This window comes from Blautia parvula, assembly GCF_020215665.1.
Lineage (GTDB): Bacteria > Bacillota > Clostridia > Lachnospirales > Lachnospiraceae > Blautia > Blautia celeris.
Genome location: NZ_CP084061.1, coordinates 2,291,374 through 2,406,716 on the forward strand (window position 1 = coordinate 2,291,374; position 115,343 = coordinate 2,406,716).

The 115,343-nt window shown below is 48.8% G+C and carries 110 protein-coding genes, 2 tRNA genes, 2 riboswitches and 1 other annotated feature (2 of these 115 only partly in view); of the genes, 14 read left to right on the forward strand and 98 right to left on the reverse strand.

Going from position 1 to position 115,343, the window contains the following annotated elements; translation table 11 throughout:
- Positions 1-3,505 carry the 5' portion of a phosphoribosylformylglycinamidine synthase gene (locus tag LC508_RS10750; RefSeq protein WP_103732932.1) on the reverse strand. The gene continues 263 nt to the left of window position 1, outside the view, so only the first 3,505 of its 3,768 coding nucleotides appear in the window; the start codon lies at positions 3,503-3,505; its stop codon lies off the left edge, out of view.
- 563 nt (positions 3,506-4,068) lie between these two features.
- On the opposite strand from LC508_RS10750, the gene LC508_RS10755 reads away from it, so the two are divergent.
- Both LC508_RS10755 and LC508_RS10760 read left to right on the forward strand, forming a co-directional pair.
- Entirely contained in the window at positions 4,069-5,292 is a 1,224-nt protein-coding gene (locus tag LC508_RS10755; protein WP_033142494.1) for an MFS transporter, read from the forward strand.
- 95 nt (positions 5,293-5,387) lie between these two features.
- On the forward strand, positions 5,388-6,269 hold the full coding sequence (locus LC508_RS10760) for a LysR family transcriptional regulator (RefSeq protein WP_103731774.1): 882 nt from the start codon (positions 5,388-5,390) through the stop codon (positions 6,267-6,269).
- Between the two features lie 10 nt (positions 6,270-6,279).
- Here LC508_RS10760 and LC508_RS10765 read toward each other — a convergent pair whose 3' ends face one another.
- The 14 genes from LC508_RS10765 to LC508_RS10830 form a co-directional block, all read right to left on the reverse strand.
- Positions 6,280-7,035, reverse strand: coding sequence for an ABC transporter ATP-binding protein (locus tag LC508_RS10765; protein ID WP_033142496.1), 756 nt, complete (start codon positions 7,033-7,035; stop codon positions 6,280-6,282).
- Between the two features lie 3 nt (positions 7,036-7,038).
- On the reverse strand, positions 7,039-7,824 hold the full coding sequence (locus LC508_RS10770) for an ABC transporter ATP-binding protein (protein WP_103731775.1): 786 nt from the start codon (positions 7,822-7,824) through the stop codon (positions 7,039-7,041).
- An 83-nt stretch (positions 7,825-7,907) separates the two neighbouring features.
- A complete protein-coding gene (locus LC508_RS10775) occupies positions 7,908-9,491 on the reverse strand; it encodes an ABC transporter substrate-binding protein (RefSeq protein WP_033142497.1) in 1,584 nt (527 codons plus the stop codon).
- A gap of 2 nt (positions 9,492-9,493) precedes the next feature.
- Entirely contained in the window at positions 9,494-10,333 is an 840-nt protein-coding gene (gene nikC / locus LC508_RS10780; protein WP_118594125.1) for a nickel transporter permease, read from the reverse strand.
- Entirely contained in the window at positions 10,330-11,280 is a 951-nt protein-coding gene (gene nikB, locus LC508_RS10785) for a nickel ABC transporter permease (RefSeq protein ID WP_033142499.1), read from the reverse strand. Before nikB (LC508_RS10785) ends, nikC (LC508_RS10780) begins: the two co-directional genes overlap by 4 nt.
- 4 nt (positions 11,281-11,284) lie before the next feature.
- A complete protein-coding gene (locus LC508_RS10790; protein WP_103731777.1) occupies positions 11,285-12,979 on the reverse strand; it encodes a methyltransferase domain-containing protein in 1,695 nt (564 codons plus the stop codon).
- The gene (locus tag LC508_RS10795) at positions 12,972-13,751 is read right to left on the reverse strand and encodes a class I SAM-dependent methyltransferase (protein WP_033142501.1); all 780 of its coding nucleotides are present in this window, start codon (positions 13,749-13,751) and stop codon (positions 12,972-12,974) included. The genes LC508_RS10790 and LC508_RS10795 overlap by 8 nt, the downstream gene beginning before the upstream one ends.
- Positions 13,752-13,920: 169 nt before the next feature.
- Positions 13,921-14,292, reverse strand: coding sequence for a RidA family protein (locus tag LC508_RS10800; RefSeq protein WP_033142544.1), 372 nt, complete (start codon positions 14,290-14,292; stop codon positions 13,921-13,923).
- Positions 14,293-14,416: 124 nt separating this feature from the next.
- The gene (locus LC508_RS10805; RefSeq protein WP_033142502.1) at positions 14,417-15,184 is read right to left on the reverse strand and encodes a hydroxypyruvate isomerase family protein; all 768 of its coding nucleotides are present in this window, start codon (positions 15,182-15,184) and stop codon (positions 14,417-14,419) included.
- Positions 15,185-15,225: 41 nt separating this feature from the next.
- Complete coding sequence (locus LC508_RS10810; RefSeq protein ID WP_103731778.1) at positions 15,226-17,598, reverse strand: helicase C-terminal domain-containing protein; 2,373 nt, start codon at positions 17,596-17,598, stop codon at positions 15,226-15,228.
- Between the two features lie 169 nt (positions 17,599-17,767).
- A complete protein-coding gene (locus tag LC508_RS10815) occupies positions 17,768-17,995 on the reverse strand; it encodes an HPr family phosphocarrier protein (RefSeq protein WP_033142504.1) in 228 nt (75 codons plus the stop codon).
- A gap of 363 nt (positions 17,996-18,358) precedes the next feature.
- A complete protein-coding gene (locus LC508_RS10820; RefSeq protein ID WP_033142505.1) occupies positions 18,359-19,201 on the reverse strand; it encodes an Mrp/NBP35 family ATP-binding protein in 843 nt (280 codons plus the stop codon).
- Between the two features lie 31 nt (positions 19,202-19,232).
- Entirely contained in the window at positions 19,233-19,607 is a 375-nt protein-coding gene (locus LC508_RS10825) for a metal-sensing transcriptional repressor (protein ID WP_054353509.1), read from the reverse strand.
- Between the two features lie 85 nt (positions 19,608-19,692).
- A complete protein-coding gene (locus tag LC508_RS10830; protein ID WP_054353510.1) occupies positions 19,693-19,923 on the reverse strand; it encodes a hypothetical protein in 231 nt (76 codons plus the stop codon).
- Positions 19,924-20,187: 264 nt separating this feature from the next.
- Here LC508_RS10830 and LC508_RS10835 point away from each other — a divergent pair, with 264 nt between their 5' ends.
- Together LC508_RS10835 and LC508_RS10840 are read left to right on the forward strand one after the other, a co-directional pair.
- Positions 20,188-20,760 (forward strand): xanthine phosphoribosyltransferase, encoded by a 573-nt coding sequence (locus tag LC508_RS10835; RefSeq protein WP_103733217.1) that lies wholly within the window; start codon positions 20,188-20,190, stop codon positions 20,758-20,760.
- 115 nt (positions 20,761-20,875) lie between these two features.
- Entirely contained in the window at positions 20,876-21,397 is a 522-nt protein-coding gene (locus LC508_RS10840; RefSeq protein WP_033142509.1) for an ECF transporter S component, read from the forward strand.
- Between the two features lie 108 nt (positions 21,398-21,505).
- On the opposite strand, the gene LC508_RS10845 is transcribed toward LC508_RS10840, so the two are convergent.
- From LC508_RS10845 to LC508_RS10855, 3 genes are read right to left on the reverse strand one after another with little or no spacing between them, the layout of a single operon-like run.
- Positions 21,506-21,949 (reverse strand): GNAT family N-acetyltransferase, encoded by a 444-nt coding sequence (locus LC508_RS10845; RefSeq protein WP_054353511.1) that lies wholly within the window; start codon positions 21,947-21,949, stop codon positions 21,506-21,508.
- A 22-nt stretch (positions 21,950-21,971) separates the two neighbouring features.
- Positions 21,972-22,166 carry a hypothetical protein gene (locus LC508_RS10850; protein ID WP_054353512.1) on the reverse strand — a complete coding sequence of 65 codons (195 nt, stop codon included), beginning with the start codon at positions 22,164-22,166 and terminating at the stop codon, positions 21,972-21,974.
- Between the two features lies 1 nt (position 22,167).
- Positions 22,168-23,463 (reverse strand): DNA polymerase Y family protein, encoded by a 1,296-nt coding sequence (locus tag LC508_RS10855; protein ID WP_118594124.1) that lies wholly within the window; start codon positions 23,461-23,463, stop codon positions 22,168-22,170.
- Between the two features lie 141 nt (positions 23,464-23,604).
- Here LC508_RS10855 and LC508_RS10860 point away from each other — a divergent pair, with 141 nt between their 5' ends.
- The gene (locus LC508_RS10860) at positions 23,605-24,798 is read left to right on the forward strand and encodes a metallophosphoesterase (protein WP_054353513.1); all 1,194 of its coding nucleotides are present in this window, start codon (positions 23,605-23,607) and stop codon (positions 24,796-24,798) included.
- Positions 24,799-25,044: 246 nt separating this feature from the next.
- On the opposite strand, the gene selD is transcribed toward LC508_RS10860, so the two are convergent.
- The 3 genes from selD to LC508_RS10875 all read right to left on the reverse strand — a co-directional run bounded on the left by selD (position 25,045) and on the right by LC508_RS10875 (position 27,731).
- On the reverse strand, positions 25,045-26,088 hold the full coding sequence (gene selD / locus LC508_RS10865) for a selenide, water dikinase SelD (protein ID WP_103733260.1): 1,044 nt from the start codon (positions 26,086-26,088) through the stop codon (positions 25,045-25,047).
- Between the two features lie 366 nt (positions 26,089-26,454).
- Positions 26,455-27,210: an exodeoxyribonuclease III gene (locus LC508_RS10870; RefSeq protein WP_103733007.1), complete on the reverse strand. Its 756-nt coding sequence runs from the start codon at positions 27,208-27,210 to the stop codon at positions 26,455-26,457.
- Positions 27,211-27,230: 20 nt separating this feature from the next.
- On the reverse strand, positions 27,231-27,731 hold the full coding sequence (locus tag LC508_RS10875) for a DNA-deoxyinosine glycosylase (RefSeq protein WP_054353522.1): 501 nt from the start codon (positions 27,729-27,731) through the stop codon (positions 27,231-27,233).
- 252 nt (positions 27,732-27,983) lie between these two features.
- Here LC508_RS10875 and LC508_RS10880 point away from each other — a divergent pair, with 252 nt between their 5' ends.
- Positions 27,984-29,399: an amidophosphoribosyltransferase gene (locus LC508_RS10880; protein ID WP_033142516.1), complete on the forward strand. Its 1,416-nt coding sequence runs from the start codon at positions 27,984-27,986 to the stop codon at positions 29,397-29,399.
- 100 nt (positions 29,400-29,499) lie between these two features.
- Here the strand turns inward: LC508_RS10880 and LC508_RS10885 are convergent, their stop codons facing one another.
- The 16 genes from LC508_RS10885 to LC508_RS10960 all read right to left on the reverse strand — a co-directional run bounded on the left by LC508_RS10885 (position 29,500) and on the right by LC508_RS10960 (position 47,571).
- Entirely contained in the window at positions 29,500-30,246 is a 747-nt protein-coding gene (locus LC508_RS10885) for a sugar phosphate isomerase/epimerase family protein (protein ID WP_033142517.1), read from the reverse strand.
- Positions 30,247-30,729: 483 nt separating this feature from the next.
- Complete coding sequence (locus LC508_RS10890) at positions 30,730-31,596, reverse strand: YitT family protein (RefSeq protein WP_033142518.1); 867 nt, start codon at positions 31,594-31,596, stop codon at positions 30,730-30,732.
- 19 nt (positions 31,597-31,615) lie between these two features.
- Positions 31,616-32,602, reverse strand: coding sequence for a diaminopimelate dehydrogenase (locus tag LC508_RS10895; protein ID WP_225305360.1), 987 nt, complete (start codon positions 32,600-32,602; stop codon positions 31,616-31,618).
- Positions 32,603-32,702: 100 nt separating this feature from the next.
- A complete protein-coding gene (locus LC508_RS10900) occupies positions 32,703-34,040 on the reverse strand; it encodes a sodium-dependent transporter (RefSeq protein WP_033142520.1) in 1,338 nt (445 codons plus the stop codon).
- 161 nt (positions 34,041-34,201) lie between these two features.
- Positions 34,202-35,122, reverse strand: coding sequence for a carbohydrate kinase family protein (locus LC508_RS10905; protein ID WP_033142522.1), 921 nt, complete (start codon positions 35,120-35,122; stop codon positions 34,202-34,204).
- Positions 35,119-36,495, reverse strand: a complete 1,377-nt coding sequence (locus LC508_RS10910; protein WP_103731836.1) for a family 4 glycosyl hydrolase — start codon at positions 36,493-36,495, stop codon at positions 35,119-35,121. The genes LC508_RS10905 and LC508_RS10910 overlap by 4 nt, the downstream gene beginning before the upstream one ends.
- Before the next feature lie 13 nt (positions 36,496-36,508).
- The gene (locus tag LC508_RS10915; RefSeq protein WP_158587348.1) at positions 36,509-38,053 is read right to left on the reverse strand and encodes an L-serine ammonia-lyase, iron-sulfur-dependent, subunit alpha; all 1,545 of its coding nucleotides are present in this window, start codon (positions 38,051-38,053) and stop codon (positions 36,509-36,511) included.
- A complete protein-coding gene (locus tag LC508_RS10920) occupies positions 38,040-39,239 on the reverse strand; it encodes a M20 metallopeptidase family protein (RefSeq protein ID WP_052099602.1) in 1,200 nt (399 codons plus the stop codon). The genes LC508_RS10915 and LC508_RS10920 overlap by 14 nt, the downstream gene beginning before the upstream one ends.
- A 26-nt stretch (positions 39,240-39,265) precedes the next feature.
- Entirely contained in the window at positions 39,266-39,943 is a 678-nt protein-coding gene (locus tag LC508_RS10925) for a PIG-L family deacetylase (RefSeq protein WP_033142524.1), read from the reverse strand.
- 13 nt (positions 39,944-39,956) lie between these two features.
- Positions 39,957-40,772, reverse strand: a complete 816-nt coding sequence (locus LC508_RS10930) for a carbohydrate ABC transporter permease (RefSeq protein ID WP_033142525.1) — start codon at positions 40,770-40,772, stop codon at positions 39,957-39,959.
- Positions 40,773-40,805: 33 nt separating this feature from the next.
- Entirely contained in the window at positions 40,806-41,708 is a 903-nt protein-coding gene (locus LC508_RS10935) for a carbohydrate ABC transporter permease (protein ID WP_052099603.1), read from the reverse strand.
- Positions 41,709-41,780: 72 nt separating this feature from the next.
- Entirely contained in the window at positions 41,781-43,067 is a 1,287-nt protein-coding gene (locus tag LC508_RS10940) for an ABC transporter substrate-binding protein (protein ID WP_033142527.1), read from the reverse strand.
- Positions 43,068-43,101: 34 nt separating this feature from the next.
- Positions 43,102-44,103, reverse strand: coding sequence for a LacI family DNA-binding transcriptional regulator (locus LC508_RS10945; RefSeq protein WP_081960470.1), 1,002 nt, complete (start codon positions 44,101-44,103; stop codon positions 43,102-43,104).
- 293 nt (positions 44,104-44,396) lie between these two features.
- Complete coding sequence (locus LC508_RS10950; RefSeq protein WP_033142529.1) at positions 44,397-45,446, reverse strand: NAD(P)-dependent alcohol dehydrogenase; 1,050 nt, start codon at positions 45,444-45,446, stop codon at positions 44,397-44,399.
- A 205-nt stretch (positions 45,447-45,651) separates the two neighbouring features.
- Positions 45,652-46,830 carry a phosphoribosylaminoimidazolecarboxamide formyltransferase gene (locus LC508_RS10955; protein WP_103732478.1) on the reverse strand — a complete coding sequence of 393 codons (1,179 nt, stop codon included), beginning with the start codon at positions 46,828-46,830 and terminating at the stop codon, positions 45,652-45,654.
- A 27-nt stretch (positions 46,831-46,857) separates the two neighbouring features.
- Positions 46,858-47,571: an IMP cyclohydrolase gene (locus tag LC508_RS10960; protein ID WP_054353517.1), complete on the reverse strand. Its 714-nt coding sequence runs from the start codon at positions 47,569-47,571 to the stop codon at positions 46,858-46,860.
- Positions 47,572-47,662: 91 nt separating this feature from the next.
- Positions 47,663-47,741: riboswitch (ZMP/ZTP riboswitch) on the reverse strand.
- 397 nt (positions 47,742-48,138) lie between these two features.
- Between LC508_RS10960 and LC508_RS10965 the strand changes: the two genes are divergently transcribed.
- Together LC508_RS10965 and LC508_RS10970 are read left to right on the forward strand one after the other, a co-directional pair.
- A complete protein-coding gene (locus LC508_RS10965; protein WP_225305361.1) occupies positions 48,139-48,309 on the forward strand; it encodes a hypothetical protein in 171 nt (56 codons plus the stop codon).
- Positions 48,310-48,316: 7 nt separating this feature from the next.
- On the forward strand, positions 48,317-48,769 hold the full coding sequence (locus tag LC508_RS10970) for a hypothetical protein (protein ID WP_054353518.1): 453 nt from the start codon (positions 48,317-48,319) through the stop codon (positions 48,767-48,769).
- 83 nt (positions 48,770-48,852) lie between these two features.
- Here LC508_RS10970 and LC508_RS10975 read toward each other — a convergent pair whose 3' ends face one another.
- The 14 genes from LC508_RS10975 to LC508_RS11040 form a co-directional block, all read right to left on the reverse strand.
- On the reverse strand, positions 48,853-50,052 hold the full coding sequence (locus tag LC508_RS10975) for a class I SAM-dependent rRNA methyltransferase (protein ID WP_033142532.1): 1,200 nt from the start codon (positions 50,050-50,052) through the stop codon (positions 48,853-48,855).
- 21 nt (positions 50,053-50,073) lie between these two features.
- On the reverse strand, positions 50,074-51,003 hold the full coding sequence (locus LC508_RS10980; protein WP_158587347.1) for a helix-turn-helix transcriptional regulator: 930 nt from the start codon (positions 51,001-51,003) through the stop codon (positions 50,074-50,076).
- Between the two features lie 104 nt (positions 51,004-51,107).
- Positions 51,108-51,701: a M48 family metallopeptidase gene (locus LC508_RS10985; RefSeq protein ID WP_103732476.1), complete on the reverse strand. Its 594-nt coding sequence runs from the start codon at positions 51,699-51,701 to the stop codon at positions 51,108-51,110.
- On the reverse strand, positions 51,695-52,567 hold the full coding sequence (locus LC508_RS10990; RefSeq protein ID WP_103732475.1) for a methionyl aminopeptidase: 873 nt from the start codon (positions 52,565-52,567) through the stop codon (positions 51,695-51,697). The genes LC508_RS10985 and LC508_RS10990 overlap by 7 nt, the downstream gene beginning before the upstream one ends.
- On the reverse strand, positions 52,564-53,226 hold the full coding sequence (locus LC508_RS10995) for an SGNH/GDSL hydrolase family protein (protein WP_103732474.1): 663 nt from the start codon (positions 53,224-53,226) through the stop codon (positions 52,564-52,566). The genes LC508_RS10990 and LC508_RS10995 overlap by 4 nt, the downstream gene beginning before the upstream one ends.
- 3 nt (positions 53,227-53,229) lie before the next feature.
- Complete coding sequence (locus tag LC508_RS11000) at positions 53,230-53,772, reverse strand: GNAT family N-acetyltransferase (RefSeq protein ID WP_033144015.1); 543 nt, start codon at positions 53,770-53,772, stop codon at positions 53,230-53,232.
- Between the two features lie 2 nt (positions 53,773-53,774).
- Positions 53,775-54,359: a GNAT family N-acetyltransferase gene (locus LC508_RS11005; RefSeq protein WP_225305362.1), complete on the reverse strand. Its 585-nt coding sequence runs from the start codon at positions 54,357-54,359 to the stop codon at positions 53,775-53,777.
- A 544-nt stretch (positions 54,360-54,903) separates the two neighbouring features.
- Entirely contained in the window at positions 54,904-55,500 is a 597-nt protein-coding gene (gene rbr / locus LC508_RS11010; protein ID WP_054353691.1) for a rubrerythrin, read from the reverse strand.
- Positions 55,501-55,578: 78 nt separating this feature from the next.
- Entirely contained in the window at positions 55,579-56,178 is a 600-nt protein-coding gene (locus LC508_RS11015) for a cytidylate kinase-like family protein (RefSeq protein ID WP_033144023.1), read from the reverse strand.
- Positions 56,179-56,347: 169 nt separating this feature from the next.
- Positions 56,348-57,814 carry an FAD-dependent oxidoreductase gene (locus LC508_RS11020; RefSeq protein WP_103732025.1) on the reverse strand — a complete coding sequence of 489 codons (1,467 nt, stop codon included), beginning with the start codon at positions 57,812-57,814 and terminating at the stop codon, positions 56,348-56,350.
- 99 nt (positions 57,815-57,913) lie between these two features.
- Positions 57,914-58,348 (reverse strand): MOSC domain-containing protein, encoded by a 435-nt coding sequence (locus tag LC508_RS11025; RefSeq protein WP_033144025.1) that lies wholly within the window; start codon positions 58,346-58,348, stop codon positions 57,914-57,916.
- A gap of 5 nt (positions 58,349-58,353) precedes the next feature.
- The gene (moaA, locus tag LC508_RS11030; RefSeq protein ID WP_054353690.1) at positions 58,354-59,334 is read right to left on the reverse strand and encodes a GTP 3',8-cyclase MoaA; all 981 of its coding nucleotides are present in this window, start codon (positions 59,332-59,334) and stop codon (positions 58,354-58,356) included.
- A gap of 119 nt (positions 59,335-59,453) precedes the next feature.
- Positions 59,454-59,993 (reverse strand): rubrerythrin family protein, encoded by a 540-nt coding sequence (locus tag LC508_RS11035; protein ID WP_033144019.1) that lies wholly within the window; start codon positions 59,991-59,993, stop codon positions 59,454-59,456.
- Positions 59,994-60,025: 32 nt separating this feature from the next.
- A complete protein-coding gene (locus LC508_RS11040; protein WP_033144020.1) occupies positions 60,026-60,376 on the reverse strand; it encodes an MmcQ/YjbR family DNA-binding protein in 351 nt (116 codons plus the stop codon).
- A 131-nt stretch (positions 60,377-60,507) separates the two neighbouring features.
- Positions 60,508-60,770 (forward strand) — a binding site (T-box leader).
- Between the two features lie 72 nt (positions 60,771-60,842).
- On the opposite strand from LC508_RS11040, the gene ilvB reads away from it, so the two are divergent.
- Complete coding sequence (ilvB, locus tag LC508_RS11045) at positions 60,843-62,561, forward strand: biosynthetic-type acetolactate synthase large subunit (RefSeq protein ID WP_330425239.1); 1,719 nt, start codon at positions 60,843-60,845, stop codon at positions 62,559-62,561.
- Between the two features lie 12 nt (positions 62,562-62,573).
- Entirely contained in the window at positions 62,574-63,071 is a 498-nt protein-coding gene (gene ilvN / locus LC508_RS11050; protein WP_033143634.1) for an acetolactate synthase small subunit, read from the forward strand.
- Positions 63,072-63,133: 62 nt separating this feature from the next.
- Here the strand turns inward: ilvN and LC508_RS11055 are convergent, their stop codons facing one another.
- From LC508_RS11055 to nikB (LC508_RS11090), 8 genes are all read right to left on the reverse strand, one after another.
- Entirely contained in the window at positions 63,134-65,404 is a 2,271-nt protein-coding gene (locus LC508_RS11055; protein WP_103732023.1) for a sensor domain-containing diguanylate cyclase, read from the reverse strand.
- Positions 65,405-65,540: 136 nt separating this feature from the next.
- Complete coding sequence (locus tag LC508_RS11060; protein WP_054353684.1) at positions 65,541-65,735, reverse strand: hypothetical protein; 195 nt, start codon at positions 65,733-65,735, stop codon at positions 65,541-65,543.
- A gap of 124 nt (positions 65,736-65,859) precedes the next feature.
- Positions 65,860-66,762 (reverse strand): LysR family transcriptional regulator, encoded by a 903-nt coding sequence (locus LC508_RS11065; protein WP_158587346.1) that lies wholly within the window; start codon positions 66,760-66,762, stop codon positions 65,860-65,862.
- A 50-nt stretch (positions 66,763-66,812) separates the two neighbouring features.
- Positions 66,813-67,772: an oligopeptide/dipeptide ABC transporter ATP-binding protein gene (locus LC508_RS11070; protein WP_033143637.1), complete on the reverse strand. Its 960-nt coding sequence runs from the start codon at positions 67,770-67,772 to the stop codon at positions 66,813-66,815.
- Positions 67,762-68,550, reverse strand: a complete 789-nt coding sequence (locus LC508_RS11075; protein ID WP_054353681.1) for an ABC transporter ATP-binding protein — start codon at positions 68,548-68,550, stop codon at positions 67,762-67,764. Before LC508_RS11075 ends, LC508_RS11070 begins: the two co-directional genes overlap by 11 nt.
- A 10-nt stretch (positions 68,551-68,560) precedes the next feature.
- Positions 68,561-70,180 (reverse strand): ABC transporter substrate-binding protein, encoded by a 1,620-nt coding sequence (locus LC508_RS11080; RefSeq protein WP_225305363.1) that lies wholly within the window; start codon positions 70,178-70,180, stop codon positions 68,561-68,563.
- A 20-nt stretch (positions 70,181-70,200) separates the two neighbouring features.
- Positions 70,201-71,025, reverse strand: a complete 825-nt coding sequence (nikC, locus tag LC508_RS11085; protein ID WP_103732908.1) for a nickel transporter permease — start codon at positions 71,023-71,025, stop codon at positions 70,201-70,203.
- Between the two features lies 1 nt (position 71,026).
- A complete protein-coding gene (gene nikB / locus LC508_RS11090) occupies positions 71,027-71,974 on the reverse strand; it encodes a nickel ABC transporter permease (RefSeq protein WP_334298378.1) in 948 nt (315 codons plus the stop codon).
- Between the two features lie 178 nt (positions 71,975-72,152).
- A riboswitch (cobalamin riboswitch) is annotated at positions 72,153-72,332 on the reverse strand.
- A 196-nt stretch (positions 72,333-72,528) separates the two neighbouring features.
- On the opposite strand from nikB (LC508_RS11090), the gene LC508_RS11095 reads away from it, so the two are divergent.
- A tRNA-Tyr gene (locus LC508_RS11095) sits at positions 72,529-72,610 on the forward strand.
- 35 nt (positions 72,611-72,645) lie between these two features.
- Positions 72,646-72,731, forward strand: a tRNA-Leu gene (locus tag LC508_RS11100).
- A gap of 43 nt (positions 72,732-72,774) precedes the next feature.
- Here the strand turns inward: LC508_RS11100 and LC508_RS11105 are convergent.
- The 23 genes from LC508_RS11105 to LC508_RS11215 all read right to left on the reverse strand — a co-directional run bounded on the left by LC508_RS11105 (position 72,775) and on the right by LC508_RS11215 (position 98,203).
- Complete coding sequence (locus LC508_RS11105; RefSeq protein ID WP_033143646.1) at positions 72,775-74,901, reverse strand: glycoside hydrolase family 13 protein; 2,127 nt, start codon at positions 74,899-74,901, stop codon at positions 72,775-72,777.
- A gap of 455 nt (positions 74,902-75,356) precedes the next feature.
- Positions 75,357-77,189 carry an ATP-dependent zinc metalloprotease FtsH gene (gene ftsH / locus LC508_RS11110; protein WP_033143647.1) on the reverse strand — a complete coding sequence of 611 codons (1,833 nt, stop codon included), beginning with the start codon at positions 77,187-77,189 and terminating at the stop codon, positions 75,357-75,359.
- Positions 77,190-77,216: 27 nt separating this feature from the next.
- Positions 77,217-77,738: a hypoxanthine phosphoribosyltransferase gene (gene hpt / locus LC508_RS11115; RefSeq protein ID WP_033143648.1), complete on the reverse strand. Its 522-nt coding sequence runs from the start codon at positions 77,736-77,738 to the stop codon at positions 77,217-77,219.
- Complete coding sequence (gene tilS, locus LC508_RS11120; RefSeq protein WP_118594126.1) at positions 77,731-79,074, reverse strand: tRNA lysidine(34) synthetase TilS; 1,344 nt, start codon at positions 79,072-79,074, stop codon at positions 77,731-77,733. The genes hpt and tilS overlap by 8 nt, the downstream gene beginning before the upstream one ends.
- Before the next feature lie 41 nt (positions 79,075-79,115).
- On the reverse strand, positions 79,116-80,603 hold the full coding sequence (locus LC508_RS11125; RefSeq protein ID WP_033143649.1) for a SpoIIE family protein phosphatase: 1,488 nt from the start codon (positions 80,601-80,603) through the stop codon (positions 79,116-79,118).
- 120 nt (positions 80,604-80,723) lie between these two features.
- On the reverse strand, positions 80,724-81,023 hold the full coding sequence (locus tag LC508_RS11130) for a septum formation initiator family protein (protein ID WP_186971126.1): 300 nt from the start codon (positions 81,021-81,023) through the stop codon (positions 80,724-80,726).
- Positions 80,974-81,462, reverse strand: coding sequence for a spore cortex biosynthesis protein YabQ (gene yabQ / locus LC508_RS28570; RefSeq protein ID WP_033143650.1), 489 nt, complete (start codon positions 81,460-81,462; stop codon positions 80,974-80,976). Before yabQ ends, LC508_RS11130 begins: the two co-directional genes overlap by 50 nt.
- Position 81,463: 1 nt before the next feature.
- Positions 81,464-81,751 carry a sporulation protein YabP gene (yabP, locus tag LC508_RS11140; protein WP_033143659.1) on the reverse strand — a complete coding sequence of 96 codons (288 nt, stop codon included), beginning with the start codon at positions 81,749-81,751 and terminating at the stop codon, positions 81,464-81,466.
- A gap of 105 nt (positions 81,752-81,856) precedes the next feature.
- Positions 81,857-82,096: an RNA-binding S4 domain-containing protein gene (locus tag LC508_RS11145; protein WP_033143651.1), complete on the reverse strand. Its 240-nt coding sequence runs from the start codon at positions 82,094-82,096 to the stop codon at positions 81,857-81,859.
- A gap of 7 nt (positions 82,097-82,103) precedes the next feature.
- Positions 82,104-82,379 (reverse strand): HU family DNA-binding protein, encoded by a 276-nt coding sequence (locus LC508_RS11150; protein WP_018593723.1) that lies wholly within the window; start codon positions 82,377-82,379, stop codon positions 82,104-82,106.
- A 181-nt stretch (positions 82,380-82,560) separates the two neighbouring features.
- Positions 82,561-84,297: a phospho-sugar mutase gene (locus LC508_RS11155; RefSeq protein ID WP_033143652.1), complete on the reverse strand. Its 1,737-nt coding sequence runs from the start codon at positions 84,295-84,297 to the stop codon at positions 82,561-82,563.
- A gap of 199 nt (positions 84,298-84,496) precedes the next feature.
- Positions 84,497-85,471, reverse strand: coding sequence for a CotS family spore coat protein (locus LC508_RS11160; RefSeq protein WP_033143653.1), 975 nt, complete (start codon positions 85,469-85,471; stop codon positions 84,497-84,499).
- Positions 85,472-86,334: 863 nt separating this feature from the next.
- Complete coding sequence (locus tag LC508_RS11165) at positions 86,335-87,672, reverse strand: CCA tRNA nucleotidyltransferase (protein ID WP_103731498.1); 1,338 nt, start codon at positions 87,670-87,672, stop codon at positions 86,335-86,337.
- 1 nt (position 87,673) lies between these two features.
- Complete coding sequence (gene proS / locus LC508_RS11170; protein ID WP_033140986.1) at positions 87,674-89,113, reverse strand: proline--tRNA ligase; 1,440 nt, start codon at positions 89,111-89,113, stop codon at positions 87,674-87,676.
- A 44-nt stretch (positions 89,114-89,157) separates the two neighbouring features.
- Positions 89,158-89,643 carry a deoxycytidylate deaminase gene (locus tag LC508_RS11175; protein ID WP_033140987.1) on the reverse strand — a complete coding sequence of 162 codons (486 nt, stop codon included), beginning with the start codon at positions 89,641-89,643 and terminating at the stop codon, positions 89,158-89,160.
- A gap of 26 nt (positions 89,644-89,669) precedes the next feature.
- On the reverse strand, positions 89,670-90,299 hold the full coding sequence (gene upp / locus LC508_RS11180; protein WP_033140988.1) for a uracil phosphoribosyltransferase: 630 nt from the start codon (positions 90,297-90,299) through the stop codon (positions 89,670-89,672).
- Positions 90,300-90,318: 19 nt separating this feature from the next.
- Entirely contained in the window at positions 90,319-90,747 is a 429-nt protein-coding gene (rpiB, locus tag LC508_RS11185; RefSeq protein WP_033140989.1) for a ribose 5-phosphate isomerase B, read from the reverse strand.
- Positions 90,748-90,851: 104 nt separating this feature from the next.
- Complete coding sequence (locus LC508_RS11190; protein ID WP_103731497.1) at positions 90,852-91,901, reverse strand: L-threonylcarbamoyladenylate synthase; 1,050 nt, start codon at positions 91,899-91,901, stop codon at positions 90,852-90,854.
- Positions 91,902-91,997: 96 nt separating this feature from the next.
- Positions 91,998-92,693, reverse strand: coding sequence for an N-acetylmuramoyl-L-alanine amidase (locus LC508_RS11195; protein ID WP_033141014.1), 696 nt, complete (start codon positions 92,691-92,693; stop codon positions 91,998-92,000).
- Between the two features lie 63 nt (positions 92,694-92,756).
- Positions 92,757-94,967: a bifunctional diguanylate cyclase/phosphodiesterase gene (locus tag LC508_RS11200; protein WP_103731496.1), complete on the reverse strand. Its 2,211-nt coding sequence runs from the start codon at positions 94,965-94,967 to the stop codon at positions 92,757-92,759.
- A 145-nt stretch (positions 94,968-95,112) separates the two neighbouring features.
- Entirely contained in the window at positions 95,113-95,907 is a 795-nt protein-coding gene (locus LC508_RS11205) for a hypothetical protein (RefSeq protein ID WP_225305365.1), read from the reverse strand.
- A 15-nt stretch (positions 95,908-95,922) separates the two neighbouring features.
- On the reverse strand, positions 95,923-97,641 hold the full coding sequence (locus LC508_RS11210; RefSeq protein ID WP_054351884.1) for a glycosyl hydrolase family 18 protein: 1,719 nt from the start codon (positions 97,639-97,641) through the stop codon (positions 95,923-95,925).
- Positions 97,642-97,864: 223 nt separating this feature from the next.
- The gene (locus LC508_RS11215) at positions 97,865-98,203 is read right to left on the reverse strand and encodes a hypothetical protein (RefSeq protein WP_225305366.1); all 339 of its coding nucleotides are present in this window, start codon (positions 98,201-98,203) and stop codon (positions 97,865-97,867) included.
- A gap of 381 nt (positions 98,204-98,584) precedes the next feature.
- On the opposite strand from LC508_RS11215, the gene LC508_RS11220 reads away from it, so the two are divergent.
- Positions 98,585-99,328, forward strand: a complete 744-nt coding sequence (locus LC508_RS11220) for an adaptor protein MecA (protein ID WP_054351883.1) — start codon at positions 98,585-98,587, stop codon at positions 99,326-99,328.
- A gap of 77 nt (positions 99,329-99,405) precedes the next feature.
- On the opposite strand, the gene LC508_RS11225 is transcribed toward LC508_RS11220, so the two are convergent.
- Positions 99,406-99,606, reverse strand: coding sequence for a DUF1858 domain-containing protein (locus LC508_RS11225; RefSeq protein ID WP_033140994.1), 201 nt, complete (start codon positions 99,604-99,606; stop codon positions 99,406-99,408).
- A gap of 259 nt (positions 99,607-99,865) precedes the next feature.
- On the opposite strand from LC508_RS11225, the gene LC508_RS11230 reads away from it, so the two are divergent.
- Positions 99,866-100,036: a DUF362 domain-containing protein gene (locus tag LC508_RS11230; protein ID WP_033140995.1), complete on the forward strand. Its 171-nt coding sequence runs from the start codon at positions 99,866-99,868 to the stop codon at positions 100,034-100,036.
- A gap of 48 nt (positions 100,037-100,084) precedes the next feature.
- On the opposite strand, the gene LC508_RS11235 is transcribed toward LC508_RS11230, so the two are convergent.
- The 15 genes from LC508_RS11235 to argJ form a co-directional block, all read right to left on the reverse strand.
- The gene (locus tag LC508_RS11235) at positions 100,085-100,810 is read right to left on the reverse strand and encodes a helix-turn-helix domain-containing protein (RefSeq protein ID WP_103731494.1); all 726 of its coding nucleotides are present in this window, start codon (positions 100,808-100,810) and stop codon (positions 100,085-100,087) included.
- 98 nt (positions 100,811-100,908) lie between these two features.
- Complete coding sequence (locus tag LC508_RS11240) at positions 100,909-101,691, reverse strand: SDR family oxidoreductase (protein ID WP_181014417.1); 783 nt, start codon at positions 101,689-101,691, stop codon at positions 100,909-100,911.
- Entirely contained in the window at positions 101,684-101,854 is a 171-nt protein-coding gene (locus LC508_RS11245; protein ID WP_181014416.1) for a hypothetical protein, read from the reverse strand. The genes LC508_RS11240 and LC508_RS11245 overlap by 8 nt, the downstream gene beginning before the upstream one ends.
- Before the next feature lie 48 nt (positions 101,855-101,902).
- Positions 101,903-102,856: a uroporphyrinogen decarboxylase family protein gene (locus LC508_RS11250; RefSeq protein WP_033140997.1), complete on the reverse strand. Its 954-nt coding sequence runs from the start codon at positions 102,854-102,856 to the stop codon at positions 101,903-101,905.
- A 64-nt stretch (positions 102,857-102,920) separates the two neighbouring features.
- Positions 102,921-104,090, reverse strand: coding sequence for an iron-containing alcohol dehydrogenase (locus tag LC508_RS11255; RefSeq protein ID WP_103731493.1), 1,170 nt, complete (start codon positions 104,088-104,090; stop codon positions 102,921-102,923).
- 14 nt (positions 104,091-104,104) lie between these two features.
- The gene (locus LC508_RS11260) at positions 104,105-105,592 is read right to left on the reverse strand and encodes an alpha-L-fucosidase (RefSeq protein WP_103731492.1); all 1,488 of its coding nucleotides are present in this window, start codon (positions 105,590-105,592) and stop codon (positions 104,105-104,107) included.
- A 16-nt stretch (positions 105,593-105,608) separates the two neighbouring features.
- Positions 105,609-106,442, reverse strand: coding sequence for a carbohydrate ABC transporter permease (locus LC508_RS11265; RefSeq protein ID WP_118594024.1), 834 nt, complete (start codon positions 106,440-106,442; stop codon positions 105,609-105,611).
- A gap of 11 nt (positions 106,443-106,453) precedes the next feature.
- The gene (locus LC508_RS11270) at positions 106,454-107,338 is read right to left on the reverse strand and encodes a carbohydrate ABC transporter permease (RefSeq protein ID WP_033141000.1); all 885 of its coding nucleotides are present in this window, start codon (positions 107,336-107,338) and stop codon (positions 106,454-106,456) included.
- Between the two features lie 67 nt (positions 107,339-107,405).
- Positions 107,406-108,806 carry an ABC transporter substrate-binding protein gene (locus LC508_RS11275; protein WP_103732216.1) on the reverse strand — a complete coding sequence of 467 codons (1,401 nt, stop codon included), beginning with the start codon at positions 108,804-108,806 and terminating at the stop codon, positions 107,406-107,408.
- A 51-nt stretch (positions 108,807-108,857) separates the two neighbouring features.
- A complete protein-coding gene (locus LC508_RS11280; RefSeq protein WP_052099388.1) occupies positions 108,858-110,060 on the reverse strand; it encodes an ROK family transcriptional regulator in 1,203 nt (400 codons plus the stop codon).
- Between the two features lie 279 nt (positions 110,061-110,339).
- The gene (locus LC508_RS11285; RefSeq protein ID WP_033141001.1) at positions 110,340-111,554 is read right to left on the reverse strand and encodes an ROK family transcriptional regulator; all 1,215 of its coding nucleotides are present in this window, start codon (positions 111,552-111,554) and stop codon (positions 110,340-110,342) included.
- A 259-nt stretch (positions 111,555-111,813) separates the two neighbouring features.
- Positions 111,814-112,248, reverse strand: a complete 435-nt coding sequence (locus LC508_RS11290; RefSeq protein WP_033141002.1) for a DMT family transporter — start codon at positions 112,246-112,248, stop codon at positions 111,814-111,816.
- A gap of 167 nt (positions 112,249-112,415) precedes the next feature.
- The gene (locus LC508_RS11295; protein ID WP_103732214.1) at positions 112,416-113,618 is read right to left on the reverse strand and encodes an aspartate aminotransferase family protein; all 1,203 of its coding nucleotides are present in this window, start codon (positions 113,616-113,618) and stop codon (positions 112,416-112,418) included.
- Positions 113,602-114,501, reverse strand: a complete 900-nt coding sequence (gene argB, locus LC508_RS11300; RefSeq protein WP_033141004.1) for an acetylglutamate kinase — start codon at positions 114,499-114,501, stop codon at positions 113,602-113,604. Before argB ends, LC508_RS11295 begins: the two co-directional genes overlap by 17 nt.
- Before the next feature lie 58 nt (positions 114,502-114,559).
- On the reverse strand, positions 114,560-115,343 hold the 3' portion of the coding sequence (argJ, locus tag LC508_RS11305; RefSeq protein ID WP_033141005.1) for a bifunctional glutamate N-acetyltransferase/amino-acid acetyltransferase ArgJ. The gene runs 440 nt beyond the window's last position; only the last 784 of its 1,224 coding nucleotides appear in the window; its start codon lies off the right edge, out of view; its stop codon occupies positions 114,560-114,562.

A 115,343-nucleotide genomic window follows, 5' to 3' on the forward strand; every position in this document is an offset into this window, starting at 1 on the left:
CGAAACGTCCTTCTCCATGAGATGCCGGGTTCGTATATACATTGCCCAGCACAGCTTTCTGAAGCCATGGAGATTTGTTGGAAACCACTTTTGTATAAACCATCTTGGAAATGTGGCGTCCGATGGTGTTAAATGTCAGTGTCGGTGAATCTGCAGTCTGTCCGGTGATCTCACCGTTCGGAACCAGTCCCAGCTTAATAAGGGCCTGGAAACCGTTGCAGATACCAAGGGCAAGACCGTCTCTCTCATTTACCAGTCTCATAACCGCATCTCTGATCTTCGCATTCTGAAATGCAGTGGCGAAGAATTTTGCGGAACCGTCCGGCTCATCACCTGCGGAAAATCCGCCCGGGAACATGATGATCTGTGCCTGGTCAATGGATTTTTCAAAAGCGTCCACAGAGTCACGGATATCTGCTGCATCCAGGTTCTTAAACACTTTTGTGATAACTTTTGCACCGGCCCTCTCAAATGCCTTTGTACTGTCATATTCACAGTTGGTTCCCGGGAATACCGGTATAAATACAGTGGGCTGTGCAATCTTATGAGAGCAGATATGAATACTTTCGGCATTGTACAGGCCTCTGTCCTCATTTTTTGTAATATCGTCGGTCTCGGAACCGGAGCGTGTTTTGAAAACTTTCTCCAGTGGTGTTTTCCATGTTTCCAAAGCCTCTGCCATGGAAATCGTCACATCTTTATATTCAATGGCAGCCTTGTCTGTCACTTCACCGATCAGAGTGTAGGTGATAGCCAGCTCGCCCACTTTCTCTGCTTTTACTTCGCAGATAATATCGCCGAAGCCTGCGCTGAACAGGTCTCTCTCGTCCACATTGTGCTCAATCTTCACACCCATCTGGTTACCAAATGCCATTTTGCTCACAGCAGGAGCGATACCCTGACGGTCAATGGCATAAGCTGCCACAACACGTCCGGCCTGAATATCTTCATGAAGTTTTGCGTACTGTTCTTTCAGTGCCTCAAAATCAGGAAGGTCATACTCTGCTTTCGGCGCACGCAGCCACACCAGCTTATGTCCCGGGGATTTCAGTTCCGGTGTGATGACGTCTCGTTGTTTTGCCACATCCACCGCAAAGGATACCAGTGTAGGAGGAACATCAATATCATTAAATGTTCCTGACATGGAATCCTTACCGCCAATAGAAGGAAGTCCGAATCCCAGCTGTGCAGCGTAAGCACCCAGCAGTGCGGCAAAAGGCTGGCTCCAACGGTGCGGGTCTTCTGTCATTCTGCGGAAATATTCCTGGAATGTGAAACGGATCTTGCTGTAATCACCGCCTGCAGCCACAATTCTGGCAACAGATTCCGTCACTGCATACACAGCTCCGTGGTATGGGCTCCAGCTTGACAGATACGGATCAAATCCATAGCTCATCATGGTGACAGTTTCTGTGCTGCCATTTAATACCGGAACTTTTGCAACCATTGTCTGTGTTTCGGTGAGCTGGTATTTTCCGCCGTAAGGCATGAATACACTGCCGGCTCCAATGGAACCGTCAAACATCTCCACCAGCCCTTTCTGAGAACAGGTGTTTAAGTCAGCCAGAGTATCCAGCCAGCGTTTTTTCACATCTGCGGACTCCTCTGCGCGATCCAGAATGTTTCCTTCTTTGCTTGGAACATCAACGAATACATCTGTTTCCTGATGGGCACCATTGGTATCCAGGAATGCTCTGGAGAGATCAACGATCGTTTTTCCTCTCCAGTTCATCACCAGACGCGGGCTTTCTGTGACAACAGCCACAGGAACAGCCTCCAGGTTCTCTTCTTTTGCATAAGCCAGGAACTGCTCTGCATCTTTCGGATCAACCACTACTGCCATACGCTCCTGAGACTCAGAGATACCAATCTCTGTTCCGTCAAGGCCGGCATATTTCTTCGGTACTTTATCCAGGTCGATCTGCAGTCCCGCTGCCAGCTCACCGATGGCAACAGATACACCGCCTGCACCAAAGTCGTTGCACTTCTTGATGATCTTACTTACTTCTTCTCTTCTGAACAGCCTCTGGATCTTTCTCTCCGTCGGCGCGTTTCCTTTCTGCACCTCAGCTCCGCAGGTCTCAATGGATTCTTCTGTGTGCACTTTGGATGAGCCTGTAGCACCGCCGCAGCCGTCACGTCCGGTACGTCCGCCCAGCAGGATGATGATATCATTGGGGTCAGAATTCTCACGGATAACTGCACGTCTCGGAGCAGCGCCAAGTACGGCACCAATCTCCATACGTTTTGCAACATAATTCGGATGATATACCTCTTTTACATATCCGGTTGCAAGACCGATCTGGTTTCCGTAAGATGAATAGCCATGTGCTGCACTTCTGACCAGTTTTTTCTGAGGCAGTTTTCCTTTCATGGTATCTTTAACAGATACTGTCGGGTCTGCCGCACCGGTCACACGCATAGCCTGGTATACATAGGTACGTCCTGACAGCGGATCACGGATAGCACCGCCGAGGCACGTAGCCGCACCACCGAAGGGTTCGATCTCTGTCGGATGGTTGTGAGTCTCATTTTTGAAGTTGATCAGCCATTCCTCTTCTTTGCCGTCCACATCAACAGGAACAACAATACTGCAGGCGTTGATCTCATCGGACTCTTCCTGATCCTCCAGCTTGCCTTCTGCTTTTAATTTTTTCATAGCCATCAAAGCCAGGTCCATAAGGCATACGAACTTATCGTCTCTGTCTTTGTAGATCACCTGACGGTCAGCCAGGTATTTCTCGTAAGTTTTTACGAGAGGCTCTTTGTAATCGCCCTCACCGAATTCCACGTTCTTCAGCTCTGTGGAGAAGGTAGTGTGGCGGCAGTGATCTGACCAGTAGGTATCCAGTACACGGATTTCTGTCATGGACGGATCACGTTCCTCTTCATTTATAAAATAGTTCTGGATGTGCTGGAAATCCTTGAATGTCATGGCAAGATTCAGGGATGCATACAGCTCTTTCAGCTCTGCCTCAGGCATCTGGCGGAATCCCTCAAAAATCTTTACATCTGCAGGGTCTTCAAAGTTTGTGACCAGTGTTTCCGGTTTTGCTGCCTCTGCTTCCCTGGAATCCACCGGGTTGATACAGTGTTCTTTAACAGCCTCAAACTCCCCGTCAGTAATATTTCCTTCAATAACATAGGTGGTGGCGGAGCGGATAATAGGCTCCTCGTCTGCCTTTAAGAACTGTATACACTGTACAGCGGAATCTGCTCTCTGGTCAAACTGTCCCGGAAGGAACTCTACGGAAAATATTCTGTCCCCTTCCTTCATCTCAAAGGTTTCCTGATATAATACATCCACCGGAGGTTCGGAAAATACACAGTTACATGCTTTCTCAAATGCCTCATCGGAAATATTTTCTACGTCGTAGCGAATCAGAACGCGGACTCCCGCCACATCCTTAATACCCAGATACGTACTTATCTCATGGGCAAGCTCCTTTGCCTGTACGGCAAATGCCGGCTTCTTCTCTACATAGACACGTCTTACACTGCTCATGTTGGCTCCTTTCTGCCTTTTTCTTCGGCACACCAAAACCTGCATTGCGGTTTCTTATGAATTGTGTTATTCAGCACCAGCTAGGAATTATACTCCTCTCCGGCCGCTTTCTTACTTATCATAACATGGATCACTTCATTAATAAAATTAATATATCTTATATTTTTTATAATTACTACTAATATGTAAACTCGTTTTTTAATTTATTTTTTTCATTTTATAATTCCAGAAAATTGTTCCCGCAGCCAAGAACAGGAAGAGTACGGGAGGGGGTCTGGGGAGCCATATGCCTGCGGGCGATGTCTAGTGGAGCGCCGCGGAGATCCACCTGCCCCAGTTACTTAATGAAGAGGCCACTGCCGATGAATTTAGTAACTGGGAGCAGGTTAGCTCCGTGGCAGCGAAACGCTTCGCCCGCAGGCATATGGCTCCCCAGACCCCCTCCCGTACTCTTCCGTCCGCATGCCCCCCATCTTCCGGTTTTCTCACAAAACCAGTTGACTTGCCCCTCCCCCTTTGCTAAACTCAAGTAAGTTACCAACATTTACTAAGGAGATTCAAACATGAAACTGACCGCAAAACACACGATCTACGGCTGCTACCTGGGCTATATCACCCAGGCGATCGTCAACAACCTGCCGCCGCTTTTATTCCTCACCTTTCACAACCAGTTCGGCATCTCTCTTGAGAAGATCAGCCTGCTGATCACCGTAAACTTCTGTATCCAGATACTCATAGATTTTCTGGCACCGGGAATCATAAAAAAGGTGGGATACCGTTCTGTGGGGATCACGTCCTTTCTGGTCACCACCCTGGGACTTACAGGATTTACCTGGCTTCCCTTTGTTCTGCCCAATGCCTATGTGGGTATCCTCATCTGTATGGCATTCAATGCCATCGGCGGCGGAATCCTGGAAGTTATCGTAAGTCCTATTGTGGAGGCCTGCCCAAGTGAGAATAAAGAATCCGCCATGAGCCTTTTACACTCCTTCTACTGCTGGGGGCATATGGGTGTGGTGATTCTCTCCACCCTGTTCTTTGTTGTGATCGGCATTGATTCCTGGCGGTACCTTCCGGCTCTGTGGGCACTGGTTCCGCTGTTCACCTGCCTGATGTTTTTCAAAATCCCTATCTACAGCATCGAGGGAGATGACGAGGAGACGAAGATTCCCGGAGGCATCTTCAAAAGCGGTATCTTCTGGGTTCTTTTTCTGCTGATGATCTGCGCCGGTGCATCGGAACAGGCAGTGAGCCAGTGGTCTTCCCTGTTTGCAGAGGACGGCCTTGGTGTGAGCAAAACCGTGGGTGACCTTCTCGGCCCCTGCGCCTTTGCATTTTTCATGGGACTTTCCAGGCTTCTGTATGGTATCAAGGGCGATAAGCTGAATATCCGTCACGGCCTGCTTGGAACCAGTGCTCTATGTATTGTGGGGTATCTCATTACCAGTTTGTCCCCCCTTCCGCTTCTGTCTCTGGCAGGATGCGCGCTGTGCGGTTTCTCTGTGGGTCTGATGTGGCCCGGAATTTTCTCTCTGGGAGCCGTGCTGTGCCGGGGCGGCGGTACCATGATGTACGCCATGTTTGCCCTTGCCGGTGATGTAGGATGCTCTGCGGGCCCTTCAGTTGTGGGATTTGTCACAGATGCAGTGGGTTCCATGAAGACAGGAATTCTGGCTGCTCTCATATTCCCGGCTGTTTTGTTCCTTGTCATGCTTGGACTGCAGAAGAACTCTGCAAAGGAAAAGGCAGCGGATACTTCCGCTCCAAACTTAAGAAGCCAGGAATAGCCCCGGCAACGGGATATCTTCAAAAAGCCAGGAATAGGCCCGGTAATGAAGGATTTTCAGGAAGCTGGGTATACACCCGGTAACGGAGGATTTTTATGGATATCAGCTTTGAACTCTATAAAGTATTTTATCACGTGGCTTCCACACTGAGCTTTTCGGAGGCCTCAAGGCAGCTTTTTATCTCACAATCGGCTGTGAGCCAGTCTGTAAAATCCCTGGAACAGAAGCTGGGCCACCCCCTCTTTGTCCGAAACACAAAAAAAGTGGAGCTGACACCAGAGGGGGAAACTCTTTTTCGCCATGTACAGCCGGCAGTCTCCCTGCTTCTTCAGGGTGAGAACCAGCTCATGCACACAGCTTCCGCAGAGGCGCCTCTGCGGATCGGTGCCAGCGACACCATCTGCAGATATTTTCTGGTGCCGTATCTGCGGCGTTTCCACCAGGAATTCCCGGATATCCATATCAAGGTCACCAATGCCACTTCCATCGGATGCGTGGAACTGCTGGAAAACAGACAGGTGGACTTCATTGTCTGCAACTATCCCAATTCAAGACTCAGGATAAAAGAACACTACAAGACAATTCTGACTTTCCGGGATGTCTTTGCCGCAAATAAGCATTACTTTGATTTTACGGATCAAAAGCTCTCCCTGACAGAGCTGCACCGGTATCCCCTTCTCATGCTCAGCAAAAAAAGCACCACCAGTGAATTCCTGCACAGCCTGTTCCTGCAGAAAGGCCTGAACCTGACGCCTGAGGTGGAGCTGTCCAGTAATGACCTGCTTCTGGACCTGGCATACATTGGCCTTGGGATTGCCTTTGTCCCGGATTTCGTCCTGGAACAGAGGAAAAAGGGCCTGTACCGGCTTGAAATAAAAGAAGAGCTGCCCGAAAGACACCTGGTTCTGGCTTACACCGAACAGCAGAGTACCTCCGCGGCAGCAAATGAATTTCTGAAATATTTTGACGGCACCTGACTTTTCCGTCTCACAAGACAGAATCTATCAATAACTTTGTATATTCCTCTTTCGGATGCATGATCACCTCATCCGGAGTCCCTTCCTCCACGATCATGCCCTGATACATCACCAGCACATAATCACAGAAATTCTGTACCAGCGCCAGGTCATGGCAGATCAGCAGGATGGAAAGCCCCATCTCCTTTTTCAGCTTTTGGAGCAGCCCTATGATCTGGGACTGCACCGTCACATCAAGGGCACTGGTTGCCTCATCGCAGATGAGCAGACCCGGTTCTACTGCCAGTGCCCTTGCAATGGCTGCCCTCTGGCATTGGCCGCCGCTGACCTCATGGGGAAAGCGGGCTGCATATGTCTCCTCCAGCTCCACCATGGAAAGCAGCTCTTTCATCTTCTCTTTGGCATCTTTTCTCTTCATCCCGTAATTGATCATGCCTTCCATGATACCGTCACCCAGACTGCACCTGGGGTCAAAAGAATCCTGGGGGGTCTGGAATACCATCTGCACATTTTTATACAATTCCCTCCGTTGTTTTCTTCCGGCTCCCACCATCTCCTGTCCATACAGAAGAACACTTCCCGCGTCCGGTTTTGTAAGATGCGTGATCATTCTGGCTGTTGTGCTTTTTCCGCAGCCGCTCTCACCCACGATTCCCACACAGGAACCTTCGCTTACCGAAAAACTCACGCCATTCACAGCCGGATATGCCTTTTTTGCCTTATAAAATGTCTTTTTCAGGTCTTTTACTTCCAGTATTTTTCCCATGCCTTAACCTCTGTGAATCCGCAGTACCGCATTGATCAATCTGCGGGTATACTCTTTTTGGGGATGGTGCATCACTGCATCTGTATCCCCATACTCCACCAGTCTGCCCTGATACATGACAGCCACTTTATCTGCCATGTATTCCACAACGCCAATGTTATGGGTGACGATAGCAATCGTTGTACCGAATAGTTCCCTCATCTTCATCATTTCCCGCACCACCTGTGCCTGGACGGTCACATCCAGGGCACTGGTGGGCTCATCTGCAAAGAGAAGGTCCGGATGCAGGATCATGGCCATCATGATGCCCACCCTCTGGTTCATACCTCCCGACAGTTCAAAAGGATAGCTGTTTAAGATCCTCTCCCCGTCAGCAAGCTTCATCTTATCAAACAAGTCCATGGCCCGTTCTTTGATCTCCTGCCTGGATACTTTCTCATGCTGAAGAACTGCCTCGTAAAGCTGGTCTCCTATGGTGCGTATGGGACAAAGGGACGCACCTGTGTTCTGGAAGACCATTCCCATCTGAGGTCCCCGCAGTTTACGCAGTTCTTCCCCTTTAAGCTCCGTAACATTTTTATCCTTATACCGGATGCTGCCGCCTGTCACTGCCCCGTCGCTGCCCAGAAGCCCCATAGCAGCTCTGATCAGCGTGCTTTTCCCGCTGCCGCTCTCCCCTACGATCCCCAGGATCTGCCCCGGCAACAGGGTCAGGCTGACATCCTCCAGAACAGGTTTCCCCGTATAACACACCTGCAGATGTTCCACAGATAAAATCGGCTGTCCCATATTTCCAGTCCTTTCTTTTGTACTATTCACGGCAGCCATTCCGCAGGTCAGCGCATTTACTGCGCTGCCCCAACAGCCGCCGTTTAATTTTTATCCAAATCTACTGTGATCTCATAATAATCACAGGGATGCGCTTCCAGGCCTGTGACACCTTCGCCGGATACGATTGACATTTTCAGATGGGAAGCAAAAATAAACGCATTGTCATCCAGGATGGTCTGCGTCATCTGTGTTGCCAGCTCTGCGCGTTTCTCTGTGTCAAACGCAGACTTCATTTCCTCTTCCAATGCCTGCAGCTTGTCGCTGTGGTAACCGCCGCGGTTTTTGGAGGATTCATCCAGGCAGTGTGTGGTAAAGAAATATTCCGGGTCTCCTGTGGGCGCGCAGACGAACGCTCCCGCATAAATATCCCACTCCCCTTTGTCCAGAAAGCTCTGGAAATCCGCGGAACAGTTTACGTCCACTTTGATCCCCACCTCTTTCATGGTGGCCTGCACAGATTCTGCCAGCAGCGGAAGTTCCTGACGGCTTGGGTATGTCACCCAGCGGATGGTGAGATTCTCCCCGTTTTTGTCCACATATCCGTCTCCGTCGCTGTCCTTCCAGCCGGCCTCTTCCAGCAATTTTCTTGCTTCCTCCGGATTGTATTTCGGCGCTGTCACGGTGTCATCGCCAAAGGCAAAGTTTGCCGGGAAGGGGCCTTCTGCAGCAGTTCCGTTTCCGTCAAGAAGCGTTTTCGTGAAATTTTCCTTGTCAATGGACATGGCAATGGCTTTTCTTACCTTTTCATCCTGAAGTGCCGGCGTGTCATAATTCATCTGTCCGAAAAAGGAACGGGACGTCTCCACAGAGGAAATGGTGTAGGGCTTCTCTGCAAACAGCGGCAGACTGGCATAGGGAAGGCCGTAGGCAGCGTCAAGTTCGCCTGACTGCATGGCCATGGTCATGGTATCCCCGTCAGAAATGGTCTTCACATGGATGGTATCCAGCTTCGGCTCCCCATCCCAGTAGTTCTCATTTTTCACTAAGGTAAGCCCTGTATCTGTTTTGACCTCTGTAGCAATATAAGGACCGGTACCAGCAACATTTCCATCCTCTGATACACCGGCCTCCATATCCACAATACAGCCGTACGGGTCTGACAGATAATTGATCAGTGCCGGGACAGGTTCCTCTGTGGTGATGGTCAGGATCTGTCCGTCTGCGGAAATCTCCTTGATCTTCAGATCTCCCTTTGCTCTTTCATGGACACTCACCAGGTCATCCAGGCATTCTTTCGCCGCCTGCGCATCCAGCCTGCGTCCGCTGGAAAATGTCACATTGTCCCGCAGGGTGATCTTCCAGGTATTTTCATCTGTCATTTCATATTCCGCGGCAAGCCATGGTTCCAGTTCCATTTTATCGGAATATTTGAATAAAGTCTCTCCGATGCCATAGCGGATACACGCCCATCCGGAATAGCCGTTGTGGGGATTGACATCCGATTCATCATTCTCCGCATTGAATGTGGTATCCCCGTAATAAAAGACCTTCTCCCCCGCTGAGGCATTGTCTTCTGTCTTCGTATCTGTGCTGCCGCCTCCGCAGCCGGATAAAAGCCCTGCCGCCAGACAGAGCGGCAGAAGTACAGCACCGGCTTTCTTATGAAACAGTCTCTTTTTACGCATTTTCAGTCTCCTTTTCTCTTCTGTCTCTTATTTCTGCGCGGGTCCATTACATCCCGCACCGTATCGCCTAACAAATTAAATAACATGACCGTGAAAAATATTGCAAAGCCCGGTGCAAGGATCACCCACGGGGATGTCTGGAGCATGCTTCTTCCGCTGCTCATCATGGATCCCCACTCTGCGATGGGAGGAACTGCCCCCAGTCCCAAAAAGGACAGGCCGGCGATCTCCATCATCATAGTGCCTATATCCAGGACACCGGTGACCAGAACAGGCCCCGCAATATTGGGCAGCATATGTTTTCTGATGATCTTCCATGTCCCGGAGCCGGACAGCCGGGCTGCCGCAATGAACGGCGCCTCCTTCATGGCCATCACCTGGCTCCTGGCGATCCTTGCATACTTCGGCCAGGATATACAGGCCAGAGCTACAACTGCATTGATGATGCCTCCTCCTGTGACACCGGCGACGGCAATGGCAAAGACCATGCCCGGAAATGCCAGGAAGACATCTGATATCCTCATGAGCACCGTATCTGTTTTTCCGCCGTTATAACCGCAGAACACCCCGATCATGGTTCCCACTGTCATAATGATCAGCACCAGCAGCAGGGAGGAAAATATGGTGGTCTGCCCTCCCATGATCACTCGGGAAAGCATGTCTCTTCCATACCGGTCTGTTCCCAGCAGGTGCGCACCGCCGGGCGGCAGAAGTGCATGCTCCAGGTCCTGGGCATAGGGGTCATAGGGAACGATATGATCAGCAAAAACCGCGGCCAGAAGCAGCAGTCCCACCAGGATGGACAAAATAATACATTTCAGCTTTGTATAGTCTCTCTTCATCCTCCTGCCTCCTCCTGTCCCATACGGATTCTCGGGTCCAGACAGCAGTAAATGATATCTGTGACAAGATTCACAAGTACATAGATGACAGCCATCCAGATAACATACGCCTGAATGACCGGATAATCACGCATGGTTATGGCGTCAACAGCCATTTTTCCCACGCCGTCCCACATAAATATGGACTCCACAATGGCTGTCCCCCCAAGCAGGGAACCAATGGACAAGGCCAGAAGCGTCACTATGGTCAGCATGGATGCCTTCAGGACACTGAAATAGAGGATTCTGTTTTCCCGCACCCCCCGTGCCCGTGCGCCCTGCACATACTCTTTATTCAATTCCTCCAGCACTGTGGCCCGGACCTGCCTGGTGTATTTTGCTGCCATTGCAAGCGCCAGGGTAAACGTGGGCAGAATGATGCTCTTCCACCCCCGGGCATTCCCCATAACAGGAAACCAGCCGAGTTTCAGGGAAAAGAAGTATATGAGCAGCAGAGACACAAAAAAATTCGGCAGGGAATTCCCGATAAAACTCAGAAACCGGATGAGATAATCCCAAAAACGGTTTTGTTTTACAGCCGACAGGATTCCGCAGGGAATAGAGATCAGCACAGTCAGTAAAAGAGAAGTAACTGCCAGTGCAATGGTAGCCGGAAGCTTGGATACAAAGGTAGTAAACACCGGCTGTCCCGACACAAAGGATTTCCCCATGTCACCGGTGAGCACGCCTTTCAGCCATACAACATACTGTTCCGGCAGCGGCTTGTCCAGTCCCAGCTCTTCCCTGGCTGCCGCTTTCTCCGCCTCAGACATGGCTCCTCCCGTGTTCTGCTCCATCACATCCACTGCGTCCATGGCAGAGGCCTGCATCAGAATAAAGGACAGCAGTGTGATTCCTATCAGAATGGGAATCAGCTGCAGAAGCCTTTTTACGATATACTTTTTCATCTCCTCATTCCTTTTTGCCGCAGATCATGAAAATCGGTGTAGGGTTATAAAACTCATCTTTTTCCAGATAGATCCGCCTGCTGATCCCCAGATCAATGAAAAACTCCTCAAATCCCATCTGTCCCAGAGTCTCCACATCCCAGGCCGGACGGACCAGGGAGCTGATGGGAAGCTGGCGCTTGATCTCCTCACACTCCTGCATCATTTCATCTCCCAGGGTGTGATGGGCATGGTTACCCGGCAGTTCCGAGGTGTCCGCAAAATTGCTGGCACCGTAATTGGCATCAAAATTCAGAAGGATTCCCCCTTCCTTCAACACCCTTCCCCACTCCTCATAGGCTTCCTTCACATGGGGCAGCGTCCAGGTCAGGTTCCTGGAAATGACAACATCAAAGCTGTTGTCCTCAAATTCCAGTTTCTCCGCATCCATGACCAGGAAACGGCAGGACACATTTTCCTCTCTGGCCAGTTGTTTGGAATTGACGATCATCTCAGGGGTCAGATCCGTCCCTGTCACCTCATGGCCCAGCCTGGCCAGCAGGATAGAAAAGAAGCCGGATCCGCATCCCACGTCCAGGATTTTCAGGTTCTTCCTGTCCGGAAGTTTTCGTCCTATCTCCCTGAGCCAGCGGTCCGCAAGGGGGCTTTTCAGCTCTCTGCGCCTCTGCTCCATGAAGCTCTCACTGCGCTTTGCCCAGTATTCCGTGATCCGCTCTTTTCTGTCGTCAAAATTCCTGACGATCCTTCCGTATGCGATCATGGGACCGTTTTCCAGTACCTGCAGGCTGCCTGTCTGGTAGAGGATAACGCCGTCGCATTCCGCGCGGCAGACTTCCGTCACATTTCCCTCATAGTCCTTTACCGTACCCAGGACCTCGCCTCCCTGGATCATATCTCCCGGCATCTTATAGGGATACCAGAAGCCTGTGGCGGATGCAGCCTGGTATCGGATATCAACCACATCGAGAGGATAATAGATGCGGTAATCCCTCTGTCCCTCGTAGATACCCAGAGAGCAGAGGACATTCCGCACATCCCTTCTGGTTGAGCGGACTTCCTCCATGGTCCAGCCGCCCATGCCGCCTCTCTCTATGAGAATGCCGGGAATTCCCATATGCGCTGCATAATTGTAGGCACCGCCTGTGGCAACCGTGGAGCGCACCATGTAGGGCACGTCCACCTGCTCTGCCATTTTTCTTGACATTGCCACAACACGTTCTTCGGCCTTACCCGCATAATACACATAAGGGGTAAGCTGCTCATAATCGTCACCACTGTGTAAGTCAATACAAAAATCAACCGCCGGAAACAATTCCCGGGTGATTGCCCAGGCAAGCTGCTGTGTGGCACTTCCTTCGGGATCTCCGGGAAATTCCCGGTTCAGGTTCTTTCCATCCTCCACACCCAGGCTTCCGCCCCTGCATTCAAATGCCTCCCTGCATATGACCTTGACGATCACCACCGTCCCGTTGATCTTCTTTATTTTCAGTTTTTCCGCCAGCTCCATGGCTGCCTGTATGCCCACATATTCCCCAGCATGGACACCAGCCATGATGAGAACGGTCTTCCCCGGCTTTTCTCCGTTTAAAACAGCTGCCGGCAGTTTAAATTTTCCCTCCGCCAGTTCCAGTAATCCACTGCAGGATTCCCCCGGTCCCGCTTTCATATTGCCAATCGTAAATGTTTTCGTATTAAGCATAAACTTTGCTGTCCCCTTTCCGTCCATGGATCATAAACATGGGTGTGGAGCCGTAGTTCAGCTTCTCCTCTTCACTCCAGACCCGTTCCCAGACCTTCGTATCTGTATGTATCTCGGCAAATCCTGTTTCTTTTAATATCTCTGCATCCCAGCCCGGACGCGTTTTGGCGGACAGGGGCATCTCAAGGGCGATCTGCTCCATGGCGTCAATATCTGTACACAGGTAATGATCATCCAGGCTATGCTGCTCCACATTTTTCCTGTCCTGCTCATAGGCCTTCCGCTTTTCCTCATCGTAGAGATAGCCGTACCAGTTGGCATCAAAATTCAAAAGCCTGCCGCCGGGTTTCAGCACCCGGTACCATTCCCTGTAAGCCTGCCACGGTTTTTCCAGATTCCAGGTCAGGTTTCTGGAGATCACCACATCGAAAGTATTGTCCTCAAACCCGAGGTTCTGGGCATCCATCCGGTAAAAGTCAATCCTTTCACACAGACTGCCCGCGTTTTCCATAGCCTTATGAAGCATCTCCCTTGTATAATCCACTGCAGTGACACGGTATCCCGCCTCTGCCAGGATCATGGGGAAAAAGCCCGGGCCTGTGCCAATATCCAGTATTTTGATTTCCTCCTTGGGCATCTTGGGAAATTCTGCCTCCAGCACATCCAGCCAGGCTTCTTTCTGCATTCCCTCCAGCTCCTTGTGATTCACTTCGGAATACCCCTCCGTGCGGGTACTCCAGTATTTTTCTATTTTTTCCAACAGCATTTTCATTCTTCCGTCCTTTATATACTCTCAAGGATATCAAAAGGTTTCGGGGCAGAACAAGACAGTCCCCCTGCCCCGGAGCCTTTTGATATCCTGACCACTTTACTTTATCAGAACAAAAAAAATGCCACAAGCCCCATGGGGGGATTATGGCATTTCAATATCCGCATTTTTGTTAAATTTCAGCGATGGCTTCCACTTCGCACAGCACATTCTTAGGCAGAGTCTTTACTGCCACGCAGGAGCGTGCCGGTTTGCCTGTGAAATATTTTCCATATATTTCATTGAATGCTGCGAAATCGCCCATATCTGACAGAAAACAGGTTGTCTTAACTGTCTTCTCATAGCTGCTTCCCGCCTCTTTCAGCACTTCGCCCAGGTTCTTCATCACCTGTTCTGCCTGCTCCTCGATGGTCTTGGCTGTGATCTCACCTGTAGCCGGGTCAATGGGAATCTGGCCGGATGTGAAAACCACACCGTTTAAAATCATTGCCTGTGAATATGGTCCGATCGCTGCCGGAGCCTTATCTGTGCTTACTACCTTCATAAAAATATCTCCCTTCTGAATTACAAATCTTCCCCTTTTATCCCGGGGAATGTATATATTATACGTTTCCAAAAGGGAACGGTCAAGTCAAAGTAACGCTGTTTCCTCTGTATGCCCCCAGAATTTACTGCCGATATAGCCCTCCCGCCAACTTCTTTGCGTAGGCAAGTCCTGTCCCCGGCACGTCCTCCGGGAAATATTCCAGTCCCATGTAACCCTCATATGCCCCGTCCTCGATTGCCTGAAATACATAGGGGTAATTGATCTCCGACTGATAAAGCTCATGCCGTCCCGGATTACCTGCCGCGTGGAAATGCCCTATATATGGAAGATACTCCCGGATCCTCCGGACCAAATCTCCCTCTGTGATCTGCTGATGATAGATGTCAAACAGCATTTTTACATTTGGACTTCCCACCTCTTTTATGATCTCTGCCGCCTCATCCGAACCGGAGAGAAAATATCCCCTATGGTCCACTCTCAGATTCAGCGGCTCCACCACCAGGGTGACCCCTTTCTTTTCCAACAGAGGCGCACAGGCTTTCAGTCCTTCCACCAGTGACTTTCTCTGCAGTTCCCTGCCTGCCCCTGTATCCGCCCCGGTCTGTGTTATCAGGCATCTGCAGTTTAAACGCTCTGCAATGTCCAGCGTCTCCTCCAGTCCTTTCACATAGTCACTGCGAAGCATAGGGTCCGTAAGGCTGATGAATTTTGTACAGAATGCCGCAACACAGAACCCTTTTTCTTCCTGGTATTCCCTGAGCTTCTGTATATCCTTATCCTCCCAGCCCCAAAATTCAATGGTATCCAGCCCGTTTGCCAGCACATCATCAATGGCATCCCTCATGTCTTTTCCTGCATAGACTGCGTCCACGCACACAGAAATCTTCAAATCGTTTCCCTCCTTTTGTCAGTAAGTCAGCATAACCTGTATCACCTGTCCCGGGTCTCGGCCTCCCAAAATTTTTCCACCCTCTCCCTCTCATCCCCCAACGAACAAACCTCATACCCTTCCCATTCCCCCGGAAACAACTCCCTATAGGCCCTCTGCAGAAATCTCTCATCCAAAAGCAGCACAACCCCTCTGTCCTCTTTCGTCCGTATCACCCTCCCGGCAGACTGCAGTACCTTATTCATCCCGGGATATCTGTAGGCATACTCAAACCCCGCTTTATTCTTCTCATCATAATAATTTTTCAAGATCTCCCTCTCATATCCCACCTGCGGCAGCCCTGTCCCCACCAGAATTGCCCCGATCAGCTTCTCCCCGGTCAGATCTATCCCTTCCGAAAAAATACCGCCCATCACACAAAATCCTACCAGCGTCCCATCCGATTCTCCCTCAAACCGTTCCAGAAACGCTTCCTTCTCCCCCTCGGTCATATTTCCTGACTGCAGCACACACTCCAGCCCCATCCCCAGACTCTTCTCCTCAAAGATCTCATACACATCCTGCAGCATCCGATAAGAAGGAAAAAACACCATATAATTCCCCCTCTTCACGGTTACGGTCTGCAGAATATACTGCGCCAGCTTACCATACTCCTCCTCCCCCCGCCTGGTATACTTACTGCTCACATCCCTGGCAATGAGGAGCTTCAGATTCTCCCGCGGAAACGGGGACGCTGCGCAGATGGCATAATCATCCTCCCTGGTGCTGAACAGCGACCTGTAATATCCCATAGGCAGCAGCGTAGCGGAAAAGAACACGCTTCCTCTCCCCTTATTCAAACACTCCTGCAGATTCACCTTGGGATTCACACAGAACAATGTCAGATAAAATCTCCCCTCTGCCCCGTGATGCGTATAGATCACATAGTTCTCATCCACCAGATCATACATATTTAAAAAATGCCGCACTGCAAAGGAAAACTCCAGCACAGTACTGCGCACCTTTTCCTCCTGCTCTCTCTCCAGAAAATTTTCCATCTCTCCCAGAAGATTCATAAGCTGCAGCGCCAGCGCTCCTATATTTTCCATTACCCTGTACTCATCCTGGCACTCCCTCTTATATTCCAGCAGTACCTTATTACACTTTTCCAGAATCCTCTCCAGCTTTCTGCTGTGCTCCTTCACTGCTTTCTTCACTTCCAGAAAATCCTCTTTACAGAGCACCGCGCTGTACATATTCCTTCCCCGGTCTACCAGGTTATGGGCCTCGTCGATCAAAAACAGATAATCCCCCTTCACGCCATCCCCAAAAAACCGCTTCAGATACACATTCGGATCAAACACATAATTATAATCACAGATCACCGCGTCCACCCAGGTGGAAGTATCCAGACACATCTCAAAAGGACACACCTGCCACTTCCGTGCCTGCATAAGCAGTTCCTCCCGCTGATACGTGTCCTGCTCTGTCAGAAGCTCATACACCGCGTCATTCACTCTGTCAAAATGCCCATTGGCATAAGGACACTTCTCGGGATTACACTCCACCTCATCCATCAGGCACATTTTTTCCTTGGAGGTGATCGTGAGTGTCTTATACGACAGTCCTTTCCCTTTGAGAATAGAAAACGCCTCCTCCGCCACCGTCCTGGTGATCGTCTTGGCTGTCAGATAGAAAATCTTATCACCATAACCTTCTCCCACAGCCCGCACAGCCGGAAAAAGGGCTGCCATAGTCTTCCCAATCCCGGTAGGCGCCTGAATAAACAGTTGTTTCCCGCTCCTGAATGTGTGATAGACCCCGGCTGTCAGATTCTTCTGTCCCTCCCGATACACATAAGGAAACTCCAGCCCCTGCATGGACTCCCTGCGTTCCATCCTTCTTTTATACTGAAAATAAGCCCATTTATAATACTGCCCCATTAGATCCGAGAACCACTTTTTCAGCGCAGACACAGACATCTCTTCCCGGAACCGCTTCACCTGCTCTGTCTCCAGCTGACAATACGTCATCTGCACCCCGATCTTTTCTAATTCCTTCTGCGTCCCGTAAATATAGGCATAACACATAGCCTGTGCCCTATGAACCGGCACCGGCTCCTCCAGGAATTCCAGATCCCTGTAAACACCCTTGATCTCATCAATGGTAACTCCATCCTTCTCCTCTATGATCCCATCTGCCCTGCCTTCCAGCCGGACAACAAATTCATCAAATTCTTCCTCCCACACCAGGGGAACCTCTGCCCGATAAGACAGCCCCATCTGCTTCTGTATTTTCCGGTGTACCTTACTCCCTTTCCTCATAGCCTCCCGGTCCGCAGACACTGTCCTCCGGTTATCCAAATTCCCACTGCGCAGTATAAACTCCACCAGATTCCTAACCGATATCCTGATAACTTCCTTCATCTCATCCATACCCCCATTCTAACACAGAACCTATGTTCCTGTACATCCCCTCTCCCGTTTCCGCCGCGCTTACCCGTCCGCCAACCTGTTGTCTCCACAAACAAAAAAAGAGCGGAAGCCCCACCAACGGTGTTCTTCCGCTCAAAAATTAACATATCAGTTCCTGAGAAATCCCCCTCTAAGCAATCGCATATCTGTCCAGAAACCTATCGAATCTCTCATCATGCCCATTGCATCTTACTGTGAGCACACGCGTCAAATCCATGCTCAAAACCCCAAGGATTGACTTCGCATCAATGATTACTCTGTTGTAAAAAACATCGATATCAAATTCACATTTGCTCGCTTCGCTGACAAACTCTTTCACGTCGCCTGTCTCGTTCAGCTTAATCTGGCGTTGTACCATATTTACCATCCTTTCTTTAAGAAACAACACGCCAACTGATATTTTAGTTATGTCTTGATTCTTTGTTGTTAGGACGTATTATGACAGTTCTTCCTGATTTTGTCAATATTTCGCCATAATTTTCCTTTCTTCACCAAAAACCGCTGTTTTCCCACATTTTTTAGTAAAAAGAACAGGAATATTTTTGTCGAAACTTGTCTAAACTGTGCAGATTGACGTTTCCCTTTATCCATGATATACCAGTTTTCATTTTACACAGAGAAATATTCCTAAATCAGGCACCCAAATTTTGTCACTGTATCCGTTTCCTGCCCTCTGTAAGTGCTTACTACCGCACATTTTCAGGCTGCGCACCTGCATTTCTCAGGCTTTCGGCAGATACTGTAGGGAGCCTTTCAGATATTCATTGATGACGTCCGCATAACCGCCGGCGTCCACAATGGCAGCCAGTTCAGGCTCCAGAGGCATCTTGGCAATAACCGGAACACCCAGTTCCGCGCCGATAGCGTCCACTTTGCTCTCACCGAACACGTAAATCTCTTTACCGCAGTCAGGACATTTTACAAAGCTGTAGTTTTCCACCAGACCGATCACCGGCACATTCATCATCTTGGCCATGTTGTAAGCTTTTCTCACAATCATATGCACCAGATCCTGGGGAGATGACACAATGACAATACCGTCCACCGGCAGAGACTGGAACACAGTCAGCGGAACATCTCCGGTTCCCGGAGGCATATCCACGAACAGATAATCCAGCTCGCCCCATATAACATCTGTCCAGAACTGCTTTACCATGTTGGCAAGGATCGGACCTCTCCAGATGACCGGAGCCTCTTCCTGCGGCAGAAGCAGATTGATGGACATAATTTTAATATCATTCTTTGTCAGAATCGGATAAATGCCGTTGTCATCTGCTGTCGCAGAACCTTTGATGCCGTACATCCTGGGAATGGAAGGCCCTGTGATATCCGCATCCAGAATACCCACACGGTAACCTTTGGATGCCATCTCATTGGCCAGTGACGCAGTCACAAAGGATTTGCCCACGCCGCCTTTTCCACTGACAACCCCGATAACCTTTTTAATATCGGAATATGCATTCAGCTCTTCTTTTGGGATTCCGCCGCCGTTTGCATGGCTGCATCCCTCACAACTTTTTTTATCACAGCTCTTGCTGTCGCATTGTTTCTTTTCTTCACTCATGATTCTTTCCTTTCCCACTGCGGTTTATACTTTATTTCATAAACCTGTCAATGGCTTTATTTAATTCTTCCAGGGCCTCTTTATCCCCGCTCTCCACTGCATCCACGATACAGTGCTCAATATGATCCTGCAGGATCACCTTTCCCGTATTGTTGATGGCCGCCTTCACTGCCGAAAGCTGTATCAGCACTTCACTGCAGTCTCTGCCGTCCTCCACCATGCGGCGGATGGATTCCAGATGGCCGATGGCTCTGGACAAACGGTTCAGCACCGCCTTGGTATGGGTGTGGGTGTGTGTATGGGAATGGGAGTGCCCATGCCCCTGTGCGCCGGCATTTTCATGCACATGCTCAATCACTGTACCGTCCGGAAGACTGTGTGTATGGACATGTTTTATCTCTTCCATTGTGGTTTCCTCCTCGCGCTTTCTCTATTATATCAAACCCAGAAAAAAAAGCAACGCCTTCCCTGTTTATAATAAATATAAGAAACTAAATTTCCGAAAATGTAAATCTCTGATGTACATCCGCTGTCATCACATCATAGACCACACTCCCGTCTTCCTTCTCCGTTTTCTCCATGCGGAGTTCTTTCTCAGACCTGAATTTTGCCTCCAGCCATACCTCGGGACTCTCCATATCCACTTCCCGGATGAAATTATCCCTGGAATGGTTTCCGGGACACTGGTTAAATATCTCATGTATCACTTCATATGTTCTCATATTTCTTCTTCCTTTCCCTGGTGCTGCACAGAACCTGCCGTTCCATGCAGACAGTCTTAATCCAATTTCTTATATCTTATCACAATCGTGCAGATTTTGTGTCATTTTTCCCTCATATTTTACAAAAAATTTAAAAACAAATTGCCAAGCCAGGATAAATATCGTATTATGATAGTTACCAGAAAAAACGGAAGGCCTCTGACATCTGCCGTAAACGGCAGCGTAGAGCCAGCTTCCGACACGTAAAACCAGGGAGGAATTCAAATGCAGCTTTTAAAAGAGCGTATTCTAAAAGACGGCACGGTAAAGCCGGGTAGTATACTGAAGGTGGACAGCTTCCTGAACCACCAGATGGATATACCATTCATCAATGAGATTGGCAAAGAGTTCAAGAACAGATTTGCCGACTCCCCTATCACTAAAATTCTGACCATCGAGGCCTCCGGCATAGGTATTGCCTGTATCGTGGCACAGTATTTCGGCGTCCCGGTCGTATTTGCCAAGAAAGCCCAGAGCCTGAATCTGGACGGTGAGATGTACACCACCAAAGTCCAGTCCTTTACTCATAAAAAAGTATATGATGTAATATTATCAAAAAAATTTCTGCAGCCTGAAGACCATGTGCTCATTATTGATGATTTCCTGGCTAACGGATGCGCGCTCCAGGGCCTCATTGAGATTGTGGAGACAGCGGGCGCAACCCTGGAAGGGGCCGGCATCGTCATTGAGAAAGGCTTCCAGCACGGAGGAGACGCGCTGAGAGAAAAAGGCATCCGTGTGGAATCCCTGGCGATCGTGGATTCCATGAGCGATGATTCCCTCACCTTCCGCGACTAGGTTTTACGGGGCAGTCCAAAACTGGACTGCTCTTTTTTTATGAAACTGGCTCTTTATAGAATGCCAATTTTCCGCTATATTTGGTAAAAGAAAGTCTATATAAAGGAGTGGTTTTATGGAAAACAAAACGAAAAAGATAGTAATGACCGCACTTTTCGCGGCACTGGCCTGTGTTGCCACCATGTCCATCCGCATTCCCACACCGGGTACCAGCGGTTACATTCATCCCGGAGATGCCATTGTCATTCTGGCCGGAATCATTCTGGGGCCTGCCTACGGATTCCTGGCAGCGGGAATCGGTTCCTGTCTGGCCGACCTGCTGGGCGGATACTTTGTCTATGTTCCCATCACCTTTGCCATCAAGGGTCTGGTTGCACTGTTCGCTGCCCTTGCCTATAAAAAAATAGCAAAAGACAGTAAAACAGCCTGGGCAGGCGTCTTTGCAGGCGGAATCATTGATATGGTTCTCGTGGCAGGCGGCTACTGTCTCTGTGAATTCTTCCTGTACGGCACAGCCGCTTTCCTGAGCGTGCCCTCCAATCTGATCCAGGGTGCCAGCGGACTGATCATCTCCCTGATCCTCTACCCGCTTCTCACAGCGGTACCTGACATTAAACGTATGATTGCCTCAGCGTGATATCTGAATAACAAAATTTTACATCACATAAAAGATGCGGCCGGGATGCCGCGGCTCTTTGTTCCCAGACGACAGCCGCAGTGCGATCCAAACCGCATCTTTTTTATCTTATAAATCTTTTATCATCTGAAAATAATGCAGCTCTTCATATCCCAGCCTCTCATACAGCGCGATCGCTCTTTTATTGCTGTATGTGGCTTCCAGGCGGAATCTCTTTGCATGGGCATATTCCTGCTCCAGCCAGGCAAAGACCTCACTGCCGTATCCTTTTCCTCTGGCGTTCTCCATAAAATACAGCTCTTCCAGCCATACCGTAAGGCCGCCGGCCTCGTTGCTGAAGGTAAAGGCAAGGAGCAGATATCCAACCACACCGCTTTCATCCTCCAGCATCAGCACTCTGGCATGCTCCCTGCTTCTCAGGCACTCCTGAAGCGTTGCTTCAAAGTGCTCCTGGGGCACTGTGCGGATGCAGGCCTCCCCGCCGTAAAATTCTTTCTCCATCTTAAAGAATATCTCTCTGTCTTCTTCTCTGATATCTCTGATCGTCAGCATAAATACGATTGTCCTTTCTCTGCTATTTTTCTGTTTCCATTTCAAAAACTTTTTTCATCATCTCACAGTTTCCGCTGTGGGGACACTTACCGTAATCACAGTCAATCCTGTCAAAATGCAGTCCATATTCATCCTGTACAAATTCGCATATGGCGCTCCTGGCCATATCATAGTTCTTACAGTATCCGTTTACGAATTCTTCCACTATCCCGCTCATTTTACTCTTCCTTCTCTTTCTTCTCCCAGTTTTGGGTTATGCCCTCGGCGGCACTTATCTCAGGAGCCGGAAGTTTACCCTCCGGATGGCCTCCGGCCATATTTTCGATGGGCTGTTTCAGGAAAGATGCCCGCATAATAGACCCTGTCCCGAATTTCCTGCGGATCTCATCCACCGCCTGGTCCATCTTTTCCAGTTTATCATAATCCGTATGGTCAAACAAGGACAACTGCCGCCCGCTTTCTTCTCTGGAAACACGGCTTGTCCGCACGCCCAGAAGACGGATCGGCGCTCCGTCCCACAGCTCGTCAAACAGTCTGCATGCCTGCAGGTAAAGCTCCGAGGTAATATTGGTAGGCGCTCTCAGCACGGTCTGGTGAGAGACCGACTGCAGTTCATAGTCCTTGATCGTGACCGAAACCACCTCAGCCTTCATGCCGTCGCTGCGCAGCCTGGATGCCACGGTCTCGCACAGGGAAAGCAGCACCTGCTTGGCGGTATCCTCATCCACCACGTTAAACGCTATGGTTGTGCTGTTGCCGTATCCCTTGTTATCCTCCTGCACTGCCTCCACCACTGCACTGTCCCTGCCGTTGGCTGAATTCCAGATAGCTTCCCCGTGTTTTTTCAAATGATGCTTCAGAATTTCCACATCCGCGGCAGCCAAATCTCCGATGGTATAGATTCCCAGCTTCTTCAGCGTATTTTCCGTGGACCTTCCCACAAACAGCAGCTCAGATACGGGAAGAGGCCACATCTTCTCCTGAATTTCCTCCGGAAACAGGGTGTGTACCTTGTCCGGCTTCTGAAAATCAGATGCCATTTTTGCCAGAAGCTTATTGCTGGAGATTCCTATATTTACAGTAAATCCCAGGTCTGTTTTAATACGGTCCTTGAGTTTATAGGCAAAGGCCACGGGGTCTCCCAGCAGCCGCTCCATACCTGTCATATTCATAAATGCCTCGTCAATGCTGAATTTTTCCACCTCCGGCGTATATTCTCTCAGGATATCCATAAACTGTTTGGAAAATTCCCTGTACATCCCGTGATGTGAAGGAATAATCGTCAGGGACGGGCATTTCCGCATGGCGTCCACAATAGGCTCCCCTGTCCTGACGCCGAATGCCTTGGCCGGAATGGATTTTGCAAGAATGATACCCCGCCTTTTCGATTTGTCCCCGCCCACTGCGCTTGGTATTTCACGAAGGTCCACACTCCCTCCGTTTTTCAGCCTGTAAACTGCCTCCCAGGAGAGAAATGCACTGTTTACATCAATATGAAAAATGACGTTCTTCAATTCTATCCCACTTCCTTGCTCTTCCTTAATCTTTCTTAATCTCCATTATATCAGAACATATGTTCTATGTAAATACTTGACAAAACTTCCAACCTATTCTATTCTGGAAGAAATAAACTGAACCCACAAAAGGAGTCTGCTATGCTGGCTATCATACTCGCACCATTTTATCTCTTGATCAATTATTATGTTGTCCGCTGGATCATCCGCTGGACAGGCACCTGCCACAGACATTTGAAGTCCCGGCCATTCCGGGTGGTTTTTCTCAGCATTTATATTTTCATGTGCCTGACGCCCCTGACCTCCTATCTGGTCTCTGCCAATCCCTGGCACAGCTGGCTGAAACGTCTTTTTAACTACTGGCTGGGCACATTTTTGTATATTGTACTTATCATTCTTATCTTTGACCTGGTAAGGATCATACTGAGACATACAAACCGGATCAAACAGGAAACCCTTTCCAAAAGGCGCACCTTTATCCTGAGCGGCGGTGCGGCTGCCTGCCTCATCATCTGCCTGAGTGCCTACGGAATCATCCACGAACACAAGGTCTATGTAAACCACTATGAGGCCCAAGTGGAAAAATCCGGCGGAAAGCTGGATCATCTGAGAATTGCCCTGACTGCGGACCTTCACCTGGGCTACAGCATCGGCACCTACCATGTAAAATCCATGGTAGACAAAATAAACACTGAACATGTGGACCTGGTCTGCATTGCCGGTGACTTCTTCGACAACGAATACGACGCTGTGCAGTACCCGGAAAAAACCATTTCCATCTTAAAGGAGATAAAGAGCACCTACGGCGTATATGCCTGCTGGGGCAATCACGACTTCAAGGAAAAACTCCTGGCCGGATTCACAGTCCCCATCAAAAACGGCCAGCACACAGACACCCGGATGGACGATTTCCTGAAACAGTCCGGCATCCGGATTCTGGATGACAAGGCAGTCCTCATTGACGATTCTTTCTATCTGGCAGGCCGCAAGGACCCCCAGCGCTCCAAAAAGATGAAGGAAGACCGCCTGTCCCCGGAAGACCTGCTGCAGGATCTGGACCGGGACAAACCCATACTGGTCATTGACCATCAGCCCAAACAGCTTCAGGAGCTGGCAGATGCCGGCTGCGACATAGACCTCTCCGGCCACACCCATGACGGACAGATGTTCCCGGGTAACCTGACCACAAAACTCATGTGGGAAAACTCCTGCGGCGAGTTAAAAAAGGACAACATGTACTCCTATGTAACCTCCGGTGTAGGTGTCTGGGGACCGGCCATGCGTGTGGGAACAGATGCTGAGGTCATGATCATTGATGTCTATTTCACAAAATAGTAACGATTCAGCCAGCTGAATCGTTACGGGTATTCGCCCATTAAAAATCGCTTCGCGATGGGGCGAATACCTGCCGCCACTACTCTTTTGCACGGTCAGCGCAGTAAATGCGCAGACCTGACTGAACAGTTACACAAAATAACACACTGCGTTTTTAAAGGGAACCGGCAGCTCCTGCACTTGCTGCCGGTTCCCTCAATGCTTTAACCGTCTGCCCTGCTTCTCCCACAGTGCCGTCCGCTCTTCCTATCGTACAATCAGATACTTATCCTGCAGATCCGTGACAGCTCCCACAATACCAGCCTTCAAAGGGTACCCTGCCTCTGCAAGCCTTACAAGCACGTTTTCCGCATCCTCCCTTTTCAGACTCACCAGAAGCCCTCCTGAAGTCTGGGGATCAAAGACCAGATCCTCCATCGTCTCATCCACCTGTTCCTCCAGCCTTACATCCTTCTTATTAAACGCCTTATTTCTGTAAGTTCCCTCCGGAACCAGCCCCATAGAGGCATAAAAAAGAGCATCCGGCAGCACTTCCAGCTTATCTGTCTGGATCACAAGCGATTTCCCGCTTGCTCTTGCAGTCTCCAGAGCATGACCGGTCAGTCCGAACCCTGTCACATCCGTACAGCTATGCACCTCGACATCCCTGAGCGCTTCCATAGCCATCTTATTCAGGCAGCTCATACTCTCAACAGCCTTCCTCTCCGCCTCCTCGGAAGCCATTCCCGCCTTCACAGCCGTATTGATCAGTCCCACACCCAGAGGTTTTGTCAAAAGCAGCACATCCCCCGTCCTTGCTCCCCCGTTCTTCCAAATCCTGTCCGGCTTCACAAACCCGGAGACACAAAGCCCATACTTCGGCTCCTCATCATTGATCGAGTGCCCGCCTGCCAGCACAGCCCCTGCCTCCTTCACCTTAGAAGCCCCGCCTGCCAGAATCTCCCCCAGCACCTCAGCTCCCAGACAATTAGGAAACGCAACCACATTCAAAGCAAGCCGCGGCTCCCCGCCCATTGCATACACATCACTGAGCGCATTTGCCGCTGCGATCTGCCCAAACGTAAACGGATCATCCACCATAGGCGGAAAAAAATCCACGGTCTGTATCAAAGCCACTTCATCCGACACCCGATACACCGCCGCATCATCCGCCGTCTCAACCCCAACCATCAATCTATCATCCTTGGCCGCAGGCAGCCTCCCCACCACCTCCGCCAAAATCCCCGGCCCAATCTTAGCCGCACACCCCGCACTCTTAGAAAACTCCGTCAACTTCACCCCAACACTCATAATAATCTCCTATCCAAACACATCTCTCTCAACCTACCCTATCTCTTTCTAACTCAAAATTCAAAATATCCATAACAAAGGCTACCGTTTACTTTACCCACAAAACCGTGGGATACCAGCCACCAGGGAAGCAGGCGGTGAGCGGAGGGCAGCCGGGGCAGAGGGTATCAGGCAGGCGGTGTTTCGCGGAGCGGGCGGAAGATCCACCTGCCCCAGACACTTAGCGAAGAGCCCTAAGGCGATGAGCTTAGTGACTGGGAGCAGGTTAGCTTCCACCCAGCGGAGTGCTCCGCCTGCCTGATACCCTCTGCCCCGGCTGCCCTCCGCTCACCGCCTGTTTCCCGTCCGCCCTATCCCCCCCTTATTTTACATATCTATAACCACCTCCACCGGACAATGATCCGACCCCAAAACCTCCGTATGAATCCCCCCAGAAACCAACTTCTCCTCCAACCTCCGCGAAACGCAGAAATAATCAATCCTCCACCCCGCATTTTTCTCCCTGGCCTTAAACCGATAAGACCACCAGGAATAAATCCCTGTCTCCTCCGGATAAAAATACCGAAAACTATCCGTAAACCCAGCCTCCAGAAGCTCCGTAAACTTACCCCTCTCCTCATCCGTAAATCCGGCATTATGCCTGTTCGTCTTAGGATTCTTCAGATCGATCTCCTTATGCGCCACATTCAGATCCCCGCACATAACAACCGGCTTCTTCTCATCCAGCTTCAAGAGATACTCCCTAAACGCATCCTCCCACTCCATTCTATAAGAAAGCCTTGCCAGTTCATTCTGTGAATTCGGCGTATAACAGGTCACAAGATAAAAATCCTCATACTCCAGAGTGATCACCCTGCCCTCCTGGTCATGCTCCAAGATCCCGATTCCGTAAGCCACGGAAACCGGCTTCTTCCTGGCAAAAATCGCCGTCCCGGAATACCCTTTCTTCACCGCATAATTCCAATATGCATAATACCCCTCCGGCGCAAAATCAATCTGCCCCTCCTGAAGCTTCGTCTCCTGCAGACAGAAAAAGTCCGCGTCCACAGCCTCAAAATACTCTATAAATCCCTTCTGAACACAAGCCCGCAGGCCATTCACATTCCATGATATAAATTTCATATATTTCTCCTCTCTGTCCCTTACAGATATTTTAAAATCTCCCGGTAAGCTTCCAGGATCGCTTCATATTTCATACCGCAGTTTGCCGGGCTGGTAGACGGAAGCTGTATAACCGGCACCCCTGTATACGGCTCACAATACTTCCGGTAAAGTGCCGCCGCCTTCTGGCCAGTGGCAAAGACAGCCTGTACAGGTGCCGCATCCAGCACAAGAGACATATCATTGGCCCTGGGATTTTTAATACTCCCATCCTCCGCCCCGCGTATTTCACAGCTTTCCAGCACGTCCCACACGGCAACCTTATGAGCCAGAAGCATATTCTTCTTCTCCTCTGTCGTCACTGGAGTCTCCTCACCCAGCACCTCTCCCATCACTTTCCAGAACCGGTTTCTGGGATGCCCGTAGTAAAATCCTTCCTCTCTGGATTTCGGAGAAGGCATGGTCCCCAGCAGCAAAACCCTGGAACTGCTGTCATAAACCGGCGCAAATGTATGCTTCACATATTCTGTCTGATTTTTCATGGACCCACTCCTCAAATTGTAGAATTTTACTTCTTTCGTCCCCATTATACACTATTTTTTCTCTCCTGCGAAGTAAAAAAAGTTGGCAAAACGACTTTACGAACGCTGTCCTATGAGTATATAATAAAGACTGCATCGGAAAAACCGCAGAAAGCTACACACAGCGTAACTGTGAAGGTACTGAACAGTTACCACACAGCATGCTTTCTGTAGTCACATTAACAGAATTCTTATGAAAAAGGAGAAAAATCAATGGGTGGAATATTTGGAGTAGCTTCTAAATCCAGCTGCACTCTGGATTTGTTTTTCGGAACAGACTATCATTCTCATCTAGGCACAAGAAGAGGCGGTTTGGCAGTCTATGGACCAAATGGATTCAACCGTTCGATTCACAATATCGAAAATACCCCTTTCCGTACCAAATTCGACGGAGACTTAAACGAACTGGAGGGAAACCTGGGTATTGGCTGTATCTCTGACAATGAGCCGCAGCCGCTTTTAGTACAGTCACATCTGGGCAGCTTCGCCATCACTACCGTGGGAAAAATCAACAATATGGATGAACTTGTGGATATTTCCTATAAAAACGGATGCACACATTTCCTGGAAATGAGCGGCGGAAGCATCAACCCAACCGAGATGGTGGCGTCCCTGATCAACCAGAAATCCACCATTGTGGAAGGTATACAGTATGTGCAGGAGCTTGTGGACGGTTCCATGACTCTGCTTCTGCTCACCCCGAAAGGAATCTATGCCGCGCGTGACCGTGTAGGCCGTACCCCTGTCATCCTGGGCAGAAAAGAGGATGCGTTCTGCGCGTCTTTTGAAAGCTTTGCTTTCTTCAACCTGGGATACGAAACCTATCGTGAACTCGGACCTGGCGAGGTTGTATTCCTCACCCCGGAAAGCGCTGAAACTTTAGTAAAACCCCGGGAAGAAATGAAAATCTGTTCCTTCCTGTGGGTATACTACGGCTATCCCACCTCTACCTATGAAGGCATAAATGTAGAGGAAATGCGCTACGAGTGCGGCAAAAAGCTGGCACAGCGCGATGCCCAGAGAGAAAATGTGAAGCCAGACCTGGTTGCCGGCGTTCCTGACTCCGGTATCGCCCATGCGATCGGCTACGCCAATGAATCCGGCATTCCTTTCTCCCGCCCGTTTATCAAATATACACCGACCTGGCCCCGCTCCTTCATGCCGACTCAGCAGAGCCAGAGAAACCTCATCGCGCGCATGAAGCTGATTCCGGTGGAAGCGCTGATAAAAAACAAGAGCCTGCTGCTGATCGACGACTCCATCGTCCGCGGAACACAGCTTCGCGAGACAACTGAATTTTTATACAGCAGCGGAGCCAAAGAAGTTCACATCCGTCCGGCCTGCCCACCGCTTCTGTTCGGCTGCCCGTACCTGAACTTCTCACGTTCCAAATCCGAAATGGATCTGATCACCCGCCGCATTATTGCGGACCGGGAGGGAGACAATGTCTCCGAGGAAGTGCTTGCTGATTACGCCAACCCCGATTCCACCAACTATAAAGAAATGCTGGAGGAGATCGGCAGACAGCTTAACTTCACAACACTCCACTATCACCGTCTGGATGATCTGACAACTTCCATCGGACTGAGCCCGTGCAAAATGTGTACCCACTGCTTTGACGGCAAATAATTACACAAGAAAATAAAAGGCAGCCAGGTTTGAAGCGCCCCCAAAAAAGTCAGACTTTTTTGGGGCCATTCAAACCGAGCTGCCCTTTTTATCATAAATTTCACAAAACCTGAAGCGCCGAAACAGACTGCAGCACATCTTTTTTCCCGCTGCATTCCACTGTAAAAGACACCTCCGGATTATTCCTCTTCACAATTCCGATAACCTCTCTATAATCCAGATTTCCTCTTCCCAGTCCCATGTGTGTATCCCTGTCTCCCAGATTATCATGCACATGCATATGCCTGATATAACTGCCAAACAATTCCGCCCACGCAGCGGCCGGCATCTCCGAATAACAATGAGCATGCCCTATATCCAGACAAATCCCAAAATCAGGATGATCCACCTTACGGGCCACTTCCAGAATCGGTTCTGCCTCCCTGTCAAACACATTTTCCATCACGATCTGAATTCCATCCCGGCCATCCAGAAACCGTTTATAAAACTCAGCCACCCTGTCAGCCCATCCTATGAGCAGATACACATCCGGCACATAACAGGTATGGAACACCAGCTTCTCAGCCCCCAGCCTTTCTGCCGCCTGATACGCCTGCTCATACCGTTTCCTGGTAGCATCCAGGACCAGCGAATCAAACGCCATGGGATTCAGATCCAGAAAAGGCCCATGAAGCACCAGCTTCCCGCACCCCATTTCCTCCAGCCTCTTTTCATAACTGTCAATCTTCTCCTCCAGACGGTCCAGATTCTCGGAGATTGAAAACTCAATACTCTCAACTCCGGCCCCTGTCCTCTCTATCACATCTCTCATATCCACATCGTCCAGCAAATGACTCACATAAATCATATTTCACCCACCCAGTTTCATAATCCATTTTTCACAATCTATCCTTCATAATACCACAAATCCCATCATAAATCTCCCCTTTCCAAACATTTTTCCCACCTTATCCTCCCTATTCTTTCCGGGCTTTCTTTTCCAGACTTTCCTCCCAAAACCGTTCCTTTACCCTCAAACGCCATCCGCAGCTACCTCTTTCCGTCCCCTTTAAAAAAACAGCCGGACCTGGCCGCAGGCTTCCCTGTACGGACGTTTAAGAGCGGTAGAGAATCTTACAAGATCCATGCGTTAGCAAGCACTTAGTGAAGAGCCCTAAGGCGATGAACTTAGTGCGGCTTACGCATTAGCTTGGAAGTTCTCTGCTCTCGCCCGTACAGGGAAGCCTGTGGTCAGGTCCGGCGTCCGGAATAAGCCTTATAGACTACAGTCCTACACTGATTTTTCAAAAAATCTCACAAAAAAAGGACCGCCTAAGCAGTCCTTTTCCTATCAATAATCCGTCTTCTGATAAAAATGCCCTTCCAGAAAATCTGTCTTGATCACATTAATAAACGCCTTCGGATCCGCCTTCCGCACCCTGGTCACCAGCACCTTCGCCTCCGCGCTGGAAACCACGGAATACAGCATCTTCCGGCCTTCATTAGAATAACACCCGGTAGCCGCAAACTCCGTCGCGCTGTGATTTGTCACCTCATAAATCTCCTGGTACACTGCATCCGGACAATCCGTAACAATAAACAGCGTCTCCTTCTTATACGCCGTATGCAGCATATGAATGATCTGTGTGGATGTAAACTGGAAAATAATAGAATAAAGTGCCTTATCCCATCCAAACAGAATACCCGCGATCACCAGCACACATCCATTACCGAGTAAAATGAAATTCCAGACATCCTTATTTTTCTTTTCCGCAAAATAAATAGCAATAAAATCAGTACCACCGCCGCTGGTTCCGCCCATTAAACAAAGGCTCACAGCAAAACCATTTATAAGCCCGCCGAATACAGCGATCAAAAGAATGTCCTGTGTGATCGGCTGGGAGGGGATGATATCGGTAAGAATACTGGTCAATACTATGATCATCGCAGAACTTACAGTGAATTTCTTACCGATCGCTTTGAAACATACAATTGTCGGTACAGCGTTCAATAACAGATTGACCAGAGTAAACGGCAGTGCAATTCCCAGAAACCGTTGAAAAACAGTCTGGATCAACAAAGTCACCCCGTTGAAACCACCCGGATACAATCCTCCCGCTCTGACAAATGTCTTGATATTAACAGCCATAATGATAGCTCCGGCAAGGCCAAACACTACTCGTTTAGCTTCTTTTTTTATATCAATATTCGCTTTCATTTTTCCTCATCTGCTGACCTTACAGCATGTGTTTCCGAAGTTCCTCCGGAGATTTTACAGTTAAATAAGCCGGTGCAATATCGAAGACGGTCCTGCATCCGCTCTGTCCTTCCCTGTTCAGACGGTATGCCGCCCTTGCGTAAGCCACAATAACAGAGGATGTGAACTCCGGGTTGGAATCCAGCTTCAGGCTGTATTCGATCACATGACTGTGCTCCTTCTCCCATCCCGTCTTTCCTGTACGAATCACAAATCCACCGTGGGGAAGACCTGCATGCTCTGCCTTCATCTGCTCTTCGCTGATAAAATGCACGGTTGTCTCATACTCGTCAAAGTAATTCGGCATGGTCTTGATCTTTTTTTCAATCTTCTCTCTATCTGCGCCCTCTTCTGCAACAACGAACACCTCACGGGTATGCTTTTCACCTGTTGTGAGTGTGGGGTTCTCTCCGTTTCTGACTGCTGTAAGCGCTTTTTCCACAGGAATGGTATACTGTCTTGCATCCACAACGCCCTCAATCCTTCTGACTGCATCGGAATGTCCCTGGCTGACGCCTTTTCCCCAGAACGTGTAATCCGTTCCCTCCGGCAGAATGGCATTGGCATACAGACGGTTCAAAGAGAACATTCCCGGGTCCCAGCCAACAGAGATCAGGCCGATTTTCCCGCTCTTCTTTGCCGCTGCGTCCACATCCGCAAAATGCTCCGGTATTTTTGCATGAGTATCAAAGCTGTCCACCACGTTGAAATACTGTGCAAACTCAGGTGTCTGCTTCGGTAAATCCGTCGCGCTTCCGCCGCACAGAATCAGAACGTCGATCTCGTCCTTCATCTTCACAGCTTCATCCACATGATAAACCTTTGCAGTCTCTGTCATGATATGGACATCTGCAGGATTACGGCGTGTAAAAACAGCAGCCAGTTCCATATCCGGGTTCTGCTTCACTGCGCATTCCACTCCGCGTCCCAGATTACCATAGCCTAAAATTCCGATTCTTATACTCATCCTTTACCTCTCCTGTCAATTTTTCTTATAGTGTTTCCCTTTTTCGTCCCACTAAGTATAACAAATTCCCTTTTTCACTTCAACCTGCAAAATTCATAAATCAACCGATCCCACCGTAAAAAATTCCTAAAATATATACAACAAAAGTCAGTCCCACAAAGAGATATTTCGTGGCAGGCTCAAACCATTTTCCCAGCTTTCCGGCCCGTCCCATCTGCACCTGCTCCCTGGCAAATCCCCTGGGTGCGACCCAGAAAAACATCACCGCCGCCAAAAGCGCTCCCAAAGGAATGATATAGATGGACACCACATCCATCCAGACACTGACCATATCAGCGCTTTCAATAAAAACACCCACGGCTGCCGCTGCAAACGCAGTAATGACAACCGCCATCTTCCTGGAAAGCCCAAACTGTGCCTGAAGCGCTTCGATAGGCGTTTCAAACAGATTCATCAGGGAAGTCACAGCCGCAAACAACACAGCCACAAAAAATACCACTGCGAATACCTTTCCAAACGGCATCTGCCGGAACACCTCCGGCAATGTAATAAACATGAGCGGCGGTCCTGCGGATACATCAAGCCCAAAGGCAAAGACCGCGGGAATCACCACCAGTCCTGCAAGGATTGCCGCGCAGGTGTCAAAAAACGCCACATTTCTGGCGCTCCCCACCACATCCACATCCTTTGACAGGTAGCTGCCGTATACCAGAGTGCCGGAACCTGCCAAAGATAAGGAAAAGAATGCCTGCCCAAGGGCAAACACCCATGTTTTCGGCTGCGTCAGGTATTCCCATTTCGGCACAAAGAGATACCTGTACCCTTCCCCCGCATTTCCCAGTGTCAGCACACGCACCATGAGAAACAAAAAGAATACAAAGAACAGCGGCATCATGATCTTGTTCATTTTCTCGATTCCCTTGGAGACGCCAAGAGCCATAATAAGGAATGTCACAGCCAGACCGGCCATATGCCATCCCACGCTTCCAAAGTCACCTGCTATCTCCCCAAAATAAGCGGAGACATCCGCGGCATGGAACATACTCCCGGAAAGTGATCCCCACAGAAAACGCAGAAACCAGCCAACCACCACAGAGTAACCGATGCCGATGGCCAGTGAGCCAAGGACCGGGATCATGCCGATCAGCCTCCCGCCCTTCCATCCGCGCATCTCCATCACTTTCCCAAAAGCCCCCAAAGGCCCGGTCCCCATGGCGCGCCCAAAGGCCATCTCCCCCACCACACCGGAGAAACCGAGAATCGCCACGAAAATGAAATAGGGAATCAGGAAAGCCGCACCGCCGTACTGCCCGGTCCGGTAGGGAAACATCCATATATTTCCCATCCCCACCGCGGAACCTACACATGCCACAATAAAACCAAATTTTGAACGGAAAGCATCCCTGGTCTGGACAGTTCCCGCTGAATCCTTTTTCATATTTTATCCCATCCTTTTATGTAAAATTAAGTCCTTTCAAAGGATAGCACACAACGCATGTACTGTCCACATATTCCAGCCCTCCACGCCCTGTTTGCAAAAAATGCCGGCTCTGTACCATAAATGATACAGAACCGGCCAAATACCTGTCCGCAGTTTTCTCAGCTGATCTTCTTTTCTCTGCCGTATATCTCATAAAAATATTTCAGCAGCTTCTCCTCGTCCATCTCCGCGGACAGACACCCCATCTCTGTCACGGCATTTCCTCCCGTGATATTTCCAAAACGGATACAATCCCCCAGGTCATATCCGTAATACAGCCCATACATGAAGCCGGCTGCAAAAGCATCCCCTGCCCCGGTGGAATCCACATGTCTCACCGGGAGCGGCTCTATGATATGGAGTTCTTTGTTTTCCTTATACAGGCAGCCCGCGTTTCCGTTTTTTACAATAGGATTTTTCAAATGCTCGGACAGCCTTTCCAATGCCTGTACCGGTGTATCCGCCCCGGTTATTTTCATGGCTTCCATGGAGTTCGGTATAAAATAATCCACATACGGAAAAGCATCATAATACCACTCCAGGCTCAGCATGTCACTCCACGCGGAATCCAGGACAATAGTACATCCGGCCTCTTTCAGAGGCCTGCACAGATCCTTCTGCTCAAGAGAAAGGAATGCGATCCGGCATCCTTCGTAAAACTCATATATTTTCTTTTTCTCCACTGCAAACGCCGCTTCCTCCGGCTTATAGGAGACAATCCCCCGATCCTGCATACAGGATACCACACAGCTCAGGGTAACCGGGTCCTCCTCATCCGTGGAGAGCATATTGGTGTATTCGATCTTATCTTTCTCCAGTTCTTTTACCAGATATCTGCTCAGCGGCCCTTCTCCAATATAGGTTGCCAGCTTTACAGGTACGCCAAGCCTGGACAACTGGATAAGAGTTGCCACCGCTCCGCCTCCGAGCTGTTTGGAACAGCTCTCGCTGTATACCTCCTCACCAAGCTTTGGCATTCTGCGGGCGTTTCCGAAAATAATATCCACATTGGCGATTCCAAATCCCCCTACACTGTTCATACCTTCCATCCTCCTGTATACTCCTCATAAATCTCCAGATACTCCCTGAGCAGTTCCTCTGCCAGGGAATAGGAATTCACCAGAGGGTTCACCATAAGGGCATCTATGGCCTTCTTTGCATTGCGTTCCACTATGGCCTGGGCAGCTGTTCTCTCATAATACTTGACTGCACAGATGAGCTGCTTTGCGCTTTGGGGTAGAGTATACGGCCCGGGTTTCGGCACTGCCCCTGCTTTTGAAATATGACAGGATACTTCAATCACATCCGTATCCTTTAACCAGTCCACAGTTCCCTGGTTGGGCATACAGAGAATCATCTCTCCCTCTTTCCCTGTGATTTTAGCCCGCATAAGTGCCAAGGCTACCCCTGCATATCCGCCTTCATCTTTTGTACTCAGATCAAATTTCGGAATACAGGCATCATCCCTCGCCACAGATGTCTCGCCCTGCATATAATTGCTCTCTCTCATATATGTATGATCACGGTATATTTCCAGCATTTTGTCAAAATCTTTTCCGGCATCATACCGGCCCAGCTCCTGCAGCATACAGTCATTGATCCTCTTGATCCTTTCGCCCCTGGTCTCGCCGGTCTTCTGTATATTCTGCAGTGCCTTTTCCCTGTAATAGAAATAATAGAGATATTCATTGAGCATGCATCCCATGTGCTGTGCCAGCTTCGGTTCAAAATACCGCATGTCCGTCTGCTCATAGAGCCTGGGATCCTTTAATATCTCCGGGAGCATCTCCCTGTTCTCTTTTTTTACACTGGTAAAATAAGATAAATGGTTCAGACCTATGAGATGCACCTGAAAATCCGAAGCCTCGGCCTTGTAAAGCCCGGCCACCTGCCGCATAAACCCGGAGGGAGCATCGCAGATTCCATACACAAAGGAATATCCCTGGTCTCTTAAAGCCTGTGTCACAAGCCCTGCAGGATTGGTAAAGTTAAATACCATCACATTAGGGGCAGCATATCTGCGGATCAGTTCACAATAGTGCAGCAGGGTGGGAATGGAGCGAAGGGCCATGGCAAACCCGCCTACCCCGGTTGTCTCCTGTCCTATCACTCCATGCTTCAGCGCTACCCGCTCATCTATGATACGGCTTTCCTCTTTTCCCGCGCGGATGGTGGTGATGATAAAATCCGCCTCCCACACAGCCTCCTTTTCATCTGTTGTGCACACATAATGTACGGAAGGCGCTGTCCTGGCAAAGACCTCCTTTACCATTGAGCCGAAAACCCTGACCCGCTCTTGATCCGTATCCATAAAAACAACCTCTGTTATGCCAAGGCTTTCCGCCTGTTGTGCCAGACATTTTGCCAGCATCAGACTGCGTGAACCGCATCCGCCAATGACTGTTAACTTCATAAGCCTTCCTCCTTCAGTTTCCCATCATAATTTCCAAAATCTTGCTGTCCGTCTCTCTCATGCCGTCTTTTCCGATTCTGCCCACTGCCTCAATGGTCTCGTCTGCATTTTTACCCACAATACCCTCTCCCTCCATAAAGCGGCACTGGTTTTTCGCCATCTCATAGGCCAGAAGGCCTGTTTCCACAGACATGGCGATTTTTGCGGCACAGGAGGGCTTTGCGCCATCACAGAGCATGCCTGATATGGTAGCCAGTGTATTTGTGATAATATCCTCCATCACAGCAAGCGGCGCCTGATCCAGATATGCGATGCCGCAGACTGCGGCACATCCGGCATTGACTGCCCCGCAGTAAGCAGAGAGCTTCCCGATTCCACGTTTTATATAAATAGAAATAAGATTTGCAAAGATCATTGCACGGTGCAATGCCTCCCGGCTCTTATCCTTTTTTTCCGCATAGATAGATATGGGGACCGCAATGGTGATTCCCTGGTTTCCGCTTCCGCAGTTTGCCACTACAGGCAGAACGCTTCCGCCCATTCTGGCATCACTTCCGGCTGCCGCATAAGCTGCCAGCACTGCAGCGTCTTCCTCTTTGTATAAACGCAGAAGATTTTTCCCCACCTTTGCCCCATAATCGTTTTTCATTCCTTCTTCCGCTATTTTCCGGTTGCAGGCGATCTGCATATCCAGAATATCCTTTAATTCTGCTGTACTGGTCTCACCTGCAAACTCATATATATCTTTTAATTTCAGATCATCCTCATTTGTCTGTGTGCTGCCAACGCACTCCCGGCGCTGATACTGCTTTGTGATATCTCTGCCGTCTTTCTGTACTTTTGTTATATGGATATGGCTTTTCTGGATCTCCACCAAAGCGGTATGTTCCCCTTTTCGCAGGTCAATACGCACATACAGAGGTTCCTCCACCTCTGCCAGATGGATACTGTATGTACTCTCCTCCCGCACCAGCTTTCTCACTGTGTCTGCGTCATTGGCGGTGAGTGTGTTCAGTACCTCCAGTTTGCGTTTTGGATTTCCCCCCACGATTCCGCAGAAGGCAGCTTCTGCTACCCCCTTCAGGTTTCCGGTGTTGGGTATGATCACACTTTTTACATTTTTTAATATATTGCCGCTGACCCATATCTCCATATATTCCGGAATGTCACCCAGAATCTCTTTGGCACAGGCCGCCGCATAGGCAATGGTTCCCGGCTCCGTACATCCAAGAGCCAGCATGATTTCCTCTCTCAGCAGTTTATTGCAGGTTCTGTCCCTTCTTTCTCTGCTTTCTGTATCCTGAAGCGCCTGTATAAAGACCGCCTCTATTTTCTCCTTTGTCGGTACCCCTTCCATAACCATTTCGCCATCTATATAAAAGCAGGGTACATAAGTGAATTTCCTGCCTGCAGGCAGTTCTCTGTCCCGCTCTGTATCCAGAAAGCGTATCTCGATCTTTTCATATTTTTCATTGCTCCTTCGCAGTTCCTCCATCAGCCCAAAAGCCTGTCTGCAGTATCTGCATGTAACTCTGTATATCATCTCAATGGTTTTCATCTGTCTCAAACCCCTTTTCTGCAAATTCGGATGCCAGAACACAGAATGCAGCCGTGCCTTCCGCCAATATAGATTCATCAATCTCAAAACAACTGCTGTGAAGCGGATACTGCTTTGCCTCTTCTTTTCGCCAGCAGCCCAGCCGCAGAAACAGGGACGGGCACTGAGCGCCGAAATATGAAAAATCCTCTCCCAGCATAGCCGGTTCTCCCTCTGTGAGGATCTCCGCCTCCTGCAGCTTCTCCCTGAGCACGCGGGCCGCCCAGTGTGCTGCTGTTTTGTCATTGACCGTTGCAGGATAACCGGAACTCATATGGTACGTCCCTTCCATTTCCCAGGCTTCTGCTATGGATTTTGTCAGTCTTTCCAGGCGGTGTATGATTTTCTCCCTCACATCCGGGTCATAGGTCCTGATGGTGCCTTCCAGATATCCGGTCTCTGCTACAACATTATATTTCTCTCCGCATTGTATCCGGCAGATGTTCACCACTGCTGCCTCCTGGGCAGATACCGTATCGGCTGTAATATTACCAATGGCATTTACCAGTGCAGCCATGGCGGGAATGGGATTTCTGCAGAGATGGGGAGATGCCCCGTGGCCTCCCTTTCCTTTTATCTCAATGCCGAACGCATCGGGCTGTGCCATAACAGGTCCCGGCATACAGGTTATGCTGCCTGCTCTCTGCGGCCAGACATGAAACGCAACTGTAAATTCCGGCTTTGGCTCATCCATGACTCCCTCTTCGATCATACGCCGGGCACCTCCCTGCTGTTCCTCGGAGGGCTGGAATAAAAAGACCACATTGCCGTGCAGACACTCCCTGCACTCCTGCAGAAGCCTGATACACCCAAGAAGTACAGCCATATGGACATCGTGCCCGCAGGCATGCATGACCCCAGGATTCTCAGACTGCCAGGCAAGACCTGTCTGTTCCGTCACCGGCAGAGCATCCATATCCGCGCGGAGGGCAATGGTATGCCCGGGCCTCCCGCTTTTGATGACTGCGTATACTCCTGTATCTGCACAGGGCCTGCACTCTACCTTCCATTTTTTCAGTTGTCCGAGAATCCATTCCTGTGTTTTATATTCCTGTCCCGATAGTTCCGGATGTCTGTGGAGATGGATGTAATAGCTTTTTATCTCTGCTTCTGCCTCCCGGACCTTTTGGTAAAAATCAATTTTCACTCTGAACACCTCCCCGAAGCGTCTGCCTATTCTCCAGATTTTTTTCTCATAAGATTTGAGAGACTGTCCACTGTAATACTGTGCCCTAAAAACAGGCCCTCCGCATACTCTGTCTTTGCATCTCTCCCGTATTCCCTGGCAAGGCTCATAGCATAAGGCAGCACATCCTGGGAGCTGTGTGCCGTACAGGCACGTTTCTTTATCTCTATGACATCCGTGATATCCACATAGATATCAGGCCTGCGCCGGTTGGTCCTGTTGTCCGCCCCGAAAAAGAGAAGGGCATCATAATGCCAGTCCGTATCGTCATCCGCATATTTTTTCAATCCCGCTGTAAAGCAGGCTGCCTTTGTTATTTTTGACACGGCTGTGTGGTCGGGATGGTAATCCTCCTCTAAAAGTGTGAGAACAAACCGCGGTGAGCATTTCCGCAGATGCGGTATCAGAGCGTCCACTGCTTCCTTAGAAAAATACATGCCGGCATCCGGAAAATCCAGCATGGCAAAATAGTCAAGCTGCAGTATGGCGGCTGCTTTTTCCGCCTCCTCTTCTCTCACGCACTTCTGTGCATAACCTCCTGATTCTCCTCTTGTAAAAATCACAAGACCTGTTTTCAGTCCCTCTTTCTTTGCCTTTGCAAAGATACCCGCTGCGCAGACCTCCAGGTCATCCGGATGTGCGCAGACTGCCAAGATATCTATCATTTCATTGCCTCCTTTACTGTTTTACGCCTGTTGTGGCAATCCCCTCCACAAACTGTTTCTGGAAGAGGAAGAAAATTATGATCATGGGCAGTATGGCGATAATGCCGCCTGCCATGACCTGAGGATAATAAGTTGTATGTTCCCCGATCAACATAGCCAGCCCGGCTGACAAAGTCATCTTATCCATAGAGTTATTCACGATCAGCGGCCACATCAAATCCTTGAATGTGGAGATCGCAGTCAGTATTGCCAGAGATGACAGCGCAGGTTTTAAAAGCGGCAGTAAGATCCTGTAATAAATCTGGAAAAATCCGCAGCCGTCCAGCATAGCCGCCTCATCCAGGCTCCTGGGAAGCCCTTTAAAGAATTCCCTCAGCATAAATGTTCCGAATGCGCTGAATATCTTCGGAAGCCACAGGGCCGTCACGGTATCGGCCAGATGCAGCTTCACCATAATGTCATAATTGGGCACCAGAAATATCTGTCCCGGAACCATTAAGAGCGCCAAAAGCACGATAAAGATCACATCCCTGCCCGGAAAATGCAGCCTGGCAAACGCATAGGCGGCCATGGAGCAAATCAGCAGCTCTATCCCTATGGTAAATAAAAGAACTAAAAACGTATTCACATAAAAATCAAAAAACGGAAATTTATCTACCACTTCCCGGTAACTTCCCACGGTAAAAACTTCCGGAAAAATCGTAGGCGGTATCTGAATGCTCTCCTCGTATGACTTAAAGGAAGTCAAGATCATCCATAGAAACGGACCCACCGTCACAACCGCACACAGAATAAGCAGCAGATACACCGGCCATTTTCTTTTTTTCATCATTCCATTCTCCTTTCCGCGTCCTGCTGCGCATCAATCATCATAGAATACCAGTTTTTTCTGGCATATCATCTGCACCGCAGTAATTGCCAGAATCAGGAGAAACAGCATCAGGCTGATCGCCGCCCCATAGCCCTTATGGAACTTTACAAAGGACTGCTCAAAGAAATAAGTGACCAGAGACCTGGATGCCTCCGTTCCGCTGCTTCCCTGGGGGATCATCAGATAGATAAAATCAAAGATCTGAAAAACGTTTATGACTGTTGTGACGCACACAAAGAAAATGGATGGGGACAGCAGCGGCAGTGTGATCTTAAAAAACCTCTGCACTCCATTTGCCCCGTCAATTTCAGCGGCTTCCCTGTAGCATACCGGAATCCCCTGCAGTCCGGCCAGCAGCACGATCACCTGATATGCCACGCTGGCCCAGATAAATACTATGGAAATAGAAAACAACACGATCCGGGAATCCGACAGCCAGGCCACCGGCTCCACGCCGAATTTTCCCAATATCTCATTGAAAATACCGAATTTATAATTCATCAGCCACTTCCATAAGAGTCCGATCGCAGCCGGCAGCGTTACGGCCGGCAGGAAGATACAGACCCGGAAGGCTCCGATTCCCTTTACTTTGGAATTGAGCAGAACAGCCAATAACACAGCCAGTATCACCACCAGCGGCACGCAGATGACCACATACAGGATGGTATTGATAAACGCCTGATAAAATGCGTCATCCTGGAATAGCTTCACATAATTCTCCATGCCCACAAACTTAGGTATTCCGAAACTGGACTTGTTTGTAAAGCTGTAATAAACGTTCTGAAAAAACGCCCCGATAAAAAACACGATCACCCCTGCCATCAGCGGCGCGATCATCAGGTATCCTGTTATTATCTCCCGGCGCCTCAGGGAACCCTTTTTCTGTCTTTTCATCAAACACCCTCTCCTGTCGTTTTAAAAACGGAAGTGCTGCAGATTCGTCCTGTGCAGCACTTCCATCCCGTTTTATGATTCACTGTCCAATGCGCTCTGTGTTGCTTCCTGCATCTGTTTACATCCCTCTTCCGGAGTCAGTTCCTTTGCAAATATCTTTGCTGAGATTTCATTTACAGTGGGAAGCCATTCTGCCACGCTGGATGATGTCGGGAAGGGGAATCCTGTCTCAGCCACATCGAATATGACATTTACATCTACATGCTCTGCTTTGTAATACTGCTGTGCGCTGATCAGTGCAGGGACATCAATCTTCGCCTCTGCCTGCATCTTATTGGACTCTTCTCCTGCCAGATATTTCACCAGTTTCCACGCTGCATCTTTATCTTTGCTGCTGGAATTGACTGCATATCCAAGGCCGCCGATGACACTCTGATTTCCGCTTTCCTTTGCGGGCATGGCAATGGTTCCCACCTGCTCTGCAAAGCTTGCTTCGTCAATGACTGCTGTTTTCCAGGAGCCCATGAAAAGGATGGCCCCCTTCTGGGACAGGAACAGATCTGTTCCCTTCGTATCGGAGAGCACTTCACTTCCCGGCATCAGGCCTTCATCCATCAGTGATACCATATCTGTATATGCTTTTACGGTTCCCTCCTGGTCAAAACCTGCTTTCTTCATGTCATCACTCAAAACATAACCGCCTGACTGGTTGATAAAATTAAAGAAAGACGGCTGTGGATCCAGTTCCATCAAAATCGGGTATTCATCGGAGCCTGCTTCTTCAATCTTAGCTTTTAACTGTCCTGCCAGATTCTTCATATCCTCCCAGGTCCACCCTGCCTGTGGTTCCTCCACACCGTATTTTTCAAAAATACCTTTGTTGTAGAAGACCTGTACAGTGTCCATTCCCTTCGGCATACAGTATTGCACATCATTGTAATTGTAAGCATCTTTTACAACACTTACATAGTCATCCATATTTACCTTATCCTTCTCAATGTATTCGTCCAGGGGTTCCAGAACACCGGCCTCTGCGTATTTGGGAAGATATGTATTCATCCAGAAAACATCTGCTGCACTGTCGGAGCCCATGGCTGCATCCAGCTTTGTCCAATACTGTGACCACGGCGTCAGCTGCAGTTCCACATCAATATCAGGATTTTCTGTCTCGAATTTCTCTACGATCTCATCAAACACCGGTTTCTGCACTTCATCCCAGAGTGCAAATGAGATTTTTGTCTTCTCTGAGCTGTTATCCTTTTTTGCCTCGTCTTTACCTGCATCTGCCTGGGAGTTTCCGCAGGCTGCCAGAGAACCTGCCATTAAGAGTGTCAGCATCATACACATTCCTTTTTTCATTTTGTACCTCCATACCTTTCATCTTTCCGTATTTTTATTTCCTGTTTACAGTTTCCTTTGATATTGCTTTACTTTTCTGGTTGACAACACAGGTTTCTCCCTGTTCCAGCCGATAGGGCAGTGTGATCTCTATATTTTCTTCCTTTTTCTGATTCTGGAACGTATCCAGTGTCTGTTCTATCATTTTTTTAATAGGCTGGCTGATGGTAGTCAGTTTCGGTGTCACCTGTCTGGATAAGCTGATTCCGTCAAATCCCATCACAGATACGTCCTCCGGAACTTTCAGTCCCACCTCAGACAGCGCACTGATCACACCCAGGGCTGCTTCATCGCTGAAAGCAAAGGCAGCCGTAAAAGTGATCCCTTCTCTGATGGCCTGTGCAGTCATCCGGTAACCGCTGTCATATGTCAGCTCACCATATTTCACCTTATTCTCATCAAACTCCAGACCGAATTCCTCAAAAGCTCTTTTGCATCCTGTAATACGCTGAAATCCGGAACTGATGCTTTTCGGATAATCGGATAAGATCAAAATCTGTTCGTGCTGCAGGTTAAGCAGATATCTGGCTCCCTCATGGGCGGCTGCCAAATCATTGATATGGATCATCTTACATCTCTTGTCAGCACTGATCGCACCGAACATGACTGTCTTGATATTCTTGGCTGCTATGTAATTCAGCATATCTTGGTCTGCATTTTCCTCCAGATAGATAACTCCCGTAATATCCAGCTCTTTAAAAAATTGTTTGTATGCCTCCCCCTGTTCCGTAACAGGGATAAATACCATCCTGTATCCGTATCTCGGCACGGCCTCCAGCAGCTCTCTCAGCACCTCGCTGAAATACGCCAGCTTCAGGTTCGGAATCAGAACAGCTATGACACCGGGGTTTTTCTGCTTATACACAGGTGTATATGCAAGCTCCCGGACAGCCTCCTCAATCCGCTTTGCCGCCTCTGTTGTCACAATGTTCTTCCCGTGAAAATATCTTGAAACAGTGGCCGGTGATACTCCTGCTCTTTTCGCCACATCTCTTATGGTTGCCCCATTTACATCACCTCTCTTTTGTGCACTTTACAATGTTTTCCAGTATTTTCTACCCTTCCCTTGTGCTTTTCAACCAACTTTATGAGACTTATTATAGAAACAGCCATGTAAAATGTCAATATTGTTTCATTTGTTTCACTTTTGTTTCATGAGTTTCATATGATTTCTTTCAATTTACTGATAAAATCCCTCTTTTTTCTGTCCCGCCTCCCTGATCTCCCGGCACAGAAAAAGCCTCACCGGCATTTCGCTGCCAGTGAGGCTCTCCTCTTCTATCTAATTAATTATTCATGAATCTTAATAACTGCTTTCACAATATCCGCCTTGTTGTTCATAGAGAACTCCATAGCCTTGTCCGCTTCATCCAGCGGGAATTCATCTGTCACAATACCTTTCAGATTGATCTTGCCGTCCGCAACTGCCTGGATCGCCATAGGATAGATATGACGATAGCGGAATACGGTCTTAAAGGTCAGCTCCTTATCAAGGGCAATGCTCATAGGCAGGGTCACTTCCCCTGTCCTGCTGTATCCCACGAACACAATGGTAGAGCCTTTTCTTGCCATAAGGATCGCCTGTCTGGAGGTCACTTCCGCGCCTGCAGTCTCGATCACCACATCGGTTCCTCTGCCGCCGGTCAGCTCTTTGACCTTAGCCACAACATCCTCTTTTGCACCGTTGATGACGCCTGTGGCACCCAGCTCCATGGCTTTTTCCAGACGTTTATCCATCACGTCCACAACATAAACTTCGCTGACACCTCTGGCCTTTAAAGCCATCATGGAGACCAGACCGATACAGCCTGCGCCCATGACAACAGCCTTCTGTCCCAGATGGGCATCTCCCTGGATCGCAGCATGGAATCCGACTGCCAGAGGCTCGATCAGAGCGCCCTCCAGAGTGCTGACATTGTCCGGCAGCTTGAAGCAGAGATTTGCCTCATGGGCAACGTATTCCTGGAACACACCGTCAACCGGCGGAGTTGCAAAGAATACCACGTCCGGGCAGAGATTATACTTGCCTTCCTTGCAGAATTCACACTGTCCGCAGGTTTTTCCCGGCTCCAGTGCCACACGGTCACCAACCTGCAGATGCTTAACATCCTTACCGACTTCCACTACAACTCCGCCCGGCTCATGGCCCAGTACGAAAGGCGGTTTTACCACGTAATCCCCGATTGCCCCTGTCTCATAATAGTGCAGGTCAGAACCGCAGATTCCCACATAATCCAGCTTTACCAAAACCTCGTCGTCCTTTGGCTGGGGGATGGGTCTTTCTTCAAAATCCATCTTCTGGATATCCGTCATTATTGCTACTTTCATCATGCCTTCCATCTCTTGTTTTCCTCCTCTTATGAATGTACATTATGTGACTTCATTATAAGTCAGAAACGTATATATCACAAGTGAAATTCATGTCTTTTTCCTTCAAATTTCTTTGAATTTTTTTATTCCGATTTCTTCCATAATAAAAAAAAGAGGCAGGGATAAAACCGGAAATTCCGGTCTTATCTCTGCCCCAAAGCGGAGGCGAAATCAATTAGTGATGGAACAGACGAATGCCTGTAAATGCCATCGCCATATTGTACTTATTGCAGCACTCAATGACTGCGTCATCGCGTACGGAGCCGCCCGGCTCTGCGATGTATTTTACGCCGCTCTTGTAAGCGCGCTCGATATTGTCTGAGAACGGGAAGAAGGCATCAGAACCTAATGTAACATCTGTCAGCTTGTCCAGCCATGCGCGTTTTTCCTCACGTGTGAACACTTCCGGTTTCTCTTTGAAGATCTTTTCCCATGCTCCGTCAGCCAGAACATCCATATATTCCTCACCGATGTAAACATCAATGGCATTGTCTCTGTCAGCACGGCGGATACCGTCGATAAACGGCAGATCCAGTACCTTCGGGCACTGTCTCAGCCACCAGTTATCAGCCTTCTGGCCTGCCAGACGGGTACAGTGTACACGTGACTGCTGGCCTGCGCCGATACCGATCGCCTGTCCGTCTTTTACGAAACAGACGGAATTTGACTGTGTATATTTCAGTGTGATCAGAGAAATCTTCAGGTCCATCAGCGCATTTGCAGGAATCTCTTTATTCTCTGTCACAACATTGGAAAGCAGCTCATCATCAATGGAAAGCTCCTGTCTTCCCTGTTCAAATGTGATGCCGAATACCTCTTTATGCTCCAGCGGAGCCGGCTGGTAATCCGGGTCGATCTTGATCACATTGTAGTTGCCGTTCTTTTTCTGTTTCAGGATTTCCAGTGCCTCATCGGTATATCCGGGAGCGATAACACCGTCGGAAACCTCTCTCTTGATCAGCATTGCTGTGTCTTTATCACACACATCAGACAGGGAGATAAAATCTCCGAAGGAGGACATTCTGTCAGCGCCCCTTGCTCTCGCATAGGCACATGCCAGCGGTGATAACTCGCCCATATCGTCTACCCAGTAGATTTTTTTCAGCACATCTGTCATAGGAAGTCCCACTGCCGCGCCTGCCGGAGACACATGTTTAAAGGAAGTCGCTGCCGGAAGCCCTGTGGCTTTTTTCAGCTCTTTCACCAACTGCCAGCCATTAAAAGCATCCAGGAAATTAATATATCCCGGCTTGCCGCTTAAAACTTCGATAGGAAGTTCGCTGCCGTCAGCCACATAGATTCTGGAAGGTTTCTGGTTCGGATTACATCCGTACTTTAACGCTAATTCTTTCATATTCCGATTCTCCTTTATGCTTTTCTATTATTTATTTTTATTCACGATCCTGGTTTCATACTCACCGGTTGCGATATCTATATAACGTACAAACAGAGATACCTTATTGTCCTCATTCAGACTCTCCCACACATCTTTTGTGAATGCATCGATATCATTGGGAACTCCCACCAGCTTCGGTTCTCCCTCAAAACTCGGCAGCGGATTGCCGTCATGCATATAAGTATGAATGAAATGTCCCTCTCCGTTAACCGGGTTTTCATAGGTAAATGTATAACGGCAGCAGCTCTCAGGATTGCCGTTATTGCTCTTTAAAATAGACATGGCATAGTGGTATGTGCCGTTCTCCACCTGCATGATACCGGAGATTCTCGGTGTATAATTAGGGCCGTCCGGCTCAAATTCACGAGTTCTCAGGGACTGCTCAAAGGAGATTCCCTTTTCCATACCTTCATAGACAGTGTCTGTCTGGTCACCGTTGGTGACGATCGTCTTATTTCCGATCACACGTACCGGTGCATATATAATCAGGCTGGGATCAGTCAGCTTAGACGGGTCAAATGCCTGGGTGCGGATACCCTCTCCCTCTTCAACGAACACACGGTTTCTGCTGTTCTCACTTCTGCCCATGATAAAATATGCAGTAACTGCCTTTGTTCCATCCTCAGACTTACCAATAACAATTCCCCTGCCCGGGTACGCATTTTCTCTCAATTCATTTTCAAGTGATAACATTTTCATGAATTCCTTCTCCTTCTCATTTTGACCATAATAAACTGCTGCCGACCAACCGACAACTTTTCATAACAACAAAAAAAGCCCACACTCTGAACATACTTGCCCAGACGGTCGGCTTCCAACACTTATACTCCCTGTGGTTCATTCCACTTCCGTCAGTCATATAAGCAATTTAAACATTATCACGGAATTCTCCCCTTGTCAACGCTTTTTGACAATTTTTATCAAAAACCTTTCACTCCCATGTTATCCGTATCCTGCAGCCGCTCCTTCCCATGATCAGCCCGGGGAATAAACTCTCCCCGGACAGAATGATTTATAGGACTATAATTTTATTGCGGCAGGACAGATAGTGTGTTAAAATAGAAAAAAGCATATTTTCTAAAAATATATCTAATTTTGGATCCATCCCAGGATTCAGAATATCTTAGAACATTTCATAACAGCAGGCCACTGCCATCCGGCCTGTCCCTTCGGAAAATTCGTGCTTTTATCACCTTTATCAGCAGGGGTTTTCGGAAGAGTGTAAAACCTCCTGCAAGTGACAATTAAATAAAAAGGAGGTTTTACATGGAAGAACAGAGACCACATGTACTGCAGTGGCATCCGGCCTTTTATGCCGGGATACAAATTGAACTGGAGACTGAAGCGAATACTCTGCTTTTTGAGAATGAACATCAGCTTGGAACCAAGCCAAAGGAAATTGATGTATTGATCATCAAAAAGGAAAAGGGGCGATAAAATACCCATGCAGCTCATCTTGACAAAAGAACTGTCAGAAACCCAGAACCTGTGGCTGAAAAGCCTGACTGATGAACTGGAAGAAATCGAAACCGTAAAGCATTTACTTGAGCAATACGGAAAGCATAAAGGAAATATCCTGTATAAATCGGTAATGAATTTAATTGTCCGTGCCAATCAGGAAAAATTCAAGGAGGTGAAAACAATGTGTGAAGCACTGGAAGAATTGATGAAAGACGAGATGGAGGCAAAAAGGACAGAAGGAAAGGCTGATGCCGTTTTGGAACTGCTGCTTTCCCTGGGCAGCGTATCTGAACAATTACGAAAAGTAATTATGGAACAGAAAAATACAGCCATTTTAAATACCTGGCTTATATATGCAGCCAGAGCAGAATCCATAGCGGATTTTGAGCAAAAGATCAAAAATGACAGCTTTACCGCAAAAGCAAATCCCCACTAATACACGCTGCGCCCCTCCGCGCCGGTACCAACAGGCCAGCCATATCTGACTGGCCCTCTGCATAGTCTGCTGTCCGTTTCTTTTTATCCCTCACACACCTGAAAAATATAGAATTTCAAATAATAAGACTCCTCCGCGGCCCAAAGAATCGGATGATCTGCTGCCTGTGTCCGGTACTCCACCTGCCGCAGTCTTTTGTGCACATTTCTTGCCGCCTGCCCGATGGTCTGTGTAAACATCTCATAGGACATAAAATGCGAACAGGAACAGGTAGCCAAAAATCCCCCGTCCTTCACAAGCTTCATAGCCCGCAGATTGATTTCCCGATACCCCTTCACAGCGTTCTTTACAGAATTCCGCGATTTGGTAAACGCCGGCGGGTCCAGTATTACCACATCGAACTTCTTCCCCTGCTCCTCCAGCCTGGGAAGCAGCTCAAACACATCCTCACACACAAATTTTACAGTCTCTGACAACCCGTTCAGCGCAGCATTTTCCCTTGCCTGCTCAACAGCCAGTTCTGAGGCATCCACGCCCAGCACGCTCTTTGCCCCTGCAATCCCTGCATTCAGTGCAAATGACCCTGTATGCGTGAAACAATCCAGCACCTCTGCATCCCTGCATAATCTCTGGATCGCCAGTCTGTTGTACTTCTGGTCCAGGAAAAATCCGGTCTTCTGTCCGTCTTCCACATCCACCAGATACTTCACGCCGTTCTCGCAGATCTCCACCTTTGTATCAAAGGGTTCCCCGATAAATCCTTTTACCAGTTCCATCCCTTCCTGTCTTCGCACCTTGGCGTCACTCCGCTCGTAAACACCGCGGATCACCACACCGTCCCGGGCCATCTCCTCCTTCAGAAGTTCCAGTATCTTCCCCTTCAGCCTGTCAATCCCAAGTGCCAGTGACTGTACCACCAGCACATCAGAGAATTTATCCACAACAAGTCCCGGCAGAAAATCCGCCTCACCGAAGATCACACGGCAGCTACTTGTATCCACTGTTTTTTTCCTATATTCCCAGGCATCCCTCACCCGTTTCCTCAGAAATTCCTCATCTATTTCCTGCTCTGACTTCCTTGTCATCATACGGATTCTGATTTTGGAGTTGGTATTGATAAATCCTCTGCCCAGGGGATAGCCGTCAAAATCGTGAACGATCACCATATCCCCATTCTCAAAACTTCCCAGGATACTGGCGATCTCATTGTCATATACCCACGGACCTCCCGCTTTCAGGGAACGTCCCTCCCCCTTCTTCAGTGTCGCAATTGCAAGACTCATGTGTGTCTTCCTCCATTTTCTCTATTTTTTCTGTCCCAGCACAATATAAGCGATTCCGCAGAACAGGCCGCCTACCGGGAATAGGACCCAGCTCACCTGCCAGGCATTCTGTAAAAAACTCCAGAGCAGGAAAACTGCCGTTGTCACGATCATGATGCAGGCTGACCATTTGGCAGCCAGCGGCATATGGCTTTCCTCATCCAGCATACGCAGCTGCTCCGGTGTCAGACGCTCACGGTACAGCGGATCATGCTCTTTATTGTACTCCTCTATATTATATTTGCTTTTTGCAAGGCCTGTATGGACCAGAAGCATAACACCCACACTGACCATGAGAAGCATCACAAAGCTGTAAAATGCGGATGCCTCCACCCCAAAAGGCGCAGGCAGAAACTTCTGCAGTTCATCTGCCACAATACTCATCAGAATGATCCCGATACCTGCTGCGATCCTCACTGAAAAGACGCGGTTAAACCGGTCTGTCTCCTCCTCCGTGTAGAAGGGCTGGATGTAAGGATGCTTTTTTGTAAAATCGCTGTGCCGGATTCCTGCAACCACCACCGTCAGTACAGCTACGATCACAAAGGGCAGCATCACAATATCCTGCAGATTTTTCATAAAACCTTCCATCCCCTCAAAAAGAGTGGTGAAGGCACCTCCTATTATCAGTAATCCCACACATAAAGTAACTGCTTTTCCAAAGCTGTTCATGTGCTCTTCATATTTTGAGGAATCTTCTACACGCTCCGCCTGTGCGTCTCCCCGCATAAGGGTATCCATACTGCAGGAAAACAGATCACAGAGCTGCAGGATTTTTTCCATCTCAGGATAAGAAGTGCCTGCTTCCCATTTGGAAATTGTCTGTCTGGACACCTCCATCTTCTCTGCAAGCTGTTCCTGCGTGATCTCCTCCCTCTTCCTGTAATACTGCAGATTCTCTCCAAAACTCATAATGATTTCCTCCATTTCTTAATCTTGATTTTGGAATCATTATAGAATTGCGTTCATGTAAACACTACCAATTTCCTGTTGCTTTTGAGGAAATCCATGTAAACTTACGGTTGCACCCCGCTGTTTAAGCGGGTTTTCACACTTTTCCACCGGGGGCAGAACGCATCCATATATCCATAAAAAATCCGGTTGTGTCCCCGCTCTAAAAGGTGGACCAGCTCATGGGTGACCACATATTCCAGACATTCCCTGGGATATTCCCCCAGCCAGACATTGAGCCAGATCCTCCTTTTCTCCACATTGCAGGTCCCCCACCTGGTTTTCATATCCCGCAGGCGCCACTCCTCGGCGTGGACACCCACTCTCTCTTCACACTCCCGTATGACCTGAGGCAGTATTTCCTCCAGACGTGTTCTGCACTCCCGCTTCTTTTCCTCCCGCTCCGGGCCTTCATATAATTCCCAGGGCTGCGGACTCTTTCTTTTTCCCTGCCGTTTTGCTTCGATCCAGTCACTTCTCTCCCGGATGAAACGTCTGATATCATGTTCCGGCATCCGAAGCGGTGCGGATACACGAACGCTCCCGTCCGCGCCCACGCGCAGATACATATTGCGGATGGCTTTTTTTGTGACCTGGATGTCCAGTCCGTTCTCCGTAAGATGATAAATCTTTACACTTTTCCCGGAGGTCTTTACCATGCCAGGACCTCCGGTCCGTTCTCTGTCACAAGCACCATGATCTCCCACTGGGCGGAGGGCAGTCCGTCCTCTGTATAAACAGTCCAGCCGTCTTCGTCATCAATAAAGATATCACTGGCGCCCATATTGACCATAGGTTCTATGGTGAACATAAGTCCCGGCGCCATCACCATGCCTGTATCGGCCCTGCCGATATACCCAACCCATGGGTCCTCATGGAAATCCAGGCCAATACCGTGCCCTCCGATTTCCTTCACTACGCTGTAACCGTTTTTCTCTGCATGCTCATGGACTGCCTGGCTCATATCCCCCAGAAAACCCCAGGGCCTTACCTGCTCCAGTCCCTTTTCCACACACTCTTTTGTGACACGCACAAGGCGCTCCTTCTCCTCCCCCACGTCACCGATACAGAACATTCTGGAGGAGTCAGAGTAATAGCCGTTCAAAATCGTGGACACATCCACATTGATGATATCCCCCTCCTTAAGAACGACCTCCTCTGAGGGAATGCCATGACACACCTGATTGTCAATGGAGGTGCAGACGCTCTTTTGAAATCCTTCATAGCCGAGAGGGGCCGGCACTGCCCCTGCCTTTGCGGTGATGTCATATACCCAGCGGTCAATTTCGGCTGTAGATATTCCCTCTTTGATATGCTCTGCAACATAATCCAGAATGGCAACATTGATCTCAGCGCTCTTCCTGATCCCGGCGATCTGCTCCGGTGTTTTAATGATCTCCCGCTTCGGGACGATTCGCCCCTGGGACTGCAGATGAATCAGCTTATCATCAAAAGGCCCGTGGCATTTTTTATATTTTTTCCCGCTGCCGCACCAGCAGACATCATTTCTCCCTAAACGATTCAATTTATTTCCTTCCTTTCCCTTAAAATCTCCCTTAATTTTTCTGTCACAGCCTCCGCAAAAACTCTGTGTCCCTCAGGGTCCAGATGGACAGAATCCTCCGCACCGGGCATAGTCACAGACGCCGCATCCAAAAAGGCGCAGCCCTGCCGCTTCGCTGTCTCCCTGTAATATCCGGCCAGCTCTCCGGAGATCTTCACTGCCCGCTCTCCGCCGAACATGGGGGAGAATTTGTGGTCCACGATCTCCTCCCGGATCTTAAGAGGAGATACCAGCAGGATCTCCGGCACCGGCTCCCGGTTCTCCCGGAAATACATCTTTATGGTCTTCACCAAAGTCTCTGCTCCTGCTGCCACATCGGACGCAGACAGGGAAAACCGCTGTTTTATATCATTTGTCCCCAGCATCAGCACCACCACATCCAGAGGGCTGTGGCTTTCCAGACAGGGAATCAGGTATTTCAGCCCGCTTTTCATCCCTTCAATGGGATCATCCCAGACGGTCGTCCTTCCATTCTGTCCTTCCTCGATGATTCGAACCTGTTCCTCCTTCAGGGCCTCCTGCACCAGACTGGTCCAGCGCACGCCCCAGGGAAAACGGCCCCCGGTCACGCCGTCATATCCGTGGGTATTGGAATCTCCATAGCATAATACATTTTTCATCTCTTATTTCTCCATTGCCTCGTATTCTTCTCTTGTAATGCAAAACAGATCATGGGGCATGTCGAGCCCATAGTAATGCTTCACAAAGGAACCTGTTATCTTCATGCCGTTTCTTCTGGCCACATTCCGGGACGGCGTATTGTTATCCCGGATAATAGAATAGACTTTATCAGCCTTTAATGTCTCAAACGCGTAATCCCTGCAGGCCCTGGCAGCTTCCGCAGCGTAGCCGTGGTGCCAAAATTCTTTACAGAACAGATATCCAACCTCCAGCACCTGTTCTTCCCCGCATTCCTGCATGGTAAGGCCGCACTGGCCGATCAATTCTCCTGTCTCTTTCGATATAACTGCCCACAGGCCAAAACCATACTGCCTGTAACGGGCAAGCTGCCTTTCCAGCCACTCCTCTGCCTCCTCATCGGAAAAAGCATGGGCATAGGCATACATCACTTCCGGGTCCTGCAGCATTTTGTTCAGAGCTGCCTGGTCTTCCCTGCACATTTCCCTGAGCACAAGACGCTCCGTCGTAAGCACAGCATTTTTCATGATCATAACTCCTTCTGATATGCGATCCTCGGTGTTCCATCTTCCATGTATACAGTTCCGCAGCGTTTGAAACCATTCTTTTCAAATACCCGCTGCATAGGTTTATTATCCCTGTGGGTATCTCCCCGCATGTTGCCGCACCGGGCCAGACACCACTGTACACAAAAAGAAGCCACGCCCTTCTTTCTCCCTGCAGAGGCTATCCGGTGCAGGAATCCATAGGGCTTTTCATTCAGCCAGCAGCCATTCTCTATCCTCCGGTAATTGGGTTCTTCTCCTGTCTCGAACATAAAAACACCCTCTGTTCCGTCCGATGACTCACAGAGATATAAGGCGCTGCGGTTTAAATCCTTTTCTATGTCTTCCCGCGCCGGGTAGCCGTTTACCCACTGTCCGGGATTGCCGTTCTCTGCCATGTACTTTCTGGCATGCTCATACAGGGACATGACTTCATCTATATCTTTTTCTTCTGCTCTGCGAATATGAAACTCTGCATCCATCTCTGTCTCATCCTCTCCTGTGATACACTCCGGGGCTGCCATGACCGGATAATGGCCGTTCCACAGAATGCGTATACACCTGCGCATGGCCCCCAAAGCACGATATGCACAGTATACCACGGTTTTTTCTGTTTTTCCACCGGGCCTGCAGGATTTATCTGAGGTTCCCGTTGTATGAATCCTTTGCAATTTTCAGATAATAATATAATTTTCATTCTCTTTACAGTTACATGAATTTTTATTGATAAATTTTCATTTTACTTCTTGACAAATGAAAACATGACTGTTATAATAAAGCCATAAACAAAGAGAGAACAAAATAAAAAACAGAAAGGACTGATACCACCGAAAACGTAAATTACCATTCATAATTTTAAAGAAAGGAAGGTACGGACCACCAAGAACATAACGATTTAACCCATAATAAAAAAAGGAAGGTAAAGTCCCATGGACACATCAGATTAAAAGAGTCATTCGGAATGTAAACTTCGAATGACTCTTTCCTATTGTCTGAAAAACATTCTGCTGCATCCTTCCATACCGGAAGAATGTTGTCTGCTGTCTGCAGTACATGAAAGAAACCCTTCAGGATTTCTCCCAAAGGGTCTGGTTCATAATACTGCATACTGTTTTAATGTGCAAACGGTGAAAGCTCCAGCCGGATAAAATATCCCTGGTCATGGGAACATACCGGACATTTCTTAGGCGCTTCCTTGCCCCAGTGGATATAACCGCATTTTAAGCAGATCCATCCGGTCTCCACATCTGATACAAAGAGATTCTTGTCCTCCAGAAACTGTGCGAATTTTCCGAAACGGTCTCCATGGAATTTTTCAATATCAGCGATCATATGAAAAGAATTCGCGATCTGTGTAAACCCTTCCTCTTTCGCCTTATCCCCAAAGTTCTTATACACATCATCATGCTCTTCATATTCATTGTGCTGTGCCATACGGAGAAGTTTATCCATATCCGAAGAGATATCTACCGGGTAACCGCCGTCAATCTGAATGGTCTCCCCTGCCATCTCCTTTAAATGCTGGTAAAAAATGTAGGCATGCTGGCGCTCCTGGTCAGCCGTATAGTTGAACACAGCTTCCACAACATGCAGATGTTCTTTTTTCGCCTGGGCTGCTGCAAAGGTGTAGCGGTTTCTGGCCTGACTCTCGCCTGCAAAGGCGCGCATCAGGTTCTCTTTTGTTACGCTTTCTCTAAAATCTACAGACATACAATTGCCTCCTGGAATTTATTTTCCATGTTATTTTTTCCAGAAGATGCAATTTTATACCTGAATGTTACAGCCGTATCAGATGGTATTGTACAGGGCAACCAGGATTTCCAGGATCTGTTCCCTGGTAAAACGGCTGCTGTCCAGACACAGGTCGTATCCCTTCATGCTGCCCCATTTCTCATCTGTATAGTTGTTGTAATAGTATTTTCTCTGTTTATCCACTTTTTTTATGAGCTGCTCTGCCCCTTTTTCATCCCATACGGTCCGCGCCCGGATAGTTTTGATCCTTTCCTCCATAGGCGCGTAGATAAAGACACTTCTGCAGTCCGGTTTATCCCTGAGAATGTAATTTGCGCACCGTCCTACGATCACACAGTCTTCCCTCTTTGCAGCCTCCTCAATGATCTCCGACTGCGCATTGAACAGCACATCATTGAGAGGTTCATAGTGAAACTGACGCTCCATGGCCATATTCTCATCAAAAGAGTATCTCCAGGGACTCTCCCGCTTCTCATCCACTTCCTCTAACTTCTCCTCCGGAAGGTTCTTTTTCTTGGCCGCAAGTGTGATCAAATCCTTGTCATAATACTTGATACCCAAATGTTCCGCCAGATCCTGAGCGATCTTCCTTCCGTTACTGCCAAATTCCCTGCCAAGTGCTATCACTTTACCCATAACATACCATCCTTCCCTATTCACATGGCGCCGGAGGGCTCTGTCCCTTGCAGAATCCTCCGGCTGCGTTTTCCGGTATCCGCAGGTTTCAGTCTTCCGGCTTTTCACTGACAAAAGACTGAACTCTTATCTTAATTATACTAAATTTTCGCAACTTTTACAACTTTTTTCAATGGGAATCTTCCTCCTGCGTAAGCGCGATTCCCGTCTGTGCCGGGCCATCCACACAATGCCCCATATGGTCGAACCTGGAGCCGTGGCAGGGACACTCAAAACATTTTTCATCGGGATTCCATTCTAACTGGCATCCCAGATGGGGACATTTTGCGGACACCAGATAGATTTCCCCCTCCTCATCCCTGTATGCTCCCACTTTTTCCCCGTCATACTCAACAATACCGCCGTGTCCCACAGGAAGTTCCTCCAGGTCACTTCTTCCCGGTGTGAAAATACGCCGGCTTAAATCCTTCACCGCGTGGACACTGTCCTTACAGAAATTCCCGGCAGAAGCCCTTGGGGTAAACCGCTGGGGAGAAAAGATGCCGAACACTTTCCCGTCATCTTCCTCCCCCAGGATACTCTCCGTTATCATACCGGCCGCTGCCATGGAAGAGCTCATTCCCCACTTTCCGAATCCCGTGGCAGCATACCAGTCCGGAGTCTCCGCAGAAAACCTGCCGATATAAGGAATCTGGTCCATGGGCATGCAGTCCTGGGCAGACCACTGGTACCGCACTCTGCTGCCCGGATAGAATTCTGCTGCTTTTCTTCTCAGAAGTTCGTATTTGCCCCCGGTACGATTTTCTCCGGTGCGGTGGCCTCCGCCGCCGAAGAGCAGATACTCCCCGGCACTTCTGAAAGACCATGCCTGTTCCCTGTCTACGCCCAGATACATTCCCTCCAGCTCCGGCACCTGTTCAAGCCCCACTACATAGCTGCGCTCCTGGTGCATCCGCATAAAATAATATCCGGGCATATTGAGAAAGGGGTAATGGCAGGCAAAAACTATTTTTTTCGCCCTGACACTCCCGTTCTCCGTGACCAGCCTGTCCCCCTCTGCCTGCAGCACTCTTGAGTGTTCATATACTGCCAGGTCACGGGCCGCTGCTTCCAGAAAAAGAAGGGGATGGAACCTGGCCTGGTTTTCAAACCGCACTGCGCCTGCCACCTGAAAAGGAAGTTCTGTCTCCTTGGTAAAGGAGGCTTCGATGGAAAGCCCGGCAGCACACTCAGCCTCCTCCTTAAGAAGTTCAGGTGCTTCCAGTGTGTATAAATATGCAGGACATCGGACAAAACCGCACGCGATCTGTCTGTCCTGTACAATTTTCTCATACCGGTCTATTGCCTTTTGGTTTTCCAGGCTGTACTTTTCTGCTGCTTCCCGCCCGTGTTTTGATAAAAGTTTCTGATATATCACTCCATGCTGGGAAGTGATCTTGGCTGTTGTCTTCCCCGTCTGTCCTCCGCCAATCCTGTCCGCTTCCAGCACAGCCACGTGAACTCCCTGTTCTTTGAGTAAGTATGCAGTCAGTATCCCGGCCATTCCGCCTCCCACTACAGCCACATCCACGGTGATATCCTGCATAAGCATCGGAAAATCCTGTATCTCTGTTTCATCCATCCATAAACTTTTCATGGCAACCTCCATTTTGTATATCCTTCTTCCTAGAATGCGCCTGATGCTTTCAGGATATACAAAAAACAGGGGCCGCTTTTTATGCAGTCCCTGTCTGTGTCACACTTCCTCGATCACCATCTCATCGCCTACCCGGATCTTCCCTCCGTGGATCACCCTGGTAAACACGCCCTCTCTCGGCATGATGCAGTCACCCATCTTCTTAAATATCTCACAGCCGTGGTGGCATTCCTTTCCGATCTGTGTCAGCTCCAGCACCACGTCGTTGCAGCGGAATCTTGTCCCAATGGGCAGGTTCTTAAAATCAAATCCGCTGACCACCAGATTCTCACCGAATGCGCCGTCCGCCACCTCAGCGCCCCGGTTTCTGAAATCCTCTATCTTTTCATAACTCAGAAGACTTACCTGACGGTGCCATTTTCCCGCATGCGCGTCTTTTTCAATGCCAAAATCTTCTATAAAGCTGGCCTCCTGAATGTTCTTTTTCTGTGTTCCTTTCTTTTCGCTGATACACACAGCAAGTACCTTTCCCATCTCATTCATCCTCCAATTTCTGACATCTTTTTGTTTTCCAGCCCTTCCTCCTGCGCCTCGCCAAAGCGGTGGCTTCTGGGCTTCTCAAATATGATTTTTTCAGCCACGGCTCCGATCTGCTCATCTGAACTTCCGTCTCGGAGCAGGCTGCGCATATCTGCCCCGTGTGAAAACTGCAGGCACGGTTTTAAAAATCCCTCGGACGTGAGCCTTACCCGGTTGCAGTCCCCGCAGAACTTGTGGGAAATGGCGCTGATAAATCCGATCTTCCCCTTAAAACCATCCGGCAGTATATATGTACTGGGACCGTTTCCGAATCTGCCGCTCAGGGAATCCGCTTTGCCGTAAGCTTTCTCCAGCAGATGCCGTACATGGTCCTCGGTCTCTTCGCCGCAGTATTTTCTTCCGTACCCTATGGGCATCATCTCAATAAACCGCACGTCTATGGGTCTGTCCTTCGCAAGCCCCGCAATGGGGATCCACTGGTCCTCGTTGACTCCGTGCAGAAGTACACAGTTTACCTTCACACGCACATCAGGGAACTGAAGGGCCTTATCCATTCCCTCCAATACCCGGTCAAGTCCTTTTCTCCTGGTGATCTTCTCAAACATCTCTTCTGTCAGCGCGTCAAGGCTGATATTCACTGCGTCGATTCCCGCATCCGCCAGATCCCGCATCTGTTCCCCCAGCAGGATTCCGTTGGTGGTAAGCGTCACGTTGTCGATTCCCGGTATGCTCTTTATCATTCTCACCAGCTCTGCCGCATTCTTTCTCACAAGAGGCTCCCCGCCGGTGATCTTTACCTTGCTGATGCCTTTGAGGGCTAAAATACGGCACAGTCTGGTAATTTCATCATAAGTTAGAATATCGCTGTGTTCCACCTGTTCGATACCGCCTTCCGGCATGCAGTACATGCAGCGCAGGTTACAGCGGTCCGTGATGGATATGCGGATATATTCTATATTCCGTCTGTATTGATCCAACATAATTTTATCTTCCTGTTTTTCTTAATATATCTACAGTATACCTCAAATTTACCGAAATTGCACCTATAACTTTGCCCAATTACGACATTTTACACAAAATACCAGCGGTGCATCTGCCGTCAGTAGTCCTCACAGTTCAGTCTGAAATACCCCTGGGGATAACCGCACACCGTACACCTTATTGGGGCACAGTCCCCGTAGGCCAGATGGCCGCAGTTCATGCAGATCCATACTCTGTCCATATCCTTGCAGAATACATGATTGGTCAGGATATCCTGGGTCAGCTGCTCAAAACGATAGTCATGATGCCTTTCAATCTGCGCCACCTCTCTAAAAAGCCTGGCAATTCCCTTAAAGCCCTCCTGCTCCGCTTTTTCGGCAAAAGACGCGTACATGTCTGACCATTCTCTTTTCTCATCCTCATGGGCCTTCTCCAGGTTTCTGCTGGTTTCCGGTATCTGCCCTCCGTTCAGCACATTCTGCCACAGCTCCGCATGCCGCTCCTCATTGCCTGATGTCTCCTCAAAAATGTCCGCTATGTTCATATAGCCCTCTTCCCTGGCCTGTTTTGCATAAATGCGGTATTTTCCGCTGGCCTGCAGTTCTCCTTGGTAAGCTTTTATCAGATTTCTAAAGGTTTCGCTCTCTCTTAATTCCATCTTCTCTCCGCTGTTTCCTGTTTTACAATATTCTATGTACGGCGGGTAGATTTCTTTCCTCTCACCAGGTCATAACTTTCCTCTATCATTCTGTATATCTCTTTCTCAGGTATGGAGCCGTCCAAAATCACGGAATTCCAGTGCTCTTTATTCAGATGATAGGCCGGAAGCACTGAGGTGTAGGTGCTCCGCCAGAAATCCCTCCACTGGGGGTCTGTCTTTAAATTCACCCAGATATTGCCCTCCCGCTCAAAAATCCATGCAAATACTTTTCTGCTGCTTTTCATTCGGATAACGGTCCAGTTCGGGTCATGAAACGGATAGTCCTCAAACACATCCGGCATTTTCAGACAATACGAAACTGCTTCCTCTCTGGTTCTCATATATGCCTCCTTTCTTTCAACACAGTTTCAGTATACAGGATTCCATTTATCCCGTCAAATTGTTCATTTTTCACCCATTGACAGAATTCAATTTGTGTGTTATGCTATAAAACAATTAAAAAAGCATTTTGTTAAATGCGGTGACGGGGAGGAGTACATACCCAGCCGGCTTTCAGAGAGAAGATGTCTGGTGCGAATCTTCAGCAAGGAAGTATGGAAGTAGCCCCTGAGCAGTGAGCCCAACAGAGATGTGATATCTCTCAGTAGACCTCAACGTCTCTTTCCCACGTTACAGGGAAAACAGTATCGATATTTCTCTTAGTATCCGTACTGGCAGAGCGCAGGATTTTTCCTGAAATCAGGTGGTACCACGGATGACTTATCCGCCCTGAACTGAATTCTCAGTTCAGGGCGTTTTTCATTCTGTAAAAACCATCTAACAATGAGTTAAAGGAGGATTTTGTCCATGACAGGAAATGAATTATTTGTAAAAGCACTGCAGAAAGAAGGCATTGATTATCTCTTCGCATACCCGGGCGGTTACGCCATCGACATTTTTGATGAGCTGTATAAACAGGATTCCATCCAGGTGATACTCCCCCGCCACGAGCAGGGTCTGATCCACGCCGCAGACGGCTATGCCAGAGCTACCGGACGCACAGGCGTCTGCCTGGTCACAAGCGGCCCCGGTGCCACCAATCTGGTCACCGGAATCGCCACTGCCAACTATGACAGTGTTCCCCTGGTATGCTTCACCGGCCAGGTTCCCACAAATCTCATCGGAAATGATGCCTTCCAGGAGGTAGACATTGTGGGGATCACACGCGGTATCTGCAAATACGCCGTGACCGTACGCGACCGGAACGACCTTGGCCGTATCATCAAGGAAGCCTTCTATATTGCCAATACCGGCAAAAAAGGTCCTGTCCTCATTGATCTTCCAAAAGATATCATGCTGCAGGAGGGTGACGAACACTATCCCAAGGAGGTTCACATCCGCGGCTACAAACCAAGCAGCGGCGTACACATGGGACAGTTAAAGAAAGCAGTCAACCTCTTAAAAGAAGCCAAAAAGCCCCTGTTTCTCATGGGCGGCGGTGTAAACATCGGCAGGGCCAACGAGACTGCCCTGGCCCTTGTGGAGACCACAAGAGTCCCTGTTATCACTACTATTATGGGTAAGGGCTCCATCCCCACCAGCCATGAACTCTATGTGGGCAATGTGGGAATGCACGGCTGCTATGCGGCCAACCACGCCATCAGCGAATGTGACCTGCTCTTCTCCATAGGAACCCGATTTAATGACCGAATCACAGGCAAGATCGAGGAGTTTGCCAAGAATGCCAAGATCGTGCATGTAGACATTGACACAGCCTCCATCTCCAGGAATATCCAGGTGGATATCCCCATCGTGGCAGACGCAAAGGACGCTATGGAGGCACTGTTAAAGCACGTAAAATGCTGTGAACATAAAGAATGGCTGGAGCAGATCGACGGCTGGAAGCAGGAACATCCTCTTGATATGGACCAGAACAAAGGCATCACTCCACAGAAGATCGTGCAGTGCATCAACGAACAGTTCGAGGAGGGCATCTTTGTCACGGACGTAGGTCAGCATCAGATGTGGGTCACACAGTATCTGGAAATGAACGAGAAAAAACAGCTTCTCACCTCCGGCGGCCTTGGCACCATGGGATACGGGTTCCCTGCTTCCCTGGGCGCAAAATTCGCCTATCCGGGCAAGCCTGTAGTCTGTGTCTCCGGTGACGGCGGCATGCAGATGAACATTCAGGAGATGGCTACTGCCGTATCCTACGGCCTTCCGGTCATTATCTGTATCTTCAACAACAGCTATCTGGGCATGGTGCGTCAGTGGCAGCAGCTCTTCTATGACAAGCGCTACTCCTCCACCTGTACACGCCGCAGAAAGACCTGCAGCGCCAACTGCAAGGGCCCGTCAAAGGACTGCCCGGAATACACCCCCAACTTCGTAAAACTGGCGGAGAGCTATGGCGCGTATGGCATGCGCGTGGAGAAAGAGGAAGATATGGCCCGGGCCTTCCAGTTTGCAAAGGGCAATACGGATGCCCCCACGATTCTGGAATTTATCATTGACAGTGATGAGCTGGTACTGCCTATGGTACAGGGCGGAAAACCGCTGCATAACATGATTTTGGACTGCTAGGAGGAGAAGAATATGAAGAAAAGATGGATTTCCTTATATGTAGAAAATGAAGTAGGTGTGCTGGCAAAGATCGCAGGCCTGTTCTCCGGAAAATCATACAACCTCACAAGCCTCACCGTGGGCACCACAGAGGATCCCACCATGTCACGGATGACCATCAGCGTGGAGAGCGATGATGCCACCTTTGAACAGATCAAAAAGCAGTTAAACCGCTGTGTGGAGGTCATCGAGGTCATTGACTTCACCAATTCCCGCATCCACAGGAAAGAAGTTCTGTACATTAAGATCAAGGACTGCGACGAGGCTGTGAAGACGGAGATCTTCCGCATTGCAACTATTTTCCATCTGGCTGTCGTAGACTACGGCAAAACAGAGATGCTGCTGGAGAGCCTTCAGACAGAAAAACGGAATGATGAGATCATTTCCTATTTCTCCAGCTACTTTAAGAATATTGAGGTGGTACGCGGAGGAAGTGTTGCCATCAAAGGTGTCAGCATCCAGGATAAATAAAAACAGAAAAAAGTGGAGCCATGCCCATCACAGCATGACTCCGCTTTTTCTATTGACCGGTACTACTGCCGGTCCTCTCCTGCCTCTTTTTTCAGATCCGTAATATCATGGCAGGTGAGCAGAACTGCCTGCTCCCCCTTCCACTCAATAAAGCATGCGTCCGCTGATGTCCACACCTGAAGAAAGGGATTGTAAACCTGCCGGACGCAGCGGGGATGCGCGCTGTCCAGCGCTTTTGCAGGACAGAAATCACAGGGCGTATCCCGGCGGAAGAAGGCTTTATGGCAGGTAACCCCCGGCTTTGCCTCAGGCACCCATATTTTCGTCTTCCGGTTAATATACAGCATTTCTTTTGTCTCCGGATGTACCACATAGATCCAGGAACTCTGATTGTCAAGGATTGCTTCCAGGGATGCCGCGTTCTGCACCGCATTGTCCTGGGCCCGGAGTTTCAGGAGAAAGGTACTCAATATCTGCGCGATGAATACCAGTGTATTTACCTGTTCCTGGGTCCAGTAACGGTTGACACGGCACTCGTCAAAGCCCACAAATCCCTTGAACTTCCCTTTGTCGTAAATGGCGCACTGCAGCATGGACTTGATTCCCTGGGGCTCCAGTATCTCCCGCTGCTGCGGTGTCAGTGCATCTATGTCACGGCAGTAAAATACACCGCTCTCGTTGAAATTGCTCTGGTATCCGCCCTCCAGATCATCTGCATAGGGCACATGCTGAAGATTTCCAATCTCCGGCCACACACCCTCGTTGCACCATTCATATGTATTCTTACAGTAGTCCGGGTCCTCCTCATTCTCAAAGATGTAGACACGGCTCACGTCAAACTGGCGCCCGATCACCTCCAGTATGGCATTGACTGCTGTATCCGGATTGGAGGATTTATAAAGTATCCGGAACACATACTCAAACAGGCGGAGCTCCACATTGCCCTCTGTCTCCTCATCCGAATCTATCCTGGTATTGGCCGCACTGCAGGGCTTCTGAGGGAACTCATCTGAAAAAAGCTTTGCATCCGCTATGCAGTATCCATTCTTTCCCCGGTTCTTAGCACGGTACAGTGCCTGGTCTGCCCGTTTAAAAAGTTCATTGTAGGACTGGCCGCAGTCCGGGAAGACAGCTATGCCGATGCTGCAGGACAGCTCCACATCTGTCAGCTCCTGTACTGCCATCTCACCTATGGCTTTCATGATCTGGGCTGCTTTCTGCTCAGCCAGGGAGACATCCGGTATCTGTCCGAGAAACACTAAAAATTCATCTCCCCCTACACGGCCTACAATATCCTCACTGCGGAACTGCTTCTGGATCGTGTGCGCAACCTCCGCCAGAAGGGCATCCCCGAAGAGATGTCCCATGGTGTCATTCATATGCTTGAAGTTGTCCAGGTCAATGATCATAAGTGCAGACTTCCTCTCGGGTCCGCTGCCTTCCAGAACCGCCTGGATATATTCCTGGCTGGTCCCCTTATTATACAGCTTTGTCAGCATATCGCGCTGGGCGCGCTCCATAAGATTCTGTGCCTTTCTCTTTTCGGCATCAATATCCAGAATGGCGCCCACAGCCCGCACCACGCGCCCTGACTTGTCCGCCAGCCCCGTGATCCGGATACGGCACCAGACAGGCTTATGCTTATCGCTTACGATACGGATTTCCTCCTCTGCGTAATGCTCTCCGCTGCGGATGCGCATCAGCAGCTTGGAAAAAAGAATCTGGTCCTCCTTCAGGATGTATGGTGCCTTCCAGAAAAGGCGGCTGACATGCTGTGTGACCGGAGGACAGCCGAATTTTTTCTCCCAGTTCCCTGTAAAGGTCATGGTGTCTGCCTGGATATCCCACTCAAAAAGAATATCTGTGGTCTGGTCCATGATGATCTGGTGCCGTTCCAGAGAAATGCGCAGCTTCTCTTCCAGCTCCTTACTCCGTGTCACATCCACCAGCACACAGCAGAAATAACCCGCGCCCTCTTCGTCGCGGACCAGATGACCCTTATCCAGAACCCATATGGTACGTCCGTCCCCGCGGGTCATCCGGTATTCCAGCTCCTTGTCCGGTCCAAGGGAAATCTGCCTCTGCACTTCCTCCAAAGTGCGCAGGCGGTCTCTGTAATCTATCATTTCCCAGAAACTGTTCCGGAATTTATCACTTATCTCCTGCCGTGTATATCCCAGCATGGACAAAAATCCTTTATTCATCTGCAGAAGCGTCAGCCTTTCATCAAAACGGCAGGAAAACATTCCCCCCGGAATATTATCGCTCAGTATCTGCAGGTCACGGCCGCCGACTTCTTCCGGCAGCGGCATTTTGTGCTCTTCGCTCTTCATATTGTCATATGGCTCCTATTTGTTATCCTCTGTATCCGGCTATGATTGGAAAACAGAGTTAACCACGTTCATTTTCTATCATTCTAACAAATGCCCTGTAGTTATGCAAGGAACAAAAAGAGGAAAAGCTTTATTTTTACATCCATCCGTTGACCCAGGCTATAGGGCACACCACAGCGGAGGCCAAAACACAGACCGCTCCCAGAATTAAAAACGGTACCCCGATAAAAGTGCAGAACAGCGCTATGCACGGATGTCTCCGTGCAAAACGGGCTGCTGTTGTGTCAAACCGATATTCTGCTCTTCGGATCGTCTCCCTGATATATTTCATAACTGTCCCTCCTATGGCATTTATCCTACCACCCGCCGTATTAAAACGGTAAAAGTGATATACAGATGAAATAAAAATGCCATAAAAGAGTTCTCTGCAAAACGGCTTTGATGTCCGGAAACCTTTATTCCAACCCTTCTTTCACATATTCAATATATCTCCTGCTGCACCCCCCAAGCTCCCTGCCGGCACGTTTAATATATCCGCAGCACACTTTCACCCTGCAGTCCTCCAGCTCGATTCTGTGTATCCTGCTGTCTCTGTGCAGTCTGGAGTCCATCAGACAACTGATATTCCCCAAATCTGTTTTCAGCAGAAGCTGGGTCATGGCATGGTCACTGCACACCTCCACCCCTCTGTAGAAAAACTGGGAATCCACCAGCTTTTCCTTCAGATTGCCGGGATGCTGAAACAGGGGAATCCCCTCTTCCAGGTTCTGGACAAAGCGTATCTTCTGCAGTTCCGCTTTTGTTACACTTTTCCTGTCATAATAGGGATTGCCGGGGCCTGCGAACAATACAAGCCTTGTCTCCTTTAACATATGGAATTCCAGATGCCTCTGCTCCAGCATACGGTCAACCGCATTTTTCTGAAATTCCGAGACAAAGACGAATCCCAGTTCTGCACGGCGGTGTGTCACCTGATGCAGCACCATTTCCAGGGTACCTTCCAGATATCTGGCCTGCAGGTTCTGTTCCCGCCTGTAAAATTCCGCAAACAGACCGGCCAGAAGGTTGCTTGGCATGGAGGAAAGACAGAACACTTCTGACTTAACGCTTGTCTGCACCTGCTGGATCACCTGCATGTCTTTTAAAATCCTGCGCGCCTGTTCATAGACCAGTTCCCCCTCCACGGTCATCTCCACACCCTTCTTACTCCGCCTAAGAAGACGGACCCCCAGGCTTTTCTCCATCTTGCCGATCGTCATGCTCACATGCGGCTGTGTTGTATAGAGCATCTCCGCCGCCTTGCTGATCGAACCGGTATCCACGCTCACCACAAAATACTGCAGTTGTTTCATCTCCATTCCTGAACCCCCGTCTTCTCTCTTGTCTGATAAGAAATATCTGCTTTCTTTTATCCAAAGCGGTGGCAGGCTGCCTGGTGACCCGGCCTGATTTCCCGAAGCTTTGGCTTCTCTGTTCTGCACCTGCTGCCGCAGAAACTGCATCTGCTCTGAAACGGACATCCCTCCAAAACGTCAAGTGGACTTGGGACCTCCCCTTCAATGCTCCTGATCTCACAGTTCTGCTCCATATGTATGGAAAACAGCGAGCCCAGCAGCGCCTGCGTATAGGGATGCACTGCCCTGGTCCGCACTGCCTCCCCCGGTATCACTTCCACAATATGCCCCAGGTACATCACAGCGATCTGATGGGCAAATGCCTGTATCAGCGCAATATCATGACAGATAAATACAATACTGATATCCTTCTCCTTCTGGAGCTTTACCAGAAGTTCGATGATCGTCTTCTGTATGGATACGTCAAGAGCCGATGTGGCCTCGTCGCACACCAGCACCTCAGGCTCCAGGGAAAGTGCTCTGGCTATCCCCACCCTCTGCCGCTGCCCCCCGCTCATACTGTGGGGATATCTGTATAAAAAGTCCTCGGAGAGCTCCACCATCCCAAGCAGCTCCTTTGCCTTCTCCTCTTTCTCACTCTTCTTCAGCCGTTTAAAATTCATGAGCGGCTCTGTCAGGATATCTATGATCTTCATCTTGGGATTAAAAGAAGCCAGCGGGTCCTGAAACACCATCTGCATGTTCTGGCGGTTCAGCCGTTTTTCCTTTTCCGGCAGATGTACAATGTCCCTGCCGTGGCAGAGGATCTCACCGCTGGTAGGGGCGTCCATCTGGATCAGCATCCGCACAAGGGTGGATTTTCCGCAGCCGCTCTCCCCCACAATCCCCAGGGTCTTTCCTTTGTACACATTCAGACTGATGTCACTGCAGGCAGTCAGTACCTTTTTTCCCGGCGCGGAAAACTGCTTTACAATATGGTTTGCCTTTAACACAACATCCGATTCATGAAACAAAACGTTCACCCTCCATTTCCGGAACAGCCTGCAAAAGACTTTTGGTATAATCACTGACCGGATGATTCATCACCTCATCCCGGGTACCCTGATCCACCACTTTGCCGTTCTGCATGACAACCAGTTTATCCGCCATATAGGCAGCTACGCCAAGGTTATGTGTCACGATAATAATCCCTGTCTCGTATCTGTCTCTCAGCTCCATCATCTGCCGCACGATCTGCGCCTGTGTGGTCACATCCAAAGCGCTGGTGGGCTCGTCAGCCAACAGAAGCTGAGGCTGAAATGTCATGGCCATGGCGATTCCCACTCTCTGGCGCATACCGCCGCTCAACTGGTGGGGATAGCTCTTCATAATGTTTTCCGCGTCGGCCAGACGCATCTTCTTCAGCATTTCTGCAGCCTTGTTCCAGGCCTGCGGTCTGGTAACTCTGCTGTGGGTACAGATATACTCCACATACTGTTTTCCGATCTTCCGAATGGGGTTGAGGGTTCCGCCGCAGTCCTGGAAGATCATGGACATTCTGGTTCCTCTCAGATTTCGCCACTCCTCCCCGGATTTCTGTGTGAGTGCCTCCCCCTGGAAATATATCTCACCGGCGCTTATATATCCCGAACCGGGGAGCGCTCCCAGCACTGCCCGGATCACCGTTGTCTTGCCGCTGCCGCTCTCACCTACTATGCTGACAATCTCGCCTTTTTTCATGGAAAGCTGAAAACTCTCCACTGTGGGCTCCTGCTTTCCGTAACGGACTGTCAAATCCTTGATCTCAAGCATATCCTCTCCTCTATTCAGCCAGGGAAATGTCCTTGGTCAGCCAATAATAATCCATGGGATACATCTTCACCCCTGTCACACTTTTTGATGAAAACAGATAGGTGGTCTCATAGCCGAAGAACACCGTTGCCGCGTCATCCATGATGAGCTGCTGTATCTGCATGATCAGATTCTTTCTTGTATCCTCATTAAATTCTGTGACAAGCTGGTCCAGAAGCTCATCCACCTGCGGATTGCTGTATCCCATCTGGTTGGAGGATGAGGTGCTGTACCAGTTCTCACGGAGATATTTTTCCGGGTCACCGGTGTTTGCCACCAGGACATTCCAGATGAGCATGTCAAATTCTCCGGAATCTCTCATGTCAAGCAGAGTCTCATAGCTGACTGTATTCAATTTTACATTGATTCCCATATCCTTCAGGCTCGCCTGTGCTGCCTGCGCGTAGACATTGAGCTCCTCGCGGCTTGTATATATGACAAAATTCAGCTCCAGTTTTTCTCCGGAAGGTGTCTCCACAAATCCATCCCCGTCTGTATCCTTGTAACCTGCTTCCTCCAGAAGCGCTTTCGCGCCGTCCGGGTCATATGCGTTTTCATCCTTCAGCTCATCGAAGCCAAAATCAAGTGTGGGGGGAACCGGAGCTTTTCCCGCTGTGGCTCCGCCTTCCAGCAGGGTATCACAGTAAGTTTCCTTATCCAGCCCTCTGATGACCGCCTGGCGCAGTGCTTTATCACCAAGCACGCCATTCTGGTTCATAAAGGCATAGGTGGACCGCAGGGACTCTAACTGCTGTATATTATATTCCCCGCTGTCCTCAAAATCTGCCAGATTCTCCGTCTTCAGATTGTACGCGATCTGCACTTCATCTGTCTGCAGGGCCATGGAACGCGTTGTCTGGTCATCTATGCACTTAAGCGTCACCTTGTCAAGAGGCACTTCCCCATCCCAGTAATATTCGTTGCGGACTACAACGCAGGAATCTGTGGGGCTGAAAGATTCCACTGCGTAAGGTCCGGTACAGATGGGACCTTCCATGGCAAAGGCGTCCGTATCCGCCTGGGTATCCACAATGAGGAACAGCGGGTCTGCCAGACTTCCCGGCAGGATGGCCACCGGCTCTTTTGTCTTGATAAGCAGGTTCTGTCCGTCCACCTCCATGGATGCAGGCTCAAAGAAGGAGACTGCCCTGTCGCTGAGCTCAAAGGTACGTTCCAAGGATGCTTTCACAAGCTCTGGTGTCATGTCATCCCCATTAGAGAACTTGACTCCCTCACGAATCTTAAACGTCCAGGTGAGCTGGTCCTCGCTGATCTTCCAACTCTCTGCCAGGCAGGGCACGATCTCGCCGTTTTCATCAAAACGCACCAGCGTCTCCCCGACTCCGTATCTGGACACCACCCAGCTGAAATACTGCTCTGTAGGCTCCAGAGTATCCGCAAAGCTTGTAACGCCTATGGTGATCTCACCGCCGTCTCCGCCTGTTTTATCTAAGGCGGAGTTCTCCCCGGAAGCTGCCGTATCCTCTGTATCCGCCTTTTCCCCGGCGCTTTTTCCGCAGCCTGCCAGCAATCCCGCTGCAAGACTTCCCGCCAGCAGGGCACACATGATTTTTCTGTAAAATTGATCCATATCTCTTTTCTCCTTCTGTTTTACTCTTGTTTTGGGTCCAGGATATCCCGGATACTGTCGCCCAGCATATTGAAGACGACCACAACGACTACAATGGCAATGCCGGGATAGATCATCAGCCAGGGGGCTTTGGATATGTAGGTTCTGCCCTCATTGAGCATCAGCCCCCATTCCGGGGTGGGCGCCTGCGCCCCGAATCCCAAAAAGGACAGGGATGCCAACTCCAGCATCATGGTCCCAATATCTGTGGCTGCTGTCACCACCATGGTTGTGATCATGTTGGGGATCACATATTTCATAATTATGCTGCCCCTTTTCGTTCCTGTTACAACAGCCGCCTCAATATACAGGTTCTGTTTGATCTTCAGGACCATACTGCGGGCAAGTCTGGCATATTTTGTCCAGCTCACAGCCGAGATGGCAATAACGGCATTTACCATATTGGGCCCCAGAAGACCTGCTATGGCGATTGCCAGCACCAGACCGGGAAAGGAGATCATCATATCCGCAATCCGCATGATCACAGCGTCCACAGCTCCGCCAAAATATCCCGCCAGAATTCCAAGAGCAGTCCCCACCACAAAGATGACCGCCACCAGACACAGCGTCATGGTCAGGGATGACCTGGTTCCGTATATAACTCTGGAGAGCACGTCCCTCCCCAGCTTGTCAGTTCCCCAGACATAAGTGCTCCCCGGCTCCTTTAGAGAATCACTCATCACAGCATCATAGGGGTCCCGCGGAGCGATCCAGGGTGCAAAGACAGCTATTGCCGCAATTGCCAGGGCCAGAAGAAGAAAGACGGTAAACTGTTTGTTGTTCTTCAAAAATCTTAATACCTTCAAATCACCGCTCCTCCTTTAATCTGGGATCCAGACGGGTATAGGAAAGGTCAACCAGCAGATTGATTCCCATGTAGAGCAGTGCGATCCACAGCACATAGCCCTGTACCAGGGGATAATCCCTGCAGGAAATGGCTTTTACCGCCATACTGCCCATGCCCGGCCAGTTGTAAATGATCTCCACCACTGCGGTTCCTCCCAGAAGACTTCCCAGGGAAAGACCCAGCAGGGTCACCAGCGGCAGCATGGCATTTGGCAGCACATGCTTCCACAGAATTGTTCGCTCCCTGATTCCCCGCATGCGGGCACCCGTCACATAATCCTGGTTCAGTTCCTCCAGAACAGCTATCCTCACCTGTCTTGTGTATTTTGCGGACATGGCAATAGCCAAAGTCACGGCGGGAAGGATCAGGGATTTGAAATCCGTGCTTCCCCCGGAAACGGTTACCCACCGCAGCGTCACACCGAATATACTCAGAAGGATCAGTCCGATCCAGAAATTCGGAACCGATACTCCAAGGAAGGTCAGCGCCCGCACCAGATAATCCACCCATTTATTCCGGTAGACTGCTGATAAGATTCCCAGCGGAACGGATATCAGCACCATGATGACCAGAGAAGCCAGCGCCAGTTCCAGCGTGGGCCGGAAACAGGATACCAGTTTGTCCACCACGGGAACCTTCATAGAATAAGAAGTTCCCATATCTCCGGTCATCACTCCCTTCAGCCAGGTTCCGTACTGCACCAGAAACGGTTTGTCGAGTCCCAGTTCAGCCCTTGTCTTTTCCAGAAGTTCTGGCGTGGGCACATTGCCGCACTCTGTTAACATGATCTCCGCCGGATCCCCCGGCGACAGATAGGTGAGTCCAAATGTAAAAAAACTGATCCCCATCAGTACGATCACAATCTGGACCAGCCTTCTGCCTGTGTTTTTCTTGTTCAACCTTTTCACCTCCATTGTTATTAACAGCTCTGAGATATCTGCGGTCCGCATCGCTGCCGGATGCAGTCGCGTTCCTTCTGCGCATCAAAAAAGGACAGCCCGATACACAGACTGTCCCTAACTCTCAAAATTTACCTAAAAATGCAGAATCCTGCCCTTATTTCAAGAGTTCCCATCAGCCGTGCGAAACATCTTAAAGATATAAGCAGTTCTCCTGACTTCAGTTCAGCGCACCCGGATACCTTCCCGGACTTCTGTCCAGTGGCATAACATCTGAGCGCTCCCTGTCACAGTGGCGGGACCGTACCGGACTTGCACCGGTTTCTCTTTTCATGCTGCAATAGCAACTTATATCCTGTATGATCAATCTCTAAGTCTTTATTATACTTGAATATTTATGGATTGCAACTTTTTATACATCACAATTTGTTATAGATAAAAATTTCCCATCCATTATCTATCCGCTTCATTTCAAATAAATACCGAAAAAGCCCTTGCAATCTGGAAAAAATCTGTTATAATAATATCTTGTCAGAGAGAACTGACATATCTAAATAAAACATGGACGGTTTCCCGAGTGGCCAAAGGGGACAGACTGTAAATCTGCTGCAAATTGCTTCGGTGGTTCGAATCCACCACCGTCCATCTTATCGGATAGGTTCGCCTATCCGATATCTTTTGCCGCAGTGGCGGAACTGGCAGACGCCCGGGACTTAAAATCCCGTGGGTAGTGATACCCGTACCGGTTCGATTCCGGTCTGCGGCATGATAAAAAGACCGGCACATTCAGCCGGTCTTTTTGTATGCTTTTAATCATTTCTTCTGTCTTTATCCACAACACATTTAATCACCATGGCTCCGTGGGAGGGCACTCTCATCCGCACAACTCCGCCCTTACAGACATGAATCTTCTTAATCAGGCTATAGCCGAAGTCACCGGTCACGATGAGCTGTTTAAAACGCGCTTCCCTGCTCCTGGATATCCCCAGCTCCCAGACAGACAACTCCACCATCTTGGTCTGGTCACTGTTGTTCACAGCCACCACAGTTTTTTCCCTGTCCGTAAATCTGCCGTAGCACAAAAGCTGGTAATCATTTGCCAGGAACTTTAAAGAGCCGTCTATCAGCTCCCGGTTCCCCTTATGAATGGCGATCATGTCCCTGTGGAACTGGATCAGTTCCCTGTCCTCCCGGCCCCAGGGATATGTTCTCCGGTTGTCCGGGTCCGTGAATCCGCACAGTCCGGCTTCATCTCCGTAATAGATCGTGGGTGCACCGGGCCATGTCATCTGCATGACTACCGCTTCCCTGAAAACTGCCTTGTTGATGTCCTGCCCTGCTGCCTCGGAACCCAGATGCGCCACACGGCCCACCTTGTGGTTTGTCCTTGTAAGGAAACGGGAATGGTCATGGTTGGACAGTTCATTCATGGCAGTCATCAGAGACGGTGCATAAAAGCTTGCCATATGATACTGCATGGCACTGATAAAACAGTCGCTGTTGCCATACATCCCCTCACTGTACTCGTCACTGTGCTTTTCCATTCCGGTCAAAAACCAGGTGACCGGCTCCATAAAGGCATCATAGTTCATGACAGTATCCCACTGGTCACCCTGGAGCCAGGATTTTGCCTCACCATAGTGCTCGGCCAGAATAATAGCCTCCGGATTGGCTTCTTTCACATTCTTTCTGAAATCCCGCCAGAACTGGTGATTATATTCATTGCTGTGTCCCAGATCCGCTGCCACATCCAGACGCCAACCGTCCACATTATAGGGCGGTGACACCCACTTCCTGGCAATCTTCATAATATATTCATACAGCATGGGGGAATCCTCGTAGTTCAGTTTAGGCAGTGTATCATGCCCCCACCAGCCGTCATAAAACTGGTTATACGGCCAGTCAAATTCATTGTGGAAACGGAAAAACGTGCGGTAGGGACTATCCCCTGTAATGTACGCGCCCTTCTCGTATCCCTCTTGGTGCTCATATATCCGCTCCCTGTCAAGCCATTTGTTGAAGGAACCACAGTGATTGAACACGCCGTCCAGAATCACCTTCATACCTCTTTTGTGCACTTCCTCCACAAATCTGGCAAAAAATTCATTGCTGGCCTCCAGGTTCTCATAATCAGTCACTCTTTTAATGTATTTGGAGGCATGGGAATTATCCTTGTCGCCCCAGTTCAGGGCATCCCCGCCGTCACTGACGATCTTCCCGTAATGGGGATCAATATAGTCATAGTCCTGGCTGTCGTACTTATGGTTGGAGGGGGAGACAAAGATAGGATTAAAATAAATCACATCTACCCCCAGCCCCTGCAGATAGTCCAGCTTATCCCAGACCCCCTGCAGATCACCGCCGTAGAAATCCCGCACATCCATGGACTGCGGCCAGCGGTACCAGTCCTCCACTCTCTGTACATGCTCGTCAATATAGCAGTATTCTCCTGTCACCACATCATTGGCCGTATCGCCATTGCAGAAGCGGTCCACAAATATCTGGTACATCACCGCGCCTTTTGCCCATTCCGGAGTCTTAAAGCCCGGCACAATGCCAAAGGAATAATGCGGGTCTATCTCCCGCACCACGCCCATCCTGTTGTAATAACAGTTCAGTTTGCCTGTATATATCTCAAAATAATACCTGACTGTCTCAGTGCCCAGGGAAATGTTGGCTTCATAATAGTCAAATCCGTCCTTGGAATCAGCCAGGTCCATTACTTTTTTCTTATCCTCGTATACCAGATAGACCAGATCCACATTGTTTTTCTTTGTGCGGATCCTCACATTTACAACGTCTCCCGGTTCCGGTTCAAAAGGTGTCCTGTAATTTTCTGTCTCATCACTGAACACCGCACGTTTATTGAAAGCAGGACGCATGTTCGTCACATACTCCTGAATTTTCTGTGCATTCTTCATATATTCGTAATTCATAATGCATCCTCTCCATCATTCAGTCGAAAAAGTTGCCGGTCATGGGTCTACTTTCCCATCTTTCATCTATTTTATCCCACTCTTACTGCATATACAACCATTTTTTGAAAACAGACACTTTTATACAAAAAATGACAACTTTTGTATAAATTCCCACAGGAACAAAATATATCCTTCAGAAAAGCCCCGAAACAGCCGGTGTCCTCAGAAAAGTAAAAGAGACAGTCTTACGACTGCCTCTTTTGGAGAAGGTATTTCTTCTTATGGGGTGTAGCAAAAACTATATAATGTATTGGGGGGTTTTTACAGTTATTATAATACCATGCAGCACGGAAAAAGTGTGCACAATCTTAAATAAATTTTTAACGATTTTTTGACCAATTTTACACGCATCAAAAATCGGCATTTCCCATTCTTTCGGAAATCTGTACAAAACCCGCCGCAAAACCTACATTTTAGCTTTCTGCCACCGCATTTTCCTGAAATAACGCCTCGAACTCTTCCCGTCCGATTTTTTCCTTTTCCAACAGCAGCTCCACACATTTGTGAAGAACATCCATATGTGCACTGATCAATTCTTTTGCCTTGCCGTAAGACTCGTCGATGATCCGTTTTACTTCACTGTCGATCAGAGCCGCTGTCTGCTCACCATAATTTCTGGCGTGGGCCAAATCCCGGCCGATAAACACTTCATCTTCATCGGAACCGTAATTGATAAGCCCTACTTTATCCGACATACCAAACTGTGTGACCATGGAGCGGGCAAGCTGTGTCGCCTGCTTGATATCCTGGGAGGCACCTGTTGTCACATCCCCGAATATAAGCTCTTCCGCCACACGTCCGCCCAGGTCCACAATGATGTTCTCCAGCATTTTATTCTTGCTGTTGAACATTTCGTCCTGCTCCGGCAGAGGCATGGTATAACCTGCAGCTCCCATTCCGGTAGGGATAATGGATATGGTATGCACAGGTCCCATCTCCGGCAGCACATGGAACAGGATCGCATGGCCTGCTTCGTGGTACGCGGTAATCTTCTTTTCCTTTTCGGAAATCACGCGGCTCTTCTTCTCCGCTCCGATTCCCGTCTTGATGAATGCCTGGCGGATATCCTTCTGGGTCAGAAAATATCTGCCGTCCCTGGCAGTGATAATCGCTGCCTCATTCATCAGGTTCTCCAGGTCAGCACCTGTAAAGCCCGCTGTAGTCCTGGCGATTTCTTTTAGATCCACGTCCTCGCCGAGGGGTTTCTTCCTGGCGTGAACCTGTAATATCTCTTCTCTTCCCTTCACATCAGGTCTTCCCACGCCCACCTTACGGTCAAAACGGCCGGGGCGCAGAATTGCCGGGTCAAGAATATCCACACGGTTAGTAGCTGACATTACGATGATGCCCTCATTGACACCGAAGCCGTCCATCTCCACCAAAAGCTGGTTCAGGGTCTGCTCCCTCTCGTCATGGCCGCCGCCCATGCCGGTTCCCCTTCTTCTGGCAACCGCATCGATCTCGTCGATAAATATAATACAGGGCGCGTTCTTCTTGCCTTCCTCAAACAGATCCCTCACACGGGAGGCACCCACACCTACGAACATTTCCACAAAGTCGGAACCGGAAATGGAGAAGAACGGAACGCCCGCCTCTCCTGCCACGGCTTTTGCAAGAAGAGTCTTACCTGTTCCCGGAGGGCCTACAAGCAGCACTCCTTTCGGAATCCTGGCGCCTACTTTTACATATTTCTGAGGGCTTTTCAGGAAATCCACGATCTCCTGCAGCTCCTCCTTCTCCTCCTGAAGACCCGCCACATCTTTGAATGTAACGCTCTTTTCGCTGTCCACCGTCATCTTGGCGCGGCTCTTGCCGAAATTCATCATCTTGGCATTGCTGCCGCCTGACATCTGCCGGCTCATAAGATTGAACACAAAAATGACCATGATACCCACTAAGATAAGAGGCAGGATGGAAGACATAAAAGTATTGTCTCCGGGTACGTCCCCCACTTTTGGTTTCACACCCTTTTCCTCCAGGAAATCACTTAATTTCTGCACATCTGTTGTGTTGAACTGTTCCTGGTCCCCGCTTTTCAACTCCACACTGACTTTGCCGTAGGGACTTACTTTTTCGGGATGGATATACACTTCCACAACCTGATCATTCTCAACTGCGACTTTGAATTCTGCCTCGCTGTACTCGTTATTCACTGTAAGCTGCCGGCTGAAGAGCCAGTATCCCCCTATGACCAGTACAACGATCAAGAGGACGCTGGGCAGCCAGCTTTTTGCCTGTCTGTTCACGTCATGTTCTCCTTTCACCTTATATCACTATAATTCCACCACACCAATATAAGGCAGGTTTCTGTATTTCTGTGCATAATCCAGCCCATATCCCACTACAAATTCGTCCGGGATATTAAAGCAGACATAATCCACTTTCACGTCCTTCACTCTGCGCTCCGGCTTGTCAAGAAGTGTACAGAGGCGGAGGCTGCTGGGCTTCCTCTGCTTCAGCACCTCTATGAGATAGCTCAGTGTCCTGCCGGAATCAATAATATCCTCCACGATCAGGACATCCTTGCCCTCTATACTCTCATCCAGATCCTTTACGATCCTGACCACACCGCTGGAGCTGGTGTCATCCCCATAGCTGGATACTGACATAAAATCAAGGCTCACCGGAACATTGATCCTCTTTGCCAGCTCACAGGTAAAAAACACGCCGCCCTTGAGCACACAGATCAAATGTACCTGCCTGCCCTCATAATCCCTGCTTATCTGCTCTCCGATCTCACGGATCTTTCTGTCCACATCCTCTTCGCTGATCAGCTGTCTGATTGTCTCACTCATCTTCCATTTCTCCTTTGACCTGTACTTCGATTACTGTTTTTGTCTGCTCGGTAATTTTGTAATATTCACTGATACGGTACCCCACTACCCATACGATGTGGGAACCGTCCGCCAGCAGGGTCAGGTTCTCCCGCTCCTGCCTGGGAATCTTGCAGTCTATAAGATAATCTTTTAATTTTTTTCTTCCTCCCGCCGGGGTGACAGTCAGATAATCTCCGGGCTGCCGTTTTCTCACGGTGAGGTTTCCTTTTATTTTATCATAATCGAACCATTTCGTATACTTTTTTTCAGGAATTTGCTGGTTTTCCCGGGAAAAAACATGGAATTCCAATTCTTTTTCGGGAATTTCCCGTTCTGCGTTTTTATAAAACAGAAGATTGCCGTAGGACTGCTGTACCGTGATGCCATGTGCCAGGGATTTCTGCCTCCCTGTCCTGTGCCCCAGCAGCTCAAGGGCCTCCTCCACATGGACGGAGGTGATGTCTTTTTCCCCTCCCGCCAGATATGCCAGCACGCGCTTTACCACGTAAGCCTGCATGACAGGGTGTTCACCGGAGATCTCCTTTGAAAGGATGATCCCGCCCTCTTTTTCCCCGGCATACCTACTATAAAGCATATCCGCCTGCTGCCCAAGATATTCCTCCACAGATAGAAAAGTTTGCGCGGCCCTGGCAATGTGCTGCGCGGCGCGGGGATTAATTTCCTCAAGCTGCGGCAGGACTTTTTGACGGATTTTATTTCTGGTGTAGGACAGCTCCCGGTTGGTGCTGTCCTCCATCCACGCAATGCCTCTTTTTGTCAGCCATTTTTCGATGCCGCACCTTCCCACGCACAAAAGGGGACGGATATAGACTCCGTCCCCCATCCGGCGCACAGGATGGATTCCCGCCAGGCCCGCGGCTCCGCTTCCCCTTGCCAGGTTGTGAAGGACCGTTTCTGCCAGGTCATCCCGGTGGTGGGCAAGTGCCGTGCTTTTCGCGCCTGTCTTTTTACAAGCATCGCCAAACGCCTGCTGGCGCACAGCCCGTCCTGCCTCCTCCACCGTCATATGTCTCTCGGCGGCAATCCGCTCCACATCATAGGAATACACTCTGCAGGGTACGGACAGCTCCCTGCACAGCCTGACCACGTACTCCTCATCCCGCTTTGCCTCACTGCCGCGAAGCTGATGGTTTACATGTACTGCCTGTACGGAAAACGGCACCTTTTTCTGATACTCCCATAACAAAAACAACAGGCACACCGAATCTGCCCCGCCGGATACCCCGGCGATCACCCGGTCGCCCGCTTCTATCATTCTGTACTGTTCTATATAAGAAAATACCTTTTCTTCCATATTTTTTCCTTGGTCCATTGGGTATTTCAGTCCTTTCTTACTCACTTTTTCCACAGGCCTGCTGCAAGCACTGTCATATCATCACTGGCTTTATACTCGCACTGGGCCAGTACCCGCTCCAGAATCCCTCTTCCCAGGTCCTGTGCTGCTTCTGCGTGGGTCTGCAGGATGATCTCTTTCATGGTATCCTCCGCATTCTCAGGCGGCAGGGCGTCCAGCACCCCGTCTGTCACCATGATGATAAAATCTCCCTCGTAGAGCTTCTTGCTGGTAGATTCATAATCCACCTGCTGGACCAGTCCCAGAGCCAGGCTTGTGGAGGAAATGGCTTCCACCCAGTGGTCTCTCTTGATGAAGGTAGTGGCTGCGCCGGCTTTCAGGAAATGGCACATTCCGGAGTACAGATCCACAATGGAAATATCCACCGTGGAGAATTTTCCTTCCCTGGTCTGCAGGTTCAGAACGGAATTGACCATTCTGGCTGCTGTCTCACCGGTAAACCCGGAATCCACAAACTGCTCCAGCATGTCCACCACGTTCTCACTCTCCCGGCAGGCCTCCAGGCCGGATCCCATGCCGTCGGACAGGCACATGAAAAACTGGCCGTTGTCCTCTGTTGTGCACATGTAATTGTCACCGGATATAGTCTCCCTCTCCTTTGTCACCTTCGCCACCCCGTACAGCATCTTGAAGTTCACTTCCTCCACAAAACGGATGACCGTGAACTCCCGGGTGATCAGGGTCTTGCCCTCCACCTTGGGGGTCATTCTGCTGCCGCTCATTTTCGAGAGCACTGCCCCGGCCTCCGAGGCGGAGATACAGGCCTGTCCCTTTGCCCGCAGCTCGCAGAAATACTGCAGCTTACCGTCCGGCTGCTCCAGCATCCAGACATTTCTCAAAAGTATATGCTTCTTTTTCAGTCTCTTGGCAAATTCCTCCCGGAACACAGGGTCCGTCTGAACAATGTCGAACAAATCCCTGGACAGCACCTTCATAAGCTGTGCCATCTCTCCCAACTGTTCTGCAACCGCAATCCGGTTTTCCAAAAGTTTATTATTCCACATCAGATTCTGTCGTTCTCTCTCCATTAACCTCTGCATTTCCTGCGTAAGCTTGCCCTGGTTGATACAGACCCCTGTGAGCTCCGTCTTCGCCACCCTGAGTTTCTCCTCGTCCCCTTCCTCCATAACACGGAAAAGGCTGTAGACTCTCTGGTATGACTGCACGGAATGCTGCTTCCAGCAGATATGGTTTGCCGGGCATGTCTTACACTGTCTCTCTCTAAGTTGTTCCACCAGTTCTTCCAGTTCCCCGCCTGATAAGTAATCTTTACGGTATGGCATGCCGTAAAAGCTGTCTGCAAGTTTCTGGAAAGAACGTGCATAGCGCTGCATTTTCTCTTTCTGTGGATGCTGGTCGTACACCAAAGTGGCTGCACTTTTTTTCATGTCTGAAAAAATAGTTTTTGCCATGTCCCGCAGTATCAACAGGGCGCTGACCACGAGCATGGCAATGATCCATTCCTGCATCTGGTATTACCTCCCCTGAATAAGCAATCGCTATCAAAGGTGTATTATAGATGCTTTTGGCTTCAATCTTTGTCAAAAACACGCTGCAGAAGTGAAAAACTTTTAGACAAAATCCGTTCCTTATTCTTCCTCTTTAAAGATAATCTGATTTCCTTCCACAAGACCCAGTTTGTCCCTGGCCACTTCCTTGGCGTATTCATCTGTCTGCATGTACTTTTTCAGTTCATCAATCTCTTTCGTCCGAGCTTCCTCGTCTTTTATTTTAGCGCTCACTTCGCTCTTTTTCGTCTCGTACTGTGCTACTTTTCCTTCTAATCTGCTGCTTTCTGCCATTAAACCTATAAATAAAACACCTACAACAAACGTCACGCTAACCATGGCGATCTTGTTCTGCAGGCTTTTTTTCTTTTTTCTTCTCATTCTGATTCTTCCTGACTTTTCGTATCGACTTTTGTTTGGATAAGGAAATTTTAACCCCTGACAGCCAAAATTTCAACCTTTTTCTCAGATAGTACAGTGGTTTCAGCGGTATTTTTAATAAACACTTAATCTTTGACAAAAAAGCGGAAAGATACTTCACCAGAAAACCGCTCAGGCCCCAATGATAGATCAGCGCGCCAAGACATATGCCCGCCAGAGCATATACCCGTATGATCCCATCATTTTCCAGATAAATGACGGAGAAAAGAAAAACGCCTGCCACGCACCAGTATAGCAGGTCCTCCAGGCTAACAAATAAATCATTGTGGGATATGACATTCCGGAAAATACGGAGTATATCGTAAGCTGCCGCAAGCAGGACTCCGGCCAGAAAGGTCCTGCAGAAAAACAACAGCTCCTGCTGCATATATCCGCTCATATTACTTAAAGAGCCTCTTTAACATGCCGTCTCCGCCCTTGGACTTCAGAACCGTCCCCTGGCTGTAGACAAGACTGTCCACCTGGCCTGCTATGTCCACCTCCTGTTTATCCAGATCGAGACGGGTCACATGGAGTTCAGACCCTTTTATAGTCAGCATGCCGGCATTTGTGATCAGACTGATCTCCCCGTCATCAAAAGCCACCACATCTTTTACTCCGGATATGCTTCCCGTCTCCCTGTCAGTCATCTGGAGCTTATGTCCGGTCTTCACCTGCTTCTCTTCCAAAATAACAAATCCCCCATATATCTCTCTTAAAAGATTATATGGGGGGTTCAAAAACAATATACCTTTTCCATTCACATTCGGTAATTTCACAGAATGCGGCCGTGCCTAAAGATAGCGGAACAGTTCACTGGCCGCCTCTTTTTTCACAGTCTCCTGTACGTCCAGTATTTCCACACGCACATTCTTGCTGCCGAATTGAATCTCCAGGATATCACCGGCCTTCACCTGAGCGGATGCCTTGGCGGGCTTGTCATTGATCAGGACACGCCCTGCATCGCAGGCCTCATTTGCAACGGTTCTGCGTTTTATCAGGCGGGATACCTTTAAATACTTGTCAAGTCTCATTTTTCTCTTATTCGTTCACAGCATCTTTTAAAGCTTTGCCTGCTTTGAATTTCGGAGATTTGGAAGCTGCGATTGTCATAGTCTCGCCAGTCTGAGGATTTCTTCCCTCTCTTGCAGCTCTCTCGGATACTTCAAATGTACCAAAGCCGACTAACTGAACTTTTTCACCTTTCTTCATCTCAGCAGTTACAACATCGATAAATGCTTTTAAAGCTGCCTCTGCGTCTTTTTTGGATAATTCTGTTGCTTCAGCCATAGCTGCAACTAATTCTGTTCTGTTCATGAGTATTTCCTCCTAAATGAATTCTCCCTTATTTCTCAATAAGTTTCATAGTCTCATAGGGCTTTTTACCACTTACCCGGTGAAAGCCTACTGTTATTTATACCTTTTTTCCCTGTGTTTGTCAAGCACATACATTACGCTTGCAGGGAATTTTTTTGAATCTTCGGGCAAATACCCCTTTTTACATCATTTTATCTATTAATTCCTTTACAGCCTGTCCAAGTGCAGCGGATTTCTCGTCTGCATCTGCCAGGGATGTACCCTTGATTCCATAGTATAATTTGATCTTAGGCTCCGTGCCGGACGGACGAACGCATACCCATGCATCATCAGTCAAATCATAGTAAAGTACATTGGAGCTTGGAAGTCCGGTTGCCTTTACCTCTTTTGTCTCCATGTCCACAACGGTGTCTGCCTTGTAGTCTCTTGCGGAGGTCACCTTGTACGCACCGATGGCGGACGGCGGGTTCTTTCTCAGGTTCTCCAGGATGGTCTGGATCTTCTCCAGGCCCTCAATTCCCTTCAGGGTGATGGACTGGATATCATCTTTGTAGTAGCCGTATTTGTCGTACATGGCGATCATGGCATCCCACAGTGTCATATTTTTTGTCTTGTAATATGCGGCAGCCTCACAAAGAGCCATAGTTGCCACAATGGCATCTTTATCCCTTGCGTGGGTACCGATGAGGCAGCCGTAGCTCTCCTCAAATCCGAACAGATAGGTACCTTTTCCTGATGTCTCAAATCCCAGGATCTGCTGGCCTATGTATTTGAATCCTGTCAGCACTTCAATGAAGCGGATGCCGTAATGTCTGGCAATGGCTCCTGCCATATTGGTGGTAACAATGGTGGATACCATGGCACCGTCCCCCGGCAGTCCTCCGTTCATTTCTTTTCTCTGGCCGATCTCATAGTCAGCCAGCAGGCAGCCTGACATATTGCCGGTAAGGGTATGGTATTCCCCTGTCTTACTGTCTTTTACACGGACACCCAGACGGTCAGCATCCGGGTCAGTGGCAAGCACCAGATCTGCATCCACCTCTTTGGCAAGCTTTAAGCCCAGGTCAAAGGCCTCATCTGCTTCAGGGTTTGGATAGCTGACTGTAGGAAATTCACCATCCGGCAGCTCCTGCTCTTTTACTACATATACATTTTCAAATCCCAGCTCTTTTAACACGCGTCTTGCAGGAATATTTCCTGTGCCGTGCAGAGGGCTGTACACGATTTTCAGTTCTTTTGCCATGGCTTTGATGGCATCCATGTGGATTACCTGGCTTTTCAGCTCTTCCATATAAGCGTCATCCACTTCCTGTCCGATCACCTGGTACAGGCCGGCTGCCTTTGCTGCCTCCTCGTCCATGGTCTTAACAGCGGCAAAGTCTGTGACTTTTTTTACCTCGTCCATGATTCCTGAATCATGAGGCGGTGTGATCTGGGCTCCGTCCTCCCAGTAAACCTTGTATCCGTTGTACTCCGGCGGGTTATGGCTGGCTGTGATATTGATTCCGGCAATACATCCAAGCTTTCTCACTGCAAAGGAAAGCTCCGGTGTGGGGCGCAGTGAATCGAAAATATAGGCTTTTACACCGTTGGCAGCCAGGCACAGCGCTGCTTCTTTGGCAAATTCCGGGGACATGCGGCGGGAGTCATGGGCAATCGCCACGCCCTTGGCCTGACCGTTCACTGCTGCTATGTAATTTGCCAGACCCTGTGTGGTCTTTCTCACTGTGTAGATGTTCATGCGGTTAACACCGGCACCGATCACACCTCGAAGACCTGCGGTACCAAATTCCAGCTCTTTATAAAAGCGTTCTTTCACTTCATTTTCATCATTTTCAATTGCTTTCAACTCTTTTTTGGTATCTTCATCAAAATACGGGTTGGAGAGCCATTCCTCATAAAGCTTTTTGTAGTCCATATTCTACTACCTCCCTGTGCAACGTTGATTTATAGCGGACGTCCTCGGCACCAACTCCTCTATGGCCTGCCGGACCGCTCCTTTATGGGTCATCACAGCCCGCAGCCTGCGTATTGAGCGCTGCGGACAGTAACTATGGAATACATTATACACTATCACCGATGAAAATTCAAACATTGCACAGGGGTTTTCAGAAACTTTATACCGAAATATTTTCGACAAAGTTCATCCAATTATCATGCTGGGCTATGAGTTTCTCCAGTTTTTCTAGGTTTTTCTCGGAAATCCATGCTTTGCTGTGGGAATAGTAGTAGTTTGCCAGCTTCCAGAATTTCTCCGGATAGGCAAAACGGATGCGCAGGTTCTCTAACTCCTGCACATTCATAGGCTTCTCCTCATGATAGGCCAGAAGCATCTGCCGCCCCATCTCCAGGTCCCAGTTATGCTTTTCCAATATTTTGCGCATGAACTGGTAGAGATCCTCCATCTGGACATCATAGTGCCACCGGTCAAAGTTGATGACAGCCGTATTCTGGGCAAGCATCAGCACATTGTGCTGGTTGTATTCCCCGTGGCACACATCCCCTGTCTCCAGGGACCGGCACCGCAGATCCTCATAGTCAGAGCAGTTAAGCCTCCTCTGGGCCTCCTCCGCATGCCACAGATAACAGGCAATGCTGTCCAGATACCTGAGCTCAAAATCATTTTTCCGCCGTTTCTGGCAGACAAATTTACGGATCTTCCGCAGCTCCCTGTTTTTCCTTTCATATTCCATGAGAAGCGGTTCCTTGACATAGTGCGTCTGGACCGGCATTTTCATTGTTTTATGTAGACTCGCCAGGGCTGTTACGCTGCGTTTAATGTCTTTCATAGACTGGGTGTCACATTCTCTTCCTTCGTACCACCGCTTTACCACATAGGGTATGTTGTCTTTGTCGGCTGAGACGTATGCGCCTTCCTGGTTAGGAAGGAGTGAATCCACGCTGATCTGATTCCGGGTGCTTACAATCTCCAGAAGCTTAGCCTGATAACCAAGCTTTCTCGGTGAGCCGTTATATTCACGGATTTGAACCAGACCGGCCTGGGTGTCGCAGATGAGTGCACCTCTTCCGCGGTATGTGGATTTTGCTTCCAGTCCGTATTGCTCCAGTACGCTGAGACCCCTATCATACACTTCCTTGTCCCCCTTTACTTTGTGTCCTCTCTATTTTATGCAGGAGATTAGAAACGTAGAAGGCGAAAATATATGCAGGCGGACGACAGCAGGCGGGGAGGGCGGGCGGGGGGAAGGCAGGGCGGCTCCTGGCTCCGTTCCCCTCAGCTAACTTGCTCCCAGTTGCTAAATTCGTCAGCAATGGCTTCCTCATTAATCAACTGGGGCAAGTGGATCTTCGGCTCTCTCCGCAAAACACTCGCCTCCCTGCCTTCCCCCCGCCCGCCCTCCCCGCCTGCTGTCTGATTATAGGAGTGCTGCGGTTGGCTTTCGGCTTGCCTGTTGATATGAGCACTGCGGTTGTCGGTCTCCTTATCCGCTCTTTTAATGACTGCGGATGAAAATAGCTCACCCATAAGCTCACCCATAACCAAAAACCGTTGACACTACGATCATTACTCGCAGTATCAACGGTTTTTTACTTTTCCCCTATACGAATTGTTTCTATAACAATATACAGCTCCAAAAAATCACTTCCGCTATCCCAACGCATCTCCCGATTCCAACACCTTCCCTCACCTAAAAACTCCTCACGGTGAGGACTTTTCCCTCACAACTATCCGGTCTTCACTGTCAGCCCGAACAGCCGGTGTGGTGTGAGGGCAGGGGAGGCGGGGATACAGGCTGGCGAGTGTCCAGCGAAGAGAGCCGAAGATCCACTTGCCCCAGTTACTTAATGAAGAGGCCCTTGCCGATGAATTTAGTAAATGGGAGCAAGTTAGCTGAGGGGAACGGAGCCAGGAGCCAGGCTGTATCCCCGCCTCCCCTGCCCTCACGCCGCACCGGCTGTTCGGGCGTCCGCAAAAGCCACTCCCTTGCCTTGCTTATCCTCTCCCCAACTCCCTCTCAACAATCCCCATCAGCCTCCCCTTCTCATTAATCTCCGGCTCCTCCAGCACCTCTTCCAGCAGCCTATTAAGCATCCCCCCAATTTCCGGCCCCGGCTTCATCCCCGCCTCTATCAGATCCCTTCCATTGACAGCCAGCGTCTTCACCGAAACACATTCCTTTCTCTCCAGCACTCCCCGGTAAATCTCCTCCACCTTCCGTATCCGCTCCAGCTTTTCCTCCCTGCGGTACTCACTCTGCGCCATAGTATCCGCATACTGCACCTTCAGCAGCAGAGGAAACAGATCCTCCCCTACCTTATTCAGTGCCCTGCGGACAGCTTTTGCATTGGGTTCCGGACGGTAATCATGCCAGTAAACCAACTTTGTCACCTTTTGAATGGTATCATTGTCCAGCTTCAGCCTTCTCAGAACATTCCTTGCAGTCTTCTCACTTCCCGTACTATGCCCTTTAAAATGGTCCCTGCCGTTATCATCCGTAGTCCTGGAAGCCGGTTTTCCGGTGTCGTGAAGGAGCATGATGAAACGCAGGATCTTATCCGCATCCACATATTCCAGGCTTTTCAGCGTGTGTTCCCCCACACTCAGACAGTGATGCGGCGTATTCTGCGGTGTTTCCATCATGGCATCAAACTCCGGAAGGACCACCTTTGTGATACCTGCTTCCCAGGCTGTTTTCAGCAGATGTGGATTTTTCGATACGAGAAGCTTTGTCAGCTCCGTGGCAATGCGCTCCGCACTGATCTTTGCCAGTGTGGGGGCAAGCTCCTGTGCGGCCTTTTTTGTCCGCTCCTCTATGGAGAATCCAAGCTGCGCCGCAAATCGGACGGCACGCAGAATGCGCAGGGCATCCTCTGTAAAACGCTCATATGGGTCGCCTACACAGCGGATGATCCCCTGTTCCAGATCCCGGATACCCCCGAAGGCATCCACAAGCCCCTCCCTGTCATTATAGGCCATGGCGTTGATGGTAAAATCCCGGCGGCGGAGGTCTTCCCGCAGTTCACCTGTGAAGACCACCTCTTTTGGATGGCGGCTGTCTTCATATTCCCCGTCAATACGGTATGTGGTCACTTCAAAGCCTTCCCTGCCAAGCATCACGGTCACAGTGCCGTGCACAAGCCCTGTGTCCACAGTGCGGCGAAACAGCGATTTGACCTCCATGGGTTTTGCTGATGTGGTAATGTCCCAGTCCGCCGGAGATGAATGGAGGAGGCTGTCACGAACACAGCCTCCTACCGCATAAGCATCATATCCATGTTCCTGCAAGGTTTCTATTATCTCTTTTACTCTCTTAGGAACTTCTATTTTCATTCTAGTACGCACGCCCCCAGTAGACCATCTTCTTAGCCGGTTTGCCGCAGCAAACGCATTTGTCTGATAAGTTTTCCTGCTCAAAAGGTATGCAGCGGGATGTTGCCTGGACGTCCTCTTTGATCTTGTCCTCACATTCCTGGCAGCCGCACCACATGGCCTTGATAAATCCCGGTTTCTCGTTGACAGTCTGTTTGAACTCTTCATAATCAGTTGCCACATATGTGTGTGCATCACGGTGTGTTCTGGCACGCTCCAGCATATCACTCTGCATGATTTCCAGAATTTCCGCTGTCTTCTCTGCCAGAGCATCAAGGGATACCACTGTCTTCTCTCTGGTGTCTCTGCGGACAATGACTGCCTGGTTGGCCTCAATGTCTTTTGGACCGCACTCGATGCGGACCGGAATGCCGCGCATCTCCTGCTCTGCGAATTTGAATCCCGGGCTCTTGTCTGTCTCATCCACTTTCACACGGATTCCGGCAGCCTTCAGTGCGTCGGAAAGCTCACGTGCCTTTTCCAGAACACCCTCTTTTCTCTGCTGGATGGGGATCACCACTGCCTGAACTGGAGCGATCCTCGGGGGAAGCACAAGGCCGCTGTTGTCGCCGTGCACCATAATGATGGCGCCGATCATACGAGTGGTCATGCCCCAGGATGTCTGGTGTACATATTTTAATGTGTTGTCCTTGTCTGTATACTGAATGTCAAATGCCCTGGCAAATCCATCGCCAAAGTTGTGGCTGGTGCCTGACTGCAGTGCTTTTCCGTCGTGCATGAGGGACTCAATGGTATAAGTAGCCTCCGCGCCTGCGAATTTTTCCTTGTCTGTCTTGCGGCCTTTGATCACCGGGATCGCCAGCACCTGCTCACAGAAATCCGCATACAGGTTCAGCATCTGAACGGTTCTCTCCTCTGCTTCCTCTGCAGTGGCATGGGCGGTGTGGCCCTCCTGCCATAAGAACTCCCTGGAACGGAGGAATGGACGTGTTGTCTTCTCCCAGCGTACCACAGAACACCACTGGTTGTATACTTTCGGCAGATCCCTGTGGGACTGGATGTCTCTTGCGTACAGGTCACAGAAAAGTGTCTCAGAGGTTGGGCGGACGCAGAGTCTCTCCTGGAGCGGTTCCAGACCGCCGTGTGTCACCCAGGCAACCTCCGGCGCGAATCCTTCCACATGGTCCTTTTCTTTCTGGAGCAGGCTTTCCGGGATGAACATGGGAAGATATACATTCTCCACACCTGTCTCTTTAAAACGTCTGTCCAGCTCGTGCTGGATATTCTCCCAGATCGCATAACCTGCCGGTTTGATCACCATACATCCTTTTACACTGGTATAGTCAACCAGCTCTGCTTTTTTTACTACATCGGTATACCACTGCGCAAAATCTTCCTCCATGGAAGTAATGGCCTCTACCATTTTCTTGTCTTTTGCCATAGTAATGTTTTGTCTCCTTCTACTGTTTATTTTTGTACAGACAGCTACACGTCAAAGCTGATGTTTCTGCCTGTGTGATTATATTTATAATAACGGACTCCCGCTGCGTCAAGCATTCGTTTGGAAGCCTGGACAGACGGAGTATCCGCGTATTTATCACTGTCATAGACAATGGTCTTGATTCCTGCCTGGATAATGGCCTTGGCACATTCATTGCAGGGAAACAGAGATACATAGAGCTTTGCTCCCTCCAGTGAACCGCCCCTGTAGTTTAGGATGGCGTTCAGCTCACTGTGGGTCACATAGAGATATTTTGTGTCCAGCTCCTCCCCTTCCCTTGCCCAGGGAAACACATCGTCTGAGCATCCTTTCGGGAAGCCATTATAGCCCATAGACAGAATCTTGTTGTCCGGGCTTACTATACAGGCTCCCACCTGGGAACTCGGGTCCTTGGAACGCATTCCCGAAAGCTTTGCAACCCCCATAAAATACTCATCCCAGGAAATATAGTCATTTCTCTTACCTGTCATTTTCAAAACCTCCCGAAAAACACCTGTTATTTTGTCCCGAAAATACGGTCTCCGGCGTCACCAAGACCCGGCACAATATAGCCGTGGTCATTCAAATGTTCATCCAGGGCACCGATATAGATGTCCACATCCGGGTGTGCTTCGCTTAAAGCCTTCACACCTTCCGGCGCTGCGATCACACACATGAAGTGGATATTTTTCACGCCTTTTTCCTTCAGCATAGTGATGGCTGCCTCAGCGGAGCCGCCGGTGGCAAGCATGGGATCTGTGACGAAAACTTCACGCTCTTCACAGTCAGCCGGCAGTTTGCAGTAGTATTCCACCGGTTTCAGGGTCTCCGGGTCACGGTACAGACCAATATGGCCCACCTTGGCAGCGGGAATCATGGTGAGCATACCTTCCACCATGCCCAGTCCGGCACGGAGAATGGGAACTACTGCCAGTTTCTTGCCTGCCAGTTCTTTGACCGTTGTCTTTGTGATCGGTGTATCTATCTCAATATCTCTTAACTTCAGGCCTCTGGTGGCTTCGTATGCCATGAACATGGCGATCTCACTTACCAGCTCCCGAAATTCCTTTGAACTTGTCTCTGTACGGCGGATGATGCCGATTTTGTGCTGAATGAGCGGATGCTCCATTACCTGTATTTTACCCATTTGTTTTCTCCTTTGTCTTCTATTCTTCGATCAGGTCGATTCTTCTCTGATGTCTCTCCTCACCGGAAAACTCTGTATTCAAAAAGGTATCCACAATCTTTACAGCCAGCCCCGGTCCTACCACGCGGCCGCCAAGAGCCAGTACATTGGCATTGTTGTGCTGTCTGGTGGCCTCAGCGCAGAAGCAGTCTGTGCACAGCGCCGCACGGATTCCTTTCATCTTATTTGCCGCTATGGAAATGCCGATGCCTGTGCCGCAGATCAAGATCCCCTTGTCACACTCTCCGCTCTGAATGGCCTTCCCGACTTTTCTCGCGTAGACGGGATAGTCCACTGACTTGTTGCTGTCACATCCGAAGTCCTTGTATGGAATCTTGTGTTCCTCCAGATATCCGATGATCTCCTGTTTCAGCTCAAATCCGCCATGGTCACAGCCTAATGCTAACATTTAAATTTCCTCCTGTATTTTCATTTTTTATCGCTCTGCAGTTTATGTGCCTGCACACGGAAACGGCTTGTCCGGCATATGTCTGCCCACCGCCCGCAGGCCTGTTAAACATGTATCAGATGATGCCCTGCCGCCTTGAGAAGCCGGTTCATAATGGCCTGTCCCATTCTGGGCGTATCAAAGGACTCTGAAAAAATATGATCTACCTGCTCCTCATCAAACTCTCTCAAAAGCCCGAACAGATGTCTCGCAATGGTCTCCTCATCCTGCCGTGTTCCGATACTCTTTATGACCTGGGCCTCATAGGCGCCCACAGTCTCATCCGTGCCGATGACTCCCACACGTTTTCCCTGAGCCTGCAGTTCACGGCTTTTTTCATTGATGGTTTTAATAACCTGCTCCGTGCTGCCTTCCACAATGGTCAAGCCGGCATTGGGGGCGTAGTGACGGTACTTCATTCCCGGGGCCTTTGGCTTTACCTTTTCATCCGTGATCAAAAGACCCTTGTCCATCCGCACCGGGCCGATCACCTCCTCAGCCATCTTCTGGCTGATATATCCGGGGCGCAGGATTACGGGTATCTCCTCTGTAAAGTCCACAATTGTGGACTCCAGCCCGATTCCCACATCTCCGCCGTCCAGGATCATATCCACTTTTCCGGTCAGATCTTCAGCCACATGGGCAGCCCTGGTGGGGCTTGGACGCCCGGATGTGTTGGCACTGGGTGCCGCAATATATCCTCCGCCGAGACGAATCAGCGACAGCGCTACCGGGTGGGAGGGCATCCGCACCGCTACGCTGTCAAGGCCGCCTGTAGTCTCATAAGGCACCGCATCGCTTTTTTTGAAAATCATGGTCAGAGGGCCGGGCCAGAACTTTTCAGCCATCTTTCTGGCTTTTTCCGGAATCTCACTGACAATCCGGTCCAGGCTCTCCATATCCGCAATATGGATGATCAGCGGATTGTCTGAGGGCCTGCCTTTTGCCGCATATATTTTCTCAGAAGATTCTGCATTCAGCCCGTCTCCGCCCAGCCCGTAAACGGTCTCTGTGGGAAACGCAACCAGGCCGCCGTTTTTCAGGATCTCTCCCGCCTGCCTGATCACAGATTCATCGGGGTGTTCCCTGTCTACTGCCAATATTATGGTCTTCACGTTTTCTCTCTTCTTCCTGTCTGTTCTTTACATACATAACCATAATACCATTGTCTCTATGGTTTTTCCACAATTTTTTTACAGCCGGTGAGAAATTCAGGACTCCGCGTCTCCCAGATATGTAAGAATACCGTCCCGGACCGCTTCTGCCACCTTATCCTGGTATTCATCTGTCTCCAGAAGGCCCGCCTCTTTTGTATTGCTTAAAAATCCGCATTCCACAATATTTAAGATCCCCTCGCTGCGTTTCAACAGATAATAGGTGGAATTGGCCTTCTCCACTCTCGGTCTGCTCACATCAAGCTGGCTGTTCATGGCATCCTGAATGCATTTTGCCAGTTTCCCGCCCTCTGCTGAGTGAGTGAAATAAAAAACCTGGGGGCCGCAGACCGCCTCGTCAGGATAACTGTTCTGATGGATGCTCACAGTGAGCAGGGGCTTCTTTTCCCTGATAAGCTCGCACCGCTTCTGCATATCCTGTACCTTCTTGTTTCTGCTGTCCGCGTCGTAAAGGCCGCCGTCCTCAGATCTGGTCATGATCACCTGATACCCTTCTTTTTCCAGAAGCTTCTGGAGCTTTTTCGATATTTTCAGGTTGATCTCCTTTTCCTCCAGTTTCTTTATGCCCACCACTCCGGGATCCATACCCCCGTGTCCGGCATCCACAACGATGACGCCTTTCTTTCCTTCCGCTTCCTTGCTCACCAGCCGCGCCCCTTCCCTGGAGAGCAGAAATGCAGAGGCAAGCAGAAGAACAGCCATTCCCAGTTCCACAACACGTCTTTTCTTCATCACAAAAAAATCCCTCAAAGCCTATTCGTTAAAGTATATGCTTTGAGGGACTTTCCTAATCTTTTAATTTCTGCCCGGCTGCAGTTTTTCAAAAAACTGTTCTGCCGGAACCGGCCGTCCGAAATAGAAGCCCTGTATGAGCCGCAGGCCCATGCTGCTCACTCTTCCGTATTCCTCTTCTGTCTCCACACCCTCCAGGCAGACCTGTTTCCCCACATCATTGCACAGTTCTGTGATGGAACGGATAAATGTGGCGTTGAACAGATCCGTGGTGATTCCCTTGACAAATCCTCTGTCTATCTTCACAATATCTGCAGGTATATACTTTAGCATAAAGAGGGAAGAATACCCCACGCCAAAGTCATCCATTGCCACCCGGACACCCATTTCCCGAAAGCTCTCCAGTGTCTCCCTGACTATGGCATCCTCCTTGACAAAATAGGACTCTGTCAGCTCCAGTGTAAGATTTGCGGGACTGAGTTTTATTTCGTCCAGGGTGTCCCTCACAAAGGACGTCAGATCCCCTTCCAGGAACTGCTGATAGGACAGATTCACACTCATGTTGAAATCAGGTTTCTGTTCACACCACTGTCTGCACTGGGCGGCGGCCTTGCGCAGGATCCACATGCCCATAGGAACGATCAAACCGTTCTGCTCCAAAAGAGGTATGAACTCACCGGGTGACACATCCCCGTATTTGCTGCAGTGCCAGCGGGCCAGCGCCTCGGCTCCGTAAAGCCTGCCTGTCTTTGCATCCACCTGAGGCTGGTAGCAGACAGAGAATCCGGCAAAGCCCCGCTCTATACTCTCTCTGAGCATCTGCACCATTTCCAGTTTTTTCTCCTTCTCCAGGGGAATCTCCGGAGAATAAATCGTCATCCGGTTCTTGCCCCTGACCTTGGAGCGCTCCAATGCATAGTTCGCGCACTTTAAGAGGTCCAGGTAATTGTCCGCATTCTCAGGGCAGACCGCGTAGCCCCCTGATATGGTACAGTAATATTTCTTTCCGCTGTACTCCTGCTGGCGTGTATACTTATTCTGGATCTTTGAAAAGATCTCCTGCGCGTCCTCTTCGGTACCGTTGGTAAGGATAATTCCGAACTCATCCCCGTCAAGGCGGTAAAGCCTGGCATTATCAGGGAGCATAGCACTTATATTTCCTGCCGTTATCCGCAGGATCTCATCCCCGAACATCCGGTCATACAGGTCATTTACATTCTTAAAGGCATCCATATCCAGGATCATGATCCCGATTCGGGTGATCTGGCTGCCGTCCATAAGGTATTTCTTGATACTGCCCTCAAATTCAAACCGGTTATACAGGCCTGTCATATGGTCAATCTGCTTTTCTTTGCCCAGATTCGTGATTATGCCGGCAAACATATCCGGTTTCCCGTACTGGTCGCGGATCAGCTTGCCTCTGCACCTCAGCCAGATCCATTCTCCCTCCGTATTCTTAGCTCTGTATTCAATGTTGTGTTCCTCTATACGTCCGTCCGCGATCTCCTGATTACTCTCAAGGAAATGTGCCTCATCATGGGGGTGAATCAGGCCGATCCAGCAGGCTGCCGCGTTCTCCACCACCTCACCCGGCAGGCCAAATTCCTGCACCATGGCCGGAGGATAACGAAACACGCCGGTCTTCATATTGCCTATAAATATGTAGTCATCTGTACTCTCTGTCAGCGCGTCATACAGACGAGCCTGGTTATATTGAAATTCATCCTTTGATTCCGCTTCCGAATCATTGTATTTTAATCTGTTCTTTGCCCGCATAATATGATAATTACGCTTCTGCATATACATCAATTCATCCGTTTTGGCTATGATATCGGAAACTGTAAAGCAGTCCTCAGGATAGACTTCCACTGCTCCATAAGAAAAAGACGGCTGGCACTCCAGTCCGTAATCTTCCCGCTCTCTCTCCAGTATTTCCAAAATCTTCTGTATGCGCTTATCCGCGCAGATCAGCTCTTCCCCGTAAAATGCCACGATGAACTCATCACTGCTCAGACGGAAAATCACATCCTCCGGACACAGACAGCGTCTGGAAGCAGATGTGACAAACTGAAGCACCCTGTCACCTTCCCCGTCTCCATAACGATTGTTGATCCAGTTCAGACTGTCAATATCAAACATTGCCACTGTCAGCATTTTCTTCTCTTTTTTGGCTCTCTTGACGATCAGTTCCAGCCTGTCCTTGCCTTCCCTTCGGCTGGATACCCCTGTCAAAGAATCCATTGCTGCCAGCTGCCACAATTCCCTGTGCTCCATAACGCCCTCTCCTACACGAAACCCTTTATCCCTCTGCTATCTTATCATTGTAAATGGCAGCAGGGAGAGATACAAGTGTATTTTACCACATATTTGAAATAAATTCAAAAAACCCCGGGACTTTATCCTCCCGGGGCAATGAATCTTATTTTTCGTTTTCCAGTTCTTCCTCAAGAAGGGCTTCGTCTTCCTCACTCAGCAGCCTGGATATCTGCATGGCAAGTTTGGAGTCTTCGTCTTCCTCCTCCTCAAACTCTTCCAGCTCCGCAATATCATCCAGAGCATCTAAAAGGTCCAGCTCCTGGGTGTCTCCCAGGTGCAGCTCCTCCGCATCCTCCACCGGCTGGGGAAGTTCCACTTCCGGTTCTTCCTCAATGTCATTGAGTGAAGTGGGCATTGTGCTGATGATCTGGTGCACCTCTTTATAGGAAGCCATGAAACGCTTCTGCGCCTGGTTGATGAGCTGAACGATCTCATTCATCTCATCCTGGACAGCTATGTATTTTTTCTTGCCTTCCCGAAGCTTGTCATCGATCTCAGACTGTACAGCCTCCACCCGCTGTTTTGCCTCTGCCTCCGCCTCGGAGATCATGGTGTTGCATTTCTCCTCAGCATCTTTGATCATAGCATCTGACTTTAACTGAGCGTCAAAGACCAGTTTTCCGATGCTTTCATAATTGTCAATATACTTCTGGTATTTCTCGTGGATCTCCATCTCCAGTCGCTCCTGGTGCGCGTCCTTTAACTCAATGCGCTTCATAAGCTCTGCGATCTTGGCATCCTTTTCTGAGATGAGCTTTTTCAGTCTCAACTGTTCAGCAGCAGCTTCATCCTTCATTCGCTGCACCTGTTCTAATACGTCCTCCTTATCAAATCCCCCCATGATCGTGGTTTTAAATATTTCATGTTCTCCCATTACTCCACCTGTTCCTTTCTGCATCACATCCTGCTGTTTTTACTGCAGGTACTGGCTGATGGTATTCCACACGTCAGCCCTCTCAAATCCCAGTTTCCATTCTGCCACGCCTCCCAGCTCATACTTCTGTACAAGCTGCATCTTGGCATCCAGTGACTGCTCATCCTCCAGCCACATCTGATATAAACCATTGTCTGTTGACAGCTCCGCATAGTTCTGCGAAACATCCTTGTTCCAGTACATTTCCATGCCCATCTCTGTCACAATTTTACTTGCCTGGTCCATACCCATGATCTCACTCGTTACAGTGCCGGCATTGTCAGTAAACCAAAGCCTTGTATAGAAGGGAACTCCGTTGATCACCTTATTCTTCGGAACTTCCTTTAAGGTCTGCTGGATTCCCTCCTCCACAAAAGGCAGGGAGGCGACAGAACCTGCTTCCTCTGTTCCGTCTGTGTGTTCATCATATCCCATGATAATGACATAATCCGCCACGATTCCCTGTTCCTTCCTATTATAAAAGGAGGTAAACTGCGGAACCGGATTGTCTACAGACAACACCAGGTTATTTTTCCGGCAGGATATGGACAGTTCGCGTATAAACTGGATAAAATGGGGCGCCTCCTCCTGCGTCAGTGCCTCAAAATCCACATTAATGCCGTCCAGCCCTACCCTTACTGCCTCTTCTATGAGTTTCTGAATGAGATGTTCCCTGGATGTGCGGTTAGACAGCGTGTCCAGAGTGCTCACATCTTTATTGAAATTGTCGATCAGTCCCCAGACCTCCAGCCCCTTTTCATGGGCCAGGTTCACGTAATCCGCACTGGCAAGGGAGGAGATGGTTCCCTCTGCCCCGGTAACGGAAAACCAGGTAGGTGAGATCACATTGATTCCCTTAATGCTCTCCAGTGTCTGGGCAAGTCCTGCATTGGCATCCTCTGATGTAACCTGGTGCCATGCCAGATTGATCTTGTGGTCTCTTGTCAGGCTGGTAAACTCCTCTTTATAGCTGCCGTCATATTCTGCCTTCTTCTCCTCAGGGGCTGTGAGTTCCTCCTTGGACACATAGCCGTTGAAGCCGTCAGAAGTTGCTACCTGGGACCAGTTGTCCAGCTCTTCTATAAGCGTCAGCTCCGTTCCCTTTGCCACATCCGTCAGAATATCACTCTTGATGCCGCCGCGGTAACGGATCACGGTATCGTTCTTTGCTTTTACGATCTTTTCACTGCCCCACTGATAGCGGATCACCGCTTTGTTTGGACTTTCGGTCACCGTACTGGTGATCTCCATATATTTCTGAATAAAATCAAGGGCCAGATAAATTTTATCATCTGTCTGGCGGATGATTTTATAACCTTCATCTTTATTTTCACCATTCACCGTATAAGACGTGCTCTCCGGTGCTATGGCAAGAATCTCCTTTGGTGTGGTGTAGAGCATCTGGCTGCTGTCCGCTTCCCAGTAAAAACGCCCTCCCAGCACATTTGACACTGTTTCATAATCCAGATAGACCCTTCCGTCCATCCATTTGCCCTTCGTATCACTCACTGTATTCTGGAGCACCAGGGCCACGTCATCCTCTTTCTCCAATCCATAGTAAGTGTTCAGATCCATTCTCGTATCGGAAGGTGTATGTCTCTTGATCGCGGCAGTCAGCACTCCCACAGCTGCAACCACAACGATCAGAAGGATGACTACCAGCACCATAACGGCATTGCTGTTCCTTCTTCTCCTCCGCCTTCTCTTCTTTTGACTCATAATTAAACTCCTTATTTTTTCTCGCATTTCTCCACCATTATAACATACTTTTTCCGTTCGTCATTACTTTCTTCGACAATTTATATTTTTTTAATAGTAGGAAATTCGGGAAAACTTAACAGCCGGATTGGGGAAAAGCCCTGAAACTCCCAGGGTTTTTCCCTGTTCCGGCCCCCTGTTATACATACCGGGAACGCAAATATTACAGGGTTACATCTATGGCTTACTCATTTTTCACGAAATCAAACTGCAGTCTTTCCACCTCCCCTCTTTCGTTCTGCACATAGTCGCGCATATAGACACCTTCCTCTGCGATACTGCATGCCTGTTCAATCTCTTCCGGCGTGCTGGGGCTTCCGTTTAGTAAAAGGGGAATCCCCTGACGCCGGTAAGTCTCCAGCTCACATCGGAGCGCTCTGGTTTCCTTGTCTTTCTTCATGTTTGCTGTGGACAAAAGTTCGTGATATATTATACCTCTGTCCTCTCCTTTCTTCTTGAAACGCGGTTCCAGTATTACAGATAAAGAAAGGCGCTGTAATCCCCATAATAAAAATAAATCCATGGTCTTAGTGTTCTGTCACATGGGATCATGCAAATCGTACAGAATGTACTCTCTGCCTGCGGTCAGACGCCGCCTGAAATGAAAACTTAGAATATTGTCATTGACGAAGGCCTACGGGATATCATCACTCCCCTCTGTAAAATATTTTACAGCACTCCTTCTTTGTCTGTGAAAATCATTATATCATACATGAATTTGTCTTAGCAAGCTGTTTTATGTAATTATTTCCCTTTTTTATCATATTTTTTATTTTTTCCACATATATGAAAAAAGTATGAAGCGCTTTACATACCGGCGTTTCATAGTATATAATATAAATGAGATACCAGCATCTTTGTTTTGCCAGACGGCAGAACCGACAGATAGACAGGATGTGATAAAATGAAGATAGAAAAAATCAACGACAACCAGATACGTTGCACGCTCACAAAGGCTGATTTGGAAGACCGTCAGATTCGTTTAAGTGAACTGGCTTATGGTACGGAAAAGGCCAAAGACCTGTTCCGTGATATGATGCAGCAGGCAAACTATGAATTCGGTTTTGAGGCCGACAATATACCGCTGATGATCGAGGCAATCCCGGTTTCTGCCGACAGCATTATCCTGATCATCACCAAGGTGGAAGACCCGGAGGAACTGGACACACGTTTTTCCAAGTTCACACCTTTCGGCGGACCTGCAGGAGACAATGCCCAGCCTCCTTTAGAATTTGAGGGAGCCGATGATATCATCGATGTATTCCAGAAAATCTACGAGGCAAAAGCAAAAAATGCAGCCAAGAAAAAAGGAGTAAAAACCCCGGCACCATCTGAGACACCGGAAGTACCTGTCCGTCTCATACGGCAGTACCGTTTTCAGGACCTGGACGGCGTGATCCGTGCAGCCCGCGGCCTGAACAACTTCTTCCAGGGCGTAAACTCCCTGTACAAAGACAGTGCAACAGGGGAATATGAGCTGGTGATCCACCAGTCCGAAAATACTCCATCCGATTTCAATAAAGTCTGCAACATGCTCTCCGAGTACGGAAAAGGCAGTGCCTTCTCACAGGCAGGGGAAGCCTATCTCCAGGAGCACAGCGAACGCATCATTGCGGATAAAGCACTACAGAAATTAGCAGCCCTATAACCGGATGCTGGTAAAAGTAAAAAGCCCCGGCGGACCTCCACTTCTTTGTGGAGACCGCCGGGGCTTTTCACTTTTCATTATTTATCTGCCAGGAAATCGTTGATCTGAGCAGTCAGAACATCTGCGTCAATTCCATGAACCATGGCAGCTTCTTCCAGGCTTTCACCCTGAGCGGAAGGACAGCCGATGCAGTGCATACCGGCTCTCATCAGAATCGGAACAATATTTTCATCCACACGGAGTAATTCGCCGATTGTCATATCTTTGGAAATTGTCATGATAGTTTCCTCCTTTTTTCGTACTGTGTATTATTATAAACTCTTTTTCTCCTATATTCAACTGTTTTTCTCCGGTTTTCTTTTTCTTCTCGAAATTCACGGATTGTTTAGAAATAAAGACTTGTATTCTAATACCAAATATATTAGAATATGCGTAAGAGCTGAATCTTATACCATCGAATTTTCCCAATGTACTGCTGCGGCAGGTCCTGGGCCAGATCAGGTATGATTCAGAAATTATAAAAGGAGGATTTTAAGTATGGCATACGTAATTACAGACGAATGTGTAAGCTGTGGAACCTGCGAAGGAGAATGCCCATCTGAAGCTATCTCCCAGGGCGATGACAAATACGTTATCGATCCGGACAAATGTGTTGACTGCGGAACTTGTGCAGAAGCATGTCCTACAGAAGCAATCGTAGAGGGTTAATAACTTTAAAAAAACACAAACCTGTATCACGCAGGTTTGTGTTTTTTATTATCTTTTTTTCTTAAACAACTTTTTATTCTTCTGCCGCTCCTGTTCCATGGCTGCTGCCACTTCCCTGCGGGATTTCTGACATATTCTGATTCTCTCATCCAGCCTTTTATAACGCTCTTCCCCGGAATGAAGGGTCCGCATCCGTTCCTTTACCAGCCTGTCCAGTATTTCCATAAATTCAGCCGGTACCCGGTTGTCCGCTTCTGTTGTCTCGGCCTTTCCTACAGACTGCGGCGGCCTGCCTGTCACGGCTCTGTTCTGAGCTGCCCGGTTCTTTTTGCCGGATGCTTTTCTTGCAGATGCCTTTCTGTTTTTTCTGGCAGCGGACATTTCCCTTTTCTGCTCTGCAGGCTCTGCGGTCCTCTGCCGTACCGGTTCACATGGCTTGTCCTGGTTATGGTTTGGTCTTTCCTGACTTTTCACAGGCTGCGGCTGTTTAGGTGCATTTTCTTGTGTCTTTTTACTGTGTACTGCCTCTTCCCGGTTTTCTTCATCCTTATATAAAAAGGGAATCAGGCTGCCAATCTCTTTTAATGCAAGTCCCTTTTTCTTCAGTTCTTTAATAGCCAGAAGTACCTGGATATCATATCGGGTGTAGTATCTGTGTCCCATTTCGTTTCTGTCAATCGGCAGGTGCAGCTCATCTTCCCAAAAGCGCAGGACATGGGACTGCACGTCCAAAAGCTTCGCCGTCTCAGAAACCGAATAGCTGGTTTCACTCATATACTGACCCCTTCCATTTTGCGTCTTTCTTTAAGAAACATTATAGCAGGGCATGGAAAAATTGCAAGAAAATGTGTTCGACAAAACCTGCCGGAATATCACTGGCAGACATAGGCGCCGTCCACAATCAGGTCGGTTCCGGTCGTATACGCGGAAGAATCCCCGGCAAGATATAAAACCGCCCCGATAAGTTCCTCAGGAGTCCCCATCCTGCCGTATGGCATCATCCCTTTCCAGGCGTCCTTCAGCTCCTGGGGGGTGTCTACGGACATAGGCGTGGAGATGTATCCCGGACTTAAACTGTTCACCCGGATGCCATAGGGAATCCATTCCAGGGCCAGGGACTTTGTCAGATGGATAACTCCCGCCTTCGATGCATTGTAGGAAGCCTGCCACTGAGGTATATTTACAATGGTCCCTGACATGGATGCCATGTTGATGATGCTGCCGTGTATCTTTTTCTGTACCATAAGGCGTGCAGCGCTCCGCGCCATAATGTACTCCCCGGTCAGATTCACGTCAACCACCTGCCTGAACTCCTCTATGCTGGCCTCAAAGGTGCTTTTGTGAATGCAGATGCCGGCATTGTTAAACAATACATGAATACCGCCGCTTCTCTTTTCAATCTCCTCCACTGCCCGGTCCACACTCTTCTCATCGGTTACATCAGCCTTGATGTCATAGGCTTTATTGCCGTCCTCCAAAATGAGTTTCACCGTTTCCGCTCCTCCCGAACGGCTTATAACGACAACCTCGGCTCCCGCGCTGGCCAGCCCTCTGGCCACTACCTGTCCGATTCCCCTGTTTCCGCCTGTTACAACAGCGGTCCTGCCTTCAAGTCCAAAAAGTTTGTCAAGATAACTTGCTGATTTTTCAGACACGGTTATATCCCTCCTTTAGTTCTGTGTAGATTTCTTCAATATCTGCGATTCTGGGGTTTGCCTGATAATCAGGCAGTTCATGTCCCCTTTCTGCTATTTTTCTAAGTATATCATATGCAACACCGAATTGGCGGAAATTCAGCCACATTCCCATATCTTTCATTAGTTTCTCTATTTCTCCGCAGCACTCCGATGCAGCCCTGAAACCGATTTATATACTTCCGTATTTATGCCATGCTTCCAACATTGCCCTGTAATTCTCAATTGGTGTCTCAATCGCAACGGCATTGGAGTTGCCGAAGATAAAACCCGGATACTCCCTGCACTCCAAAAGAATTCTCTTTGCCTCTTCATACACCTGGTCCGGCGTTGCAGTCAGCATTATTCCACAGTCCAGATTACCACAGAGTGTCACTCGATTTTCCATAAATTCCTGAACTCTCCTGATATCCATACCCGCAAGCGGATCAATTGCCTGAAGGCCATCCACACCTGAATTCCTAATATCCTCCAGCAGCAGATCAATGTTACCATCCGTATGTAAAATTGCCGGAACCCCTTGACTGTGCAAATAATCTGAAAATTTCCGCAAATATGGAAAATACCATCGCTGCTGCTGTTCACGATTGAAAAACGGTGCCCGATTGTCCGCTACATCAGATCCTGTATAAATTGCATCCGCACCTGCATCAATCAGACGTTTCGAGTTTTCCAAAAAGCTGTCATAAATCTTTTTGCACATCTCATCAATTACTTCCGGTTCATCAAACATCTGAAAACAGAATTCCTCGAATTCTTCACCAGAAGGCATTGCAATCACGCCGGCACAGGAACATACAACAGCAAAATCAGGTGCAAGCCTCCTAATATTCCTAACAAGTTGCACCCTATCCAAGTCCGGAAGTGTATAAAAACAATTCCAGGGATTGTCAGGGATTGACACTGCCGAAAATCCCAGTTCTTCACCACACTTCACCAGGATTTCTGCATCCTTTTGCAGCGCACGGCTTCTTTCTGTCTCCGTCAGACTCAAATACTCTTTTCCGGACACAAAATGTTCGCCTCCCACCTGATCCCAAATATGAAAATGCAACTCCCACAGAGGTATTTCCTTCTGTGCTTCCCCATGCCTCAGCACTCTTAAAAAATTTTCTCTTCTGGACAACGTTTCTGCTCCTCCATTTCCTTTGTCGAAATTTTCTTATTTGCCTTCTAAACCTTCTGATTTTTCAGACACGGTCATATCCTTCACTCAGCTCTCTGTATATTTCTTCAATATCCGCGATTCTGGGGTTCGCCTGATAATCAGGCAATTCATGTCCCCTGTCTGCTATTCTTCTAAGCATCTCATATTCAACACCGAATTGGCGGAAATTCAGCCACATTCCGATATCTTTCATCAGTTTTTCTATTTCTTCGCAGCACTCCGATGCGGCCCTGGAATCAGAGACATCTTTCAGGGCAGGATTGAAAATGCGTCCCACCTCTGCAAATTTTTTCTCTGCTGCCAGACAGGTGAACCGTAAAAAGGACGGATATGTCAAGGCCAGGGATTCCCCATGCATGATCTGAGGGCAATGTCCGCTGATCGTCATACCCACACCGTGGGGAAGTGTCACGCCTGCGTTGGCAATAGCCAGGCCTCCGCAGGTATCTGCCCAGGCCATCCCTTCCCTGGCTTCCATATCTTCACCATTCTTTACCGCCCTTCTCAGATATTGGGCAGCATATTTTATCCCTTCAAGTGCGATCATGTCCGTATACGGAGAAGCTTTTACATTGATATAGCTCTCAAAGCAGTGACAAAAAGCGTCAAAACCGGTGGATGCAGTTATATGGGCAGGCATGGATACTGCAAGCTCCGGGTCGATCAGCGCAACACGGGGATAAATCAGGTTGTTAAAAATAGCACTCTTAGTACAGGTCTTTGTCTCCGTCATGACTGCAACCTGCGTGACCTGTGACCCTGTCCCCGCTGTTGTGGGAACTGCGATCACAGGCAGCGTTGCCTGCGGCTGCGGATTTTTAAAAAACAGATAATCCCACGCCGTGCCTTCGTTTGCGGCTGCCACGGCAATGGCTTTTGCCGTATCCATGGCAGAACCACCCCCAAGACCGATCACAACCTGGCAGCCTTCTTTTTCGGCAATAGCAGTTCCCTCCTCCACACATTTTGTAGTGGGATTCTGCGATACTTTGTCAAAATGAAAAACGGTAAGGCCGCTGTTTCGCAGGCTTTCTGTAATCCTGTCATATAACTTTTCCCTGGAAGACTTTTTTTTGCCGGTAACCAAAAGGATTTTATTTCCAAGGCCTGCTGCCAGACCGGGAAGCTCTTTAATACAGCCGCTTCCGAAAATAATTTTTGTTGTCTGTTCATATTCAAACTTTTTCTTCATACGCACGCCCCCCGTCACATATAAATATTCTTTCTCTTGATTTTCAGGACAGTAGCAATGTTGTTTTTCCTGGCCTTTGCCGTGTCGATAAGAAGAACATCACCTTCTGCACTCCATGTAAGCGGCTGTCCGTCACCTAAAACGGTTATGCTTTCAATCTCCTCCTTATAGACCATTGGAAGTATATGATGCAGCGCCACCTGGTCTCCTATTCTTCCCAGCGCAGATGCATAGATATACTCATCTCTCATGGTATACCGGATGTCCCTCGGTGTATATTCCACTTCATCCATCTCACTAAAGGCACCGGAACCGGTCATTTTAGTAGGACCCTCCTCTGCTGTACGCCACGGTGTGGTATCATAGACTGCCTCTCCGTTTTCCTCCAGCCATGCCCCCATTTCCAGCAGTATTTTCCTGGCTTCTTCCGGGATGGTTCCATCCGGCTTTGGCCCCACGTTCAAAAGCAGATATCCATTTTTGCTTACATTGTCCAGCAGATAATGGATCAGAGATTTGGCTGATTTATATTCTGCATCCTGCATATATCCCCAGGCTTCTCCCGCGTCCACTGTAGTGTCCGTGATCCAGTCATGGTATGTAGCTTCCGCGAACCTTCCCTGTTCCAGGTCAATCAGACCCGTGCCCACAGGCAGGTGGTTCCATTTGTAGGAGACAACTGTCTTCTGACCATTTTTCTCCGCCATATCCCTGTAGTAAGTGAGAAATTTTCTCTGATAATAATCATTGATAAAAGCCAAACCGAAATCAAACCATATGTAATCCGGGCTGTATGCATCTATGACTTCTTTCAGCTTAATAAACCATTTCTCATGAAACGCCGCGCTCGGAAGGTCCTGTGCGATCCACTGCCTGTCTATAGCGCCGTCCATGGTATCGGACCAGCGGATCGGTTCCGGAAGATATCTTTTGTCAGATCCCCAGTCCATATTATGCGCCTCGCCGTACAGACCTGCGTATCTTGGGTCTGAGGTGTCATATTCCTTTACCCAGTGAGGATAGAATTTCCAATTTTCCGCATGGTGGAAAGCTGTCATGAAGTGCATACCCTGCTTCCGCACTGCTTTTTCCAGTTCTCCTACCACATCCGTCTTAGGCCCCATGGCTGCTGCATTCCATTCATTGACACGGCTGTCCCACATGCTGAATCCATCGTGGTGTTCCGCCACAGGACCTGCAAATCTCGCACCTGCTTTTTTAAATAATTCTGCCCATTCCGCAGCGTCAAATTTTTCCCCGGTAAACATGGGGATCAAATCTTTATATCCCGTCTTGGAAGGGTGTCCGAAATGCTTGCAGTGATAGGCAAACTGGTCGGTCCCCTCCTGATACATCTTATACGGATACCAGGAAACATTTGGACCAAATGCCGGCACACTGTAAACACCCCAGTGTGTGTAAATCCCGAATTTTGCTTTTTTCATCCAGTCCGGTGTCCGGTAATCCGTCAGTTCTTTCCAATCCTTTACTTTTATCCCCATAATTTTCTTCTCCTTTTTATTTGTTAGCACCGCTTGTCAGCCCTTTCACTACATTTTCCTGCAGTACCAGATACATGGTAAGAGGCGGCAGAATGGCTATGAAGATAGCTGCCATCAATGCGCCGTAATCACTTTTCCTGGCTCCCACAAAATTAAGCAGACCCACCGAGATGGTTCTGAGTTCCGCCTTACCTATAAACACCATGGAGACCAGAAGGTCATTCCATGTGTACATAAATACAAATATACCAACTGTTGCGATCGCAGGCTTCACAAGGGGCAGAACAATCCTTGTAAATACCTTATATATACTGCATCCGTCAATGATTGCGGCTTCCTCCAGGGATGTGGGAAGGCTGTTCATGGAGCCTGTTATGATAAAGGTAGCCAGCGGCATATGGGACGCTGTAAAAAGCAGAATCAAGATCAGATAATTATCTCTGATATCAAAATTATTGATCGCCCAGGCCAAAGGTACAATGATACTCTGGATTGGCACCATCATTCCCATGACAAAATAAACTCTGACAGCACCCTGTCCCTTAAAACGCAGGCGGGAGATTGCAAAAGAAACCATACTTGCAGCCAGAGCCGTAAGTACCAGTGTCACAATCGCCAGAAACATGCTGTTTAAAAACTGCCTTCCTATATTTCCTATTTCAATGGCTGTCTTATAATTTTCAAAATGAAATTCCGAAGGAAATTTGAATGGTGAAGTAAAAATTTCTGTATTTGTCTTAATAGATGAAATTATAACGAAATACAGCGGATAAATGAAAATAAAAAGAAAGAAAAAAGAAACCAGGTATAATATTATTTTTTTCGTTATTTTTCTAGTATGATCGTTCATTTTCTTCCTCCTTAATACTCCAGCCGTTCCCGTTTTGTAATGCGGAGACTTATGACAGTAAATATAACGCTCAAAATAAAGATATAAACACCGATAACAGATGCCTTTCCGAAGTCATTGTACCGGAAAGCCTCTTTGTATAAAAGTGTACTGGGCACATCGGTCAGACCGTTTGGACCTCCCTCTGTCATAACATAGACCAGATCAAACGTTTTCAATACTGCGGTTACGATCACAACGATGCTGGAAATGATCGATTCCCATATCATTGGAATGATAATATGGAACACTTTTTTTAATCCCACCGCTCCGTCCAGTTTTGCTGCCTCCACCACATCGTCAGGAATCCCTGAAATAGCAGCGTAACTGACAGTCATATGAAACCCGATGCCGCACCATGTATTCACCAGAATAATAGTTGTCATGGCCGTATTCTTATCTACCAGCCAGCTTTTCACCAGACTGTCAAGACCAATTCCCTGAAGCATGGTATTCAGAACTCCTGTGGGCATCAGAATAAAGTACCAAAGAAGACCAATAACGGTTGTGGAAAGTACCTGAGGTACAAAATACGCAAACTTAAAAAAACGATATCCCCTAAACCGCTCACTGAGCATAACCGCCAGCAGAAGCCCAATGGGAAGCTGCGTACACAATGTCAGCACCATGAACCACATAATATTTTTGATGGAATGCCAGAACATGGCATCTGTAATAACCGCCTTAAAATTACTGAATCCCACAAATACCATGGGGACATTTTTGATTCCATTCCACTTAAAAAAGGACATGACCAGGGAACCGCCGATAGGAACCATTAAAAGTACTGTATATAAAAGGAATCCCGGCATCAGAAAACATAACACTGCCTTTTTATTCCTTCTTATTCTCTCCATTGCTGTACCTCCTTTTCTGAAAAGGCCGCTGCAGAGCCAAACTGCAGCGGCCTGATGTTACTTCCGGTTACTGGCCTGAACCAGCCGCTTCCAACCGGCTTTGAATCTGTTCTGCCGCTTCATCTGCTGTCATTCCGGTAAGTGCGCCGATAAATGCTTCTCCCACAATATCCTCCAATACTGCCACTGTGTCGTAAGCCCAGGCATCACTGCCCCATACCTTAACATCATTTTCCTTTATCGTGAGCAGATCAGCAAGAAGAGGACTCATCTTGTCAGTTTCCAGTTCAACATCATTTCTGACTGGAATGTTGCCGCAGTCATAGGCATATCTCTGCTGGGTCTCCTTGCTGGCAAACATGCTGGCAAGCTCCCACACATATTTGAGTTTCTCCGGTTCATCCTTCAGGTGACCGCCCAATTCCAACTGTGACGGATATGCAATATCATTGTCCTTAAATTCTTCCCTGTCAGTGAAATACGGCATGCGGAATACACCTACATTGTCCTCCATGTCTTTAAGTTCTGCGATCCTCCAGCTTCCGTCAAATGACATGGCTGTCTGTCCGCTGACAAACATAGCTTTTTCTGTCTCATAATCAAGGCCCAGATAATCTTCCCCGAAGATCCCTCTGTCTGCCAGGTCCTGTATAAACGCAATCGTTTCCACTACATCTTCATCTGTCCATTTTGCTTTTCTTCCGCCCAGTTCCTTTGCCTTTTCCACTCCGCACATCTTGTAGAGAAGTCCTGTCTGGATATGTACTACCCGCCATGCATTGGTAGCACCTACAACCCATGGCGTGACCCCTGACTCTTTAAGTTTATCGCATACATCATAGAATTCATCCCAGGTCTCCGGTGCTTTTTCAATCCCTGCTTTCTGGAACAGTTCTTTGTTGTAATAGAAGACTTCCATCTGATTGTTAATGGGCAGTGCGTATGTCCCCTCTGTTCCGACAGACGACAGTTCCATCATATCAAGAAGTGTGGAATCCACATTGTCTTTGATATCCGGTGTCTCTGCAATTAAATCGGTCAGGTCCAGAAAAACTCCCGTGTCTGCATATTCCTTCATGATACTGATGCCGGGCCACTGGATAATGTCCGCCACATTGCCGGATGCAACATCTGTTTTGAACTGGTTCGTAAAGCTGTTGCTGTCATTTGTACTCTCATCCTGGATAGTGATATCCGGGTATTTTTCCTGAAATTCCTGAAGGACCTCCTCTTTCAGCTTAGTTCCGCTGTCAGCGCCTGACATTCTTGTAAGAAGACGGATAGTGATCTCCTCCCCGCTTCCCTCTTTTTCAGAATCTGTCTTCGCCTCATCTGTCTTTGTCTCTGTCTTACTTTCAGCATCCTGGCCCCCGTCCGCGCCTGTATTGCCGCCGCAGGCAGAGAGTCCTGCTGATGCCATAACTGCTGCCAAAAGCACTGCGATTTTCTTTCTCATTCCTTTACTCATAATTAATACCTCCATAATTTTTGCTGTACCCTTAGGACATTTTTTCCGGATCTAATTCCCATATTTTATAAACTTCTTCAGCACCAGGGATGCGGATCCGACTGCGGTGCCGTTCTCACCCATCTGAGAAATAACCAATTTCACCTGCCTTCCTGCAAATTTCATCTGCCTCTCGCGAAGCACTTCCTTTACTTTCTTTAAAAAAATATCACCTGCGTTGGTCAGACCCCCAAATAAAATGATCAGGTCTGGGTCCAGCAGATTAATATAATTTGCCAGTCCGATTCCAATATACTGCATGGCCCGTTCTGTTATCTGTATTGCCAGACGATCCCCCAGACGCGCCGCTTCAAATACTGTTTTCGCTTCAATACGATTGATATCTTCATTAACCAGTTCCATTATTTTCGTTGCATTGCCTTCCAATACAGCGATCTTGGCATCTCTGGCGATAGCATTTCCCGACGCGATAGCCTCCAGACAGCCAAGGTTGCCGCAGTTACATTTTGGCCCGTTTTTCTCCAGGATGATATGGCCAATCTCTCCGCTGCTTCCTGAACTTCCCCTGTAAAACTCCCCTTCCCGCATGATAGCAGAACCAATTCCGTGTCCCAGATTTACCACCAGAAAATTTCTGGAATCCACACCTGCCCCGAAATAATATTCTCCCATAGCCAGTGCCCGGTTTGCGTTCTCAATTGTAATGTCCATCTTAAACCGTTCACGGATGGGTGTTAACATGTCAACATTCTCCCATTTAAAATCAGGGGAAAACAGAACCTTTCCGCTTTTCTCATCCAGAATTCCCGGCATGCCGATTCCCATACCTAATATCTGCTTCCTGGACAGTCCGCTCTCGCGTATCACATTCTCTATCACCTGAATCAGCCTGGATATCCATACCTCAGGCACAGCTGTGCCTCCAGTCTCCATGATTTCACGGATAAATACCTCCCCGGCAAGATTCATCATCAGCACATTGGTTTTACTGCGCCCTACCCCTACTCCGATAATATATTTCGAGTCTGGTACCAGCTCCAATAACTCCGGGCGCTTTCCCCCGCTGGATTCACCCTTTCCCACATCCTGCACAAACTGTTTATGAGAAAATTCCTCTGTTATTTTCATGACTGTTGGAATACTAAGGCCGATAGTCCGCGCAATCTCCGCGCGGCTGATAGGCCCTTTTCTTCTTATCAGATCAAAAACCATACTCCGGTTCATCTGCGCCATTGCAAATTTATCATATTTCACTTTTATCTGCTCCTTACCAACTTACTTAATTTAACTAACTAACTGAATAAAAAAAATAATTTCGCTATATTTAGACAAATTATCTTTTTTTTCTTTCCGGTACGCTCAGATGTCTTCCATATTTCGGAGTTACTTAATTAACTTAACTAACTTTATATGTGAATTATAACGTACTGTCCTTTCATTGTCAACCCCTTTTTGTGCATTTTAACATTAATTATGGAGAGATGATTCGAGCGCCGAAAAGTCCCTGAAAAACTTCGCGGGGCGTCCGACTTCTCAGAACGCCCCGCCCTTTTCTATAAACAGCCTTGTCAGCATAGTGGCAGCGCCAATGGCTGTGGCATATTCTCCCAATGTACCAATTCTTATCACAACATTTTTTCCGGTATACTTCATTTTATATTTCTCAACGGTTTTCTGCATCTGCTCAAAAAATAAATCCTGGGATTTTGTCAGACCGCCGGCAAGAATGATCGTATCCGGGTCCAGCAGGTTAATACTGCTGGCTATGGCTATTCCCACATACTCCATTGCCTCCTCTATAACTTTCCGGCTTAATATATCCCCCGCCCTGGCTGCCTCAAACACCATCTCTGCTTCTATTCTTCCCTGTTCAGATACCATTCTGCTGACCAGACTCTGCTTTCCCTCTTTTATTTCCTGCTCCATCCGTTTCGCAATGGCATTGCCGGAAGCCAGCGCCTCCAGGCATCCTCGATTGCCGCAGTCGCAGAGCGGTCCGTCAGACTCCATGATCATATGCCCGAATTCACCGCAGGTTCCGCTTTTTCCATACAGTAACTCTCCGTTCTCAATAATAGCAGCTCCTATGCCGTACCCCAGATTGATGCATAATATATATTCTGCGTTCTTTGCTGCACCGTAGGTGTATTCTCCAATTGCCAGAGCACGGTTTGCATTTTCTAAAAGAATCCTGAAATCCGGAAGGCGGTTTTGAAAAATGCGCATCAGAGGCACATTTACCCAGTTAAAATCAGGCGAGAAGATAACATCCCCTTTTGCATAATCCAGAATGCCCGGCATACCGATGCCGATTCCCATAAAACGTTCTTTGGAAATACCGCTTTTTATGATCAGGGCCTCCACATGGGATGCTATTTTTTCCAGAAACTGTTCCGGCTTTTTGATATCCTCCTCTGTGGTAGGAAAACATTCCTTTGACATAATGACAGCCGCCATATCGATAATCACGATCTTCACGTAATGGCGGCCGATATCTATTCCTGTTATGTAATAAGCGTTTGAAACAAATTCCAGTAAATCAGGTCTTTTTCCTCCTGTAGACTCACCTTTTCCGATAGTTTTCACCAGATTCTGCCGTTCAAATTCCTCTGTGATCTTCATCACTGTAGGAATACTCAGCTCAGCCTTCCTTGCGATCTCCGCTTTGTTGATCGGGCCTTGTGTCCGAATCATCTCCAGCACTATCTTCTTGTTCAACTGTGCCATCATAGCCTTGTTATATGACATTCTCTTCCCTCATTTTTCTCCCTGACGGACTCTCGTAATTCCTTGGTGTTTTTTTCCAGAGTTTCTTCTTTTATTTTAATCTAGGCTATTCATTTTTTCAACTGTTGATTTGCAGCTTCTGTGTAATAAGTCCAGGCAGGTCTGCGTATATACAGACATCCAGCCCATCCCAAAGCGATTTTCTGTTCTCTGCTTTTGCAGACGGCCGGCAGAAATTTCTGCCGGCCATCCAAAATACATCTTTCCTGTTCTTCCATTGTCATGTTTCCCACTTAAATATGACGATACCAGCAATAGCCACTGCCATGCCGATCAGCTTTCTCCATTCAAAACCAACCTTCTCCACGCCGAAGATACCGAATACTTCAATCAGATACGCCACGGCAAGCTGTGCGATCACAATGAGCATTGCCGCACGGGCCGGGCCCAGGGAAGACATGCTCTGGATAACGGTTACAGTGATAAAAGCGCCTATGACTCCGCCCAGTAAGATGTATTTATGATCCACTCTTGCCAGGTCGGTTATCTTGTCTCTTCCTGTAAAGAGCCAGGCTGCAATACAGACCAGAAACGCTGAGATCTGCACCCATCCTGTGGATACCCACAAGCTCGTCTGTTTTGTCAGCGCTGTATTGAATACACCCTGTACGCTCATCAGCGCACCTGACAGAAGTGCAACTAAAAGACCCCACATAAAAAATCCCTCCACATCCTTTTTCTAACTAGAATGTCCCGATAGGCTGTTTTTATGCGAATCTTTATGGAAATGGCAAAACGGACCATCCATTTCGGACAGTCCGCTCACTCTTTTATAAGAATGCAGCAGGTCTGCGCATTTCCTGTGCTGACCGTAAAAAATCATCAGTCAGGCAAAAAGCTTTTCTCCAGCTTTTCAATCATTTCATCCACATCCGCCTCTGTGATAACAAGCGGAGGTACAAGACGAAGAACATCACTTCCTGCAGAAATGACAAGAAGGCCGTTCTCTATGGCTTTTGTCACGATCTCTCCCACCGGGCGGCTGGAGACAACAAGACCCTGCATCAGGCCTTTTCCCCTTCTGGCTGTGAGGAAATCATATTTTTCTGTCAGGGCATCCAGCTTTTTCTCCAGATATGCAGACACTTCTTTTACATGCTCTGTGATTTTTTCACTCTCAAACAGGTCAAAAACTTTGCTGACTGCCGCGCAGGCAAAAGGATTTCCGCCGTATGTGGTTCCGTGGTCACCGGGTACCAGGGAATTCTCTGCTGTCTTTTTATTCAGCACAAAGGCCCCGACAGGAACACCACAGCCCAGAGCTTTTGCGGTTGTCATCACATCCGGCTCCACGCCGTAATCCTGGAAGGCAAACATACATCCGGTCCTGCCCATGCCGCACTGGATCTCATCCAGGATAAGCAGGATATCATGTTCGTCACACAGGGCACGCACACATTTTAAGAACTCCGGTTCTGCCGGGTAGATGCCGCCCTCACCCTGGACAGTCTCCATAATGACGGCACAGGTCTTCTCCGTGATCTGGCTTTTCACACTCTCCAGATCATTGAAGTCGGCAAATTTAATACCGCCGATCAGAGGCTTGAATGGCTCCTGATAGTGAGTATTTCCCGTTACGGACAGAGCGCCTAAGCTTCTGCCGTGGAAGGAATGCCTCATGGCAATGATCTCGTGGTCTGTTTTCTTGTCCTTCAGCCAGGCATATTTCCTGGCCACCTTGATCGCACCCTCAATGGCTTCTGTGCCGCTGTTGGTGAAAAACGCCTTGTCAAGGCCGGAGGCTTTTGTAAGCTTCTCAGCCGCTTCCACCATGGGCACATTGTAGAACAGATTTGACGTGTGGATCACTTTATCGATCTGGTCTTTCAGTGCCCGGTTATATGCCTGGTTGTTGTAGCCCAGAGCAAAAACAGCAATGCCCGCTGCAAAATCCAGATATTCTTTTCCGTCCACATCGTAAAGACGGACGCCGTCTCCCTTTTCAAGAACCACCGGAAAACGGTTGTAGGTGTGGAGAACTACATTCTCCGCCCGTTCCATATATGCATTACTCCTGGTCATCATGATAATATTTCCCCTCGCCTTTCCTCAGGATCGCTGTACCGATCCCTTTATTTGTGAAAATTTCCAAAAGCAGGCAGTGCGGAATCCTGCCGTCCAGAATATGGACTCTGGAAACTCCCTCCTCTATGGCATCAATGCAGTTCTGCAGCTTTGGAATCATACCGCCTCCCACATTGCCGTTTTCGATCAGGTTCTTCGCGTCTTTTACAAAAAGTTCGGAGATGAGGCTGGAAGGGTCCTCCGGATCTCTGTACACGCCCTCAATATCTGTGAGGAATGCCAGCTTCTCCGCTTTCATGGAGCATGCTATGGCACATGCCGCGTCATCCGCATTGATATTGTAAGTGGCAAAATCATCTCCCAGGCCGATCGGACACACGATGGGAAGGAAATCCTTTTCCAGCAGATCATAGAGAATCTTTGGATTTACGGTTTTTACATCGCCCACATAGCCGATATCCTGACCGTCGGAGAGTTTTTTGCTGACATTCAGGAGGCTGCCGTCTTTTCCGCTGATTCCCACTGCCTTTACACCCAGGGACTGCACTAGGGTCACAAGCTCCTTGTTCACTTTTCCAAGGACCATCTCCGCGATTTCCATAGTCTCATCGTCTGTCACGCGAAGGCCGTTTACAAACTTTGCCTCTTTTCCGACCTTCCCCACCCAGCGGCTGATCTCCTTGCCGCCGCCGTGGACAATGATGGGTTTAAAGCCAACCAGCTTTAAAAGTACCACATCCTTGATCACGTCGCGTTTGAGCTGTTCATCCACCATGGCGCTTCCGCCGTATTTTACAACAATGACTTTCCTGTTAAAACGCTGTATGTACGGGAGCGCCTCGATCAGCACCTCCGCTTTATCAAGATATTTCTGATTCACCATTTCTCTATATCCTCCGTCAAATATTTGTGTAACTGTTCCGTCTTTGAGACATTATGTATTATGAGCGGTAATCCGCATTGATCTTTACATAGTCATACGTCAGGTCACATCCCCATGCGGTAGCTTCGGCATCCCCCATCTTGATATCCGCAATGGCAGTCACTTCTTTTTCTGACAGGATCTTTGTGGCCTCCTCCTCGCTGTAACCGGTTGCCACGCCGTCCTCTATGATCTTCAGGCTGCCCGCTGCGCTCTCAAAGTATAAATCCACTTTTTCAGGGTCAAACTGCGCTCCGGAATATCCCATGGCGCACAGGATACGTCCCCAGTTGGCGTCGTGCCCGAAAATAGCGGCTTTCGTAAGGTTTGAGGTGATGATGGATTTGCTCAGGGTCACTGCCTGTTCTTTGCTTTCGGCGTGGATCACCTTTACCTCGAACAGTGCGGTGGCTCCCTCTCCGTCTGCTGCGATGTGTTTTGCCAGCCAGGTATTTACATAGCCGAGAGCCTCTGTGAATTTGGCATAATCTTCATTTTTTTCTGTGATCTCCGCGTTCTGTGCCTGTGCGTTTGCCAGAAGGAGAACCGTGTCATTGGTGGAGGTGTCGCCATCCACGGAAACCATGTTGTAGGTATCCTTTACACTGTCGCTGAGTGCTTCCTGGAGCAGTTCTTTGCTGATATTCACATCCGTGGTCACAAATCCCAGCATGGTGCACATATTGGGATGGATCATGCCGGAGCCTTTGCACATTCCGCCGATGGTCACTTTCTTTCCGTCTATCTCCGTCTCCACCGCGATTTCCTTCTTCACAGTGTCTGTAGTCATGATGGATTCCGCG

What these genes read in the sequence shown, in the direction of transcription:
- LC508_RS10755 (WP_033142494.1), top strand. Translation starts at nt 4,069, where the DNA reads ATGAAACTGACCGCAAAACACACGATCTACGGCTGCTACCTGGGCTAT.
- LC508_RS10760 (WP_103731774.1), top strand. Translation starts at nt 5,388, where the DNA reads ATGGATATCAGCTTTGAACTCTATAAAGTATTTTATCACGTGGCTTCC.
- LC508_RS10765 (WP_033142496.1), bottom strand. Translation starts at nt 7,035, where the DNA reads ATGGGAAAAATACTGGAAGTAAAAGACCTGAAAAAGACATTTTATAAG.
- LC508_RS10770 (WP_103731775.1), bottom strand. Translation starts at nt 7,824, where the DNA reads ATGGGACAGCCGATTTTATCTGTGGAACATCTGCAGGTGTGTTATACG.
- LC508_RS10775 (WP_033142497.1), bottom strand. Translation starts at nt 9,491, where the DNA reads ATGCGTAAAAAGAGACTGTTTCATAAGAAAGCCGGTGCTGTACTTCTG.
- nikC (WP_118594125.1), bottom strand. Translation starts at nt 10,333, where the DNA reads ATGAAGAGAGACTATACAAAGCTGAAATGTATTATTTTGTCCATCCTG.
- nikB (WP_033142499.1), bottom strand. Translation starts at nt 11,280, where the DNA reads ATGAAAAAGTATATCGTAAAAAGGCTTCTGCAGCTGATTCCCATTCTG.
- LC508_RS10790 (WP_103731777.1), bottom strand. Translation starts at nt 12,979, where the DNA reads ATGCTTAATACGAAAACATTTACGATTGGCAATATGAAAGCGGGACCG.
- LC508_RS10795 (WP_033142501.1), bottom strand. Translation starts at nt 13,751, where the DNA reads ATGAAAATGCTGTTGGAAAAAATAGAAAAATACTGGAGTACCCGCACG.
- LC508_RS10800 (WP_033142544.1), bottom strand. Translation starts at nt 14,292, where the DNA reads ATGAAGGTAGTAAGCACAGATAAGGCTCCGGCAGCGATCGGACCATAT.
- LC508_RS10810 (WP_103731778.1), bottom strand. Translation starts at nt 17,598, where the DNA reads ATGGATGAGATGAAGGAAGTTATCAGGATATCGGTTAGGAATCTGGTG.
- LC508_RS10815 (WP_033142504.1), bottom strand. Translation starts at nt 17,995, where the DNA reads ATGGTACAACGCCAGATTAAGCTGAACGAGACAGGCGACGTGAAAGAG.
- LC508_RS10820 (WP_033142505.1), bottom strand. Translation starts at nt 19,201, where the DNA reads ATGAGTGAAGAAAAGAAACAATGCGACAGCAAGAGCTGTGATAAAAAA.
- LC508_RS10825 (WP_054353509.1), bottom strand. Translation starts at nt 19,607, where the DNA reads ATGGAAGAGATAAAACATGTCCATACACACAGTCTTCCGGACGGTACA.
- LC508_RS10830 (WP_054353510.1), bottom strand. Translation starts at nt 19,923, where the DNA reads ATGAGAACATATGAAGTGATACATGAGATATTTAACCAGTGTCCCGGA.
- LC508_RS10835 (WP_103733217.1), top strand. Translation starts at nt 20,188, where the DNA reads ATGCAGCTTTTAAAAGAGCGTATTCTAAAAGACGGCACGGTAAAGCCG.
- LC508_RS10840 (WP_033142509.1), top strand. Translation starts at nt 20,876, where the DNA reads ATGGAAAACAAAACGAAAAAGATAGTAATGACCGCACTTTTCGCGGCA.
- LC508_RS10845 (WP_054353511.1), bottom strand. Translation starts at nt 21,949, where the DNA reads ATGCTGACGATCAGAGATATCAGAGAAGAAGACAGAGAGATATTCTTT.
- LC508_RS10850 (WP_054353512.1), bottom strand. Translation starts at nt 22,166, where the DNA reads ATGAGCGGGATAGTGGAAGAATTCGTAAACGGATACTGTAAGAACTAT.
- LC508_RS10860 (WP_054353513.1), top strand. Translation starts at nt 23,605, where the DNA reads ATGCTGGCTATCATACTCGCACCATTTTATCTCTTGATCAATTATTAT.
- selD (WP_103733260.1), bottom strand. Translation starts at nt 26,088, where the DNA reads ATGAGTGTTGGGGTGAAGTTGACGGAGTTTTCTAAGAGTGCGGGGTGT.
- LC508_RS10870 (WP_103733007.1), bottom strand. Translation starts at nt 27,210, where the DNA reads ATGAAATTTATATCATGGAATGTGAATGGCCTGCGGGCTTGTGTTCAG.
- LC508_RS10875 (WP_054353522.1), bottom strand. Translation starts at nt 27,731, where the DNA reads ATGAAAAATCAGACAGAATATGTGAAGCATACATTTGCGCCGGTTTAT.
- LC508_RS10880 (WP_033142516.1), top strand. Translation starts at nt 27,984, where the DNA reads ATGGGTGGAATATTTGGAGTAGCTTCTAAATCCAGCTGCACTCTGGAT.
- LC508_RS10885 (WP_033142517.1), bottom strand. Translation starts at nt 30,246, where the DNA reads ATGATTTATGTGAGTCATTTGCTGGACGATGTGGATATGAGAGATGTG.
- LC508_RS10890 (WP_033142518.1), bottom strand. Translation starts at nt 31,596, where the DNA reads ATGAAAGCGAATATTGATATAAAAAAAGAAGCTAAACGAGTAGTGTTT.
- LC508_RS10895 (WP_225305360.1), bottom strand. Translation starts at nt 32,602, where the DNA reads ATGAGTATAAGAATCGGAATTTTAGGCTATGGTAATCTGGGACGCGGA.
- LC508_RS10900 (WP_033142520.1), bottom strand. Translation starts at nt 34,040, where the DNA reads ATGAAAAAGGATTCAGCGGGAACTGTCCAGACCAGGGATGCTTTCCGT.
- LC508_RS10905 (WP_033142522.1), bottom strand. Translation starts at nt 35,122, where the DNA reads ATGAACAGTGTAGGGGGATTTGGAATCGCCAATGTGGATATTATTTTC.
- LC508_RS10910 (WP_103731836.1), bottom strand. Translation starts at nt 36,495, where the DNA reads ATGAAGTTAACAGTCATTGGCGGATGCGGTTCACGCAGTCTGATGCTG.
- LC508_RS10915 (WP_158587348.1), bottom strand. Translation starts at nt 38,053, where the DNA reads ATGAAAACCATTGAGATGATATACAGAGTTACATGCAGATACTGCAGA.
- LC508_RS10925 (WP_033142524.1), bottom strand. Translation starts at nt 39,943, where the DNA reads ATGATAGATATCTTGGCAGTCTGCGCACATCCGGATGACCTGGAGGTC.
- LC508_RS10930 (WP_033142525.1), bottom strand. Translation starts at nt 40,772, where the DNA reads ATGAAAAAAAGAAAATGGCCGGTGTATCTGCTGCTTATTCTGTGTGCG.
- LC508_RS10935 (WP_052099603.1), bottom strand. Translation starts at nt 41,708, where the DNA reads ATGAAAAGACAGAAAAAGGGTTCCCTGAGGCGCCGGGAGATAATAACA.
- LC508_RS10940 (WP_033142527.1), bottom strand. Translation starts at nt 43,067, where the DNA reads ATGAAAAAAGGAATGTGTATGATGCTGACACTCTTAATGGCAGGTTCT.
- LC508_RS10950 (WP_033142529.1), bottom strand. Translation starts at nt 45,446, where the DNA reads ATGGAAGGCATGATGAAAGTAGCAATAATGACGGATATCCAGAAGATG.
- LC508_RS10955 (WP_103732478.1), bottom strand. Translation starts at nt 46,830, where the DNA reads ATGAAAGAATTAGCGTTAAAGTACGGATGTAATCCGAACCAGAAACCT.
- LC508_RS10960 (WP_054353517.1), bottom strand. Translation starts at nt 47,571, where the DNA reads ATGAAAATGTTATCACTTGAAAATGAATTGAGAGAAAATGCGTACCCG.
- LC508_RS10965 (WP_225305361.1), top strand. Translation starts at nt 48,139, where the DNA reads ATGGAAGAACAGAGACCACATGTACTGCAGTGGCATCCGGCCTTTTAT.
- LC508_RS10970 (WP_054353518.1), top strand. Translation starts at nt 48,317, where the DNA reads ATGCAGCTCATCTTGACAAAAGAACTGTCAGAAACCCAGAACCTGTGG.
- LC508_RS10975 (WP_033142532.1), bottom strand. Translation starts at nt 50,052, where the DNA reads ATGAGTCTTGCAATTGCGACACTGAAGAAGGGGGAGGGACGTTCCCTG.
- LC508_RS10980 (WP_158587347.1), bottom strand. Translation starts at nt 51,003, where the DNA reads ATGAGTTTTGGAGAGAATCTGCAGTATTACAGGAAGAGGGAGGAGATC.
- LC508_RS10985 (WP_103732476.1), bottom strand. Translation starts at nt 51,701, where the DNA reads ATGGTAAAGACCTCCGGGAAAAGTGTAAAGATTTATCATCTTACGGAG.
- LC508_RS10995 (WP_103732474.1), bottom strand. Translation starts at nt 53,226, where the DNA reads ATGAAAAATGTATTATGCTATGGAGATTCCAATACCCACGGATATGAC.
- LC508_RS11000 (WP_033144015.1), bottom strand. Translation starts at nt 53,772, where the DNA reads ATGAAAAATGCTGTGCTTACGACGGAGCGTCTTGTGCTCAGGGAAATG.
- LC508_RS11005 (WP_225305362.1), bottom strand. Translation starts at nt 54,359, where the DNA reads ATGCGCAGGTGTATACGCATTCTGTGGAACGGCCATTATCCGGTCATG.
- rbr (WP_054353691.1), bottom strand. Translation starts at nt 55,500, where the DNA reads ATGTCTGTAGATTTTAGAGAAAGCGTAACAAAAGAGAACCTGATGCGC.
- LC508_RS11015 (WP_033144023.1), bottom strand. Translation starts at nt 56,178, where the DNA reads ATGGGTAAAGTGATAGCACTTGGCAGGGAATTTGGCAGTAACGGAAGG.
- LC508_RS11020 (WP_103732025.1), bottom strand. Translation starts at nt 57,814, where the DNA reads ATGAAAAGTTTATGGATGGATGAAACAGAGATACAGGATTTTCCGATG.
- LC508_RS11025 (WP_033144025.1), bottom strand. Translation starts at nt 58,348, where the DNA reads ATGGGAAAGGTACTTGCTGTGTGTATCAGCGAAAAGAAAGGAACACAG.
- moaA (WP_054353690.1), bottom strand. Translation starts at nt 59,334, where the DNA reads ATGTTGGATCAATACAGACGGAATATAGAATATATCCGCATATCCATC.
- LC508_RS11035 (WP_033144019.1), bottom strand. Translation starts at nt 59,993, where the DNA reads ATGGAATTAAGAGAGAGCGAAACCTTTAGAAATCTGATAAAAGCTTAC.
- LC508_RS11040 (WP_033144020.1), bottom strand. Translation starts at nt 60,376, where the DNA reads ATGAGAACCAGAGAGGAAGCAGTTTCGTATTGTCTGAAAATGCCGGAT.
- ilvB (WP_330425239.1), top strand. Translation starts at nt 60,843, where the DNA reads ATGACAGGAAATGAATTATTTGTAAAAGCACTGCAGAAAGAAGGCATT.
- ilvN (WP_033143634.1), top strand. Translation starts at nt 62,574, where the DNA reads ATGAAGAAAAGATGGATTTCCTTATATGTAGAAAATGAAGTAGGTGTG.
- LC508_RS11055 (WP_103732023.1), bottom strand. Translation starts at nt 65,404, where the DNA reads ATGAAGAGCGAAGAGCACAAAATGCCGCTGCCGGAAGAAGTCGGCGGC.
- LC508_RS11060 (WP_054353684.1), bottom strand. Translation starts at nt 65,735, where the DNA reads ATGAAATATATCAGGGAGACGATCCGAAGAGCAGAATATCGGTTTGAC.
- LC508_RS11065 (WP_158587346.1), bottom strand. Translation starts at nt 66,762, where the DNA reads ATGGAGATGAAACAACTGCAGTATTTTGTGGTGAGCGTGGATACCGGT.
- LC508_RS11075 (WP_054353681.1), bottom strand. Translation starts at nt 68,550, where the DNA reads ATGCTTGAGATCAAGGATTTGACAGTCCGTTACGGAAAGCAGGAGCCC.
- LC508_RS11080 (WP_225305363.1), bottom strand. Translation starts at nt 70,180, where the DNA reads ATGGATCAATTTTACAGAAAAATCATGTGTGCCCTGCTGGCGGGAAGT.
- LC508_RS11105 (WP_033143646.1), bottom strand. Translation starts at nt 74,901, where the DNA reads ATGAATTACGAATATATGAAGAATGCACAGAAAATTCAGGAGTATGTG.
- hpt (WP_033143648.1), bottom strand. Translation starts at nt 77,738, where the DNA reads ATGAGTGAGACAATCAGACAGCTGATCAGCGAAGAGGATGTGGACAGA.
- tilS (WP_118594126.1), bottom strand. Translation starts at nt 79,074, where the DNA reads ATGGAAGAAAAGGTATTTTCTTATATAGAACAGTACAGAATGATAGAA.
- LC508_RS11125 (WP_033143649.1), bottom strand. Translation starts at nt 80,603, where the DNA reads ATGCAGGAATGGATCATTGCCATGCTCGTGGTCAGCGCCCTGTTGATA.
- LC508_RS11130 (WP_186971126.1), bottom strand. Translation starts at nt 81,023, where the DNA reads ATGAGAAGAAAAAAGAAAAAAAGCCTGCAGAACAAGATCGCCATGGTT.
- yabQ (WP_033143650.1), bottom strand. Translation starts at nt 81,462, where the DNA reads ATGAGCGGATATATGCAGCAGGAGCTGTTGTTTTTCTGCAGGACCTTT.
- LC508_RS11145 (WP_033143651.1), bottom strand. Translation starts at nt 82,096, where the DNA reads ATGAGACTTGACAAGTATTTAAAGGTATCCCGCCTGATAAAACGCAGA.
- LC508_RS11150 (WP_018593723.1), bottom strand. Translation starts at nt 82,379, where the DNA reads ATGAACAGAACAGAATTAGTTGCAGCTATGGCTGAAGCAACAGAATTA.
- LC508_RS11155 (WP_033143652.1), bottom strand. Translation starts at nt 84,297, where the DNA reads ATGGACTACAAAAAGCTTTATGAGGAATGGCTCTCCAACCCGTATTTT.
- LC508_RS11165 (WP_103731498.1), bottom strand. Translation starts at nt 87,672, where the DNA reads ATGAAAATAGAAGTTCCTAAGAGAGTAAAAGAGATAATAGAAACCTTG.
- proS (WP_033140986.1), bottom strand. Translation starts at nt 89,113, where the DNA reads ATGGCAAAAGACAAGAAAATGGTAGAGGCCATTACTTCCATGGAGGAA.
- LC508_RS11175 (WP_033140987.1), bottom strand. Translation starts at nt 89,643, where the DNA reads ATGACAGGTAAGAGAAATGACTATATTTCCTGGGATGAGTATTTTATG.
- upp (WP_033140988.1), bottom strand. Translation starts at nt 90,299, where the DNA reads ATGGGTAAAATACAGGTAATGGAGCATCCGCTCATTCAGCACAAAATC.
- rpiB (WP_033140989.1), bottom strand. Translation starts at nt 90,747, where the DNA reads ATGTTAGCATTAGGCTGTGACCATGGCGGATTTGAGCTGAAACAGGAG.
- LC508_RS11195 (WP_033141014.1), bottom strand. Translation starts at nt 92,693, where the DNA reads ATGAAGAAAAGACGTGTTGTGGAACTGGGAATGGCTGTTCTTCTGCTT.
- LC508_RS11200 (WP_103731496.1), bottom strand. Translation starts at nt 94,967, where the DNA reads ATGGAGCACAGGGAATTGTGGCAGCTGGCAGCAATGGATTCTTTGACA.
- LC508_RS11205 (WP_225305365.1), bottom strand. Translation starts at nt 95,907, where the DNA reads ATGCAGAAAGGAACAGGTGGAGTAATGGGAGAACATGAAATATTTAAA.
- LC508_RS11210 (WP_054351884.1), bottom strand. Translation starts at nt 97,641, where the DNA reads ATGAGTCAAAAGAAGAGAAGGCGGAGGAGAAGAAGGAACAGCAATGCC.
- LC508_RS11215 (WP_225305366.1), bottom strand. Translation starts at nt 98,203, where the DNA reads ATGGATTTATTTTTATTATGGGGATTACAGCGCCTTTCTTTATCTGTA.
- LC508_RS11220 (WP_054351883.1), top strand. Translation starts at nt 98,585, where the DNA reads ATGAAGATAGAAAAAATCAACGACAACCAGATACGTTGCACGCTCACA.
- LC508_RS11225 (WP_033140994.1), bottom strand. Translation starts at nt 99,606, where the DNA reads ATGACAATTTCCAAAGATATGACAATCGGCGAATTACTCCGTGTGGAT.
- LC508_RS11230 (WP_033140995.1), top strand. Translation starts at nt 99,866, where the DNA reads ATGGCATACGTAATTACAGACGAATGTGTAAGCTGTGGAACCTGCGAA.
- LC508_RS11235 (WP_103731494.1), bottom strand. Translation starts at nt 100,810, where the DNA reads ATGAGTGAAACCAGCTATTCGGTTTCTGAGACGGCGAAGCTTTTGGAC.
- LC508_RS11245 (WP_181014416.1), bottom strand. Translation starts at nt 101,854, where the DNA reads ATGAAAGATATGGGAATGTGGCTGAATTTCCGCCAATTCGGTGTTGCA.
- LC508_RS11255 (WP_103731493.1), bottom strand. Translation starts at nt 104,090, where the DNA reads ATGAAGAAAAAGTTTGAATATGAACAGACAACAAAAATTATTTTCGGA.
- LC508_RS11260 (WP_103731492.1), bottom strand. Translation starts at nt 105,592, where the DNA reads ATGGGGATAAAAGTAAAGGATTGGAAAGAACTGACGGATTACCGGACA.
- LC508_RS11265 (WP_118594024.1), bottom strand. Translation starts at nt 106,442, where the DNA reads ATGAACGATCATACTAGAAAAATAACGAAAAAAATAATATTATACCTG.
- LC508_RS11270 (WP_033141000.1), bottom strand. Translation starts at nt 107,338, where the DNA reads ATGGAGAGAATAAGAAGGAATAAAAAGGCAGTGTTATGTTTTCTGATG.
- LC508_RS11275 (WP_103732216.1), bottom strand. Translation starts at nt 108,806, where the DNA reads ATGAGTAAAGGAATGAGAAAGAAAATCGCAGTGCTTTTGGCAGCAGTT.
- LC508_RS11285 (WP_033141001.1), bottom strand. Translation starts at nt 111,554, where the DNA reads ATGTCATATAACAAGGCTATGATGGCACAGTTGAACAAGAAGATAGTG.
- LC508_RS11290 (WP_033141002.1), bottom strand. Translation starts at nt 112,248, where the DNA reads ATGTGGGGTCTTTTAGTTGCACTTCTGTCAGGTGCGCTGATGAGCGTA.
- LC508_RS11295 (WP_103732214.1), bottom strand. Translation starts at nt 113,618, where the DNA reads ATGATGACCAGGAGTAATGCATATATGGAACGGGCGGAGAATGTAGTT.
- argB (WP_033141004.1), bottom strand. Translation starts at nt 114,501, where the DNA reads ATGGTGAATCAGAAATATCTTGATAAAGCGGAGGTGCTGATCGAGGCG.